The sequence below is a fragment of the Nostoc sp. genome (assembly GCF_036917375.1).
GTDB lineage: Bacteria > Cyanobacteriota > Cyanobacteriia > Cyanobacteriales > Nostocaceae > Nostoc.
Genome location: NZ_JBALDN010000055.1, coordinates 1 through 80,921 on the forward strand (window position 1 = coordinate 1; position 80,921 = coordinate 80,921).

The following is an 80,921-nucleotide window of genomic DNA, read 5'->3' on the forward strand; positions in this document are numbered from 1 at the left end:
TCACCTACATGGTCATTCAGTTGTCAAGGTTATGTACCTTGCGGCTAATCCTCCAAATCCTTATGGATTTTAGTTTCTAGCCAACGATTCGCACACCAAATACTAAATCTGAATTCTAATGAGTTACCAAAAAGCGGTACTTTGGAAAATTTTGTCGATTTTTACTCCTATTGACTCAATGCAGATTAACGTCCATCAGTCAAACTGAAGTAATAGGTGCAAGTATATGAATGAGGCAAAAACCATGAAGAAATATAAGGAAATATTACGTGTCATCCTTGCTATATCCATCATTGTGGTTGGAGTAACACACTTTCTTGTTCCAGAAGAATATGTCAAAATTGTGCCGCCGCCATTACCTTACCCTTTAGGATTAGTTTATCTCAGTGGCTTTTATGAAATTTTGGGTGGTATCGGGTTGTTAGTTCCGCCTGTAAGTCAAGCTGCTGCTTGGGGGCTTCTTGCTCTTTTTATTGCTGTTTACCCAGCGAATATTTACATGGCAGCTAATCTGATTAAGATTGAACATATACCAAATTCACCTTGGGTACACGTAGTTAGGCTTCCCCTTCAAGCCGTTTTAATTGCTTGGGCTTGGTGGTACACAAAATCTTCGTTTGGGGAAAAACAAGCTTCGATCGTTCCTCAGTCATTGATTCCCAAGGAACTAGAATGAGAATAAGTGCGTTTTTTATATCTGAATCATGCGCCTTACAACTTTGTTTGGAATAACGCTCTCGTTAGCAATTGGCATTGGAGAAGTAACGCTTCCGGTGACTCAAGCTGTGCAGCTTAGAGATGGCCTAGTCTATTTTGTCCAACCGCCAACACTTGTTGAGGCGACAACTACTTTCAAAGAAGTGGATGTTTTGAGCGCAACTTACTACTTCACTATCAATGTGCCAGAGAATGCTGGAGAATCACTCCAAAAGGTAACTATCGCCCAAAAAGAGGGGTCAGAATACATCCGCTACCGTCTTGATGATACCCGTGCATTTGTCGGAACACGCAATCATAAAGAAACGCAACTGCAACTAGGTTCAGTCATAAACGAGAGCAAGACACGCACTGTTTCTGTAATCTTTGATCCACCTGTAACTCCAGGACAGACAATTACCATCGCCCTTCGCCCTGTGAGTAATCCAAGCTTTTCTGGTGTTTACTTATTGGGTGTTACAGCATTCCCTGTGGGTGAAAAATCTCACGGTCAATTTCTTGGCTTTGCACGGTTTCAGTTTTACAGCAATAGGGGAAGTTGGTGGTTTCGATAGAGGGAATAGGGAATGGGAAATGGGGAATATTTTCTACAAGTACGGCATTGGGAATGGGTGTGGAAATATTTGTGAGATGTGTGGAGAAGTTTTTACATTAATTGAGTAGGTGTAAATTAGCTGTTTTCAATAACACTGGTTGCTTATTAAACCCGAAGAACCCCACCTCGCCAAAGCTACGCTTCGTCTCCCCTCCCCGCTTGCGGGGCTACAGTGTACACACATCTCTAAAAATCCTACCCACCCAATATTTCTGTTCAAGTGAAAGTCTTACACTGAGCAAATATCCCGCCCAGAAGTCAAGTTTCGGGCTGATAGCTAAAGTCCACTCAAGTGGACTGAACTAAATTTCTTCTTTAGTCCTCTAAAAGAAGACTTTCGCTATGAGACTCGGAATTTATTCCGAGGCGGGATAGATACACTGCACCAACATTTGTGTGTACACCGTAGGCTTGCGGGGAGGGGATTAAGGGGTGGGGTGCAATGACTGTGGAAATCATAACTAATTATGCGAACATGATATGACCAAGCGATCGCAAGTGATTTATAACGCTAGGCACACCTTCAAACAGTGCCAGGTAACGAAAAGCTAGAACCCGCAAGGCTTCGTGGTTGGCGTTGCTGAATAAGCTCACGCAGAGGCACAGAGAGGAAAGTTGAGGTCTTCTGGCTACTGCTGAACTAACTATTGGAGTCGCAAAAGCAACTAATGTGACTTGAAAACTAACTTTTGGAGTCGCAAAAGCTACTAATGCGACTTGAAAACCAACTTTTGGAGTCGCAAAAGCTACTAATGTGACTTGAAAACCAACTTTTGGAGTCACAAAAGCTACTAATGCGACTTGAAAACTAACTTTTGTCCAGATGCCCAAGTCATTAGTTGATTATCTTAGAGACTTGTATTAATTTTTGCATATAGCAATTTTCCTGTGGATGTAATACAGCTTCTCTCAACAATTGTTCTGTAGCTTGTACCCTGACATCTAGTAGTGAAGCTATTATGCTTCAAAAAATATAATATGACGCGATCGCAGAAGTTGTGTTATAAAAACGGGCAAAGTCTTACAAAATACGAAAATCTTTACTGTGAAGCTTTTTCGGTAAATGCGTAATTTCTACATCAATGGCATCAAATGCTACTGTAAGCAATCGAGCTTTAGCGTTTAATCATCAGTAATCTTTAAAAAATTGAAAAAATAATGTTAAGTATACCTATTAACTTAAATTTACCTCGTATACCCCATTTAATAACTTCCTTACCTGGGCCTCGCGCTCAAGCAATTGTACAACGCGATCGCGCCGTAACTTCTCCTTCTTATACCCGCGATTACCCGTTAGTTGTATCTCGCGGTCAGGGCTGTATGGTAGAAGATGTGGATGGCAATGTATTTCTGGATATGACCGCAGGTATTGCCGTTACCGCCACTGGACACGCTCACCCGGAAGTTGTCAAGGCAATTCAAGAACAGTCGGCGCGGCTGCTGCACATGTCAGGGACAGATTTTTATTATGAGCCGATGGTGGAACTAGCGGAACAATTAGCAATTCGCGCTCCCTTTCCCCACCCACAGAGTGATACTGGGTTTCCTGCAAAAGTATTTTTCACCAATTCCGGGGCAGAATCCAACGAAGGAGCAATTAAACTCGCTCGATATTACACTAAGCGATCGCTAATCGTAGCCTTCTTAGGTGCATTTCACGGACGCACTTATGGGGCAATGTCTCTGACTGGTTCCAAAGCAGTGCAGCGAGCTAATTTTGGGCCTTTAGTTCCTGGGGTAACTCATATTCCTTATGGCACTCACGCTAGCTTAGATTACTTGGAACAACAGCTATTTACGACAATTTTACCACCGCAAGAAGTAGCGGCGATCGTAGTCGAACCGATTCAAGGAGAGGGTGGGTATATCGTACCCGAAGATGGTTTCTTGCAGCGAATTCGGGAGATATGCGATCGCCACGGTATTCTGATGGTAGTGGATGAAGTGCAAGCAGGTATGGGGCGGACTGGTCGCTTATTTGCGATCGAGCATTGGGGTGTGATGCCTGATATCATTACTACTGCTAAGGGTATCGCCAGTGGTATGCCATTAGGAGCGATACTAGCTAGACCTGAGTTAATGACTTGGCCTCCTGGCTCTCACGCTACTACATTTGGCGGTAATCCTGTAGCTTGTGCTGCTGGTATTGCTACGCTGCGACTGCTAGAAAGTGGTTTAATGACCAACGCTACCCAGATGGGAGAATTCTTGCAAGCTAGTCTTACCCAGTTGCATCAAAAATTTCCGAGAGTATCATCGCCACGAGGTAAAGGTTTGATGGTAGCGGTAGATTTATTAGATGAGCAGGGTAATCTCGATCGTAAATTGCGCGATCGTATTATTCAAGAAGCTTTTTTACGCGGTTTATTATTGCTAGGTTGCGGTAAAGCAGCAATTCGTTTCTGTCCCCCTCTAGTTATCGACAGCGACCAAATTCAAATTGCCCTTCAGATTATCAGCGACATTTTAACTTCTTAAAAGATAACAAAGAGTGGAAGTAGGGAGACAAGGCAATACGGTTCGGTTAAGGGGGAAAGGGAAAAGGGAAAGGTTTTGAATACATCCTTTACCCTTTACCCCTTCCCCTTTTCCCAGACCGGAGGAAAGTGAAAAATGCTTATCCGAACCGTATTGGGAGACAAGGGGGAATTATTGAACAAATATCTCTTTTATCTCCCCCCTTTACCTTGTCTCTTCTCTATACCCAATGCCCAATGCCCCAATATATTATGAAACCCGAAATAGCCCTCAATTTATGGAAATTACTTTGGCAAAAATACAGCGCCAGGGTAAATCATGCTCGTACCTACCAGCAAATGATTACTGCTGCGGGTGGAACTGTTGCCAACGACCACATCGCCTTTCGGTCTTTGCGTTTATTAGTAGATACTCCACAAGGTAAACTTAACTTAGGAATTGACTACCTTGGACAACTTGCAGAAGCTTTGGGTTACGTAGCGGCTGGAGAGTATACTTTTGCTCAAACTCATTTGTACGCCCGTCATTATCGTCATCCACAGCAAGAGAAATTTAACTTACCCAAATTGTTTATCAGCGAGTTGATTGTCGATGAATTGCCTGCTAATATTGCCCAACTCATCTCTAAAACAGTATCTTCAATCCCAGATGAACTGACCTCAAACCTTACTCTTCTACAAAAAGACGCAGACTTGGAAACCATCGCCGAACAACTCCAACAAGTCTTCACCCGCCCTTGGCTACCTCCTGTGCGTTCTGTTGTCGAAGAGGTGAATGAGGTTACTCAGTATGGTGCTTGGGTATTGCTGCATGGATATGCTGTCAATCATTTCACAGGTTACATCAATGCACATAATACTCCCGAATATCCAGACATTGATACTACCGCCAGTGGTTTGGCTAACCTGGGTGTACCAATGAAAGCAGAGATAGAGGGAAATGTTGCTTGTGGTTTGCGGCAAACTGCAACTCAAGCAGTAACAGAAATGGTGACGGTGTTAGATGATAACAGTGGTGCAGAAATTCAGATTCCTTGGACTTATGCCTATTATGAAATTGCCCAGCGCTATCTAGTAGAAGTGGAATCTGGAAAGCAGGTACTTTTTGATGCTTTTTTAGGAAGTAATGCCCAGCAATTGTTTGAAATGACTCGTCTATCTAAGTAGCCTAGAACTCGATCCTGTCGGTGTTGATATCTCCCGCACTAGATATTGCACTCTTCTTACGATTGTCTTGAGAAATGAAATCCAACATTTGTGCGTTTGTTTAGTTAAAGCTTGGGTTCAGCACGACTTAAATTACAGCCTTTGTAATGAAAATAATAATTTTACTAACCAAAAAGGTAATTTTGTAACGAAAATTATGATGTTTGTAACGAAAATAACGACTTGAGTTACTCAAGTCGTTATTTTTATAACTAAAACTAGGACTCATGTTCAGAAAGTATCGCGCTTTGCCAAATATTGATACATCTGCCAACGGGCATCTACCTCAGTTTGGGCTTGTTCTAACAAGTGCTTGGCAACGTCGGGTTTGCTTTTGGTGAGCATTTTGAAGCGATTTTCTTGATACATTGAATGTTCTACAGATTGTGTAGGCGATCGCATATCTAATTGCAAAGGATTTTTACCCTGGTTAAGCAACTCTGGATTATGCCGATACAGCAACCAACGACCTGATTCTACCAAAGTTTTCTGATGATTCATCCCAGTGGTCATGTTGATGCCGTGGGCGATGCAATGGCTGTAAGCAATAATCAGTGATGGGCCATCATAAGCTTCTGCTTCCAAAAATGCTTTCAGGGTATGTTCATCTCTAGCACCAAGAGCTACACTCGCTACGTAAACATTTCCGTAGGTCATAGCAATCATTCCTAAGTCTTTTTTAGGTGCAGGCTTGCCACTGGCGGCATATTTTGCCACTGCGGCTTTTGGCGTGGCTTTGGAAGATTGACCGCCTGTATTAGAATACACTTCTGTATCCATCACCAAGATGTTGACATTGCGACCACTAGCAATTACATGATCGATACCGCCAAAATCGATATCATAAGCCCAACCATCACCGCCAACAATCCAAACGCTTTTTCTCACCAAGTAATCTGCAAGGGATTTGAGATTTTGAATTTTAGATTTTAACTTGGGATCGAGAGTTACGATTTCATCTAACTTCTGCTGCAACAATTCTATTCTTTCGCGCTGTTCCCAAATGTCAGCTTCGGATTTTTGTTCAGCTTTCAGGATGGAGTAGACAAGGTTCTCATCTATTTCACTTCCCAACTGTTGCAACAATTCCGCCGCAAACTCAGCTTGTTTGTCAAGAGAGAGGCGGAAGCCAAAACCAAATTCGGCATTATCTTCAAATAGATTATTAGACCACGCGGGGCCGCGTCCTTCGGCGTTAGTTGTCCAAGGAGTAGTAGGAAGATTACCACCATATATTGAAGAACAACCTGTAGCATTGGCGATGACAGCGCGATCGCCAAACAATTGTGTTAATAATTTTAGATAAGGTGTTTCACCACACCCTGCACAAGCACCGGAGAATTCAAATAAAGGTTCTTGCAGTTGTTGTTGGCGAATCTGATTTAATTTTAGCGATCGCCTGTCAGGATTAGGTAAACTCAAAAAGAAATCCCAGTTCTTGCGCTCTTGCTCCCGCAATGGCAACTGCTGTGCCATGTTAATCGCTTTCCGCAATGGCTCAGATTTATCTTTAGCAGGACAAATATTTACACAAATAGTGCATCCTGTGCAATCTTCTGGGGCAACTTGAATGGTAAATTTTTGATTGGCAAAGTCTTTATCTTTTGCACCAGTTGACTTAAAGGTTTCTGGTGCATTAACTAACTCATCAGGTTGATAAGCCTTTGCACGGATGGCACTGTGGGGACAAACCATGACGCACTTACCACACTGAACGCAGACATCTGGCTCCCACACAGGTATCTCTTCGGCAACGTTGCGTTTTTCCCACTTGGCAGTACCTACGGGAAATGTGCCATCAACGGGTAGCGTGCTAACAGGTAAGTCATCACCTTCCCAAATCATGATTTTGCCCAGAACCTCTCGCACAAATTCGGGAGCGGAGTTAAGAGGAGAGTAGGGAGTTAGGAGCGAGGAGTTAGGACTTGTACTGAGCGGAGCCGAAGTAGTGAGGATTGTTTGGGGGACATCTACTTTATGCAAGTTGTCTAAGGTGTTATCTACAGCTTGCAAGTTCATACGGACAACTTCTACGCCTTTTTTACCATAGGTTTTTTCAATTGCTTGTTTGATTTTAGCGATCGCTTCTTCTTGCGGCAAGACACCCGCTAAGGCAAAGAAGCATACTTGCATAATGGTGTTAATTCTGCCACCCATACCACTTTCACGGGCAACCTGGCTAGCATTGATTACATATAACTTCAAATGCTTGTCGATAATTTGCTGCTGCACCTTCAACGGCAGATATTCCCAAACGGTATCTGCATTGTATGGACTGTTAAGCAGCAAAGTCGCCCCAGGAATAGCAGCCTTTAAAATATCTATGCGTTCCAGAAATCCCCAGTGATGACAACCAATAAAGTTAGCTTGGTCAATCAAGTAGGTGGAACGAATTGGCTCTTTACCGAAGCGTAAATGAGAGACGGTCATTGAGCCAGATTTCTTGGAGTCAAAGACAAAGTAGCCTTGGGCGTAATTGTCGGTTTCTTCACCAATAATCTTGATGGAGTTTTTGTTAGCCCCAACAGTGCCATCCGCGCCCAACCCATAGAACATTGCCCGAACAACGTTATCCGATTCTGTAGAGAAATTAGGGTCAAAGCTCAAGGAAGTATGACTAACGTCATCATTAATCCCGATAGTAAAGTGATTTTTCGGTTTAGCTTGAGCAAGATTGTCAAAAACGCCCTTCACCATCGCCGGAGTAAATTCCTTAGACGAAAGACCGTAACGCCCACCGATGATTTTAGGGTATGAAAAAGTATTTTCTCCCCCTGCCTCCCCTGCTTCCTCTGCTCCCCCTGCTCTCTTATCTCCCCACGCTTCATGAATAGCAGCCACAACATCCAAATACAAAGGCTCACCGGCGCTACCTGCTTCTTTGGTGCGGTCGAGAACTGCGATCGCTTTTACACTAGTTGGTAATACTGCAACAAACCTTTGAACATCAAAGGGGCGATAAAGTCGCACTTTCACCACGCCAAGTTTTTCACCACGGGCGTTCAGGTAATCTACTGTTTCGTGGACGGTTTCACAGCCTGAACCCATAAGAACGATAACGCGATCGGCATCGTTGGCTCCGTAATATTCATAGATTTTATAATGCCTTCCGGTGCGTTCTCCAAATTCATCCATGATGTGCTGGACAATTTCTGGACAGGCGTTGTAATAAGGGTTAGCGCCTTCACGTCCTTGGAAGTAGACATCGGGGTTTTGAGCAGTACCGCGCAATACGGGACGATCTGGGGTGAGAGCGCGGCTGCGGTGGGCGAGTATTAGGTTATCGTGGATAAGCGATCGCAAATCATCATCTGACAGCAATTTGACTTTCTGCACTTCATGTGATGTGCGGAAGCCATCAAAGAAATGCATAAACGAGACTCGCGCCTCTAAAGTAGCAGCATGGGCGATAAGAGCAAAATCTTGACTTTCCTGCACCGAGGCGGAACACAGCAAAGCAAAGCCAGTAGCACGGGCTGCCATCACGTCGCTATGGTCGCCAAAAATTGATAAAGCGTGGGTAGCCAAGGAACGGGCAGCAACGTGAACTACGGCGCTAGTCAGTTCACCAGCAATTTTGTAGAAGTTGGGTATCATCAACAATAATCCCTGAGATGCCGTGAAGGTGGTACTCAGAGAACCTGTTTGCAAAGCCCCATGTACAGCACCAGCCGCTCCCCCTTCGCTCTGCATCTGCACGACGTTGGGAACAGTACCCCAGAGGTTGGGACGACTTTCTGCCGACCAAGCATCTGCCCATTCACCCATTGCTGAAGAGGGGGTGATAGGATAAATGGCAATAACTTCATTTAATTTGTAAGCAACACGGGCAACAGCCTCATTCCCGTCGATGGTTGCAAATGTTTTGTTCATAATATGATTTTTGTCCCCGCCTCTAAGCTGCATTATTCAGAACACGTGAATATAAGAATCAGAAATAGCCAAAATTAGAAAGAGAGTGTATTATCTTGCATTCAAGATATAGCGGTAGGATTTACTCCGTTTTTAAAGGATAATTTATTGATTGCTTTCGGTTCTTAAGTTAACTTTCGACCAATACTGCATCTATTAATATCTCATCCGCAATACTGCATCTATTAATATGTATTAATGATGTACTCAATAATCAAAGTCTCTGTTTTAAAAGACTTTCAGATAATTTATTCTTTTTTGTGGGGTATAGGGTCGGGAATCTCTGATATACGGCTCCTAATACTGCTCGGTTAAGTCTAAAAAATAAAAATGTGTCGCTTGGGTTGAGAAACGAAACCCAGTAAAATGTTGGGTTTGTTGGGTTTCGCTATCACTCAACCCAACCTACGCATATTCTTAACCAAGCAGTATTGATACGACTTCTATTTAATTTTTTAAATACGCGTAGACAGGTTTTAATGGGCAAAGCAAAACCTACATTCCTAAAAGCTGATAGTTGATATCTTGATAGAAATAAAAGTAGTTATTGACAGTTCAAACATAGTTACAGTTACAGGTAAATTGTCTGACGACTTAGCCAATGGTCAAACATCACTTCCAATCCCATAGCAACTGAAGTCAGATGGCAATAAAAATTACATCGTTAATCGTCGATTTCCATACCATTGACTCAAATCATCTTCAATTGCCTCAATAATCGCGATCGCCTCAGTTATTGATTTTGCATCGGCAGCTAAAAGTGCAAACGCTTGCTCAACCCGTTGTTGATAGTCCTGCGGGCAAATAGCAAACTTATTAGCGATTGCGATCGCCCCCTTTTCATTCAACAGGTAATTTTCATTAACCGCGAATAAAACTTGCACCTTCTACCACAAGCCAACCGCCGCCGTTAATCCACTTTCCCCATTCACCGATCGCAGTAATTAAATTTACGCGATGGTTATCATCAAGCTCACAGGCGAGGCGGTTTAGAGCAATTAAATCGGGTGGGTTTTCTGGATTGTAATAAATCCCCAAATCCACATCTGACTTTAGGGTATGGTTGCCCCGTGCCCGTGAACCACCCAGTGCGATCGCTGTAATTCCCTCAATTGACCGCAAACTGGAAACAATATGGTTGATGAACTGAGGCGATTCTTTATTCATAGATTTTTGCATTGTCACCATAAAGTTTAACCAAAGGCAAACCTCTCTGGGGAATACTACTAAAAAAAAGTTGTTTTATATTGTTAGATTTATCTGATAAAAAATAACTCAATACTGTAATTATCGTTGATATAACCACTAGAGTTACGTTTGCACCTATCGAGACACAAACCAGTGTTAATAGGGCAAATACAATAATGCAAATATTACTAAAAGTTTGTAACTTTTCTAGAAATACCACAGAATTACGACAACTTGGACAATGCTTTGTATGTCTATGCCATCGGTTATATAGTTGTTCATCATTCAATTGTTTAACACTGCCTTCTACGCATCCTTGCCATGAAGGACTACCTCCAGCAAATTCGTCTAGCCATTTTCTGAAAGTTATAATACCTACGTCAGAAGGAGAAGGCATAAAGTATGACTTTTGCCATTTTCTATCTAATGATGACTGATTCACTTCCTGCGAATGCATAGCTGATAAATCTTGGTCACTTAGCTTATATGTAGATAAGTGCTGTAACCCAGTTTGTAAATCCTTTGGGAGAATCTCAAACCAAAAATTTCTTTTAACTGCACTTCCATCAGAAATCGACTTGCCAATATACCTACAATAGCCCGGTTGTGTAGGAACAAAATACAACTGAAAAATATTGGTTTTGCCGTTTGGGTAACGATATATAGTAGTATTAGAAGAGGGTGGAGTAAACTTTCGTATCGCCTCCATATCTTTGTTGAAGAGATTGTAGCCTTGATGTTTGAGAGTAAAACCTTCTTGAGCAGATATTTCTCCAACAGATTCAAAATATTCCATAGGTACAGCTTTTTTAGGTGAAAAAAGACCTATTCCTTCATGAAGAAATTCTGCATGAGAAGGATCAAAAGTACTTTCAACAGACACAATGTAACCAACTGGAACTTCTGTCATCTGCCAAGAGGTGGAAATATCTAATTCTGATTCAGGGATGGTAGCTGGCTGCTTTGAGTTACAGTCCTCAAAAGCTGTTGAACTATCATCTGGCCATACCCAAAGCAATTCTTGGATAACTTGTGTAGGATATGTTGTAACTCGTGACCTGAAACTATCACAAGCAGTTACTTCTGCTTGGCTACCAGCCAACATGGGAATTTTAGTGCATTTCCCTTCACCGTTAAAACACCAACCGTGATGTCTACACATTAAGTTTCCATCTTCAGTAATGCTTCCCATAGATAGTCGCGCCAACTTATGAGGACAAACATCATCCATTACGATCCACTTTTGATTTTTGTCTCTCCAAATCACCAGTTTTTTCCCCAGAAGAGTGACTGGGGTGGGATTCAAAACATCTAAGTAGCTTAAAGGAATAATAGGATACCACTGTTTAGTCCAGGAGAACTGAGTTGTCATAATAAGAGTTAGAAACCTAATTTATAAAACTATAACAGTAAGTTAATTTGGCAATATAACGACTCAAAAGTTGGTACTGAATAGCTAGAGAAAAGTAGAGTCACTGGCGATCGCATTACCATCGACAGCAACATAAGTACGATCTAAAAACCTCATAATTTTGCTACTATCCAGTGCTGATTTAGACAAAAACTAACTATTTATTATCGAATGAATCTTTATTATTAAGGATAGTATGTTTCCCACTAGTATGTAAAAGTCCAGTTAATTGATGTAAGTTGATCGTGCGTTATACTTTAACATTTTTATATTGTGTAATGAATGTGTGAATTATGACTAAACCTTAAAAAGTATCAAAATTTATTTTGTAATATAATCTTATGTGTTTTTTATTAACTACAATTTATGCCTTATCGGAGAAATTTTTTAAGAAGAGCAGGATATACAACCCTTTCTGCCTTATTAACTATGGGGTTTTTACAAAAAGATAACCAAAAAGAAAATCAAGGCACGAATGCTATTGCAGGAAATTATACAAGTAAAAATTTAAATACTCCTCTTCGGCAATTAGCTGCTGCCAAAGGAAAGCGTTATGGCGCAGCAATTTCTAGTGAATTTTTGCAAACAGAGAAAGATTACGCTGACCTGATGGCTCGTGAATGTTCCATTGTGACACCGAACGGTGAATTAAAATGGAACGCTACTGAACCACAGCCAGGAAAATTTACCTTCGAATCAGCAGATGCGATCGCTGATTTCTGCCAAAAGCATAATATAGATATGCATGGGCATACTCTTTTCTGGCACATGGGAAGACCAGACTGGGCAACATACCCTCCTACACTTAAGATGATCGAACGCCATGTTAACGGAGTCATGGGACATTATCGCAATAGTCCCGTTTTAAAGTCTTGGGATGTTGCCAATGAAATTATCGCTGATAGTGAAAATGAAACTGATAATGCAACAATCGGTTTGCGTAAAGGGGTAAAACCAGAATTAATTCGAGACTTATTTTTAATTGCCGCTTCAGTTGATAACAGCAAGAAATTTTACCTAAATGATTTCGGCATCGAAGGCGCTACATGGAAATCAGATCGTTTCTTAAAAATGGTCGAATATCTAAAGAATAGTGGCGTTAAAATTGACGGTGCAGGTCTCCAATCACATCTATGGTTTTCTACTGCATATCCTTTTGACGAGAAAGGACTTAATTCAGTCTTAAAACGGCTTAACGATCTTGAAGTGAAACCAATAATTACAGAATTAGATATTATCATTGATACCCCGCTACCCGATAGTATCAAAAGCCTAGACCAAATGGTAGCCGATAGTTACAAGCGATATCTTGACCTGTGCTTTGCAGCTAAAGTCGATACTGTGATTACATGGGGACTCAGTGACCGTCATACCTGGATACGTCATCCTGAGTGGATGCCAAGAAAAACCTTTAGAAACAATCCAAGTCTCTGGAAATTTCTGCGTCCGCTTCCCTTCAATGAGAACCTGCAATCTAAACCAGCTCGCAATGCTATAGCCCAGGCTCTTCAGGAATCAACTTAATAATATTGCTTCTTGAACCAAATTCATGGTTTTTACCTTTCTCTACTTGATTAAAAACAAAAAGCCTGAAATGATTATCTGGTATTCATTTCAGGCTTTGTTATATTCAATTTTATAATTATTCAATCCGCTTCAATATTTGCGAAATGTGGGTTTGAAAATGTACCTCACTATGCCGGGAACTACTATAGTATTTTTAAGTATTATTCTAAGCAAAATAGATGGAAATATTTTTTACTATTCACGATTATGAAAGTTGAATAAGACTTACTGACTAATTGATCGTTAAACCTTAGTACAACATTTCATAAATTCGTGACGAATTGAGCAACCTACTGGTAAGAGTCTGAGAGACTCGATCAAGCTACGAACTTTTGAAATTTCGTACTTATAAATACTAGAAGGTTATTTTTTTTTCGTTTACTTGAGATACTCCAAATTTCTCGTAAAAATAATGTCCCAACAAACCAAGGCTCAAGTAAGTAACGTCTCCAAAGTCTTTTCGGTTCAGATAACAAGCGATACAACCATTCCAACCCCACTTTTCCCATCCAACGAGGAGGAGTAGGTATTGCTCCTGCTATATAGTCCATACAGGCTCCACTGGTTAAAATAGTGTTGGTATGAAGATGTTCGAGATTTTCGTAAATCCAATACTCTTGGCGTGGCATACCCATTCCCACCATTAATACATGGGGTTTGTAAGCATTAATTGCAGCCACAGTGGCGAGATTTTCCTGACTATCTTTATCTATATCAATATAGCCATGAGCGCAAGCAATCTGTAAACCAGGAAATTTCTGGCATAAAATATTTGCTGCTTTTTCAGCAACTCCTGGCTTTGAACCTAAATAGAATACACGCCAGCCTTTAGTAGCAGCTTCTGCCATCAGAGGCCATACCCAATCAGCATAGGTTACTCTTTGTTCGCGTTTAATTGGAAAACCCAACAGCTTTCCAATAAACACTAAAGGCATACTATCAATATGTGTATATTCAGCCTTAGAATAAAAAGCTTGCATTTTGAGATCGTTATGGAAGAGATAAAGACTATGTAAGTTGTGATTAGCAATAATCCATTTTTCATCCCGATCAATAGATTCTTCAATCAATGAATTTAAGTCAAGGATAGACAGTGCATCCACTTGAGCACCAATAATTTTATAAGAAAATCGCTTTTTCATATCTTTGTTTTTTGATAAATATGAGATGTTATCTCAAGGTAAAAGTGAGTATGGTAAAATTAACCAGCAAAATTTCAATACAAAATTACTTAAATATTGAAATACCTAAATTGTTTTTTAGTTAAAACTATTATCTAAATACAACTAAAAAGCACTTGTTCTCATAAGGACGTTTGCGACATTTTGTGCTTTTGCATTCCAGGAATACTTTTCGGCAATTAAAGTATATGCTGTATCTACAAGTGATTGATATTTATCACTATTTGAAACAGCATCCAGTATTGTGTTAGCGACTTCTTCGCTAGAGTATCCTGTTACCAAAAGATGTTCTAAGTTGCGAAATTCTTCTAAACCTCGCAAGCCTTCTGGTGTTGATATAACTAATTTTCTACTAGCGAAATAATCTAGTGCTTTATTGCGAGCGCCACCTGCTACTGCTTGTTTTGAAAATGGCAACAAAGCAATATCTGCATATTTCAGATGGGCAACAAAATCTTCCCTTTTAGGTAAAAATCCTAAAAAAGAAATGTTAGAGGGTATTGGTTCTGAAATATCATTACTATCCCTACCAATGACAACAAAATGTACTTTTTCTTGATGACTTTCAAGGCATTTAGCGACCTCAATAGCCATTGATACAGACATATCATTAGTTGGAAATTGAAATGTTTTTGGAGCAATAATAACCACTATTTTAGCTGGTCTGAATGCTTGATAGGGGTCTTTATCTGGAAAAACTTCAGTATTGAGTAAGTCTTCAGTCACTCCATTCCCGATAGAATAAATTTGCTGTGGAGTTTTTCCATACCATTGGGAAATTAGTTTAGGAATTGATTCACCTGCTGCAATAATTGGACTACCAGAGAATATTAAAATTCCCTGAGCAATATATGTCTTAATACATTGTGCAAACTCTTTGAAAGGATTGGCGACTGAAAACAAGCGCATCCAGTATTCATAAGGCGAAAATGTATGAAAATCTAAGACAAGAGAGGAACTACTGTGTTTTCTAAGCTTTAGTGAAATTAAAGCAGCCAATCCAGGTAGTGTTTCTTGAGCATACACAATGTCTGGACAAAACTCGTCGATGCACTTTTCTATGGATTGAATATATGACTTCAAGCTTCTTGATCTAATAGAAAGAGAAGGTGCATAATCCACAGATGAACAATCTAAACCTAGCTGAAAAACATCAAAATGTTTAGTAAGATATTGTCCTAGATAAAAAGGTCTAGTAAATGCACCAAATGGCTGACTAGAATCGAGAGTTGAGACAATTAGTAAGCGTTTACCCATAAAATGATTGCTGATTATTATTTTATAATTTGAAATTAACTTTGTCAAATTATTAAGTGTTATGACTTATCCAAATATCATCTACCAATGACTCTCGTGCAAGTATTAAACTTCTGAACCAGTTTAATTAATATCTTCAGAAAAGGTAGGAGAGGTAGCCAAATTTTTGTAACCCATAATTGCTCTGATATAAGGTAAGAACCAGTAAAATATCCAGAATGGTCCAGAGTGTCTGCTACAAAATATAGTCCATGATTTCAATGGAAATCCTTTAATTTGTAGTACTTTTTTCAAGCGCTCTAATAGATTTAAATTGGTATCTGCCCAACTATTGCGGATAGAATTTTTAGTACAAGTACCAATATACCCAGGAGCTATCCATATTTTACAACCCAATTTACGCGCTCTCAGGGCATAATCTAAATCTCCTAAACTATGAACAAAAGCTGTATCAATATTGCCAACTTTGGCGGCAACACTTTTAGGGATTAACACGCAGTTACCATACATAGCATCGCATTCTTGTATATCCGAGCTTGGTTCTAAAAATTCAAATTTATTAGAATACCACTTTTTGGATTTTACTGCTCCTCCATAGGTTGCTTTTCCTGTAATTGAGTCTTTAGTTGAACCAACTACAATTGAGTCTGGATAACCAAGTTCTGTCAAATTTTGATGAACATGTAATAGTTTACTCACAGCATTGGCTTCCAGAAATGTGTCATCATTCAACCACAAATAATAATCATATTGATATTTGATTGCCTCACCAAAAGCGAGATGCATTCCTCCAACCCAAAATAAATTGCCATTACCCTGAAGAATTTCTACTTCTGGATATTCTGCTTTAACAGCCTCTGTAGTCCCATCAGAACTCCCATCATCGGTTAAATAAACATCACAATAATTCTTTTGCTGATATAAAGCATTTAGACAGGCAAGAGTTGTATTCCGTCTGTTATAACATGTCATAATTACAGCTATATTCGCTTTATTCATCTCATTTACCTCCTAATAATATGTACAAAAAAGTTAATCCAAATAATAAATTTAGATACTTTGTTGATTGATTTTATTCATAATCCCCATTATCAAAATTTTACCTTTCATATATCGTGATGTCAGTTTAAAATTTAACTATGTTTTCTATCCATCCACTGAAATTAATATCTAAGTTAAAACTTTTTAGTTTTTGTTCCATTCTTCTGGCTCCCAACAAATATCTATGCCAAACTGATACACGAGGCATATTAAGTCTGACAACCCCTTCAGATAACCATTGATATTTCTCTGAATTTACATTCAAATTTTTCAATCTTTTTATTTGTTCATACCAATCGTTATAAAAAAATAAGTTGAAATAATGAATGGATACAATATCATCCCAATGCTTAATTTGGATTTCTTTTGATAAACGGTTATGTAAAGGTAATGGATAACTATAATTAGGGGGAAGATGTTCAACGTTTTCTTCCAAGGCACATAAAGTTACAGACAAAACAGACTGCTCAACAAAATAAATACCTTGAGGAGGAGTAATATCCAAGCGCATTACTTTTTCAAAGTTCTCTTTCCAAGTTGTAAATATACCTGCACTTCTTCTTACAGCAACCAAACCAGAATTCCAGTATGCTCTGATTCTTTTATTACCAATAGGTGTGTCAACAAATATCTCACGCTTTACTCCCAGTACTTCATATAGTTTTTGCCAATACCATTCTTGAGGATCTTGCAGACCTGTAGAACCAATTCCTTGACCATACTCAGGACGCATCCGTACATTACAATCTACGGGCAATAAAAATTCTTTTGGTTCAGAAAAAAAGCATTTGTCACTGTCTAAAAAAACCAATATTTCTGCATCGATATTTTGTTCTGCATAGGCACAAACTAGCGGCTTATTAGCTAAATAATATTCATGAAAGTCTCGATTTATGGGAATTTGTTGATGAATTACCTGCAATGCTTCAAAGGCTTGTTGGGTTTGTTTTAAAATCGGTTCACCTACTCTAGGATGAAAACTATATATAGGTGTATTTTTCAATTCGCCGCAGAACTTACGAATACTTTCTGCAAGCATCAAAGATTGACCTTCCAAACGACCAGGTTCTGTACAAATTATAAAAGCTATAGGTATTGACATATTATGAAGTATTGATTTACTAAGTTAATTACTCAATGAAGATTTCTTTGCTATCATCAATATTTCCTCAAACAAGGCTGAATAACGACGTGCTTGAAGTTCCAGGGTAAATTTTTGCTCGGCTTTCTCACGAGCATAAAATGACAGTTTTTGCAACCTTTGTTCATTTTCAAGAACCCAGGTAATTCCTTTGCCAAAATCCTCAACTTCATAAGGTTTAGCCAAATAGCCGTTCTGCTGATGATCGACAATATCTTTTAAGCCAGTAGAATTAAACGCCACAACTGGAGTACCACAAGCGAATGATTCTGAAGCTGTCTGTCCAAAAGATTCTTGAAGAGATGGTACAAGCATTACATCAGCAGCTGAGTAAACAGTTGCTAAAGATATAGCATCATGTAAGTGTCCCAAATAGTGGGTTTTAAAGCCTAAATCAGGTGGATTTTCAGGTTGAGATGCTCCAAAAATCACAACTTCCAAGTCATTCTTCCAGCCAGATTTACTCAATTCTTGTAAAGCTGGTTGCAATAAATGAAATCCTTTATTTCTATCGCTTGTTGCTTCTATCGCTCCAAATAGTATCAGCTTCTTATTTAGGGGAAGATTGAGTGTTTCGCGGGCAAAATGTTGATTAATCGGTCGATATTTTTGAGTATCTAATCCGTGGGGAATGACCTCAATTCGCAAATTCTCGAATAAAGAGCTAGAACAAGCGCACTCTGCTAGCCAACAGCTTGGTGAAACTAGAGTTAAATTTAAATTTTTCCAAGCTTTTACTTTGCGCTGCCATACCCAACGGGATAAATCCCATTCATTACCACTATTGAGCTGAGGACAAGCCCCGCAGGATATTTTGTAGCGATCGCATTCTCCAGTAACGTGACACCCTCCAGTAAAACCCCACATATCATGGAGAGTCCAAACTAGAGGACGCTTCAGTTTAGCAAATGTTTCTATTTGCATAAAACCTCCGCTAATCCAATGCAGATTGATTATATCTGGATTAATCTGAGCAACTTTCGGAATAACTCTATCTGGCAACCATTGAGTAAAAAATGGAGTATTTTTCTTTTGACGATAAAGCTTTAATGGTAAACTTTCAACTGTCAACTTTGCCTTGGCAATACCTTGAAACAGCCTAATTTTAGGTGCAATTACTGTTTTATCATTACTATATTTTTCCTGAACTAACATTTGTGACTGTAGTCCTATATCCTGTAAACCTGTATGTAAACGATATGCAGCCCTTGCTGCACCGCCATTAATATCATGGGTATTAATATGTAAAATTTTCATTTTTATTAACTTAATGAGCAATAAAACTATTTCTGACTGCTATAAAAACTAATTGACTAAAATATTTTTACGATTTCGTTGATATTCAACAGTTAAAGATAATGAAGTGGTGACATACATTAACCAATTCCAGCTAGGAGTTAATAATCTTGCTTCTGAGAAATTAACGATGACTATGATAATTAGCATTTGCATTGGCCAATAATCTTCCGGTTTCTTAGCTACAGAAATAATTCGAGTCAATGCCATTGCAAAAAAACGGACAAACCCTGCTGCGAAAGTCAAAAAGCCTAAGAATCCTAATTCTAACAATAATTCTAAAAACCCATTATGGGCATTACTTGCCCAATCATAAGTAGCTCTTAATTTAGATGCAGCATTACTAGTCCAAAATCCAGAAAATCCATAACCTAACCAAGGTCTTTCCAAAATCTTGGAAATTACTAGCTCCCAGAGGTCAGAGCGTCCATTGAACGTAAGGTCTTTACCAGAAGTACCAACTACAGTTTCGGCATTGTTGAGAAGTAATATTGAAAAAATTATCATTAACATCAAAGTTGAAGTAATCATAATAACTTGTAATTTATAATTAGTTCTTTTCAGCGATCTGTAGAAAGGTAAAAGTAATACCATTGTCAATAAGATCGTTAAAGATGTTGTTGAACGTGAGAGGATAATTAGACATACAGATATCCCACATAGTGCCCACATCAACCAGCGATATCGATGACCACTAAGGGCAAGGTGTAAAAAAACTCCTGCACTCCAAGCCATCATGTAACCTAATTCATTTTTATGACCATAAATTCCACTCCACATACCTAGTAATTCAGGTGATTCGTGAATATAACCTGGTACGAATGCAGAAAATAACATAGATAATGATGCAGCTATGCCAAGTGCCCAAGCTATCAGCTTAATTTGTTCCTTAAGGGAATAACGCATTGCTAAATAGATCGCAAGAAAATATATGCGTATTAAACCTCTTAGATAAGTAAGACTAGAACTTAGGTCTTCTGACCATAAAAGAGAAAATATAACTATTGCTAGTAGAAAAAACTGTAATGGACTGCTAGTAATTACATAAATAAAACCTTTCCAGTATAAAATTAGAAAATAAAATAGGACTAAATATGAAACTATATTGAACAAAGTATCTAGTTTATCACCTCCAAGGGTAGACATGGAAACTTCTTGTGCAGGGTGTATTGTTAATGCCCCTACAGCAACGAGTAATAGCAAGATAGTTAATATTTTTTCTGTTAGTTTTACTTTCATTTGAGATATTTAATTAATCTATTTTTTTATCGTTGAGTAATTCAATCTTTTCTTCAGTTCTTCTTTAAAAATATCTAATGCAGTTGCTTTATAAACTGTTTTTTGTATAAAATTATCTGCTTCTACATTCCTGACAATAAATGGTGGATGCTTTAAGGGGAATTCCATTGCCTGCATGGGCATATTGATGAAGGAAAATTCTTGATTTGAAGTGAAATGAGTTGCGTCTGCACCGACACCAACATTAGAGATTAAATTAACACTGGGAATAATACTTAAGCTTCCCTGCATCCAACAAGCAAATGTCCATTGGTAATCCCAGGTTATACCTGTAGGATTATCATAAACAGATTGAAATATTCGTTGCCAAGAATTTACGGCTTTTTGGTCTATAAGAATGTCATGTAAAAGGTTTTCTGCTTGCACCTCTTTCCAGAGTTTGATAGTCAAATCATAATGTTGCCAAGCACGTCTCCAACTTGCCCAACCCCAGCAGTGGTTGTAACGAGAAAAATAGTAGCTGTAATTTGTACGTTTTTGTCCAATTTGAAGATTTTGAGCAGAAATTGTGGCGATTCTGGTATCATTTCGATATTTTTCCAGCAGTTCTTCACTAAACCTGAAAAAAGTTGGGTGAGGAATACAATCATCTTCTAAAATAATTGTCTCTTCAACATTATTAAAGACCCAATCTAAACCACTTGATACCCGTTTTCCGCAACCTAAGTTGATATCAGAATAATTTTTTATTACTTCACAATTCCAATCAACTCTCTCAATAATTGCCCTAGTCGCTTCGCATTTTTCTGCCTCACCTTCGCGGTCAGTGCGGGGACCATCTGCAATTACAAAAAGTTTTGTTGGCTTGGCTTGGCGAATAGCTTCAAAGACTTTCTCTGTTGTTTGTGGACGTTTAAAAATAATAAAAGTTATGGGTGTTTGCATAATAATAAAATTTAAATAACAACGATTAGTGTTTATAAAAACGATTAGTGTTTATAAAAATGAATAAGCGATCGCACTTGAATTTTAAATAGCTTTTGTGTTCTTGAATCAAATGCGTTACATATAAAAGCAGCAGCAGCTTGGGATATTATTGTTGCGATCGCAGCCCCAAGCCCTGCATATTTAGGAATAAGTAATAAATTGAGAATAATGTTTAGTATCGCTCCAAATAAAGTTTTACCTAAAGAAACGTGGTTTAAACCTTCAGCAATAAACCAAGGTGATGTTGCAAGGCCCATAAATACAAACAAAGAAGTCCAAATATGAACTGCTAATATTGCTCCTGCATCTGCATATCCACTTCCAAACATCACCGTAATTATCTTGTCAGATAAAAAGGACATTGGAAGAGCAATTACTAAAGATATACATGTCATGAGACTGAGTAATTGTCCTATTCGCTGATAGTAAAGACTTTCTGATTTTTCTTTTGCTGCATAAATTGCCGGAGCAACAGAAGAAACAATAGCCCCCGGAATAAAATACCAAATTTCAGAAACACGTACAGCTGCTGAATAAACACCAACCTCACTATCTCCGATCATTTGGCCTAACATTACCTGATCTATTCTCATAAAAATCATGATGGCGAACCCCGAAAAAATTAGAGGTAAGCTCTCTTTCAGAAGAGTTTTGGCAGCTGTCATGCTCCAACGCCATAACCACAATGAAGACCCTTTGACTTGGTAAACAATTAGTAAGCCAATCGCACTCATTGCAAATTCTGCTAATGTTACCAAAGCAAAAGCTAGCAACGGTGCTTTTGTCAAAATTAGTGCGATTTTGATGAGAGTATTTAGCAGAAACGCCGTGTTTTTAGCGATCACAGTATATTTTGACTGCACCTGTGATTGGAACCACAGTTCAATAGTATCAGATGCCCTAAAAACTCCTGCTATCCCTAAAATTGCAACTAGCCATATCTTTAGTGTTTCATGCTCACCTAAGAAAAACATCGTGCCAACTGCCAATAAAACAGAAGCAATTCCACCTAAAAATTTTAGCCAAAAAGTAGTTCCTAAAATTTCCTCTTTGTTTGATGATTGACGCACAAGATGGCGAACTACTACGTCGTCTAGTCCGAGAGTAAAAATTGGGCTGAATAAGGCAACAAAAGCTAAAGCATAGTTAAATAGACCATACTGTTTTACTCCTAAATAACGTGCTACCCATACTCCTACAACCAAGCTTGCACCCATACGTAGAATGCGATCGGCAAATAACCAACCTGTATTAGCAATAACTGCACGCAGCCCAGAACGAGATTTAAATTTCGATAAGTTTTTAATTTTTAATTTGCTTAACATTATTTTTATGAATTAATCACATACCATTATTTATATTTATCAATCTCGCTCATGCAACTTTTTCATTTTTTCAAATACAAAATAAAGTGTATTTATTCAGTAACTTACATTATTGCTCGCTTACAAGGTTTTTAATTTCCCACTCATCAAAATTTTCAAAAAATAGCTAAATAAGAAAAAAATACCCTTGATTTTCCAATACAAACTATGCTCAAATAAAAATATTATTTTCAAATAAGTAACAAAATCCTGATATTTTGGGCATGGTATTGTTTGTAACTCCCTGATAGATGTAAAAGCTAAGAATAATGGGGAGCTAAAATTGTTTTTTTGTAGAATGTAATTAAACAGGGAATTGCGTTTCCAGAATCTTTTGTATTCATAGTTTTTGTCTCTATCTAAAAAGTTCTTATTATGATAATGGTTATTTTCATGTATTCTATACATCACTAAAGGTTTAGACATATAAAACTTTTTAGCCCCCACCAAAGAAGCTCCCCATACTAAACAGTCATCAGCCCTTACACGCCAATCTTCTAAATTTGGAATAGGTAAAAATTTTCTGACTATTTCTTTACGTATTGATAATGTTGAAGTTATGGAACCAATCCATTCGCCATTATATAAAGTTCTAATTACTGAATAACCCAAATCTAAATCAACTGCATCGTCTTGAAATGTCTCTTCTACTGCTCCAAACTTTTTATACGCACAAAATACAAAATCACATTCACTGCGTCTATTGTAAAAGTTTAGGGTATTTTCTAAATACTGAGGGTCATAAATATCATCAGCATCTAAAAAAAATATAATGTCACCAGTAGCAGCTAAAAAACCTTCATTAAAAGATGATAACTGTCCTTGGTTTTGTTTTTTTAAGATAGATTTAACATTAGATAATTGAGCAAATCTATTGATAATTTCCGCAGAATTATCTGTAGATGCGTCATCAACAATGATAATTTCATCAAATTTGATTGTCTGATTTAAAACGCTATCAATTGCTTCAGAGAGAAATGGAGCATAATTGTAATTATTAATTAAACAAGAAGTTCGGATTTTAGTTTTATCCATTATTCCTATAGTCACAAAATTGGGTTTAGATAGTTGTAGTGATGGTAGCTTTTACTTTTTCTAAGACAACTTAACTCTCTTTGCGAAATTTAGTTAAACTGCTAGAAGATACAAAATCTTGTTCAATTTGTCGTTTTTTATTGTCATAAAAATAATTATTAGGTTCATTTTTAGTATTCACACCATTGATGACTATCCCTAATACCTTCTGACCTGACTGAGTTAAAAACTCTTTAGCTGCATTTGCACTGTTTAAGTCAACCACTCCAGGACGAACGACTAATAAGATACCGTCAGTCAAAGTGCTTAAAACAGCAGCATCTGCTATTCCTGATAGTGGAGGAGTATCAAAAATTACAAGATCGTAATCTCTCCCAAAGCTATTAATTAATGTTGCCATACGTTGAGAATCTAGCATTGCCACTGGATTGGGAGGCAAAACTCCAGAAGTAAGAACTTCCAGATTAGGCATAACTTCATGAACAACTGTATTTAAAGAAGCTTGATTAATTATTACATTACTTAGTCCCATTGTATTTGTCAGCCCCCAGATATGATGCTGTATGGGATGACGCATATCTGCATCTACCAACAACACCCTACGCCCCGCCTGAGCCATAGTCACAGCTAAATTTGCAGATACGTCAGACTTTCCTTCTTTGGCAACGGAACTTGTAATTACAATGCTTTTGAGCGGTTTATCAGAACAGAGAAACTTCAAGTTCACTTGTAGTATTTGATATGCATTACCAACAGGGAAATAAGGAATATCTCTGCCAATAACTTTAGGAATAGCTCTATCCAGTCCTGGTATAAAAGAATGATCTCTACCATTTCTACTTTGTGTAGGAATCACTCCCAAAACACTGTATCTCAAGACTTCTTTGGCTTCTTTGACGGTCTTCACCGAGCGGTCTATCAAGTCTAAAGTAAAGGCGACAATGATACCTAAGAAAAAACCAACTCCTGCTCCACCAATAATAAACAGCATTTTCCGAGGCCCTTCTGCTTTATCAGGGATTAAAGCATAGGAAATAACACGAGCATTTGGAATCTTTTGATTTTGTGCAATATCAATCTCTTGGCGTTTCTTTAAGAGTGTTTCGTAAGTCGTTTGAGCTGCTTGCAGTTTCCGTTCTAGCTCTCGTTGACTTTGTTCTAGCCTTGGCAAATTATTTGCTCGTTTGATATAGGCATTTTGCTGTTGTTTGAGTGTGGCTATTTGTCTCTCCAGACCAACCCGTTCTGCCTGAGCACGAGTAATATCTGCAATTAGGCTTTGCCGCAGTTGTCCAACCTGTAAACTTCCCTGTGTTATCTGCGCTCCACCAGCTACTTGTCCTGTCCGCTCTTTTAACAAGTTCTTAAGAGCTAAGACTTTTTCTTCTAAGTTAGTAATTGTAGGGTGTTCAGGTGAAAAACGGGTACGCTCTAGTGCAAGTTGGCTTTCTGTTTCTTGAAGTTGGGCTAGCACTTTCTGAACTCCAGGTGCTTGACTCAATTCAGATTCAATTACCCCTTGCCGTGAATCTACCTGAGCTTCACTGCTTAACTGTTCTAGACGGCCCTTCACATCATCTAGTTGAGCTAAAGCTTGAGAAATTTGGTTTCCTAACTTAGAAATGGTCTCGACTGCTGCGGCTGCTTCTTGTTCCAGAACAACAACTTTATTCGTTTCTTTAAATAGCCGCAGTTTTGATTCGGCTCTTCTGACAACTTCCTCAGCTTTAGGTACTTCCGTTACAAGAACCTGTTTGGCTGTCCGCGCTTCATTCTGATTAGCCTTGATATTTAGATCGATATAACTGTCAATAACTTCATTAACGATTTTGGCAGCTAGTTCTGGATCGCCACCTTTATAAGAAAGTTGTACAACATCAGTGCCTTTAATTCCTTCTATTTTTAGTTGTTTTGCCAAATCGGGAATCGAGAGCAGTTTGCCTTGACTATCTTTAAGGTTGAGGGAATTAATCGTTTTCTCAATTACTGGATTCGATCCAATAACTCTCACCTGAGTTTCCAGGGGATTGTCGTTCACATTCAAAGCTTCTAGGCGTCCTATGTCATCCGGTAAGCCCGTAAGTGAGGAAGAGCGATTTGTTTTAATCATCAAACTTCCTTCTGCCTTGTATGAAGGTTTTAATGAAAAGGCATATAAGCATCCAAGGCTAACAGATATGGCGAAAATTCCAACTAAAGGTAGCCAACGCCGTTGAAGAACTTCTAAGTATTTCTGAATATTTACTTCTTCAAAATTTGGTAAAGATTCCATCGTCATAATATATGTAAACTTTTATAAAAAGACTATTTACTTACAGCAGATTGTTCTCATTATTTGGACTACAGTGCTAATGAAGTCTATTTTGCGATATTAATATTTGCGTTGATTCGTAGCTAATAACTTGCTGCTGAGGTTCTTTAATATCTGAAGTCAACTAATAGTTTTGCAAGCCACGATTTTAACTTATGTTGATATTTTAATGAGAGCAAAAACGGGATAAGTTACAATTTTATCCCTAATTTAGTCGCTTTCCATTTTTTGGGCTTAATTTTGGTTAATTTCATTTTATGTTACTACTAATGCAAGTATTGATTAGTAAGCTAACAATCACTATCATATTCTGTGAGAACACTGAATTATATAACTTTACAAAAAATTTATACAATATACTAATATATTCACTCTCGGTTTGCTGATTTTGAAAAGACAAGAGGAGTTAATTCCTTCAGGGTAAGGAATAGAACAATTGTGCCATTCTACAAGCAATGGAAGCACTTCAGAGATAGGCTTTGGACAGTGAAAACAGATACCTATAAAGACTGGACGAATCTTTACATAAGCTACTTCAAAACTTTAATTATCAATTAATTCTTGCTTTAAATAATAGTCAATTTTGGGAATAATACTAGACTGGCAATCATAAAATTGCATGATTTGAGTATTGAACCCATAAGGACTCGCAATCAGTTTAATTTGCCTTTATGTAGAAATACATTAAATTTTGTAATATATATGTAACACAGGTAGTATAAAAGTGAATATAGACGGCTAGTAAGTAAATTGGTTCTAGCTTAAATTAAACATAGCCCAGTAAAAAAGCATCAAATAACAGCATGGATAGCTCAAGAAATTAGTTTACATCAGACTAGTACAAAACAGCGGAAATCCAGCTACTATCTCAATTAAGCAGACAAATAGCTCAAGCAACTTGTTCAAGGTAGGCAAACTTCCGTCAGATTATACTAAATTTCCCTATATTTTTTATGAAATTTCCCTATATTTATTATTACCTGTGTTAATCTGAAGTACTCAAGCTAGCCTGCTATTTATTGGTTTTTGTATCTAGAGAATTGTAATTATTAAACTGACATTAAATGTTGAGAGATTGAATTATGAAATCCTCTTCTATTATTTTATCCGTTGTGATTAGCGCAATCACTCTCAGTCAGAGTGCCTATGCTAACCAAGAGAATGTTCCCATAACAATAGGCGATCGCGATCTGGCTGGAGTTTTATTGACAGAACCAGCTACGATTAACGCTACATGGAGCAATTTTATTGGACAGACTAATAATCCAAAACAAACTGCTGAATCAATTTCGCTAATGCAGGAGCGAGGATGCCAAAAAATTAACCCGCTTGAGTTCATCAATAACCCCAGCGCTTTTTTTAAGCAATGTCAGGAGCCAACCAAGACTCAAAGTACTGAACCAATTGAGTATCTTAAGGTTCCAAAACTGGATTCTGGTATTAGGGTGACAGTTACTAAGTTTTGATATGGGAACTTTTTTAACAAAAAATAGCTAATTCTTGGTAGTGTGATTTATCTAGAGAATTTACGCTCAAATATGGATGAAATATTTATGCTGGCTGCTTTAGCTCAAAGCAGAAAAGCTTTGCCGGAATGTTTGCCGAATCCACCAGTAGGCTGTGCGATCGCATATGGCCCAATACGGTTCAGTTAAGCAAATTTATCTGTTAAGGCAGGCAGGGGGAGCAGGGGAGGCAGGGGGAGAGAAAAAAGGCTTAACTGAACTGTATTGGCATATGGCCAAGAGATAGTAGCTCAACGATACACGCAAGCACCAGGAAAACACCATGCTGAAGCTGACGCACTTAAACAGATTTAAGGCAAAGCTTTCAACTTATTGAAAATGTATGTAACTCCTGAACTTAGGAGTTTTAGACTATTTCCGACTTCTCCAAAAAGTGGGAATGTTGTTTTTCAAGCTATGCTGCACAACAATCAACTAGATACCCTTACACAAAAATCTTTTCGTATCAAGAGGATATTAATTGGGGCGATCGCAGGTGTTACTGTCTTGCCAAGTATTATCCTTGATGTTAGTGTTACCACTGTTATTATTTTTAGTCCATAAAATCTCTCTCGGAGTAATCAAGTTGATAATACCGTATTCAGTACAGATGTCTGCGTACAATTATGACACAAGTGCAATTGTCACAGATATCTGCGTCTTCTTGGTCATCCTAAATCCCAGGACAGAGATATGAGTAAGAATGAATGTAAATATGTACCAGTGCTACGTCTGCGCAAGTGTTCTGAATACTGCATAATTAATTTCACTAGACTCCTAATTACCAAGTATTTGACCAGATTCTTAAAGAGAGCTGTTATTAAATAGGGAGAGCAGAAGAAGTTATTTTTTCATGTTTAACGAACGCCCCCTATGTACCTAGCTTGATATAATTAGATTATTTTACAGAAAAATGAGGTAAAAATGGATATTTTATGTTTAATGAGTTTTTTTATTTAATGCGATTAAATCTATTAATAAGCAGACTAGGAACATTTCAATAAATGAAAGTTTCGTAGATTTTAAACTTTGCTAATAATTTATTTGTTAGGAAATGAAATCGTTGGTCGATATTTTTTCCTTCTTTTCAGTAACACCATTGGATAACTAGACTAAATTTAATTGTTAATTGTATTTTATATGCAAAAATAAATGATAAAAGAATGTAATTACTTCAAAGGATATGCTAATAATACTTTAGGTAATTGATTTGTGACTGGTGATGATGTTATTATTAAGGAGTAGGTTGATTTTGGGTTTATTATCTCCAAGAATTAACTTGTAATGTATCATAGACCAGAATTCATCAGTGTTGCAAATTGTGATTAGACCTCTTGCATAAATTACAAATTAAGAACCCCACCCCGCCAAAGCGTAGCTTTGTCTCCCCTCCCCGAAAGTGGGAAGGAGATTAAGGGATGGGGGTTAAGTAGTTTTGCAAGATATCTATTGATTAGCAGTGTGAAATGGCTGTGGGTCTGAATATCTAGACTTGATACCAATAAATTGATGAGGTTACAGAGGAGCAAATAACCATGAGCAACTTAACATCTCCACATACCGAAGTTCAAAAAACGAAGAAAAAAAGTTTAGTCGCAGATAAAAAGCCTCGAGCTACAGATGATATTGTGCGTAGTTATCTGCAAGAGATCGGGCGTGTAGATTTGTTGACTCGCGAACAAGAGGTTATTTTTGCCCAACACGTGCAGCAAATGATGAATTTATTAGCTGCTAAGGAAGAATTGGCTGTGACATTAAACTACGAACCCACACTGCAAGAATGGGCAGATCGGGTGGAGTTAAGTGTGGAGGTGCTAGAGCAACAGCTAAATTTAGGACACCACGCCAAGCAGAAAATGATTCAGGCTAATCTCCGGTTAGTGGTAGCTGTGGCAAAGAAATACCAGCACCGGAACCTAGAATTTATGGATTTAATTCAAGAAGGTACTTTAGGTTTAGAACGAGGGGTGGATAAATTTGATCCCGCTCTTGGTTACAAGTTTTCTACTTATGCTTACTGGTGGATTCGTCAAGGAATTACACGGGCGATTGCTCAACAAGGACGTACAATTCGTTTACCTATCCACGTCTTTGAGAAACTGAACAAAATTAAACGGGTGCAGCGAGAATTATCTCAACAGTTGGGTCGCGTTCCTACTACTGGTGAAATTGCCACTGCCTTATCTTTAACACCTAGCCAAGTTCGAGAGTGTTTATACTTAGCCCGTCAACCTTTCTCTCTAGAGGCGAGAGTTGGCGAACAACAAGATACAGAATTGCAGGACATATTGGAGGATGATGGCCCTTCTCCTGAAGATTATGCCGTTGAAGAATCTCTCCACCAAGATTTACAAGACTTATTGGCAAAGCTGTCTCCACAGCAGCGAGAAATATTAACCCTGCGCTTTGGTCTAACGGATGGCTATGAACTTTCTTTAGCACAGATTGGCGATCGCATGGGTATCAGTCGAGAACGGGTGCGTCAGATAGAACAAAAAGCTCTCAGTCTCCTCCGACGCCAAAAGGAACAAGTACGTAGTTATCTAGCTAGCTGAGGTTATTTTTTTATAATTTAAGGCATTGAAATTTAGGAAGTCACCATAATGGCTGTATAAAATTCAGTCATTCTGGGGGAAAATAAACCTAAATAATCTCTCTTAAAGATTTGATATGAGTACACCAAAGACAGTGCAACAATTGCAGGTACAATGGGTGACTTCTGAAAACTTTCGGCCTTATGGACAGGTGATTTTTGCAAGTCTTGATGGCAAAGCTTACGGCGGAGAAGATGCCCAGTTAAACTTGCAAAACGGGATTCCACGATTTTATCTTATGCGGTTGGAGAAGATAGGGCGAAAGTTCCACAAAATTACTCGCCATGTGCAATGCACTCAATGTCTGGGTTCTTTGGAAGGGAAGGATTGGTTAATTGCAGTTTGTCCTCCTAATAATGATGTGAATGAACCAGCATTAGAAGATATTGCTGCTTTCCGCATTCCGGGGAATTGTTTTATCAAGCTACATGAGGGTACTTGGCACGCTGGCCCCCATTTTGACCATGAAGCTGTAGATTTTTATAATTTGGAACTAGCTGATACCAATATGGTGGATCATTTCACCCATGATTTTCTCAAGAGTCATCAATTAGAGTTTGAGATGGTTTAGGTAAGATTAGTTTAATTATAGATATAGACAAGCTCTTTTCCTGAATCAGTTCAAGTATTACGTCAGTTTGGTTATGATGTATGGATGTGTAATGTTAGCCTAGAAATTGCATCCCAGCAGAATGGTTGCGTAGAAGTTTCCACTGCTTTTGAAATTTTTCTTAAACATTCATTTTATGTCTTCTTCCAAGTCTCAATCTTCTAACAAAAGCTTTGTTTACCGCGAATTTGGCAATGACAACTCCGCCGCCACAGAAAGAACGATTCCAGAACTACCCCCACAACAACAAAATCTAAAAGTACAAGCTTCTCGCAAAGGACGCAAAGGCAAAACCGTCACAGTCGTTAGCGGTTTTCAAGCCAAACCCGAAACCTTAACAGATTTGGTGAAGCAGTTGAAAACCCAATGTGGGACAGGTGGGACACTTAAAGACAACGAAATTGAAATTCAGGGCGAACACAAACAGAAAGTTGTTGAGATTTTGACCAAGCTAGGTTACAAAGCCAAAATTAGCGGTGGCTAATGTGTTGAGTGCGGTTTACCGTATCTTCAGCGCTATCTAGATTAAGAGAGGGAATGTTATCTTTGAGAGGTACAAATATGCTTGAACAATGGTAAATTACTTTGCCAACAAGCTGTTTTTTCTGAGATTAACAGGAGGTTTAAATGGATTTAGTTCGGATTCTGTGTGCCATTTTCCTGCCACCTTTGGGAGTTTTTTTACAAGTAGGTTTTGGTATAGACTTTTGGATTAATATACTTTTGACGCTGTTTGGTTACATTCCTGGGATTATTCATGCAGTGTGGATAATTGCTAAGAAATAATTCTTTGTAGAAGTAGGTTAAGCGTACCAATATCTGTGTTAGTGATTGTTATAGAGGCAATTCATGAATTGCCTCTATAAAAAAGTTTTTAAAATTAACTACTTTGTATTTGTAACTTTAATTAAACAAAAATCTCTAAAAATACTATTTTATTTTTTAAATATACATAAACACTACCCAACAAAATCCGATATCTAAATAAAAGTTGTAAAAACAATATTTATCAAGTCTTTAATGTAAGCTTGTGTGTGACGGTAAATACCGAATTAACTCTAACTTTTTAACATGGCATAGAGTCTAAATTCTAGAAGCAAGGGGCAGATGTGCAATTGCCATTGCACAGTTGAAACGTTTAAATCTTTGATTAACCCAGTGCGTATATCTAATACCCAGCCGTGAACCATAGGTGCTTTTCGCTCATGGAGTACTTGACGCATGACGGAAGTTTGGTAAATATTTTTCACTTGCGCCACAACATTGATTTCCGCCAAGCGATTCAGACGTTCTTCTCTTGTTGGCAAGGCGTCAATTTCTTCTTGTTTCTCTAAATACAGTTCCCGAATCGGATTTACCCAGTTATCAAGAATTCCGATAGTTCTCCCTTCTAAAGCTGCCTTAATTCCTCCGCAATCGTAGTGACCACAAACGATAATGTGTTCCACTTTCAGGTGTAAAATTGCGTATTCTAAAACGGCTAAAAAGTTTATATCCGTTAGAGAAACTTGATTGGCAATATTACGATGTACAAATAATTCTCCTGGTTCTGTACGGGTAAACTTTGTTAATGCCAGACGACTATCAGAACACCCAATGTATAGAAAAGGTGGTGTTTGTCCATTAGATAATTCTTGAAAGTAAGTTGGATCTAAAGCTAACTTTTCGGCAACCCAAGCCTGATTATTTCTGAGGAGTTCATCAATGCTGTTGTATTTCATCTTTCGTCAACTTCGAGAGAGAATCTCATCAATATTTTATTTTAACTGATCTACAGTTTTGTCTAAATCAAGATGAACTTTCTCAAAACTAAAATCTTATAAAGATGACAATTTTTTTCAATCGGGAGCAACAACTTTGTTATCGTTATGATGGTTGATTGACCAACGGTGATCGATAGTTACAGAGGAAAACTCGCAAATTTCTTCTAGTCGCTTTTGCTGTACAGCAGCTTTACGGAGAGTAATAATTAGCTGATTCACCTGATGCCGTAAATCTGGGTTATCATTTACAGCTAACATAGTTTGTCTTTCTAAGAGTTGAAGTATAAGTTCGTAGTGAATAGGCGAAGGTAGAGGAATTTGCTCCATGAAGTTAACTTTTGATTTCATATTTGGGATTTTGTATTAGTCACAGTTTATTTCTTGTTAATAAATTGTTACATAATAAATAACTAGTTGCTTATGGCTTTGGTTTGATTAGCAATGAAGATTTGGCAAAGATATTAATGCTATTTGATAGCAAAGTGCTGCGTGTATACGCATAGTATGCCCAACTGCTTAACTATTATGTGCAGTTGCCCTGCGCCTTTTAGGGCAGGTGGGGTGTTTATTTTAAAAATTCCTCGGTAAAATACGAGCGATCGCAGCGCTGGGATCTGGTTGTTTTACCAAAGATTCTCCAATGAGTACAGCAGATGCACCTGCTGTCAGCACTAAACTCAAATCCTCTGGGTTGTGTAGTCCTGACTCGCTGACAACAAGGATATTTTTCTCTTGCAATTGTCTACCCCTTGCAGCCAAAAGTTGGCAAGTAGTTTGCAGATCGACAGAGAAATCTTCCAAATTGCGATTATTGATTCCTATCAAGGAGACTCCATCTAAGGCTAACACACGGTCAAGTTCTTCCAAGCTATGGACTTCAATCAAGGCTGCCATTTTCAGGTTGTTAGCAATTTTCAGGAAGTATTGCAAATCTCGATCGCTCAGGATCGCTGCAATCAACAAAATCGCATCTGCACCCTGAACCCGCGCTAAGTACATCTGGTAAGGATAAATAACAAACTCTTTGCATAGTAAAGGTAAATCTACGGCAGCCCGGACTTTGGCTAAATTGTCAAAACTACCTTGAAAGAACTTGACATCTGTGAGTATAGAAAGACAACTAGCACCTCCTTGCTGATAAGACAGGGCGATCGCTACTGGGTCAAAATCTGCTCGTAAAACGCCTTTACTCGGTGAAGCTTTTTTAACTTCGGCAATCAATGCTGGCTTTGTCTTACCTTGACGCAAAGCGGCAACAAAATCACGGGTTGGTGGCGCAGAAAGTGCTTGATGTTGCAATTCCCGTAAAGGCAGCCTTTCACGCATTTGGTCAACTTCTACTTCTTTATGCCAGACAATTTCTTCCAAAATGTTGTTTGGCGCTGCATCAGGTACGGCAGCCTGATAACGTAACATGGACACGGAAATAGCTGGGTTAGGTGAACGGCGACGGATTTGCATAATTAGTCATTAGTCATTGGTCATTAGTCATTGGTCATTAGTCATTGGTCATTTGTCCTTGTTTATTGACAAAGGACAAATGACGAAGGACAAATGACTTAAATGGCTCGTTTATAAGCTTCGTCTAGGACTTCCGAAAGTGTTGGGTGGGCGTGAACTAGATGTGCAAGATTGTGGATAGATTGACGGTTGGCGATCGCAGCTGACGCTTCATGAATTAAGTCTGAGGCGTGCAGTCCGAAAATGTGAACGCCCAAAACTTCTCCGGTGTCTTTGCGATATATCACCTTGGCAATACCGTCGGCTTCATTTTCTGCCAACGCTTTGGAATTTCCTTTGAAGTAACTCCTACTTGTGGCAATTTCAAATCCTTCAGCTTGTCCCAACTCCTTAGCTGCTGTTTCAGTTAAGCCTACATAGCTGACTTCTGGGTGGGTAAACGCTGCTGCGGGGATGCTGCGATAGTCTACTATTCTTTCCCTCCCAACTATATTTTCTACCGCGATGATGCCTTGAGCAGAAGCCGCATGTGCTAACATCATCTTCCCATTAGCATCGCCAATTGCCCACAAATGCGGCACAACTTCACCTGCTGATAGTACTGCCATGCGATCGTCTACTGGAATAAAATTCCGTCGATCGACTTCCACACCCACAGACTCTAAACCAAGATTTTTGGTCGCCGGGATGCGTCCCGTAGCCACCAAGCAAGCATCTACTTCGATGACATCTACATCTTCCTTTGTTTTGAAATCTGCTAACTCAATCACCACAGGTGAACCGGGAATGACTTTTTTGGCGTATATCCCGACTTTCGTTTCAATATCGCGGGGAGTAATTAGCACGCGTTCGGCAAGTTTGGCAATATCGCGGTCAAATCCTGGCATTAACTGATCTAGGGCTTCAATCAAGGTGATTTCACAACCCAAAGCTGAGTAAATATCAGAAAATTCTAAGCCGATATAACCACTGCCAATAATTGCTACCCAGTCTGGTAGAGACTCCAACTTAACGCCTTGATCGCTGGTAAAGACAGTTTTACCGTCTACTTCAATCCCTGGAGGTACAAAAGGAATTGAACCTGGCGAAAGGATAATGTCTTTGGCTGTGATGGTTTTTTCACCACCGTCTCCGATGATCGAGACTTTTTGCGCCCCAGCGATTTTTCCCCAGCCTCTGATTATATCGACTTTTAGACGTTTGAGGCTGTTGGTTAAGTCGCCTTGAATTTTCGAGACGAGATCGTTAGCATGATTAGCGATCGCTTGGCGATCGAATTCTACGCTACCAATTTGAATTCCTAGTGACTTGAGGTGGTGGGCATTGCGTAACTCCCGCACGCGTCCAGATGCTGCCAGCAGTGCTTTAGAAGGAATACAGCCCCGATTAACACAGGTTCCTCCCATATCAGCAGCTTCAATAATTGCTGTTTTCAAACCACAACTTACGGCGTGTAAGGCTGCGCCATGTCCGCCTACACCAGCGCCGATAATTACTAAATCGTAATCATATCCTTGACTCACGTTAGTTTCCCCGTGTGCTTCGCCTATTTATTCTCAACTTGACCGACAATCAGCGCAACCCTTTTAACAGTTATCAGTTATCAGTTTTATCGCTGAACTCTAAATCCCTTACCTTACATTACCCTGACTGTTTACTGTTGACTGTTCACTGATTTCAGGTTTGGGTATTGCTAACTCAAATTATGATTCACTCACTTCTGGCGAAAATATGGATATTTTCATTATATGGGTTGGTTTTCCCAGAAAAGCGACAAGAAATTAAGTGAGTATTTGCAGGGTAATGAAGCTGATTTCCAGTTCTAAGCTAGTTAATGAATAAAAATTGCAGTCTCATTCAGAATCTTCCACACCTTTTTCTTTACAGCGCGTTAGCGTAACACTAAGCTGGGTTTAGGATTGATCCAGAAGATTTACGCAGGCGATCGCTCGATGTCTATTCCCAAAATTAGTGAATTTACTATCCGCCGTCATGCCAACGCCAAATCTTTCCAGCGGGGCGAGGCATATTATAACGCTGGTGCTGTTAATGCCGTTATCCAACGTGGTCATCGGCTTCAGGCAGATGTTCTAGGCACCGAAGCTAGACCTTATCATGTCAGCCTGAATTTCGATAGCAGTGGGTTAACCTCAGTAAAATGCACCTGTGCCTACGACTATGAAGGGTGGTGCAAACACATAGTAGCGACGATGCTCGTTTGTGCGCGTAACTCAGAAAATATTGAGCAGCGCCCCACCCTTGAGGAACTACTAAATCGCCTGAATTATATCGAAACTCAAAGGTTGCTGCAAGAGTTGGTAGCAGAATACCCCCCTCTAATTGAGGCGATTGACCGCCATGTAAGTTGGATGACGAATCCTGCTGACAACCAAACAACCATAAAATCCGTGCGCCGCAGTACTATCGATCCGGCTGCTTTTCGGCGGCAAGTACGGCAGATTCTCAAGGATACCGTGCGCTACTTTGAGGAGGGGTACGAAGATGACCCGATTGGCGAAGATTTGCTGAGTGTAGTGCAAACTGCGGTAGATTTTAGCGAACGGGGAGAAGGTGAAAATGCGATCGCTATTTTGTCAGCGATTACCTCTACCTGTGCGGAAAATTGGGATGATGTTGCCGAATACGGCGCTGAAAATGATGAAGTTGTCGCAGAATTAAATAATGCTTGGTGTGAAGCAATTCTCGGCACCGAACTTACTCCAGAAGAAAAAGTTGATATTCAAATAAATTTAGAAGCTTGGCAAGATGAGTGGAATGCTGATTTTGGTCTAGTTATGGAGGCTTTACGCCAAGGTTGGGATTATCCGCCACTGGTACAAGTTCTCCAAGGTAACATTACTGAAAGGGGAGCATGGGAAGAAGACGTACCAGATTATGCTGATGATTTGGCATTAATTCGCCTAAAAATTCTCGAACGTCAAGAACGTTATCAAGAATACCTGTATTTAGCAGAAGCGGAAGGGCAAACCCAGCAATATCTGACAATGTTGGGGCGTTTAGGCAGGGTGGAAGAAGCAATTGATGCTGCTCAAACCCAGATGAACTCAATGGAAGAAGCTTTTGCTTTAGCGAAAACACTCAGCGTTCAGGGGGCATTACAGCAAGCACTAGATATAGCCCAGAGTGGATTAAATTTATCAGGTAATTGTCAGTACGAATTGGGAATTTGGACAAGTGATTTAGCTGTTGAGTTGGGTAATAATGAAGCTGCTTTATTAGCAATCAAAGCGGCTTTTGAAATAAAGCCCTCTTTTGTGGACTACCAAAAAATGGCAGAATTAGCTGGGGAAAACTGGGAAAGTGTCAAAATAGACCTGCTGAGAATTGTCCGTACTTATAGTGGTTGGGGAACAGAATCAGCCAAGGTGGATATATTCTTGCATGAGGGGCTAATTGATGATGCAATTGCGATCGCTAGTGAACTAAGTTCCGATCGTTCAGAGTTAATTCATCGAGTTATGGATGCTGCTATCCCTCATAATCCGAGTTGGGTGATTGCTAATGCTCGTCGCCGTGCTGAAAAGATTATGGATGCAGGTAAAGCCGAATACTACTATTACGCAGTTGAATGGTTAAAAAAGGCGCGTAATGCCTATTTGGAATCTGGGAAGAAAGCTGACTGGTTAAGCTATCGGGAAAACTTGATGCAAACTCACGCTCGTAAACGTAAATTGATGGGAATGTTTAAGCAAAGTGGTATGGAGTGAAGAAGGCAGCAAGTAGGAGGTTTCAATGAGCGGTGTATGCTTGTCTTTCAGAGACGCACAAGGAAAGACCTACACTGATTGCAGCACACTAAATCAGAAATTTGGTATCAGATTTAAACTGTAAAAAAAGCACGGAGATACTAGTAGTCTGCCAACCCAAAAATGCGCTTGTGAGGGTTGTGAGGGCTGGGGAAAGGGGAAAGGGAAAAGGGTAAGGGATTTAAACGCTTTCCCCCTTCCCCTTTACCCCGCTTGCGTTCGCTTGGCGAACTACTAGGCGTAGCTTGCTTCCACATAGTGGTAGGGAAGCCTTTGACTACATAAATTTTCCCTACCAAGAATTTCGGGCAACGCATAATTTATTTAATTTCACCAGATATCTTATTGATACTTTTAAGTCTGCAATCATCAGATGATGATTTAGCTTTTAAATTGAGATTTGCTCAAGATATCAACTTTAGCGACAAAAGATGAAGTAAGATTCACATCTGAAGCAGTCCCCGTATAATCTCATAGTTACTGACATAAATAGTCCAGTGCGATGATTGATAAATACCCTCAGAATCTTATACTGTCCTGCTTACCGCTGAGTATGTTTCTATTACTTAGCAGTACATCTTTAAGTCCACTGAAAGCTCAGGCTGTTGATACTACACAATTACCAACTAGTGATTTCACCCTATCACAACAAATTCCACCACCACAGGATATCCAACCACCCACACCTTCACCACTTCCCTCACCTGAAGTGCCACAGCCACTCCCCCCACCAGCAGAACTACTTCCACCCTCTGCCCCAACTCCCACACCTGATACACCACTCCCTGGCAACTTTCCTCAAACTATTGTTGTTGAACGCTTTGAAGTTGTTGGTAGCACAGTTTTCAGTGCCCAAGAATTAGCCCTCGCCACTGCTGAATTTACCAAACGACCGATCTCACTGACTGAAGTGTATCAAGCACGTTCTAAAATCACCGATTTATATGTCAAAAATGGTTACATTACTTCTGGTGCCTATATTCCACCTCAAACAATCCAATCTGGTGTTGTCAAAATTCAGGTGGTCGAAGGTAAATTAGAAGATATTCAGGTAACTGGGACTCGGCGGCTGAATCCGAATTATGTCCGTAGCCGACTAGCGATCGCGACATCACCACCTCTGAATCGCCAGCGTCTATTAGAAGCCCTGCAACTTTTGCAACTTAATCCTTTGATTCAAAACGTGACTGCTGAACTCTCAGCAGGATCGCGGACGGGTACGAGTCTTTTGGAAGTTAAAATCAGTGAGGCAAAAACCTTTAGTGGGCAAATAGTTCTTGATAATGGGCGATCGCCGAGTGTTGGCAGTTTCCGACGTGGATTACGATTGAATGAAGCCAACTTACTCGGATTGGGGGATGGTCTGAGTGTAGGCTATACCAATACTGATGGCAGCAACTCCTTTGACGCTAGTTACACATTGCCTCTCAATCCCCGCAATGGAACTCTTAGCTTTAACTATGGCACTACGTCGAGTAATGTCATTGAGCCTCCTTTCGACACTTTAGATATCGAATCGGCTTCTCGCTACTACGAACTGACATTCCGCCAGCCAATAGTTCAAACTCCTACACAAGAGTTCGCCCTTGGGTTGACAGCCTCCCGACGCGAAAGTGATATTTCGTGGAGACTACAAAAAGAGAGCGAAGGAGGGTTTCCCCCCTCTCTACTTTCACCTGGTGCTGACGATCGGGGACGCACTAGGGTATCGGCGTTGCGATTTTTTCAAGAATGGACGAGTCGTAACAGTCGTGAAGTCATCGCCCTACGCTCTCAATTCAATTTAGGCATAGATGTGTTGGATGCCACAGTTAATCAAGATGCTCCCGATAGCCGTTTTTTTGCTTGGCAAGGGCAAGCGCAGTGGGCGCGCCTTTTAGCTCCTGAAACCTTACTATTACTTCGTTTAAATACGCAACTAGCATCTACAACACTTCTGCCGATAGAGCAATTTGGCTTGGGTGGACAGGATAGCATTCGCGGCTACCGTCAAGATTACCTGTTAACGGATAATGCCACTTTTGTTTCTGCGGAAGTTCAAGTACCGATTCTGCGCTTACCGCAGATAAATAGCATCTTACAGGTTATCCCCTTTGTAGATTTTGGTGTTGGCTGGAATAGTTCTGGTAGAGAGAATCCCGACCCTAATACTTTAGCTGCTGTTGGTCTGGGGTTGCGTTGGGCACAGGGCGATCGCTTCACCGTTCGTCTTGACTGGGGTATTCCTTTGGTATCTGTTAACTCAAATGAGAGAACATTACAAGAAAACGGTTTGTATTTTAATTTACTCTATAATCCTTTTTAAGCGCTGCTCGTGTCCACCCTCAACTCTAAATAGGGTGGATATGGACAGTAGTCAATGATGAAAATATAAACATTATTTAAGCTTTTATAAAAAAGACCCTGGGTTATGATTCCAGGGTGAATACACGTTTTTCAGGCATTAATAGGTTGAATAATAACTTTGTAAAATAGTTATTTCTACTATCTATAGAATGATACAACAGTAAATTTAGTTATTTTAGTCTATGGATATATCTGCCATTGGGAGTATACAAATATTGGAAAAGGCAAGTGATGCAGCAATATTCTGATTGGATTAACCTTCAAAGACTGTAATTAATCCATATAATTTCAGCTAATTTTATTTTTGTTGAGGGCATCAAAATACATCCAAAATTAAATGTAATTTATTGGGAGATATGCGCAAAATAATCGGTGGTGAAGGAGAATAACTTAAGTATTTTTAGGTAGTTGCACAGTAAATAAACTACCTTTCCCTACTTCAGAAGCGACCTTGATAGTTCCTGCGTGCCCTTCTATAATGCGATGGGATAAATGTAGTCCTAAGCCACTACCTGAGCGTTTATTTCTGCCTTGGCGAAATCGCTCGAAAATTGTTGCCCGATCTTCTGGTGCAATTCCATATCCTGTATCTTCTACTTCAATTATTACCGAATCTGGATCTCCTGGATTAGATGATGTTTCATAAATGCGGATTGTTATGCCTCCCGTATCTGTAAATTTGATGGCATTTGCAATCAGGTTGTTTAACACTCGCCGTAATTCTAAACGATCGCCCATGATAATAGCAGCGTTTGGACTCAGTGGATCTAATTGACGGGTATCAATTTCCAGAGTCAAGCCTTTTTCATTGGTTAGAGGACTTAGTTCGCTGACTACTTCTTGAGATATTTCACATAAATCGCATTCTTCCCAATTCAAGGTTTTTTTACCCGCCTCAAAGCGATAGACCTCTAAGAGGGTGTTGACCATTTCCATCAAGTTTTGGTTACTGCGAATCATGACTGCGATCGCTTGTTTCATTTCCGGCGAAATTTTGCAGAATGTTTCCATTTCAAACAAATTCAACATGCGATCGGCGGCTACTAGGGGAGTTCGCAAATCATGAGTCAGACGGGAAACAAAGTCTTCCCGTTGGCGGGCCATTTTTTGTTGTTCGTCGAGACTGTGCTTGAGACGTAATAGCGATCGCACTCTTGCCAGTAGTTCATCAGTATCAAATGGTTTACGAATAAAATCGTCAGCACCAGCATCCAAACCTTCGACAACGCTGGATTGGTGAAAGGCAGTAATTAATAGAATTGGAATATAAGAGATTGCAGGGTTATTCCGAATTCGACGCGTGACTTCATAGCCATCTATCCCTGGCATCATTACATCTAACAGAATCAGATCGGGTGGAGATTGCTCAATTTTCCGTAAAGCCTTGATTCCATCTGAAGCCAAATCAATTTCATACCCCTCACTTTCTAAAATTGCTTGAACCAAAATAAGATTATCTTGAGTGTCGTCAACTGCTAAGATCCGATAAATTTTATTATTTTCAACTACAGACATGATTTATAAATTTTTATCAGTTTTTTTGGAAGTAATTTTTTAATTTAGGATATTCTATTGGTGCTTTCCTGGCTTGAGAAGATGACTGATGAGGATTTTTAGCAGGGCAAAAAAAATCGTCGTTCTCGTTATCTAACTGTGAAGCTGGAGCATTGGCTGCTACAGCTGGTAATGTAATTTGACGTGGCAATTCAATTTTAAACCTTGAACCAACGCCCAATTTACTCTCAAGAAATATTTTACCGCCCATCATTCGCACTAGCGAATCTATAATTGCCAAACCCAGACCTGTACCTGGATATTTGCGAGTGATAGTTTGATCGACTTGCCGAAATGCCTCAAAAATATGCTTAAAATCTTTGGGGGCTATGCCTATACCTGTATCTTGAACGATAATTACTACTCGATTTGCAGGGAGTTCCTTAACCTCAACCCAAATTTCACCAGCCTCTGTGAATTTAATGGCGTTGGAAAGCAAGTTAATCAAAATCTGTTTGACGCGAACCGGATCGTTAAATATCAAAGGATTTTGCAAATCGGTTTGTACTAACAATGAAAGATTTTTAGCATCAGCGAGGGAACGCATTTCACTGACAACGATATTGATTACCTTTGATATATCAAATCTTTCCGCCTTTAAATCTAATCCTCCTCCCTCCAGCTTGGAAAAGTCGAGAACTTCATTGAGCAGCATCAGTAAATGCTTCCCATTATTCAAAATGCGCTCAACCATATCTGCTTGCTGATGCGTTAGTTGGCCGAATTTAGGACGCAAGAGTATTTGCGAAAAACCAATAATCGCATTCATCGGCGTTCTCAGTTCGTGAGATATAGTTGCTAAAAAAAGTGATTTTAGACGTGATGCCTCCAATAACTTGAAGTTTTGCATTTGAATCTGTTGCTGTTGTCTCTCCAATTCTTGGTTCTTAAAAATCAGTTGTTCGTGAGTTTCTCTAAGCTGCTGATTTGCCAAATCTGCCTGTATTTCCGCCTGATAAATCCGAATTGCATTCCGCAAAACCTGCGACAATGTTTCTGGGGATATTCTAGACTTAGAGAGATAGTCTGTAGCACCAGCTTTCAATAATTGGAGAGTAATTTTTTCATCTCCTTGACCGGTTAGGACTACTAAAGGAACTTTAATTTCTGAAGAACGTAGCTGTTGAATCAAGGTTAGTGCATTTCGATCTGGTAAACGATAGTCGAGGAAAACACAATCGTAAGTAGTAATGCTTAAGACAGAGAATGCTTCATTACCATTGTTTACTTCAGACAGTTCTATCTGAACACCTGCTTTAGTTAGGGCAGAACAGATTGCTATCCGGTCTACTTCGTCATCGTCTACAACCAAAATTTTCAGCGTCTCTTCCATCGGTTTTTATTTTCGCCGCCAAACATAGGTTGATGTATAATATTTATCTTTTCAGATTATCCAACTAAAGAATATAAGATTTTCGGACATCTAAAACCTGTAATTTGTTGATTAAGATATTTTGCATAAGATCCACTTTAATATCTGCTTGACATTCATCGCATTAACTTCCTTATCCTCCATTAGTAGTATGTCGTTCGCTCTTTCGGGCCTTTCCTTGGGTTGAATTGAGTCTGTTGTATCTTCAATCTGGTTAATTTACCAGATGGTAACTAAACTCCTAACAAATGACCAATGTCCTGCAAAAAATCAGTATTTAACAAGCAGACACCGCTAATATAAAGTAAAATAAAATACTTTACCAAGCTTAAAACTAATTGTAGATGAGCGAGCAAGCCACCGTCGTCAGTCATTGGTGAGAGTTGCATATTATTATTGTGTACCATAAGCTTGAACTGTTTTACCTATCAGGTTAGTTAGACCGGGTAAATAAAAAAGTAATATCTATAGCTGTTTGTGAATCTGAAGTAATCCTACCTCCTGAAATTTCAACAATTTTCTTAGCGATCGCCACATCTGTGTTAGTATTTATCCAGGTATATCGAACTTATAGATGTTCGCAAAATTACCAAAACTTAATTGCTAACAAAGGTTCCCGACAAAAGTTAGGCAAAAATTCAAAACCTAAAAGGGGAGAGGTTCGCACAAAGCGGCTTGTATTATATCCTGGGGAAAGTCAGACGGACAAGTTCGTTACAAAGGACTACGAACTACTTTGCTGTTTCTGATTTCAGCAAATTTTAACACTGCCTGATTCCCTTGCATGGAGGAGCTCTATTGGCTCTATCAATCGGATGAATCCAAAGATTTGATTAAAATCGCTCGCAACCATCTTTTACTTTCTCGTAAAGCAACTTCACACGGGGTAATTTTTTCATTTTCATAAGCTTTTTTTAAAGTTGTAAGTCAAAATAATACTAATTAACGCATGGAACATAGCAACTAAAAGCTGAATTGTCAGCAATGAGGAGCAATTTGGCATTCGTTTCAATATTTCATACTTTTTGTGTAAGTATCTATATATCTCCAGCTAGATTTGTCCTCTATCTAAATATAAAAATTTTGGCTATTTGTTATTTCTATCGGTGGATGCAGACAGGTTGAAATATCATCTATCTTGAGTTTGGGAAAATAATAAGAGATAGTAGTTACAAAAGGCAATACTTTGAAAGATGCAAACAGCGCAAGAGTGAGTGTAGCGATGAATGAAATTAGTATTATTTTAATTGAAGATCATGACTTAACGCGAATGGGGCTACGAGCAGCATTACAGTCTCATAGTGCATTGAAAGTAATTGGAGAAGCGGCAAATGCTACTCAAGGATTAAAACTTTTAGAAACGGCAAAGCCAGATGTCGCAGTAGTAGATATCGGCTTGCCTGACATGGATGGCATCGAACTCACTCGTAAATTCAAGCGCTCCCAGGCTGAAAATGGGCAATCTACTACGAAGATTCTCATCTTGACAATGGATCATACAGAGGATGCTGTACTTGCAGCCTTCGCAGCTGGCGCTGATTCTTATTATATGAAAGAAACCAGCATCAGTAAATTAACCGAGGCAATTCAAGCAACTCACGGCGGTAACTCTTGGATCGATCCGGCAATTGCCAACGTGGTATTGCGGAAGATGCGCCAAGGTATTCCTGGAGAAAGTCAAGGTTCTGACAAGCCGAAGACTGTAAAAATTGAAGCGCTGGCGACAGAATACGAGCAAGTTTTGGAAACATACCCTCTGACTCAACGGGAACTAGAAATCCTAGAGTTGATTGTAGCTGGGTGTAGCAATGGGCAAATTGCCGAGAAACTTTACATTACAGTTGGCACTGTAAAAACCCATGTTCGTAATATTCTAAATAAACTATGTGCTGATGACCGTACCCAAGCTGCTGTGAGGGCCTTACGTTCGGGGTTGGTGGCCTAAGGTATTAGGGACAAGGGAGATGAGGGGACAAGGGGATAAGGAAAATAACCAGCCACAATGCCCCATACCCACTGCCCCATTATCCCAATTTTTCCCGCAAGCAATTAGCAATACGTAGTGCTGCTCCCGGTTTACCCATGCGTCGCCCACCATTTTCAGCAATAATTTGCAAATTATCAGGATTTTTAAATAGAGATTGTACAACCTTCGCTACATCTGCTGGTCGATCGATTAAAATCAAAGACGATCCGAGAAGACGACTTTGAGATTCAGCAAAGCCAGGGTTATATTGTGGCCCATTACCGGGAATTGCGATCGCAGGTTTGCCTAAACCGATAAACTGTTCTGTGGCTGTACCTGCCATTGCGATCGCTAAATCTCCCAAATGCAAGCAATCATTATAGGCTTGTTGTGTCAATAGCAGATAAGCATTTCTCTGTTTAAATGTCAAGACGTTTGGATCGCGAAGTTGGATAGGAGATGCTGATTCAGCGCGCCAGCCTTGGGATTGTACACTTTGGGATAAAATATTAGAGTCTAAACCAGGAGCGATCGCACCTAAAAACACTACTTTGTTAGAACTATAAAAGATTGAATCTCGCTGTTGAAAACTTGTCATCAATGCAGATACGGCAATCATAATTGTTTCCCAGTTAGTGTATGCTTCTGGGGGACGAGAACCAGGAAGAAGAGTCACTACAAAAGGTCGAACTATCTCTTGCTGTTGGATATTCTGACTATAAAATTGTTGGCGTGAAAACCTCGATTCTAGCCCATCCATCATCGGATTACCCAAATAGAAAGCTGGAATTGGCCATTGTTTTAATGTTTCCGTTGTCAGCGCATCTCTAGGGAACACAGCCTGACAACGGCGACGACTCATTAACCAACGTTCCCAAGGATGGTAAACTGAACCAGAAAAGTTTTCCCAACCTGCGTCTTTAGATTTCCGTGGTAATAATCCAGCTTCATCTCGTACATAATATTCAGATTTTGCCGTACCGACAAAAGCATAATTAGCGCCACTGAATGTTGCAAACAACAGCGGCACAATATCCCCCACTGCTAAAATCGCTCTTCTATTACCTAATTTTTTTTGAGAACTTACCCAACGGCGGATAGCTTTAATTTGGCTGAAGGTAAGTTGCAATAAACCACCGCGTACATCCCGTGCTAATTGGCGGCCATCCATATAAATAAAGCCGCCAGAAGGCATATTCAGGACTGAACCGATAAAGGGGATATCCAACTGTTCATAAGCACGTCCTTCACCCACCAGAGGCAAAGCAAATACCTCTGGTGGGTTTGGTTGTCGTTGAAGTTCTTGCAAAATCCGAACTGCAATCATGTCTTCCCCATGACCATTACTTAATACAAGTAACCGCAAAGGAGAAGTTGCAGATTGAGAGTTAGAAGCTAGAGATGACCGAGATAGATTACTCATAGAAACAAAATATCAAAATTAACTGTCTGTTTGGGTAAGAGGTATAAATAGGGAAATCGACAAGGAACCTGGAAGTTAGTATTATCCCTATTCCTTTACTTCCCTACAACTAATACCAATTTTGGATAGGAATGTAATTGTTTGAAATTTCTAGAACAGCCTTTTGATCAATACTTTTAATCAAAAATCTAAAATCTAAAATCCAAAATTAGTATAACTCCCAGTTAATTAGGTTAAATATTTATGCGAGTTTCTACTACTGCTATTTTTACTTTAGCTACTTTAGCTGCTGGCAATGTTACTGGGCAAGCAACGGCTGCACCTGCTAAAACCGTTACTCCAACTGCAAAAGCTGGTAACTTGGTAGTGCCGATAATTGAAGACACTCCCGCACGGGTAGAGACAATTGCTTCCCCAGAAACTATAGTTGCACAACAATTTTCCCAAAATCCCGTCGTCGTGCAAACAGGTGCAAACAAAAATTCCCCAGTAGTCTTAAAATCAACAGACAAGGGAAATTCATCAGTAACACTCCCTCTCACTCCCTCTTTTTCCCCTTCATCCCCCAAAACTCCTGCGACTGAAAGCAATTTAGTTGTCACAGCTACAGATGTACAGGTGGTGGGAGCCAATCAAGAATTACAGCAAATCATTCGCCAGGTAATTAAAACCCAGGTGGGTGGAGAAACCAGTCAAAGCCAGCTACAAAGAGATGTAACAGCAATTTTAAATACAGGTTTATTTAGCAATGTCAGTGTGAATAGCTTTAGCACACAGGCTGGATTGAATGTAGTATACCAAGTCCAACCAGTGATTGTGCGTTGGCAAAGCCCGCCGCAGGCATCGCTGCAACTATCTGGTGCTAAAGTACTTACCTATCAAGTCGCCCAACAACGTTTGCAATCTCAAATTGGAACCACTATTAGTCCCAGTGGACTGCAACAAGCAGTAGCACAAATTAACAAGTGGTACGCCGACAATGGTTATAACTTAGCACGGGTGTTATCAATTAAACCTAGTTCTCAAGGCATTCTCACTGTGAATGTCGCTGAAGGTTTGGTGAGTGATATCAAATTTCGCTTTGTCAACGATGAGGGTAAAACCCTTGATAGCAAGGGTAATCCTGTTGGAGGACGCACCAAACCAGATTTCTTACAACAACAACTCAAGTTGAAACCCGGTCAAATTTTCCAAGAAAATGTCGTTAAACAAGACATTCAACAGCTATATCATACTGGTTTATTTGAGAGTGTGAATGTTGCCTTAGAAGGAGATGCAACAAAACTTGATTTAGTCTACCAACTCAAAGAAACTGGGGCGCGTGGTGTTAACTTGGGTGGTAGTTACAATGCCGATCAAGGATTGGTAGGTACAATCAGCTATCAAGATCAAAATGTCGGTGGTGTTAATGATACTTTAGGTGTGAATGTTGGTGTAAGTAGCCGAGACTTGCAGTTTAATACCAAATTTACCAGTCCTTATCGGATAACTAACCCCGATCGCTTGGGCTACACTGTAAATGGTTTTCGCAGTCAGGAACTTTCGGAAACCTTTGATGACAAGATTAAGTTAGCCAACGGCGACAAAGTGCGAGAAGGGCAAATTGGCGGTGGTGTCAGCTTGCAGCGACCAATTGATGATTGGAATACCTCATTAGGATTAAATTATACCCGAACTAGTATTCGCGATCGTCAAGGTAATATTACCCCAACCGACGCTCAGGGCAATCCCCTCTCTGCGAGTGGAACTGGTATTGACGACCTAACGACCGTATCCTTCACCGCCACCAAAGACCAACGAGATAATCCCCTCAATCCAACTCAAGGTTCCGTTCTAAGTCTGAGTACAGAACAATCTATACCCATCGGCGAAGGTAATATTTCCCTTAATCGCCTCAAAGCCAACTACAGCCAATATTTACCAGTACAGCTATTTAACAGCAAACAGCCACAAGTATTTGCAGTGAATCTGCAAGCTGGTACCGTCCTTGGGAATTTACCGCCCTACGAAAGTTTTAACTTGGGTGGTTCCAACTCAGTGCGCGGTTACGATTCTGGCGAAGTTGGCAGTGGACGCAGTTATGTATTAGCTTCCGCAGAATATCGTTTTCCCGTTTTACCAATCGTCGGCGGTGTATTATTTGCTGACTTTGCCTCAGATTTAGGTTCTGGTGATACTGTATTAGGAGATCCGGCAGGTGTACGAAATAAACCAGGTTATGGTTTTGGTTATGGGGCGGGAGTGCGATTAAATTCACCACTAGGCTTAATTCGGGCTGACTATGGCATTAACGACCAGGGAGAAAGCAAAGTGCATCTGGGAATTGGACAGCGATTTTAATTTGAGTTAAGGCGTTGCGGAGAAAGTCATATCCCAATACGGTTAGGGGAAAGGGGAAAGGGTAAAGGGGAAAGGGTAAAGGGGAAAGGGGAATAAAAAACCTTTAACCGCAAACCCATTCCCCTTTTCCCCAAACCCTATTCTGAGTTCAAAATACTTATCCGAACCGTATTTCAGTCATATCCAGAATTAAATATGCGTTATCCAGAACCCTTGTAGAGACGTAGCACTGCTATGTTTCTACATTCTTTTTGGCTCATACAGCAGATTTCAACTTGGTGAGGTACACAAAAGCTTAAGTCTGTTACCCAGGTATAAAGCGTGTTTTACTCCTGAATTCTGAATTCTGAATTCTGTTGTATCTCTATTAGCGATCGCCTTTGAAAATGACTTTTATAAATTGGCCAATTTATTACACAATATTTAATAATATATACATTTCAATAATCAAAGGAAAAAAGCTATTGTCACGTTTTCACGAGACATTAATTTTTTAATAGTGCTAGTCATGCAGAATATAAAAAAATATTATAAGTAATAGCATGGAAAAAAGTGTTATTAATGCCAGCCTTTCTACTCAGAACCTAACCTTTCGTCCAGGTGATACTCCTGTATCATTTGAGGTAACTGTCAATAATGACAGCGATCGCTTCGTCAATTTTCAAATAGAAATTACCGCCGCCGGAGAAATCCGCAACACAGGATATCGCTGGTATAGGCTCGAACCAGAGGTAGCGGCAGCCAAGCCACCGGGCAGTAGTACTATCTTCCAAGTTTTCGTCTTCAATACACCCATGCCGGGATTTGTTGGTACTGTCAACCTGATGGTAAATATTTTTTCACCGCAATTAGCACAACAGTCCAGACTTGTGCTACGCCTGAAAATCGAGCGAGACAACAGACCAACACATTTAAGTGTAGAATTACCTGTACGAGAGTTCCAAGTTTATCCCCGTAATTCTGTCGATATACCAGTACGGGTGCGAAACTTGGGGCAACAACCAACTGAGGTAATGCTACGTTTTACAGGTGTCGATCCGTCTTGGCTGGCTGGCAGCGCAGAACGCCGATTACCCTTAGATCCAGGTGGTTTAGCAGAAGCTACATTCCAATGCCAACCTCCTTCTGTAGTGCAAGCGCCCAGTCAAAATTATCCTTTTACTATTGAAGCTGTTAGCAATAATGGTTATCCAACTAATGCTGAAGGCAACATTGAAGTTTTACCAGTGGGGTTTATAGACTTTACTACCACCGAAAAACACTTAAAAATTCCCAGGAAATCGGCATGGTTGCCTGACTGGAAATCTGATACAGCTTCCTTTGAATTACTATTTAAAAACGCTAGCAACCTCAACCAGGAAATTAATGTGCAGGTGCAGGGTAAAGACTGGCGAAAATGTAGTTTTAAAAAGCTTCCCGAAACCGCCAATCTTCATCTAGGAGAAACAAGTAAAGTCATTCTCGATGTTAAAACAAAACGTCCTTGGGTCGGAATCGGCAAAACTCTATTGCTGGAGGCTAAATCGGAATTATCCGATCAACGTTTAGGGAGTACAGACCCAGCCACGCAGACATTAGAAGTAGAGACTCTGCCAATTATACCTTTATGGCTACAATTAGCTGCGATCGCACTATTAGCCGCACTCTTAGCATTAATCTTGCAACCAAGAGGTGTAATGCATACACGTTCTGTCAACTCAGTGCGTTTTAGTGGCATTGGTTTATCTGTGGTCAGTGGCTCAGATGATTGCACCTTAAGGCTTTGGAGAATTGGCGCTGATAGCTTAAACCCTGATGATACGGTGACATACACTGGGCAGCCCCTTGCTTGCGACCAAGCACAACAGCCCAAAGGCTTGATGGCGATTACCGATGACGCTGTAGAAGTCTTGCGCTTCATGCCGTTACAAAATAATCGTGTTGCTGTTGGTTTAGATAATGGTGTAATTGAACTTAGAGATGTCCCTTTAGGTGCTAAGATTAGCCAACTTCAAGACCTTAAAGATCCGAAAGCAAAAGGCGATCGCGTTTTTGACCTAGCTTTCACCTCAAACTCACTTAACTTATTCAGTGGCTATGGCAGCGGTAAAGTGAGACTATGGTCAAGACCAGCGCCTAACAGCGATTTTCTGCCAGAACCAAAAGTTATCGACGTACAAAGTAGATTGAAACTCTCAGGTTTCCAAGTCCGGGCATTAAATCTCAGCCCAGATGCAAAAACTCTAGTAATTGCTGGAAACTTTAAGCGTTTTGTATTGTGGCAATGGAATCAAACTCAATCTGATAAACAATCCCCAAGTTTATCGGTGCAAAATCTCGAAAAACTAGACCCATTAGTTGGGCCTGAAGACTTTATTTGGGGATTAGCTTTTGTTCCTGATTCAACAGGAAAAATCCTCGCAACTTCTGATTCTGCGGGATTTATTACCATTTGGGATTTAAATCGGTGTCAAACTATCAAAAATCCGAATCCGCTAGAAAAAGTAAATGAGCTTAATTGTTCGCAACTAGACCGTTGGTCAGCATCAAAAACATCTGTGCGGACTCTAGCATTTAGTGACGATGGTAGTCTCTTAGTAAGTGGTGGCGATGATGGACGAGTCGTAGTTTGGTACTTAACTCCCGAACATAAGCTAGACAAAGCAAGAGCAGCAGAAGGTAAAACAATTTACCAAAGCTCTAAAAAAATCAATAGTATCGACTTGAAAACTAATCAAGAAACCATGATTGTGAGTGGTGGTGAAGATTTTCAGGTCAAATTACACCGCATCAAATAAGGGAATCAATGACATGCAAGCTAAATTCAATCCACTGCAAGTTATTATCAACCCACCTGGAATTCAATTTGGGATGCCAGGAGATACGATTGAACTCTATATTGTTGTAATCAATCAGGGAAATCAAAGTGCGGTTATTGACTTATATTTTGTTTTTGATGAAGTATTTCAAAATTTAACCGGCTGGTCTAGTTCTCCCAGAGAAAGTTTAGCATTAGCTCCAGGGCAAAATAGTGACGAAGTAAAATTTGAGTTTCAAATTGCCGCAAATGCTCTCCCAGGAACCTATGACTATACACTAGTCGTAGATTCTCCTCTACATTATCCACAAGATACTCCCATAACTTTCGCAAACCAAATTAAGGTTCTGCTAAAAGAACAGACTGCAATTCGGGTGAACGACCCGACATTTTCCATTAGACCTAACACCAACCCCAACAAACCGTTAATTTTCAATCCTAGTGAGCCTCTGCAAGTAGAGGTAATAGTTGACAATCGCTCTTATCTTGTAGACAGATTCCGCTTGAGTTGTCCAGATTTAGACGATGACTGGTTCACAATTAATTATCCTGCAACTGGATTTGAGGGGCCAGGGTTAATGTCTGACGTGACTGCATTAGAACTCAATCCTGGTACTCAAGGTCAAATATTGTTGAAATTTCACCCACCTGGGGATACCCTTGCAGGAAGCTATTCGCCGACAATCCGCTTGTATTCAGAAAACTCTCCAGATTTAGTACTACTGGATTTGGTGTATATTCAAATTCCGACAAATTATCGCTTAGATATACAACTTAATACCATCTTGGGACAAGTTAGCCGTAGTCTTGGCAAGTACGAGTTATTACTAGCTAACCAGGGCAATATTGTCCGCGAACTGATATTAAACTTAAAAAGTCGAGACGAAGAAGAACTATATACTTACAAATTCGATCCTACTGAAGTCAGATTATTACCTAATAGAAGTGCTGTAGCCGATTTGACGGTCAAACCCAAACCTTGGTGGCGACGACCGTGGTTTGGTGCAGGGCTAGCGATCGACTTTCAACTCGACATCAAAGACCAACAAAGTTTACCCCTACCGAATACACTGCCTCAAGGAACTTTGGTATGGAAACCCCGTCCTTGGTGGCAATTTCTTCTGTTAATTTTGGCAATTTTGGGGTTATTAGGAGGGATAGGATTTATCATTTGGCGAATTTTAAACCCCGATCCTTTGAGATTAGAAAACTTTAGTGCAAATGACTCTCAAATTACTGAAGGTGATGAGGTAGCTTTAAACTGGGAAATTCATCAATATAAACAGTTAAAAAAGTTAGTTTTGACGGCTAAAGGTTCCCAACCTATTCAGCCTATTGCTTATGACTTTAACAATGGCATTCCTGAAACACTGGGTAAAGAAAGTGCTAATGAAATCCCTCCTTGTCAAGTACAAGATAAACAAGAGTTAATTTGTAGCAACGTAAAAACTGGAGTGAAAACAAAAGGTAATTACACTTTTGAATTACAAGCCTTTTATCGCAATGGCATCCAAATATTTTCCCGAACTAACCAAGTAGTAGCGCAAACTACCCAAGTAGAAATTGCAGAAAAACCAATTGCATCAGTAGTTAATTTTCAGCTAAATAAGCCCCAGTACACAAAAGGTGAAAATATTCTTTTTAGTTGGACAGTTGCACGTCCATTATTGCTGTCACAACTACAGGTTGTTGGCAATGCAGATGATGGTACATCTTATGGCGAACCAGTTACTTACAAATTTAATCAAGGCAATATTACAGATCCTAAACTTAAAAAACTATGTATACAACAAAATCAACAACTGCAATGTAAAAATATTCCTTTATTAGCAAATAAAGTGGGAAGTTTTGCATTTGAAATCAAAGCTGTTTCTAACAATGGAAGTGAAAAAATCAGTTCTAAAAAAGCGGAATCAAAAATTCCAATATTACCCAAACCATTTAAGATTGTCTATTTCAAAATTAACGGTAGCGAACAACCAAATTTGGTTCTCAATGAAGGAACATCTGCTATTCTGAGTTGGAGAGTAGAGGGAGAAAATATTCAGGTTAAACTTCTACCATACGGCAATGACGTTCCAGCAGTTGGTTCAATGAAGTTTCCAGTAAATCAAGCCTTTCCCGCTCAAATCGGACTGCTAGTCAATGATTTATCTGGTAAGCAACAACCCCAGCAAAGAGGATTTGCAATCACAGTCCTCAAAAAAGTAGAGCCTACTCCTATACCTGGCATTAACCCAATTCCACCTACTCTACCACCTAGCAATAGCCCATTTAAGACTCCCTTACCTCAGAGGTAACTTTTTGGGCAATATGAAAAGCAGAGATATATGAAAGTTGCAGACTGCCTCCAAAATCATCTTCTATGCAACGCCTCAATCCTAAAAATAAAGATTCTTTGGTTTCTGAATCTAATTTTATGTATGGCGAGTAAGTGTTCAAAAGTGTTAAATATTCATCGACAGTGTAGGTTAATTCTGATATAACTTGTCCTGTTCTCAAGTTTTGGAATTGCCCCGAATCAATGGCCATATTTCCTAATTGTCTCAAGATATATTCTTGAGTTTTTTGGTCTTCATATCGGTCAAGAGATGGAGTATGTAGTTGATAGACTTGCGATAAACTTTGGTATATTTCGTAGCTGGGTTGAAGTTCCTTATTCCACAATAAAATTAGGTAGCCATTTTTTTTTAGAGCATTTGCGGCTTTTGGATATCCAACCTCTGGTGATATCCAATGAAAAGAACTCGCTGCTAAAACGGCATCGAATTCAAGTGCCTTGAGTTCCCACTCTTCAAAAGATGTGTTCTGTATCTCTACATTGGAATAGGGTTGACAATTTTGTTGAGCTAACCGGAAAAAATCTGGATTGGGTTCTAAGCAGATTATAGAGCAACCCAATTGAGCGATGCCTGCGGCGGGCTTTGCCAACGCTACTGTTGCAGTTCCAGGACCACATCCCACTTCCAGAATTTTTGAGTTAGTGGAGAGTTGAGCAAGTTCCACAACTTGGTGAATCAAATCTTGAGGATAACGTGGTCTTGCCTGATTATAAGCTTCTGCTGCCGGAGAATACCAATGTTTGCGCTGTTCTAGGTCTGTGCTGGAGTAGCTGATTATTGTTTGTTTTAAGTCTTCCATAATCTATTCAATTCCTGCAAAGAGCGTAATTTGTCTATTGTGGCTTTTGCTAGCTCAACTCCTGGTTTTATGAAAAGCTCGGCGTCTGCGCCCATTTTCAAGCTGAGGTTTTCGTAACGGTACTACCTCAGCTTCACTACTCTCACGTGCTACCCGAATCAACAATCCAGCAGCTATTAAGCTGGCAATCATAGAATTACCACCATAACTAAACATGGGTAAAGGTAAGCCAGTAGTCGGTAGAGAACCTGTAGCAACACCGATGTGGAGCAATGATTGTCCCACCATCAAAGTCGTCACACCGATCGCGACTAATCTATGTACTATATTTTTAGCCTTCAGCGCCACAACTAATCCGAGAGTAGCAAATGTAGCTAAAAGTACCAACAATACCATACTGCCAACAAAGCCAAACTCTTCAGCGAACACCGCAAAAATAAAATCGGTATCTTGAATTGGTAAATAAAACAGCTTTTGTTGAGAAAGCCCATATCCAGCTCCCCAAGTTTTACCGGAACCTACAGCTAGTAGACTTTGCACCAACTGGTAGCCATCTCCTGTAGCATCCGCCCAAGGATTGAGGAATGACATCACTCGCTTACGCTGATACTCTTTAATACTAATACTGAGTATTGCCAACATTACTCCACCAATTGCTGTCCCTCCCAGATACTTGTAAGGTAAGCCAGCGGCTAAAGCAATTAACCAGATAGTCATGCCGCAAAGTGCCGTTGTACTCAAGTTCGGCTGGGCAAGAATTCCTAAAAGTACCAAACCAAAAACGCCCAACCACGCAAAGCGAACCCGCCAACTAATTCGTTCCCATTGACCAAAAAGCCGCGCACTTTGCAACACCAAAAAGGGTTTAATTAGTTCTGAAGGTTGAATCGGAATTGGCCCGATCGCAATCCAACGCGCTGCATCAAAAGCTTTTCTTCCCAATCCTGGGATCAGTGTGACAAAAATTAACCCCAAAAACAGCAACAAAAACCAATGGGATAGTCCCAAAATTTTCTGCAACGGCGAATTAACAATAATATTGAATCCGATTAAAGAAACTAAGACCCAAAGCAGTTGACGTTTAAAGTAGTACAAACCATCATTCTGACGGGCATCAGCGACAGGATATGATGCTGAAAATAGCATGATCAAGCCGACGAACAGCCAAATCAACGTTAACCAGCGCAATAACCGCGCTTCTAATGCCCAGTTGGAGACTGAACTATCAAAAATTGGAATCAGGCGGCGTAGATTCACGATCGGTACAGGTAAAAAGTTAGAAATTAGGAGTTAGAAATAAAACTCATAAATCATAACTTATAACTCATAAGTAGGCTTTACAACCATAAATCTTAGAGTTGTTAACTTCAATACACCACTAGTAGTCTGCCAACCCAAAAATGCGCTTGTGAGGACTGGGGAAAGGGAAAAGGGGAAAGGTTAAGGGATTTAAACCCTTTCCCCTCGCCCCTTATCCCCAGAGGGGGCCCCACCTTCCCCCTTCCCCTTTATCCCGCCAAGTTCACTTGCTTGGCGAACTACTAGTTCAATATTTCTGACAAATTGCCATCTTTACTCTGTAACAAAAAAGTATTTTTTTATACTATAAAACTATGATTGCTATAGTTAAAAGCGATCGCTCGAAAATTGACTAAAAGTATTCCTATAAGCTGGATTCCGAGGATATTTATTTAATTAAACTTAATGATTTAACGCAATTAACTGCTTGTCTGTCTATAGACAGGGGAATTTCAATCCAGAACTCAGTTCCCTGCCCCGGTTCTGATATACATCTTAGTGTTCCCCCATGTTTTTCAACTACAATCTGATAGCTAATTGATAAACCTAATCCCGTACCCTTACCTACAGGCTTAGTGGTGAAAAATGGATCGAACAGTCGTTCTTTAACTGCTTCGGTCATTCCTGAACCATTGTCAGCGATTCGGATGGCACACTTTGTTTCGATGATTTCTGTAGTAATTGTAATTGTATTAGAATTAGCATGAATTTCTGCGATCGCGCGTTTACTATTATAGTTATCAAACGCATCAATTGCATTACTAATAATATTCATGAATACTTGATTGAGTTGACCAGGGTAGCAATCTACTAAAGGCAAATTTCCATAATTTTTTACTACTTTGATCCCAGGATGATCGACACCCTTTTTGAAGCGACTCTGTAAAATCAACAAAGTACTATCCAGTCCCTGGTGAATATCAACACTTTTCGTCTCCGCTTCATCAAGACGAGAGAAATTCCGCAAAGACAAGACAATTTCAGAAATTCTTTCGGCTCCTACTTCCATCGAATTTAGAATTTTTGGCAAATCATCTAGTAAAAAATCTAACTCAATTTCCTTAATGTATTCTTGAATTTCTGACACAGGATTGGCATAAAATTGTTGGTAAAGATGCACAAGCTTCAGCAAACACTGCGTATAATCTTTTGTATATTTCAAATTACCGTAAATAAAGTTAACGGGGTTGTTAATTTCGTGAGCAATTCCTGCAACTAATTGCCCCAGACTGGACATTTTCTCAGCATGGACTAATTGGGCTTGAGTTTTTTGTAGGTCACAAAGGGATTTTTCCAATTTTTTGGATTGAGCCTCAGCTTCTGCTAAATTTTCCTTGATTTGTAGCGCACTCCGTAGTTCTGCCCTTTGCTGTTCCAGTTCGCTTGTTAACTTTTTGGCATCAACCAAAGCAGTATTCTGAGCTTGCAATAGAAACAGAAAATCAACAATTGGGTCGTGAATTGCAAAGTCTTTCAGTTTGATACCCAGAGGAGCCAGGCTAGTTGTATCTGTAATCCAGGGAGAACCTAAAAAAAATATCACCTCCTGCTCTGGTTGATACATCATCTGACCCTTAAGCTGCATTCCATTGTGGATCAACTCTAATATGAACAGAGCGCGAGATTGTTTAGTAATAGCGTCAAAATCGACCAAAATTTTTGGTCGATTAATCTGAAAATGCTGCTCAATCAATTTACCAACTAGCGGTTCAGGACAAATGCGCTCTAAGACATCACCAGCTTGTACAATTTCCCGATTACGGCTAAAGGCAAAGTGGAAGGGAAAAGCTTTCGCCAGCAAATCTGGCGAAAGTGTAAGGTGAGGAGAAGCCATGCTAATGTATTCAATTTGGTTTATAAATCACTAAAAATTGATCGTGTTCAGCACCTTCATCTCGACTCTGAGTTTGGGTAATATTAACTTCTGTATCAAACCTGGTTCCCAATCCCTTAACTAGTCCAAGAATCATTGGTGTTAAACCTTCTCTATCAGAGCGATAATGTAAGCTCAGAGAATTTTCCTCCATATCAGTACACTCAAATGATGGGGGTTGGAGTTTAGAAAAGCTAACTCCCACGCGAGCATGAAGATTATCAAGGTTTTCTAAAAACTCAGGTAGTGTATCTCCACTCATATGCATCATTTCGCCATAGCCTTCTTGGGCTGTGTACTGAACCCAAAATTCTCCAAAAGCTTGCATAATCTGCGAGGGAGGTAAGCCCAGAATGACACTAGCAGCTTTTACCAGCTTGTGGGTGATGTCATCGGGGTAGCCTTCCATACTGAGGAAAACATCTACATCCACCTCTGCTTTGTGCTTAATTTTTTTCCAAGTCTCTTCGCCAAAGCGACTGCACACCATATCTTGAATCGCCTTGTTGACTAATCCGTACATGGAACACTCTTCTTGCTGCGCCTAATTTTGTTTGTGAATTTGCCCAAGACTCGATAACTAATTTCTTAAAAGGGTTATTTAAATAACAAAATTTTCTGTATCCAAAACTTGAAATGTTTTATTACAGCTTTAAAAACCGAAAAAATAAGGAAAACTATTCATATTTTAATGCTACAAGCCTTCGGTCTTACAACCGTATTTTTACTTATTACTTTTACCCAGCTATTTTTGAGGGTTTGATGGATGGGGAATTAAAATTTTTAAGTATTTATATTTAAGTTATGTTTGTTTTAATCAATTTAGGGATAACTTGGAAAAAATGGTGCTAGAAGAACTTTTAGGATAATCACTAATGCGCGATCGCTTAGAATATGTTGTATCCAAACGAGAACTGCTATATTGTTCAATTACCAGGTTTTTTGTAGTATCAATTCTCAACAAAAAAGAGGTCTTTCTCGACCTCTTACCAATTCCCTAAAATAATATTCTATTTACAGAATTACGACAAGCCAGTATTAGCGCCTTGCTTACCAGTTGCCAGTTCCACTTTGATAATTGTGCCACCTGCTTTTTGAATACGTTGCTGTTCGCGGAACCAGTTCTCATAAGGAACTAACTTAGTAAAGTAAGTATTTTGCAGTTCGCGTTGGGTACGAATTCGGGTTTGGCTGGGAACTAGAGCAGTAATTTTAAACAAACGGGACATATTTTGAAAATCTCCTGTATACCTTGTGAAAACTTTTTTATCTCAAAATCTTGAGTGCAAATCTTTTAATCATTCAAAGGCTGGAAATCAAACATCAATACTAGACCACCAACACTCATCACTGATAATTTACCAAGATAAGCAATATAACGTTCTAGTACTCACGGCTGATTTCCAGACCTTAATAAAGCCGCACCTAAATTTTTAAGTGCAAACTAGTTCTTAGCTTAAGCCAGAGGAGATATAGTCTAAGTAAACGCCCATTTCCTTACCAGCATCAGAACCTACCAAACTGGCGGTTACTTCTTTGATTGCTTGGATAGCTTGTACGGTAGCACCGACGGGAACGCCCAAGGAGTTGTAGGTTTCCTTCAAGCCATTGAGCACACGCTCATCTAGGATGGAAGGATCGCCAGCTAACATGGCGTAGGTGGCATAGCGGAGGTAGTAGTCCAAATCGCGGATGCAAGCAGCATAGCGGCGAGTGGTGTACATATTGCCGCCGGGACGGGTGATGTCAGAGTACAGCAAAGATTTTGCTACAGCTTCTTTAACGATCGCAGCAGCATTAGCGCTGATGGTGCTAGCAGCACGTACCCGTAGTTCGCCAGTAGCGAAGTAGCCTTTTAGCTTTTCTAAAGCAGAAGAGTCAAGGTATTTGCCTTGAACGTCTGCGGAGTTAATGACAGCGGTAATTGCGTCTTGAGCCATGTTGTTAATTCCTTATTTCCAACCGTATTGCAATACTTCTGTTTAAGTAGGTAAACAGCTTTACCCTATCCTAGAAGGGCACCAACTAGGTAGTCGAAGTAGCCAGCAGCTTCACTAGCGTCATCACCAGAGAGCAAGGATGTAGAGCCATTCTTCAGCCCGCGGATACCTTCAGCAACACCATCGATAGGAGTTCCCAAGGACTTGTACAGTTCACGAGCACCAATAACACCAATTTCTTCGATGGGGGTGACATCACCAGCAACGATACCGTAGGTAACGAGGCGGAGGTAATAATCTAGGTCACGCAGACAAGTAGCAGTCAATTCTTGACCGTAAGCGTTACCACCAGGAGATACAACATCAGGACGCTTTTGGAACAGTTGATCGCCAGCTTGCTTAACGAGCCGTTCGCGATTTTCTGACAAAACTTGAGCAATCCGCACACGGCGCTCGCCACTTGCAACAAAGGACTTGATCCGATCTAACTCACCAGGGCTGAGGTAGCGGGCTTCTGCATCAGCATTCACGATAGCTTTCGTGACAATACTCATTAATGGATTCCTCCAATACGAATGAAACCAGGATTTGATTAAACTGGTGCGACTTTGAGTTTGGTTTACTGAGTTTGTTTTTTCGTCCTTTTAAACACAACAGTTTCACAACTGCTACGGCTAAAAAATTACGAGTTTGCTTGAGTCAACATTAGTACACAAGCTTTCAAACTCAGTTACCTTCCGCAAAACATTTTCCGGCATTCTGTTGAGCATTTATGACTGCTCTTAATACTTTGTAATATTGCTTTTCAGAATTTACTGTTTTAACTGCAATCTGAGAGCGGTATTACGAAAGGTTAAGAAGGGGACAGGGGAAAGGTTACAGGGGATAGGGAACAGTAAATAATCTGTACCCTATTCCCTAATTCCCTAATCTCTACTGCTTAATCAACTGCTACACTGCCGAGGTAGTTACCTACTGGCAAAGATGGGAAGCGGTTGTAAGGTACAACATCTTCACCGAAGTAGCGGTTATATTCTGGACTGTCGACTATTGCTTGTACAGCAGCTGACAAACCACTATCGACTAGCAGCTTGTGATATTGGCCAATTTCTTCCTGAGTTGCGGGTGTACGCCCCAACAGGTGACGGAAAAGGAACTCAATGACCTTGGCATGAGGATAAGGTGATAAGAAGCGCTGGCGATAGATTTGGGAACTAGCTAGTTCGCGCACAAACTCCCGCACGGAAATTTCACCATTTTGGAGTTTGCTATCTAGGTCAGTGCGACGGAAACGATCGGGCACTTCACCGCTAAATACATCCAAGACTTGACGATAAATGGCGTTGATTGCCTGTTGTTTTTCGTCTTGGTTGGTGTTTTCTGTTAGACGGTAAATGCGCGCATGTTTACGCACACCCATTTCCACGGTTTGTCCGCTAGCATCGTTGTAGGAACGACCCAGTTCAGCAAAGGATGGCTGACCATTTGTTTGGGCTGCAATATCTGCGATCGCCTGTGTCAAAAGCGGTGTATCGTTACTAACTCCGACACGGGCTTGTACTGGCTTAAAGCTTGGTACAACCACGTCATCGTTTTGCTTGGTCAGCTGGTTGTAAAGCTTCTCTGTATTCGGGAAGTTTGCCGCTGGGAGGGTTGGGAAGCGACGGTAAGGCACTGTATCTTCGCCAAACACCTGGTTATATTCCACACTATCTACCAAAGCACCAATAAAGGCACGAATACCTTGAGTAGCCAAAATCTGGTTATACTTGCGGATTTCTGCTTGGTCTAGTGGCGCACGTCCCAAGAAGTGTTTGGTTCCCAACTCAATTACTTTGGTGTTGGGGTAAGGTGTGTAGAACTCTTTCAGGTAGAGGTTAGAGTAACCCAAACCTTCAATAAATTCCTTCACGCTAATTTCGCCATTCCCCAGCTTGCTTTCCCATTTAGTAAATTCGTTTTTGGCAATATAGGGTGCAATATCCCGCTCAAAAATCTGACGATATGCAGCACTAATCAAAGTTTTGACTGCAACTTTGTCGCTGGTATTGGCCACCAGCTTGAAGATTTTGGTCTGTTCCCGTTGCTTGCTGACACCTTGGTTAATGCGGAACTGAATATCTGGTTCCGATCGCTTTTCTGTCACTGTACCCAGTGTCACAAAGCTTGGTGTTACTTCCTTCTGGACTTTTGCGGCAATATCATCACGAATGCTACCAACGCGTAATTGTCGCCCGGATACACCGCCAGGAGTCAAATACCGTTCGTAAGGAATTGTATCTTCACCAAATGCTTCACTGTATTCTACGCTGTTAATAATGGCATCAACGACAGCGTAAAAGCCCTGTTTAGAAGCAATGTCAAAGTACTTGTTGATTTCTTGACGACCATAAGTCGGACGACCCAACAAGCGGCGGTGAATATACTCGATCGCTTTACAAACATACAGCGATGACCAGTACAGATTGCGGAATACATCCGATTTAGCTAAACCACGGATAAACTCACGCACAGAGATGTCGCCGTTTTCCAACTTGATTTCCAATACTTTCGGGCGCTGACCTTCGTAAAGATCGCGACCGAAAACTTGCAGGTAAGCAGCTCTAATCACTGCTTGCGTGGAGCTTTCGGAGTATCTGACGCTAGAATTTTTGGCAGCTTTTTTACCTCTAGTACCAGGCAGTTGGTCTAATTTGAACACCTTGGGCCCAAGGGTACCAGGAGCTTCACCCCGCGCTCTGGGATTACTATTTTGGTTATTAATCCCTGCTCCTTGGTGAATCAGGATACGTTTGGTATCCTTACTAAAAGGAGCTGGACTGGTACTGGGGTTGCGAGTTTCTTTCGGGAAAATCGCCCCAAACTGAATTTCCAAGGGGTCGTTACCAGAACCGTAAGGATGTTGATCTGGTAGCGGTTGCTCGTAAGCCGCAAATGTGGTAATAAATTGAGGTATCTTGCGGAAAGGCGCACTGTAGTTAAACAGGTCTTGCTGCGGTCCCCAGTTGCGACATTCTTGTGCTTCTTGACCCAGACCCCGCAGATAGGGTACTGTTTCTTCACCAAAATAGTCGCTGTATTCAGCAGAATCTACTAAGGCATCTACTAAGGCTGGTAGACCACCGTTAGAAATAATCGAGAAGTATTTTTGTACTTCTTCGCGGCTACTTGGCCCTCGTCCTAAAATGTGACGGAAAGCTAGTTCGATGACTCGGCTGTTAATAAAAGGCTGGTAAAACTGTTTTTGGTAAAGGGGAGATTTAGCTAAACGACGGACAAACTCTTTCACAGAGATGTCGCCATTCTTCACCTTGGATTCCAGGTCAGATATGGATAAGCTATAAGCACGAGTAATGTCGCGCTCAAAGATTTGCCTATATGCGGCCTTGATTACCTCATTTTTTTCGCTACTTGATAACCCAGTCTTCATCACAAACTTGGGACGACGTTCTGAGGCATTGAAGTAGATTTGCGGCAGTTCCAACCCTTGCTGGTCGCTAGAAGGGCGTTGGCGTACTTTATTTGAAGGTGTGGCTGCTTTGAATTCTGTTAACAAAACATCCATGTACTGAGACACAATTTCTGTCGCCTCAGCATCGTTGCGGAAAAATGAAAGTGCCCCGGCTTTGATTTCTTGTAAAGCTACTAGCGTGGCTTCTCCAGAGCAGGCATTTTCAATGATTTCCCGCAAACCCCTTGTATTCACCGCTATGATGTTGGGGTCGCCAGCAACGATCGCATAAGTAGCGTAGCGCAAGAACCAGGATAAATCCCGCAAGCTCTTGGCCATGTTGCTTGGACCATATCTAGCAATGTTAATTGGTCTGAAACCTGGAGGTGTCGGGCCGCTGGGGGATGAGTTAAATATTGAGCGTAAATTTTCTAGGAACCCACCACGACTTTCAACGTAGGTTACGGTTCCTAGTTGCATCCCTTGTTGAACGTTAGCACCAGCAGTAACAGGTACTATTTCTATTTCTCTAGGCTTTTCTAAAAAAGCCATTGGCGAACCACCGACAAAAATCCGGTTGGCAGCCCGAGACACAATAATCTCGGCATTGTCCGTCAGCGTCTGAGAAATTTCTAGACGCTTTGCACCAGATGCAAAATAGCTTGCTAGTTCGTTTAGTTCACCATTTCCCAAGAAGCGGTCTTGCTGCTCCGCTTGGGTAATTGTGGATACAGTTAGAGTTTGATATAGTTGCGGACGCGCAACCGAGCTTCCACCACTCGCCTTAACACTCATCGGATTTGTAAAACTCCCATCATAAGCGTTTATATGTTAAGTCTGGATTGTTTTGAGGCTTGACACATTGTTGTGTCTATGCTTTATGAGCTTGAGAGTATTGCCTGCAAAACTGCCAGTAAATTAACCCAGTTAGCTTTTAGATTAGAACGTTTTGCGTTCTCAAGGCGGATTTATTAAGAAGTATGTAGAACCTGTATCTTAAATGTCTCCAGTCTTAAAAGTGCATACTCCAGTTTGTCTGAGATTAAGTCTAAGTTTTGTAACTAAGTAGTAGGGTCGGCACAGTCTACCGATGCGAAAATATCGATTTTGATGTTTGTGGCAGTGTCCACCTTAGAGGTTGTTTGAAGTGTTTTAGAAACAGTCAATTATAGTGATATTTACGCAGATAAGGGTTTTATCTCTGCTGATTGGCAACTCGCGATGCCTACGGCGGGCTGCGCCTACGCTCGCCGCACAGGTAATCGGATCTGGACACTCACCCGTGATAACCAACATCTTCAACATTCTCATGCACTCAAGCGTTTTATTAGTCGTGTTCGCCAGCGTGTGGAAGGCGTTTTTCACGAAATTCAAAACACCGGACGTAATCCCGAACGCTTACTCAACAAAACTGTTGATGGCTTTTGTGTACATATTGCTGCCAAAATTGCATCGCACACACTACGTTTATTACTTCGCCGCCGTTTTGGTATCAATGTTCTCACCTTCCAGTCTCAACCTCTTTAATTCACATTAGGCGTAACTTATCACCGAACTGACTGTGGATGAGGAAGAAGCGTTGCGTGTTCTCAGAGCAGCAGTTTACCCACCAGAGGTCATTGCTCATCGCCCAGGACGGCACATTAAATGGTCTTTACCACAATGGAGATTACTTGTAGAAGATGGAAGTGGATCGCTTGTTTCGCACATCGGGATTGTTATCCGCAAGGTAACGCTAGATGATGTATCAATCCGCATTGGCGGTATTGGTGGAGTAATGACAAGCTCAGAAGCACAGGGTCAAGGCTTTGCAACTGCTGCCTTTCGGTATGCAAAGACCTTCTTAGATAAGTGTGGTTTAAGTTTCGCATTACTCGTATGCCGTCAGGATTTAGTACCCTTTTATACTCGGCTGGGATGGCAATCTTTCAATGGCATTCTTTTGGTTGAGCAACCAGGTGGCACAGTCCCCTTTACGGTCAACGAGCCGATGGTATTGCCTGTGAGTGACAAAGCTCCCCAAAAAGGAACGATTAACCTCTGCGGTTTACCGTGGTAACACATTGATTTTTTATATTTTAAAGGATTTTAAATGTTACTAATTTATTGATAATTAATAATATTGATAGTTGAGAGGTTAATTTCGTAATAAATATAGGGTAGTTATCTATTATTCATTATTTTTTATGAGATATCCTTTTTAAAATTTAGTCGCTAATAATATTAGAATCGTAAGGTTTAAGCTCTATTATATTTATGTATCAAAGTAAGATTTTTAAATAAATTGATATTGATTTTAGCTATATTTTTGTTTGTTTTAGATATAATTTCGATGTTAAAGTCGGACGAAAATTTTTAAGAATCAACAACTACCTCAAGGGGGCGATCGCCCCTGCATTCTAAACATGATACGGAGGGACAATGAGCAGATCGAAGCAATTAAAACTGGGTGCTTTCATGCGTCCGGTAAGCATACATACAGGCGCTTGGCGCTATCCTGGGGCTTTGCCTGATGCTAATTTCAACTTCCCGGCGCTGAAACAATTTATTCAAAAACTAGAGCAGGGCAAGTTTGACGCATTCTTCATGGCAGATCACTTAGCAGTGCTAAATATGCCAATCAACGCGCTCAAGCGCAGCCATACTATCACATCCTTTGAACCTTTCACCTTGCTTTCTGCCCTTGCCAGCGTTACCGAACACATCGGCCTGGTAGCCACCGCTTCCACGACTTATGACCAGCCTTACCACATCGCTCGTCGCTTCGCGTCTCTCGACCATATCAGCGGCGGTCGCGCTGGCTGGAACATCGTCACCACAGCCAATCCAGACGCAGCAATGAACTTTGGATTAGAAGAAGAGATAGAGCATGATGAACGCTATCGGCGGGCTAGAGAATTTTATGATGTCGTCACGGGTCTTTGGGATTCCTTTGCTGACGATGCGTTTATTCGGGATGTGGAAGCAGGGATTTATTTCGACCCTGCAAAGCTTCACGTTCTGAACCATAAGGGAAAATATCTCTCGGTGCGGGGACCATTGAACATCGCCAGACCTGTCCAAGGCTGGCCGTTAATCGTTCAAGCGGGCGCATCCGAAGCTGGACGGCAATTAGCTGCCGAAACCGCCGAGGCTGTGTTTGCACCTGCTAGTAATCTGGAGGCTGGCAAAGCTTTATTTGCAGACATTAAGGGACGAGCGCGGGCAATTGGACGTGACCCAGACAGTATAAAAATACTTCCGGGTGCTTTAGTCGTTGTAGGGGAAACCGTCGCCGAAGCACAGGCCAAGCGTGTTTATTTGGATAGCCTAGTACATTATGACAGTGGAATTTCCAGCTTAAATAGTGCGCTTGGCTACGATGTTTCAGGTTTTGATCCAGACGGCCCCTTGCCAGAAATCCCACCGACTAACGCTGGTCACTCTTCACGAGAAAGGGTAATAGCCTTAGCGCAACGTGAGAATTTGACTATTCGACAACTGGCGCAACGCGTTGGCAGTTATGGCGGGTTGGCTTTCGTTGGTACACCCGAAAGCATCGCCGATGAGATGGAGCAATGGCTGTTTGAGGAAGGCTCTGACGGTTTCAACATCATGTTCCCTTTTCTTCCTGAAGGGTTGAACGATTTCGTTGACAAGGTTGTACCAAAACTCCAACGGCGTGGGATTTTCCGCCAAGAGTATGAGGGTAAGACTCTGCGTGAAAATCTCGGACTAGCGCGCCCTGCTAACCGCTTCTTCCAGACCACCACCGCATCTGTCAGTTAGGCATCACACAACAATGTGATGAAAATCTCTTTTCCCAGTCAGAATCATGCCAACCTGTATGGAATGGCACTAAGAAAAGGGAAAATCGTTGAGGCAGCAGGGGTGCAGAGGAGCAAAGGAGCAGGGGAGAAAGAAGAAATTTTAGGCATACGAACAGAAGAAATAAAAATTCTCCTCTGCACCACTGCCACTCTGTAATCCTTGCACCGCCTATCTTTCAGCTTAACTTAGTGCCATTCCAACCTGTATGGTTTTCCCTAGCCCAACCGAGTCAGCTAGTAATAAACTGGGTCGAAGTTGTCCTAGCGATCGCTTGACAGCGATGATCTGAAAAGGCATTGGATCAAATACACCTAACCCCTCCAAATCAGCTTCTTCCCCCACCGCATCTGCCTCAATTGCGCTTCTTTGCTGCGTTAGCTCGGAGTTTGAGGAATACGAGGCATAACAAATTCCTTTCGTTATGCCTCACGTTAAATTTATAAATTTACACCAAGTATGCATAGATGATCTTCTATAATTTCCTGGCCTAAATGCATTGGGTATGGCAAAATGATATTTCCCATAGACCAAGCAGGTGAACATCTTAAATAGTGAGGTACTCGACATAGTGCCTTTAAAGCTTCTTCTGTCTGAAAATCTGAGCGTACAAAGAACGGCACTATCTCCACCATCTGTTGATGTTTGAATGGAATGTTAGCACCGTATTTATCCTCTTGGAACCCAAGTTTATAAAGTTCGGGTATTGGCGTTTCATCTTGCGCCTTCTGTGTTTTTGGTAGCCTTCCCACAGAGAAGTAATGTAGTAGTTCTGGTGCTGACTTATCGTAAAAACCGCTCAGATGTTGGAAATCTCGTGCTGGACAATCTTCGTTCCAAGCTTCTCGATTGGTAATGTACTGCGGTGTTTCCTTACCAGTGCGAATACGAATTACTGCTAATAAGTTCTGTAGTTGTTTGTTGTCACGCTTATACTCGCAACTGTTACCAGGAACATGGCAGAAGTCGAGAACGTTGCGTTTTGCCAGAAGGTTCTCATTTTGCAACTGGGGCCAGATTTTGCCATCATTGCCTTCGCCTCGTCCATTACGCCACCCTTCAGTTTCAATTAGAACAATAGTTGGTCGGTTTAAATGTTTAGTTAGTACGCGTGCAACAAACTGTACTAATTCCGTGCCGTTCAACTTGATTTTACTTTGAAGGCGCTTTTTATTTTCTTGGCGATCGCGACGTGCTTGAGCAAAAATTTCTCCAACAGCAATTCCCACCTGTGTGTAAGGAATCCAATCATTAGCATCGGGAAGTAGTACATCTACAGCACCCGTTGCACGCAGACGAACCGCAAGAGCATAGTGAATATCACCTTGATATTGGCTAGTTTTGTGACGATAAAAGGCAATTACATCTAAGTCTTGAGCAATTTCTTTTGGTATCTTTGCTTCTTCGCACACCTTAGAAGGTAGTCCGTATAGCGCCCCAATTTGACGTAATGTTCCATCTAGTACAGCACTTATCACACGTCCTTTTGTTGGTTTGCTGTAGGATGGTAATTTATCCTGACCATCTTCTGTGTCACTTGCTTTTGGTGTAACCGTCTGTATCATCTGGGAACTAATTCCCTCTCTGATACAAGCTTCACGAATAGCTCCTTTGATATTTTGTTGGGGGAGAACTCCCTTTATTTTGATTCGGCCAATTTCGATAATCGCTAAACAGTGGGGAGCAGTCTCAAAATTTATCAGAGGAATAGAACGTTGCTGGAGAAAGGTACGCCATAAGTCTCGCTTCGCTTGATGTTCATCACGCATCCGTCTGTCAAATTGGCTACCATCTTTAGGCTTAAGTCCATTTGTATTAAATTTTTCTAAAAGCTTGGCATTATCAATCAAAATTTTTGAAACTGTAATGTGTGCTGGAAAATCCTGATTTTCATTGAGAAGGAATACATCACGTAATTGCTGGTAAACAGTCTCACAAGTGTCTTGTTCTCGATAAATGAGAAAGATATGCATTGGCTTACCTTGCAATGCTCGGCAAATAGTATCAGCAACAATTTGTTGATAAAATTCGCGTCCTTTACGAGGTCTAGAAATAAATTCGTAATCGCGCATTGCTAGTGGTACTTTCTGACCAGATGGCGTAGGAATATCAGATTGCATTGGATTATCTGGTATCAAAACGCCGTTGAGCGGTTCCAGTAACCGTGCAATGATATCGCCTCGTTCTAGAAAACTAAATCCTGTTTTAATACTGTGTCCTCGTTTACGTTTAGTAAGCGATGAAAGTTCAAAACGTAGTAACGACCAATATTGGTATAGGCAAACAAAGATAAAGCATTTTCGCTGCTATTCTCAGATTGGTTGTGATTGTCATCCTTGCGAGAATAGTAAGTACCAAACTGCCGCCCTGTTGGAGGTAATGGTAAAATATTTAACATTGCTGTTGGCATACGGCGATGTGGTGGCTCATCATCCAAGATGGGTGGTCGATGATGCCATTCGTAAAAAACAATGCGTGTGTGCCGATCTAAAAGGGTGATAGTAAGCGCAAACTGTAAACGATAAGCTAGGGTTTCGAGGGTGTCCACTGGATCTGTTTGTTCCTCGTTTTTTGAGGAGTTTCGCAGCTTTTTCTTAGCTGTCTGCGGTGGATTTTGACGTTTTTTTAGTTCTGCTCGCAGTCGCGCTAACCGTTTTCCTGTATTGGGGAAAAAATCAACTATCCAGGCTTTGCAAGCACGATAAATGCTGTCGTCAGTAGCACTTTCACCGATACTGTTTATCTGTTGGATCAGAAGTGCTAAACTATTAACTTTAAAATTGGATCTAGGTTGCCTAAGTAATGGATCGTCGTCGAGTAACGCGTCAAAATATTGCATTATCTGCTGTACGCGTCGGTTGTTAGCCTTAATTTCTTGCTCAGTGACATCAGGATGATCTAACTCTTCAAGCCCAGCAAGGCGACGAGCAAATTTGTAGAGGAGAGAATTAGGTGTGAAGTAGCCACGTTCTATCCATTTACGTAAAAACTCGTGTCCTAAATGCTTATCTAATAGAGTTAATGTTGCTGTGACTACACTTTGTACATGACGTTCTGCGGTTGTCCATCGCTGCATCAATGGTGGGCTGACACGGTTAAATCTCATGTAATCCTCAGTTTTCACCCCAATGTCATCAAAAACGCCACCATTTGTGAGTAAAACTTCCTCAGCATACACGTCATCAAACCACTTGATCACTGTATCTACTTCATCGAATACAACAATATCGGAATGCTGATAAACGAGTTCTCCTATCTTGATCGGACGTAATTCTAGATGACGTGGCAAACCTGCCATTGCCATTGCACCAGGAGTTGTAATCCAAACACGGGCAGCTGGCATATCACGGTATACTTGCTGTGATGGGCAAGTGGAAAAAAACGGACACAAGTGTGATATACCAGGGTTATTGTTTTGTTTTTTGCGATGGGCTACGCCCCGGTGGAGGCGATCGCTTTCACTTTTTGGTGCTTCTTTCAAAGAGTGACATGGCTCGGTTCCAGGCTTGAGTGGCTTGCCATGCAAACGGTCGAAGATGTCGCTAGCTTGTAGTAGTCCTTGCAAAGCACAAGCTGTTCCCAAAAAGCGATCGCCCCAGTGTGGTTGTCCGCGTTGCCAGTGTTCCTGAAAGTCTTTCGAGGCATAAAAGCTTTGTAGGTGCGCGTCTCGTTTACTGCGTCCTAATAACGGTACAGCAACTGGCTCATCGTTTTCTGGATCGTCACAGAACCACCAATTAATTTGATTCGCTAGCTGAATTGCCGACTGTACATCACTGACAACCAATGTAATGCGGCGATCGGGCTGATTTCGCAAAACATCGACGGACTGCAACGTTGACAGGGTAGACTTTCCCGAGGCGACTTGTCCCGCAAGATGTACAAAACCATCCAACTCTAATGGTTCTGTATTCCGCTCACTCAGCGTACCGTCTTCCTGAATTTTATGAAAGTTGATTTTGCGAAAACGGCTTACCCAGTGTCCCTTTTGTGTCTCATTCCAACCATATCGACGTGCTAGTAATTGTTCGCGGCGATCGAGAAACTCTGCATCTGACTCTAAATCTGGAATTCGCAATGAAAAAGGCTCACGAGAGCGTGGTGTTGTAGTAAACCAAGGCTGTTGTCGTGCAGTACTTAAATGTTCTGGTGTGAACTGTACTTGCATTGTGACCGTTTCTTTTTCTGTCTTAGCCTGAAATTGATAGGCAACTCCAGCCTGTACTGGTTCAACCCTGCGTTGGCGAAACTCCAAATTGGCACTCAAACAGCTTTCATATAAATTTTGGTGGACTTGATGGCGCAGACATTTCGCCGCATGAATAATCTGAGAATCTAAATCCTGGATATTAAAATCATAGTTACGTCTGTTTTGCGGAATATTGCGGATATATGAACGTAATGCGTTCAACCAGGCAAAACGTGCAGAAAATGGGATAATTTGCCGAGCATTAGCAACTGCACGCCGTTGCATCTCATCTAAATTTTGTAAGCGCGGGTGTCGCAAAGGCATACCACTAAGTATTGCCCAAACTGCTGTCACTGGTTCATCATCAATTCCTAAACACTCCATCAAGGCAAAGCCAAGTTCTACCTGAAGTAATAATTGCGCTTGCTCTCGATTTAGCTCAGAGTTATCTTTCAACTCTTTGACACGCTCTGTAAAAATATCAGGTAGCTTAAATAATGTCATTTGACTCATAATGCTATTTCTCTTTACTCAGGTGCATTATCTTGGCGACGACTCGCTCTGCAAAAGCTGTATCGCTGAAAAGATGGGTGCTTTTTGGTAATCCTGTTGCTTCTTCACGTAAGATGTCGATGTAATCTTGGCGTTGATGCAGACGATGGTTAGGAATCACATAAAAACTTTCGTCATAGTGCAAATCCCCTTCCCCAAATATCGGCTTCAGTTGCAAAGCCAAATCATACGGATTTCGATAGTCTTTGATATCTACAGCCCACACTGAGCCGTCACCAAAACGTAGTTGCAAGTCGTAACGATCAATACCAGGCCACAGTTGAACTTCGCAAAGATATTCTGGCTGTTGTTTATGCAACTTTTTTAAAGCATCAAACAGACGTATCTCTGGGATTCCAGGTAAACAGACACGCCAATGAATGCCAAACTTGAGACGACGCAGACCTTGCTTCCAAGAAATGCGCCGGACATGGGACAGGTTTTTACGATGGTCATTGCAGACGCTGGGCTTAATGCCACGTAAATGTCCATGTTTTTTAATTAAAGGGCCGCAGCGATCGCAGCACCAATAAGATTCATTTGCCTTACAGTCTTCATACAGTTCACCAACATCATCAATAGAGACATAACGCGTTTGAGAAAACGTGTTACGAAGCTGCTCTAAAGTAGTGTAAGAATGCGTAATTAAAAATTGACGCAGCAAAACATATTCCTTTTGAGAGCGTTCAGCATCTTTTTCATTGGCTTGTTGCAGCTTGTCCAGCAACCTCAGAAACTGAAAGTTCTCCAATGCAATTTGTTGTACTTTCACAGAAGCAAACTCAGGAAGTTGCCCTCGCTGTAATAATTGCTCGTAGAAATACTGACTGGCTTCCTCACTTATTGCTCTATCGTATACTAGTCCATATTTTGAATCAAACTCCTTCGGTATAGACAATGGATACCATGTTTGCAAAGGTTTTTCTAGAAGATTAAAAAGACCTTCTAGAGTACGTGGATAAGGAATGTCTGTAATCTTTAATGCCAAAGTATTACAAACACGCCGTAATAAATCAGGATATGGATATTTAGGAAGTTGGTATTGAGTATCTGGACGGAAAAACTCTGCTAAACCAACGACCAGGAAATCAAATATGATTATTTCACTGTTATCCAAGGAGTATCTCCTTTGTATAAAGTAAGCTTGTCAATTTAAAAACACATAACGACTATAGCTTATAAATAACAACAGAGATACACTGTTTCATAAGTGAAACAAAAAATATATATGGGATACAACTTAGACACAAATTTATTAGCCGCAATGGTGAAAACAAAGCGAGGGAGGAAAGGGCTGCGAGACACAGCTAAAGAAATAGGTAATATTAGTTCTTCTACACTGTCACGGGTAGAAAATGGCAAAATACCCGATATGGAGACCTTTTTATTACTTTGCGATTGGCTGCAAGCCTCACCTGCTGAACTCTTTAAGAAAACAGAGGAATCCGAAGACCCCTCCGACTCAAATACACCAGAAACAATAGAAATTCAATTGCGAGCATCCAAAAAACTCGATCCGGCGATCGCCAATGCACTAGCAGAATTAGTCAAAGCAGCGTACCGGGATAGTTCTCAACAAAGCGACAACTAACAGCCGGATTACAGCGCTTCCGGCTATTATGCAATATAGTTTTCTCCTTGCCCCTCTCCTATCAATGGCTTTCAGCTTTTAGGATGTACCTCATAGCTGCCGGAAGTGCTGTAAAAACAATCATGACACTAACAGAGAAATTACCAACTGAGTTTAGGCAAAGGTGTGAAGGGATTGCTACCGAGCAACGTAGTTTATTAAAATTACGGGCATTTGACCCATTACCAGCAGATTTGCTGGCGGCTCAACTGAATGCAAAGATTTTGACACCTGAACAGATTCCCAGCTTAGACCCTTGTGTAGTAGCGGTATTGCTCGATAGCGACCAATGGTCAGCAGGAATTATTAATCAAAACCCACTCTGGATTGTCAACAATCCACGCCATACTCCCGCGCGACGCGAGTCGAACCTGATGCACGAGTTTGGACATCTGCTATTAAGGCATAAAATTGTTCGCTTTGATCCAAATACTGGGCTCCCTCTGCGCCGACAGAGCGATGAAGATGAAGCGACTTATTTAGGTGGGTGTTTCCAGATTCCTCATCGGGGTCTACTGTGGGCTGTTCAGCGTCAAATGACACAGACGGAAATAGCGGCGCATTTCAATGCAAGTGAGGAGATGGTGCGATTCCGTAGCAACGTCACCGGAGTAAATATTTAGCTAAATATTGTATAAAAAATCTACATTTTATCAAGGTAACTTCAATTTAAATTTCTCAACAATTTCTTTGCATTTCGCCACATTTATAAAGATATTTGCGGGATAGGAAGTTGGAAATAAGTTGCTACTTTCACTCATAATACTTCTCAATAACTTTGAGGTCATAGAGCAATACGGTTCAGTTGAGAAATTTATCCGTTGAGGCAGGCAGGGGGAGCAGGGGATGCAGGGGAAGCAAGGGGGAGAAAAAAGCTTATCCCAAGCGTATTGGGTCATAGAGCAATACGGTTTGGTTAAAGGCGAAAGTGGAAAAGGAAAAGGTTTTAAATATATCCTTTACCCCTTACCCCTTAACCTTTTCCCAGAATAACGAGGCAAGTAAAGAGTGCTTATCTAAAGCATATTGGGTCATAGATTGAATATCATTAACGTCCCAACATCTTATCCCACAGATGTTTAATGCGATCGCCTCCTAGATTTTTCGCAATAATTCCCGAATAGCGATGTCTACGACGGGCTACGCCTACGTACAATCACCAAAAGCTAAAGGCGAAATTGTCACATCCTCTGCGAGTATGCGATCGCTTTTACTTCTTAGATATAAATATTTATACTTTGTTGTTATCACAATGCCTAGCTTCACTGGTGACAGATAATATATAAATGAACCCAGCGTGTCTGTCCGGTGTAAGTGTTTCTTAGGCATTCAAAGGACTGGGATTGTTGGGTTTCGTTTCATACCTCAATCTAGTCTACTAAGTGACTTAATTGCACTAAAAGGAGAGTAGTAATGAAAAAAGTAGCGGTGTTTGGCAATACTGGAGGCGGTAAATCAACTCTAAGCAAAAGATTATCGGAAATCACTGGTTTACCACTTCACGCCTTAGACAAGATTCAATATCAATCAGGCGGTATTGAGGTTCCACAAGAAGAATATAAGCACACCCATGAGAAAATTTTGGTTACTGACCGATGGATTATTGACGGGTTTGGTTCCATAGAAACCGTCTGGCTAAGACTGAACAAGGCGGATACTCTAATTTTTATCGATCTACCACTATATATGCATTTCTGGTGGGTGACTAAACGACTAATTACAGGCCGTTTTAAACCGCCAGAAGGCTGGCCAGAAAATAGTCCAATATTTAAGAGTTCGCTTAGTAGCTACCGCGTGCTTTGGTTATGTCACAAATATTTGACCCCAAAATATCGTGAGTATATCGAGCAAGCTCAAAGCACTAAAAGTGTTTATCACATTCGCTCGACTGAACAGATTTCGCAATTTTTTGAATTAATTGAAAATAAGACTAAGTTTCAAGATGATGCATCAGTCTAATGCCGGAGTCGAACCACACCTCCGGCTAAACGTAATTCATATTATTAGAGTATTGGTCAGCAGAAGATTTACGTTAATGTCCTAGCATTTTATCTCGCAGATGTTTAATGCGATCGCGCAATTTTGCCGCCTCTTCAAATTCTAGTTTCTTCGCCGCTTCTTTCATCTGTGCTTCTAACAGAGTAATCAATTGGGGAATCTGTTCTAATGGCAGTTCATCTAGATGTTCATCTACAACTTTTAAATCAGTTGCATTTAACCGCCGAGATACATCTAAAAAAGCCAAAATCGCATTACTTGATTTTTTCACAATCGGTTGTGGTGTAATCCCATGCAGTCGATTATGTGCTGTTTGAATACCACGCCGTCTGTCTGTTTCATCAATAGCTTTAATCATGCTACCTGTCAGATTATCGGCATACAAAATTGCTTGTCCCTGAATGTGACGCGCGGCTCTACCAATAGTTTGAATTAAGGAACGCTCGGTTCGCAAAAAACCTTCTTTATCTGCATCCATAATTGCTACTAAGGAAACTTCGGGTAAATCCAAGCCTTCCCGCAGCAAATTTACGCCAACCAAAACATCAAATTTCCCCTCGCGCAAGTTCTGCAAAATTTCAATGCGCTCAATAGAAGTAATCTCTGAATGTAAATACCTTACCCTGATACCGTGGTCTTGCAAATATTCGGTTAAATCTTCCGCCATCCGCTTAGTTAATGTGGTGATTAACACTCGTTCATGGCGATCGGCCCTATCTTTAATTTCTCCCAATAAATCATCAATTTGTCCTTCTGTGGGACGCACAGAAATTTCTGGATCGACCACCCCAGTTGGTCGAATCACTTGCTCAACTACATTATCTTCTGAAACTTCTATTTCCCAACTTCCGGGAGTTGCTGAAACAAAAATACACTGATTCACTTTTTGCCAGAATTCTTCTGCTTTCAAAGGACGGTTATCAGCAGCGCTAGGAAGGCGAAATCCATGTTCAATTAAAACTTTTTTTCTCGCTTGATCGCCGTTATACATACCGCGAATTTGGGGTACAGTAACGTGAGATTCATCGATAATTAATAGCCAATCTTTGGGAAAATAATCAATTAAACATTCTGGTGCTTCTCCAGCTCGTCTTCCTGCTAAGTGACGGGAATAATTCTCAACGCCGTTGCAGTAACCGACTTCGCGCAGCATTTCTAGGTCATAGCGTGTACGCTGGTCTATGCGTTGCGCTTCTAATAATTTCCCAGCTTGTTCTAAGTCTAGTTTTTGCTGTTTTAATTCTGCTGCAATGTCATTACAAGCTACTTCTAACCGTTCTTCTGGGGTGACGAAGTGGCGTGCTGGGTAAACATTCACCGCTTCCAAACTCTTGAGAATTTCACCTGTCACCGGATCGATATAGCGAATCGCGTCAATTTCATCACCAAAGAATTCGACGCGAATAATTCGGTCTTCATAAGCTGGGCCAATTTCTAAGACATCACCCCGGACGCGAAATTTTCCTCGGCCCATTTCGATGTCGTTGCGGCTGTATTGAACATTTGCCAAATCTCGTAAAATTTGACGCTGATTTACTTCCATACCTATCTGAAGAGGGATGGCAGCTTTCAGATATTCTGCCGGCATTCCTAAACCGTAGATGCAACTGATGGAAGCAACGACAATGACATCACGACGTTCAAAAAGCGATCGCGTCGCTGAATGCCGCAACATATCTATTTCATCATTAATTGCCGCAGTTTTTTCAATATAAGTATCGGTGACGGGAATATACGCTTCTGGCTGATAATAATCGTAGTAGCTGACAAAATACTCGACTGCGTTGTTGGGGAAGAAATCCCGCAACTCGTTACAAAGCTGTGCTGCCAGGGTTTTGTTATGCGCCAGAACTAAAGTAGGCTTGCCAATTTTCTCAATAACTGCTGCTACCGAAAATGTCTTACCAGTTCCAGTGGCTCCTAGTAAAGTTTGATAACGATTACCCGCTTGGATACTAGCAGAAAGTTTAGCGATCGCTTGTGGTTGATCGCCTGTGGGACTAAAGGGAGCTTGAAGACAAAATTCTGTCATACAGTTTTGCTGTAAATACCCTATCTCATGGTGACGATTCCGCCCTGTATCCATTGTAGCTGGCTTATTAGACCAAATAAATAGTAATGATTATTTACAAAAATTATTAATTTACATTTACTTATGTATTGGTTTTAAAGATTCTTATATCTATATGGGGTTTTTTAAGGTTAAACTCTAAGGTATATGGGAAAAAATTTCAGCTTTCCTTAATTATTGTAAAATTCAATTAACAAACTAGAGGTGTTCGTTTATGACTGTTAGCAACACTGGCAAAGCAACCAGTTCTCGGCAGAAGTATGCCAAGTCTACAGAGGAAGTTGAAAATCAACAAGACCAGAGCTTGAATGCAGATAAAGTCGAGGAAGTTAATGAACTGCCAGTAGGAGCTTCTGGAACACTCGCAATTTCTGGAATTCGTCCCATAGGCGCTAGCGACTTAGAAGTTGCTGAACACCTTTCAATTTCTGGGGTGCGTCCTGTTAGTACCAGTACCTTGGAAGTAGTTGAAACCTATAACGCAATGGGTATTCGTCCAATAGGTGCTAATACATTCCAAGTTGTTGAAAGTATTAACCTCTCTGGGATTCGTCCAATTTCCTCAAGTTCATTGGCAATTTCTGACAGTTATTCTACCTTCGGGAATCGTCCCATAGCACCAAATGAGATTGACAATTCTGAAAGCCTAATGGGTTTTCTAGATTAAACAAAAAACATCCCCATAACTTTAATTAACCCATTTTCTACAAGAAACTGGGTTTTTTATTTAAAAAGTAGACTTTACATTTTTTCTATGTCTTTTAGCATAGGTAACTAAACTCGCCTGACTTGAATTTACATTTCAGTCAATAGCCAGGATGCTTACTACAATTACTTTTCTTCATTTTTAATTTTTAATTTTTAATTTTTAATTGTTTAATATGCCTTGTGGTGGAAGGCTTTAGCAAAAACTTTAAGTTAGTGTGTAAAGGTAATAACAAAGCGTTTCAAAGTTATTTATAGCTTTGAAATGATTTTTAATTAAATCAGGAGTATCAAAATGAGCATAGAAGATCGCGCAAAGGCTGCTGCTAAAAATGTTGAAGGTAAAGCCCAAGAAGCATTAGGAAACGTTACTGGCGATCCAGAAGATAAAGCTAAAGGTAAAGCAAAGCAAGCCGAAAGCGAAGTACGTCACGGAATTGAAGACGTGAAAGATAATGTAAAGAAAAACATTGACTAGTAATTCGCGATTTTTTTGCATAAAATCTAGGGATATAATGGGTTGGATTCCATTTTTGCAATAAAAAATTACGAAATGCTAAACATTCAATGCTATGCACCTTTATTCTATTCTTAGCAAGTGTTGAAAGATAAAGGACTAGCTTGATTGACAGAAATTTTATAGAGACGTAATTAATTACGTCTCTATATTTATGTTTAATTTATTCTTATAATTATTAGAAAGCAATAATGGCAATGTCTACGACGAGCGTAGCTGGGGCAACTTTGCAAATCTAAAAATTATCGAACAGAATTCAGGAGTCAGGAGTCAGAATTCAGTAGGGTATTCTGTATGACTGGCGAATAGCGCAGCGTAAAGCTTTCTCTAGGAGAGGCTGCGCCAACGCTTAGAGCGAGTCTGCGTTTGCTTTTAGCGTCTTGTAGAGAGCGTCTATCGGCGTTTTTGCACCCCCAACAAATTGAAAATTTGGTGGTGCAACAATTCAGTCTTGGGTCTGAATCCCCGACTGATAGCGCAACGTTAGCGTAGTATTCGAGCCTCGCGTCTTGATTCTGACCGGAGACGCTCTGCCTCCGGCTCCGCTCCTGAATTCTGGCTTCTAAATTCTTCTTCAATTCAAATCTCAAAAATTGTAGTAATATACCACAGGCATTAACTATCTTCAGCTACATCTGATTGTTAGCGCTCTTAAATTCACAATCGATGAGAATATACCGTGAACCTAACTCTTTATTTCCTCCGTCACGGACAAACAGAATGCAGCCGCAATAATTCCTTTTGCGGTTCTATAAACTCAGAACTCACTCCAGAAGGGTTGGATATGGCAAAGGCTTTTGCTGACGCATATAGTTCTAAGGATTGGACAGCAATATTTTGTAGTCCTATGCGGCGAACTGTATTGACAGCAAAACCTTTGTGTGAAGTAATAGGGATAGAACCACAATTTAGGGATGGTTTGAAGGAAATTAACTATGGCTTGTGGGAAGGAAAAACGCCAGAAGTAATTAGCCGTGAATATCACGATGATTATATTCGCTGGTCAGCAGATCCGGCTTGGAATGCTCCAAATGGCGGAGAAATGGCGGTTACAATTGCTTCTCGCGCCTTGCAGGTAATTGAAGAAATTAAGCAAAATTACACTAGTGGGAATGTTTTAGTGGTTTCACACAAGGCAACTATCAGAATTCTTCTGTGTAGTTTTCTGGGGGTTGACGTGGGACGCTTCCGTTTTCGTTTGGGATGTCCTGTGGCTTCGGTCAGTGTTGTAGAATTTAGCTCACATGGGCCGCTGTTAAAGGTTTTGGCAGACCGTAGTCATTTGGATGAACGTTTGCAAAATTTACCGGGAACGTGAGGGAGTTAAGAGTTATTATTTTTCCCTTGTTCTTCCTAATTTTCTGGCTCAGTGTATTTGCAGAGAACGTTTATTCCAATTTTGATAATATATAACACGACAATTGTTGCGATCGCACCATCAATCGGTATTCCATGTACTGCTGCAACGGCAACCAGGGAGCCAATGATACTATTGAGCAGAGAAGAACTACCAGGATTCTTGGTGTATTCTTTGATTGTGCCCCTTAAACCATCATCACCACAGATTTCCGCGCGGATTTCGTCGAGGGTCAGTTGTAAAAGAGATTTTTTGCCCCTACTATAATCTGTTTTGCCGACTTTCTCTTGCCAGAGTGTATCAAAACTTGCTTCTAGGTTGCCGTTATGCTGTTGCAGAGTAGTAAGTGCATGTTGTGCTGGGGTGTCATTTGGCAGAAGTTGCTGAAGTTCTTGAATTTCGACAGAGGTTAATTGGGCATTCATATATATTTGTGGATTTTGTCGTCTTGATGCGTAATCCGCAACCAATTCTGCGCCATAGCTATTGCCAACACTAGTTAATGTGATACCACTTTAGTCTAGAATTCACGCAGAAGTTAGCTGATTATACAAATGAAATCAGCTAATTCCATTAGGCTAGGCTTTTAATTCACTACAGATACAGCGATAATTTACTCAAATCATCACCGAGTTGTTTCATGCTGCCAGTTATTGAAAGCATTGTATTACGTCAAATGGCTTCGGGCGATCGCCTCTACTTACAATTATACAAATTCATCGGCGCTCAACCTGGTAAAAAGGTTTATATTCAATCTAACCTGCACGGTGCAGAAATTGCTGGTAATGCCGTTATTCACCAGCTAATTGAGTTTTTATTATCAATAAATGATACAGATTTAACTGGAGAGATTTGGCTAGTTCCCGTTTGTAATCCAATACGGTTCAGTTAAGGCTGAAAGACTGATTAGTGATATGAAATTTAGGAGCTTCAACTCGTTGTCCAGTACCTCTATGTTTTGGCTTTTTA

The 80,921-nt window shown here is 40.4% G+C and carries 62 protein-coding genes and 2 pseudogenes; 28 read left to right on the forward strand and 36 right to left on the reverse strand.

All coding sequences use genetic code 11. From position 1 onward, the window contains the following. The first annotated feature begins 244 nt into the window (after nucleotides 1-244). Both V7K45_RS14015 and V7K45_RS14020 read left to right on the forward strand, forming a co-directional pair. Nucleotides 245-676: a DoxX family protein gene (locus V7K45_RS14015; protein WP_335004316.1), complete on the forward strand. Its 432-nt coding sequence runs from the start codon at nucleotides 245-247 to the stop codon at nucleotides 674-676. A gap of 28 nt (nucleotides 677-704) precedes the next feature. Next, the gene (locus V7K45_RS14020; protein WP_335004318.1) at nucleotides 705-1,271 is read left to right on the forward strand and encodes a DUF2808 domain-containing protein; all 567 of its coding nucleotides are present in this window, start codon (nucleotides 705-707) and stop codon (nucleotides 1,269-1,271) included. Nucleotides 1,272-1,777: 506 nt separating this feature from the next. Here V7K45_RS14020 and V7K45_RS14025 read toward each other — a convergent pair. Further along, nucleotides 1,778-2,095: a hypothetical protein gene (locus tag V7K45_RS14025; protein WP_335004320.1), complete on the reverse strand. Its 318-nt coding sequence runs from the start codon at nucleotides 2,093-2,095 to the stop codon at nucleotides 1,778-1,780. Nucleotides 2,096-2,470: 375 nt separating this feature from the next. Between V7K45_RS14025 and V7K45_RS14030 the strand changes: the two genes are divergently transcribed. Then, a complete protein-coding gene (locus V7K45_RS14030) occupies nucleotides 2,471-3,790 on the forward strand; it encodes an acetyl ornithine aminotransferase family protein (RefSeq protein WP_335004322.1) in 1,320 nt (439 codons plus the stop codon). Nucleotides 3,791-4,041: 251 nt separating this feature from the next. Next, complete coding sequence (locus tag V7K45_RS14035) at nucleotides 4,042-4,956, forward strand: DUF1338 domain-containing protein (protein ID WP_335004324.1); 915 nt, start codon at nucleotides 4,042-4,044, stop codon at nucleotides 4,954-4,956. A gap of 270 nt (nucleotides 4,957-5,226) precedes the next feature. Here the strand turns inward: V7K45_RS14035 and nifJ are convergent, their stop codons facing one another. The 4 genes from nifJ to V7K45_RS14055 all read right to left on the reverse strand — a co-directional run bounded on the left by nifJ (nucleotide 5,227) and on the right by V7K45_RS14055 (nucleotide 11,467). Beyond that, complete coding sequence (gene nifJ / locus V7K45_RS14040; protein WP_335004326.1) at nucleotides 5,227-8,868, reverse strand: pyruvate:ferredoxin (flavodoxin) oxidoreductase; 3,642 nt, start codon at nucleotides 8,866-8,868, stop codon at nucleotides 5,227-5,229. A 695-nt stretch (nucleotides 8,869-9,563) separates the two neighbouring features. After that, nucleotides 9,564-9,791: a hypothetical protein gene (locus tag V7K45_RS14045; protein WP_335004430.1), complete on the reverse strand. Its 228-nt coding sequence runs from the start codon at nucleotides 9,789-9,791 to the stop codon at nucleotides 9,564-9,566. Next, the gene (locus V7K45_RS14050) at nucleotides 9,769-10,074 is read right to left on the reverse strand and encodes a nucleotidyltransferase domain-containing protein (protein WP_442941997.1); all 306 of its coding nucleotides are present in this window, start codon (nucleotides 10,072-10,074) and stop codon (nucleotides 9,769-9,771) included. Before V7K45_RS14050 ends, V7K45_RS14045 begins: the two co-directional genes overlap by 23 nt. Beyond that, nucleotides 10,067-11,467 (reverse strand): aromatic ring-hydroxylating dioxygenase subunit alpha, encoded by a 1,401-nt coding sequence (locus V7K45_RS14055; RefSeq protein ID WP_335004328.1) that lies wholly within the window; start codon nucleotides 11,465-11,467, stop codon nucleotides 10,067-10,069. The genes V7K45_RS14050 and V7K45_RS14055 overlap by 8 nt, the downstream gene beginning before the upstream one ends. Nucleotides 11,468-11,872: 405 nt before the next feature. Here V7K45_RS14055 and V7K45_RS14060 point away from each other — a divergent pair, with 405 nt between their 5' ends. Continuing rightward, the gene (locus V7K45_RS14060; protein WP_335004331.1) at nucleotides 11,873-13,030 is read left to right on the forward strand and encodes an endo-1,4-beta-xylanase; all 1,158 of its coding nucleotides are present in this window, start codon (nucleotides 11,873-11,875) and stop codon (nucleotides 13,028-13,030) included. Nucleotides 13,031-13,389: 359 nt separating this feature from the next. Here V7K45_RS14060 and V7K45_RS14065 read toward each other — a convergent pair whose 3' ends face one another. From V7K45_RS14065 to V7K45_RS14110, 10 genes are all read right to left on the reverse strand, one after another. Then, entirely contained in the window at nucleotides 13,390-14,214 is an 825-nt protein-coding gene (locus tag V7K45_RS14065; RefSeq protein WP_335004333.1) for a WecB/TagA/CpsF family glycosyltransferase, read from the reverse strand. Nucleotides 14,215-14,358: 144 nt separating this feature from the next. Further along, nucleotides 14,359-15,510 carry a glycosyltransferase family 4 protein gene (locus V7K45_RS14070; protein ID WP_335004335.1) on the reverse strand — a complete coding sequence of 384 codons (1,152 nt, stop codon included), beginning with the start codon at nucleotides 15,508-15,510 and terminating at the stop codon, nucleotides 14,359-14,361. Between the two features lie 123 nt (nucleotides 15,511-15,633). Next, the gene (locus tag V7K45_RS14075) at nucleotides 15,634-16,509 is read right to left on the reverse strand and encodes a glycosyltransferase family 2 protein (RefSeq protein ID WP_335004337.1); all 876 of its coding nucleotides are present in this window, start codon (nucleotides 16,507-16,509) and stop codon (nucleotides 15,634-15,636) included. Nucleotides 16,510-16,636: 127 nt separating this feature from the next. Further along, nucleotides 16,637-17,653: a hypothetical protein gene (locus tag V7K45_RS14080; protein WP_335004339.1), complete on the reverse strand. Its 1,017-nt coding sequence runs from the start codon at nucleotides 17,651-17,653 to the stop codon at nucleotides 16,637-16,639. Between the two features lie 24 nt (nucleotides 17,654-17,677). After that, on the reverse strand, nucleotides 17,678-18,949 hold the full coding sequence (locus V7K45_RS14085) for a glycosyltransferase family 4 protein (protein ID WP_335004341.1): 1,272 nt from the start codon (nucleotides 18,947-18,949) through the stop codon (nucleotides 17,678-17,680). A 48-nt stretch (nucleotides 18,950-18,997) separates the two neighbouring features. Then, nucleotides 18,998-20,227, reverse strand: coding sequence for an O-antigen ligase family protein (locus tag V7K45_RS14090; RefSeq protein ID WP_335004343.1), 1,230 nt, complete (start codon nucleotides 20,225-20,227; stop codon nucleotides 18,998-19,000). An 18-nt stretch (nucleotides 20,228-20,245) separates the two neighbouring features. After that, complete coding sequence (locus tag V7K45_RS14095; protein ID WP_335004345.1) at nucleotides 20,246-21,172, reverse strand: glycosyltransferase family 2 protein; 927 nt, start codon at nucleotides 21,170-21,172, stop codon at nucleotides 20,246-20,248. Between the two features lie 44 nt (nucleotides 21,173-21,216). Further along, nucleotides 21,217-22,539: a flippase gene (locus V7K45_RS14100; RefSeq protein WP_335004347.1), complete on the reverse strand. Its 1,323-nt coding sequence runs from the start codon at nucleotides 22,537-22,539 to the stop codon at nucleotides 21,217-21,219. Between the two features lie 120 nt (nucleotides 22,540-22,659). Beyond that, nucleotides 22,660-23,613, reverse strand: coding sequence for a glycosyltransferase family 2 protein (locus V7K45_RS14105; RefSeq protein WP_335004349.1), 954 nt, complete (start codon nucleotides 23,611-23,613; stop codon nucleotides 22,660-22,662). A 70-nt stretch (nucleotides 23,614-23,683) separates the two neighbouring features. Continuing rightward, nucleotides 23,684-25,891: a GumC family protein gene (locus tag V7K45_RS14110; protein ID WP_335004351.1), complete on the reverse strand. Its 2,208-nt coding sequence runs from the start codon at nucleotides 25,889-25,891 to the stop codon at nucleotides 23,684-23,686. Nucleotides 25,892-27,006: 1,115 nt separating this feature from the next. On the opposite strand from V7K45_RS14110, the gene V7K45_RS14115 reads away from it, so the two are divergent. The 5 genes from V7K45_RS14115 (at nucleotide 27,007) to V7K45_RS14135 (ending at nucleotide 31,419) form a co-directional block, all read left to right on the forward strand. After that, complete coding sequence (locus tag V7K45_RS14115) at nucleotides 27,007-27,390, forward strand: hypothetical protein (protein WP_335004353.1); 384 nt, start codon at nucleotides 27,007-27,009, stop codon at nucleotides 27,388-27,390. 1,574 nt (nucleotides 27,391-28,964) lie between these two features. Beyond that, nucleotides 28,965-29,984: an RpoD/SigA family RNA polymerase sigma factor gene (locus V7K45_RS14120; protein WP_335004355.1), complete on the forward strand. Its 1,020-nt coding sequence runs from the start codon at nucleotides 28,965-28,967 to the stop codon at nucleotides 29,982-29,984. A gap of 115 nt (nucleotides 29,985-30,099) precedes the next feature. Beyond that, nucleotides 30,100-30,594, forward strand: coding sequence for an ureidoglycolate lyase (locus V7K45_RS14125; RefSeq protein ID WP_335004357.1), 495 nt, complete (start codon nucleotides 30,100-30,102; stop codon nucleotides 30,592-30,594). 175 nt (nucleotides 30,595-30,769) lie between these two features. Further along, complete coding sequence (locus tag V7K45_RS14130; RefSeq protein WP_335004360.1) at nucleotides 30,770-31,117, forward strand: translation initiation factor; 348 nt, start codon at nucleotides 30,770-30,772, stop codon at nucleotides 31,115-31,117. 143 nt (nucleotides 31,118-31,260) lie between these two features. Further along, the gene (locus V7K45_RS14135) at nucleotides 31,261-31,419 is read left to right on the forward strand and encodes a YqaE/Pmp3 family membrane protein (protein ID WP_179065728.1); all 159 of its coding nucleotides are present in this window, start codon (nucleotides 31,261-31,263) and stop codon (nucleotides 31,417-31,419) included. A 272-nt stretch (nucleotides 31,420-31,691) separates the two neighbouring features. On the opposite strand, the gene V7K45_RS14140 is transcribed toward V7K45_RS14135, so the two are convergent. From V7K45_RS14140 to lpdA, 4 genes are all read right to left on the reverse strand, one after another. Then, entirely contained in the window at nucleotides 31,692-32,354 is a 663-nt protein-coding gene (locus tag V7K45_RS14140) for a carbonic anhydrase (protein WP_335004362.1), read from the reverse strand. 117 nt (nucleotides 32,355-32,471) lie between these two features. Beyond that, a complete protein-coding gene (locus V7K45_RS14145) occupies nucleotides 32,472-32,723 on the reverse strand; it encodes a DUF5340 domain-containing protein (protein WP_094349807.1) in 252 nt (83 codons plus the stop codon). Nucleotides 32,724-32,966: 243 nt separating this feature from the next. Next, nucleotides 32,967-33,857, reverse strand: coding sequence for an indole-3-glycerol phosphate synthase TrpC (gene trpC, locus V7K45_RS14150; protein WP_335004364.1), 891 nt, complete (start codon nucleotides 33,855-33,857; stop codon nucleotides 32,967-32,969). Between the two features lie 98 nt (nucleotides 33,858-33,955). Continuing rightward, nucleotides 33,956-35,380 (reverse strand): dihydrolipoyl dehydrogenase, encoded by a 1,425-nt coding sequence (gene lpdA, locus V7K45_RS14155; protein WP_335004366.1) that lies wholly within the window; start codon nucleotides 35,378-35,380, stop codon nucleotides 33,956-33,958. A gap of 429 nt (nucleotides 35,381-35,809) precedes the next feature. On the opposite strand from lpdA, the gene V7K45_RS14160 reads away from it, so the two are divergent. Next, entirely contained in the window at nucleotides 35,810-37,585 is a 1,776-nt protein-coding gene (locus tag V7K45_RS14160; RefSeq protein WP_335004428.1) for an SWIM zinc finger family protein, read from the forward strand. A 541-nt stretch (nucleotides 37,586-38,126) separates the two neighbouring features. Then, a complete protein-coding gene (locus V7K45_RS14165; protein ID WP_335004368.1) occupies nucleotides 38,127-39,929 on the forward strand; it encodes a ShlB/FhaC/HecB family hemolysin secretion/activation protein in 1,803 nt (600 codons plus the stop codon). A 431-nt stretch (nucleotides 39,930-40,360) separates the two neighbouring features. Here the strand turns inward: V7K45_RS14165 and V7K45_RS14170 are convergent, their stop codons facing one another. From V7K45_RS14170 to V7K45_RS14180, 3 genes are all read right to left on the reverse strand, one after another. Next, the gene (locus V7K45_RS14170; protein WP_335004370.1) at nucleotides 40,361-41,485 is read right to left on the reverse strand and encodes a hybrid sensor histidine kinase/response regulator; all 1,125 of its coding nucleotides are present in this window, start codon (nucleotides 41,483-41,485) and stop codon (nucleotides 40,361-40,363) included. Nucleotides 41,486-41,501: 16 nt separating this feature from the next. Further along, on the reverse strand, nucleotides 41,502-42,857 hold the full coding sequence (locus V7K45_RS14175; protein WP_335004372.1) for an ATP-binding response regulator: 1,356 nt from the start codon (nucleotides 42,855-42,857) through the stop codon (nucleotides 41,502-41,504). A 272-nt stretch (nucleotides 42,858-43,129) separates the two neighbouring features. Beyond that, nucleotides 43,130-43,303 (reverse strand): hypothetical protein, encoded by a 174-nt coding sequence (locus V7K45_RS14180; protein WP_335004374.1) that lies wholly within the window; start codon nucleotides 43,301-43,303, stop codon nucleotides 43,130-43,132. A gap of 815 nt (nucleotides 43,304-44,118) precedes the next feature. On the opposite strand from V7K45_RS14180, the gene V7K45_RS14185 reads away from it, so the two are divergent. Next, nucleotides 44,119-44,841 (forward strand): response regulator transcription factor, encoded by a 723-nt coding sequence (locus tag V7K45_RS14185; RefSeq protein ID WP_104908003.1) that lies wholly within the window; start codon nucleotides 44,119-44,121, stop codon nucleotides 44,839-44,841. 79 nt (nucleotides 44,842-44,920) lie between these two features. Here V7K45_RS14185 and V7K45_RS14190 read toward each other — a convergent pair whose 3' ends face one another. Continuing rightward, nucleotides 44,921-46,285, reverse strand: a complete 1,365-nt coding sequence (locus V7K45_RS14190; protein ID WP_335004377.1) for a lipid-A-disaccharide synthase-related protein — start codon at nucleotides 46,283-46,285, stop codon at nucleotides 44,921-44,923. A gap of 243 nt (nucleotides 46,286-46,528) precedes the next feature. Between V7K45_RS14190 and V7K45_RS14195 the strand changes: the two genes are divergently transcribed. From V7K45_RS14195 to V7K45_RS14205, 3 genes are all read left to right on the forward strand, one after another. After that, the gene (locus V7K45_RS14195) at nucleotides 46,529-48,625 is read left to right on the forward strand and encodes an outer membrane protein assembly factor (protein WP_335004379.1); all 2,097 of its coding nucleotides are present in this window, start codon (nucleotides 46,529-46,531) and stop codon (nucleotides 48,623-48,625) included. Nucleotides 48,626-49,167: 542 nt separating this feature from the next. Then, nucleotides 49,168-51,402 (forward strand): hypothetical protein, encoded by a 2,235-nt coding sequence (locus V7K45_RS14200; protein ID WP_335004381.1) that lies wholly within the window; start codon nucleotides 49,168-49,170, stop codon nucleotides 51,400-51,402. 13 nt (nucleotides 51,403-51,415) lie between these two features. After that, on the forward strand, nucleotides 51,416-53,722 hold the full coding sequence (locus V7K45_RS14205) for a COG1470 family protein (RefSeq protein WP_335004383.1): 2,307 nt from the start codon (nucleotides 51,416-51,418) through the stop codon (nucleotides 53,720-53,722). Here the strand turns inward: V7K45_RS14205 and V7K45_RS14210 are convergent. From V7K45_RS14210 to V7K45_RS14245, 8 genes and pseudogenes are all read right to left on the reverse strand, one after another. Continuing rightward, entirely contained in the window at nucleotides 53,697-54,563 is an 867-nt protein-coding gene (locus tag V7K45_RS14210) for a class I SAM-dependent methyltransferase (protein ID WP_335004385.1), read from the reverse strand. The two genes, V7K45_RS14205 and V7K45_RS14210, sit on opposite strands and share 26 nt — an antisense overlap. Before the next feature lie 54 nt (nucleotides 54,564-54,617). After that, nucleotides 54,618-55,820 (reverse strand): FtsW/RodA/SpoVE family cell cycle protein, encoded by a 1,203-nt coding sequence (locus tag V7K45_RS14215; RefSeq protein ID WP_335004387.1) that lies wholly within the window; start codon nucleotides 55,818-55,820, stop codon nucleotides 54,618-54,620. A 430-nt stretch (nucleotides 55,821-56,250) separates the two neighbouring features. Next, complete coding sequence (locus tag V7K45_RS14220) at nucleotides 56,251-57,696, reverse strand: ATP-binding protein (protein ID WP_335004389.1); 1,446 nt, start codon at nucleotides 57,694-57,696, stop codon at nucleotides 56,251-56,253. Between the two features lie 10 nt (nucleotides 57,697-57,706). Continuing rightward, the gene (locus tag V7K45_RS14225; RefSeq protein ID WP_335004391.1) at nucleotides 57,707-58,258 is read right to left on the reverse strand and encodes a heme NO-binding domain-containing protein; all 552 of its coding nucleotides are present in this window, start codon (nucleotides 58,256-58,258) and stop codon (nucleotides 57,707-57,709) included. Between the two features lie 499 nt (nucleotides 58,259-58,757). Then, nucleotides 58,758-58,964, reverse strand: coding sequence for a phycobilisome linker polypeptide (locus V7K45_RS14230; RefSeq protein ID WP_094349821.1), 207 nt, complete (start codon nucleotides 58,962-58,964; stop codon nucleotides 58,758-58,760). A gap of 222 nt (nucleotides 58,965-59,186) precedes the next feature. Beyond that, on the reverse strand, nucleotides 59,187-59,675 hold the full coding sequence (apcB, locus tag V7K45_RS14235; RefSeq protein WP_069068902.1) for an allophycocyanin subunit beta: 489 nt from the start codon (nucleotides 59,673-59,675) through the stop codon (nucleotides 59,187-59,189). 65 nt (nucleotides 59,676-59,740) lie between these two features. Next, complete coding sequence (gene apcA / locus V7K45_RS14240; RefSeq protein WP_099100538.1) at nucleotides 59,741-60,229, reverse strand: allophycocyanin subunit alpha; 489 nt, start codon at nucleotides 60,227-60,229, stop codon at nucleotides 59,741-59,743. Nucleotides 60,230-60,627: 398 nt separating this feature from the next. Next, nucleotides 60,628-63,921 (reverse strand): annotated as a pseudogene (locus tag V7K45_RS14245) (phycobilisome rod-core linker polypeptide); the annotation flags it as partial. A gap of 426 nt (nucleotides 63,922-64,347) precedes the next feature. Here V7K45_RS14245 and V7K45_RS14250 point away from each other — a divergent pair. The 4 genes from V7K45_RS14250 to V7K45_RS14265 all read left to right on the forward strand — a co-directional run bounded on the left by V7K45_RS14250 (nucleotide 64,348) and on the right by V7K45_RS14265 (nucleotide 67,092). After that, nucleotides 64,348-64,653: a hypothetical protein gene (locus V7K45_RS14250; protein ID WP_335004395.1), complete on the forward strand. Its 306-nt coding sequence runs from the start codon at nucleotides 64,348-64,350 to the stop codon at nucleotides 64,651-64,653. Nucleotides 64,654-64,687: 34 nt separating this feature from the next. Next, nucleotides 64,688-65,185: a GNAT family N-acetyltransferase gene (locus tag V7K45_RS14255; protein ID WP_335004397.1), complete on the forward strand. Its 498-nt coding sequence runs from the start codon at nucleotides 64,688-64,690 to the stop codon at nucleotides 65,183-65,185. Nucleotides 65,186-65,547: 362 nt separating this feature from the next. Then, complete coding sequence (locus V7K45_RS14260; protein ID WP_335004399.1) at nucleotides 65,548-66,894, forward strand: LLM class flavin-dependent oxidoreductase; 1,347 nt, start codon at nucleotides 65,548-65,550, stop codon at nucleotides 66,892-66,894. 18 nt (nucleotides 66,895-66,912) lie between these two features. Continuing rightward, on the forward strand, nucleotides 66,913-67,092 hold the full coding sequence (locus V7K45_RS14265; protein WP_335004402.1) for a hypothetical protein: 180 nt from the start codon (nucleotides 66,913-66,915) through the stop codon (nucleotides 67,090-67,092). 281 nt (nucleotides 67,093-67,373) lie between these two features. Here the strand turns inward: V7K45_RS14265 and V7K45_RS14270 are convergent, their stop codons facing one another. The 3 genes from V7K45_RS14270 to V7K45_RS14280 all read right to left on the reverse strand — a co-directional run bounded on the left by V7K45_RS14270 (nucleotide 67,374) and on the right by V7K45_RS14280 (nucleotide 72,791). Further along, entirely contained in the window at nucleotides 67,374-69,053 is a 1,680-nt protein-coding gene (locus V7K45_RS14270) for an RNaseH domain-containing protein (RefSeq protein WP_335004404.1), read from the reverse strand. Nucleotides 69,054-69,118: 65 nt separating this feature from the next. Beyond that, entirely contained in the window at nucleotides 69,119-71,635 is a 2,517-nt protein-coding gene (locus tag V7K45_RS14275; RefSeq protein WP_335004406.1) for a hypothetical protein, read from the reverse strand. Between the two features lie 4 nt (nucleotides 71,636-71,639). Then, on the reverse strand, nucleotides 71,640-72,791 hold the full coding sequence (locus V7K45_RS14280) for a restriction endonuclease-related protein (RefSeq protein WP_335004408.1): 1,152 nt from the start codon (nucleotides 72,789-72,791) through the stop codon (nucleotides 71,640-71,642). A 111-nt stretch (nucleotides 72,792-72,902) separates the two neighbouring features. Between V7K45_RS14280 and V7K45_RS14285 the strand changes: the two genes are divergently transcribed. The 4 genes from V7K45_RS14285 to V7K45_RS14300 all read left to right on the forward strand — a co-directional run bounded on the left by V7K45_RS14285 (nucleotide 72,903) and on the right by V7K45_RS14300 (nucleotide 75,263). Then, complete coding sequence (locus V7K45_RS14285) at nucleotides 72,903-73,265, forward strand: helix-turn-helix domain-containing protein (protein ID WP_335004410.1); 363 nt, start codon at nucleotides 72,903-72,905, stop codon at nucleotides 73,263-73,265. A 122-nt stretch (nucleotides 73,266-73,387) separates the two neighbouring features. Beyond that, on the forward strand, nucleotides 73,388-73,927 hold the full coding sequence (locus V7K45_RS14290) for an ImmA/IrrE family metallo-endopeptidase (protein ID WP_335004412.1): 540 nt from the start codon (nucleotides 73,388-73,390) through the stop codon (nucleotides 73,925-73,927). A gap of 503 nt (nucleotides 73,928-74,430) precedes the next feature. After that, nucleotides 74,431-74,583: a hypothetical protein gene (locus V7K45_RS14295; RefSeq protein WP_335004414.1), complete on the forward strand. Its 153-nt coding sequence runs from the start codon at nucleotides 74,431-74,433 to the stop codon at nucleotides 74,581-74,583. Between the two features lie 134 nt (nucleotides 74,584-74,717). Beyond that, the gene (locus V7K45_RS14300) at nucleotides 74,718-75,263 is read left to right on the forward strand and encodes an adenylate kinase (RefSeq protein ID WP_335004416.1); all 546 of its coding nucleotides are present in this window, start codon (nucleotides 74,718-74,720) and stop codon (nucleotides 75,261-75,263) included. Between the two features lie 73 nt (nucleotides 75,264-75,336). On the opposite strand, the gene uvrB is transcribed toward V7K45_RS14300, so the two are convergent. Next, nucleotides 75,337-77,334, reverse strand: coding sequence for an excinuclease ABC subunit UvrB (gene uvrB / locus V7K45_RS14305; protein WP_335004418.1), 1,998 nt, complete (start codon nucleotides 77,332-77,334; stop codon nucleotides 75,337-75,339). A gap of 253 nt (nucleotides 77,335-77,587) precedes the next feature. Here uvrB and V7K45_RS14310 point away from each other — a divergent pair, with 253 nt between their 5' ends. The 3 genes from V7K45_RS14310 to V7K45_RS14320 all read left to right on the forward strand — a co-directional run bounded on the left by V7K45_RS14310 (nucleotide 77,588) and on the right by V7K45_RS14320 (nucleotide 79,913). Then, a complete protein-coding gene (locus tag V7K45_RS14310) occupies nucleotides 77,588-78,040 on the forward strand; it encodes a hypothetical protein (RefSeq protein ID WP_335004421.1) in 453 nt (150 codons plus the stop codon). A 333-nt stretch (nucleotides 78,041-78,373) separates the two neighbouring features. Beyond that, complete coding sequence (locus V7K45_RS14315) at nucleotides 78,374-78,556, forward strand: CsbD family protein (RefSeq protein ID WP_099103871.1); 183 nt, start codon at nucleotides 78,374-78,376, stop codon at nucleotides 78,554-78,556. Between the two features lie 718 nt (nucleotides 78,557-79,274). Further along, a complete protein-coding gene (locus V7K45_RS14320; RefSeq protein WP_335004423.1) occupies nucleotides 79,275-79,913 on the forward strand; it encodes a histidine phosphatase family protein in 639 nt (212 codons plus the stop codon). 35 nt (nucleotides 79,914-79,948) lie between these two features. Here the strand turns inward: V7K45_RS14320 and V7K45_RS14325 are convergent, their stop codons facing one another. Beyond that, the gene (locus tag V7K45_RS14325) at nucleotides 79,949-80,377 is read right to left on the reverse strand and encodes a hypothetical protein (RefSeq protein WP_335004425.1); all 429 of its coding nucleotides are present in this window, start codon (nucleotides 80,375-80,377) and stop codon (nucleotides 79,949-79,951) included. 215 nt (nucleotides 80,378-80,592) lie between these two features. Here V7K45_RS14325 and V7K45_RS14330 point away from each other — a divergent pair. Further along, nucleotides 80,593-80,832: pseudogene (locus tag V7K45_RS14330) on the forward strand (succinylglutamate desuccinylase); the annotation flags it as partial. Nucleotides 80,833-80,921: the final 89 nt, after the last annotated feature.

What these genes read in the sequence shown, in the direction of transcription:
- V7K45_RS14015 (WP_335004316.1), top strand. Translation starts at nt 245, where the DNA reads ATGAAGAAATATAAGGAAATATTACGTGTCATCCTTGCTATATCCATC.
- V7K45_RS14020 (WP_335004318.1), top strand. Translation starts at nt 705, where the DNA reads ATGCGCCTTACAACTTTGTTTGGAATAACGCTCTCGTTAGCAATTGGC.
- V7K45_RS14030 (WP_335004322.1), top strand. Translation starts at nt 2,471, where the DNA reads ATGTTAAGTATACCTATTAACTTAAATTTACCTCGTATACCCCATTTA.
- V7K45_RS14035 (WP_335004324.1), top strand. Translation starts at nt 4,042, where the DNA reads ATGAAACCCGAAATAGCCCTCAATTTATGGAAATTACTTTGGCAAAAA.
- nifJ (WP_335004326.1), bottom strand. Translation starts at nt 8,868, where the DNA reads ATGAACAAAACATTTGCAACCATCGACGGGAATGAGGCTGTTGCCCGT.
- V7K45_RS14050 (WP_442941997.1), bottom strand. Translation starts at nt 10,074, where the DNA reads ATGAATAAAGAATCGCCTCAGTTCATCAACCATATTGTTTCCAGTTTG.
- V7K45_RS14055 (WP_335004328.1), bottom strand. Translation starts at nt 11,467, where the DNA reads ATGACAACTCAGTTCTCCTGGACTAAACAGTGGTATCCTATTATTCCT.
- V7K45_RS14060 (WP_335004331.1), top strand. Translation starts at nt 11,873, where the DNA reads ATGCCTTATCGGAGAAATTTTTTAAGAAGAGCAGGATATACAACCCTT.
- V7K45_RS14065 (WP_335004333.1), bottom strand. Translation starts at nt 14,214, where the DNA reads ATGAAAAAGCGATTTTCTTATAAAATTATTGGTGCTCAAGTGGATGCA.
- V7K45_RS14070 (WP_335004335.1), bottom strand. Translation starts at nt 15,510, where the DNA reads ATGGGTAAACGCTTACTAATTGTCTCAACTCTCGATTCTAGTCAGCCA.
- V7K45_RS14075 (WP_335004337.1), bottom strand. Translation starts at nt 16,509, where the DNA reads ATGAATAAAGCGAATATAGCTGTAATTATGACATGTTATAACAGACGG.
- V7K45_RS14080 (WP_335004339.1), bottom strand. Translation starts at nt 17,653, where the DNA reads ATGTCAATACCTATAGCTTTTATAATTTGTACAGAACCTGGTCGTTTG.
- V7K45_RS14085 (WP_335004341.1), bottom strand. Translation starts at nt 18,949, where the DNA reads ATGAAAATTTTACATATTAATACCCATGATATTAATGGCGGTGCAGCA.
- V7K45_RS14090 (WP_335004343.1), bottom strand. Translation starts at nt 20,227, where the DNA reads ATGAAAGTAAAACTAACAGAAAAAATATTAACTATCTTGCTATTACTC.
- V7K45_RS14095 (WP_335004345.1), bottom strand. Translation starts at nt 21,172, where the DNA reads ATGCAAACACCCATAACTTTTATTATTTTTAAACGTCCACAAACAACA.
- V7K45_RS14100 (WP_335004347.1), bottom strand. Translation starts at nt 22,539, where the DNA reads ATGTTAAGCAAATTAAAAATTAAAAACTTATCGAAATTTAAATCTCGT.
- V7K45_RS14105 (WP_335004349.1), bottom strand. Translation starts at nt 23,613, where the DNA reads ATGGATAAAACTAAAATCCGAACTTCTTGTTTAATTAATAATTACAAT.
- V7K45_RS14110 (WP_335004351.1), bottom strand. Translation starts at nt 25,891, where the DNA reads ATGACGATGGAATCTTTACCAAATTTTGAAGAAGTAAATATTCAGAAA.
- V7K45_RS14115 (WP_335004353.1), top strand. Translation starts at nt 27,007, where the DNA reads ATGAAATCCTCTTCTATTATTTTATCCGTTGTGATTAGCGCAATCACT.
- V7K45_RS14120 (WP_335004355.1), top strand. Translation starts at nt 28,965, where the DNA reads ATGAGCAACTTAACATCTCCACATACCGAAGTTCAAAAAACGAAGAAA.
- V7K45_RS14125 (WP_335004357.1), top strand. Translation starts at nt 30,100, where the DNA reads ATGAGTACACCAAAGACAGTGCAACAATTGCAGGTACAATGGGTGACT.
- V7K45_RS14130 (WP_335004360.1), top strand. Translation starts at nt 30,770, where the DNA reads ATGTCTTCTTCCAAGTCTCAATCTTCTAACAAAAGCTTTGTTTACCGC.
- V7K45_RS14135 (WP_179065728.1), top strand. Translation starts at nt 31,261, where the DNA reads ATGGATTTAGTTCGGATTCTGTGTGCCATTTTCCTGCCACCTTTGGGA.
- V7K45_RS14140 (WP_335004362.1), bottom strand. Translation starts at nt 32,354, where the DNA reads ATGAAATACAACAGCATTGATGAACTCCTCAGAAATAATCAGGCTTGG.
- V7K45_RS14145 (WP_094349807.1), bottom strand. Translation starts at nt 32,723, where the DNA reads ATGGAGCAAATTCCTCTACCTTCGCCTATTCACTACGAACTTATACTT.
- trpC (WP_335004364.1), bottom strand. Translation starts at nt 33,857, where the DNA reads ATGCAAATCCGTCGCCGTTCACCTAACCCAGCTATTTCCGTGTCCATG.
- V7K45_RS14160 (WP_335004428.1), top strand. Translation starts at nt 35,810, where the DNA reads ATGTCTATTCCCAAAATTAGTGAATTTACTATCCGCCGTCATGCCAAC.
- V7K45_RS14165 (WP_335004368.1), top strand. Translation starts at nt 38,127, where the DNA reads ATGATTGATAAATACCCTCAGAATCTTATACTGTCCTGCTTACCGCTG.
- V7K45_RS14170 (WP_335004370.1), bottom strand. Translation starts at nt 41,485, where the DNA reads ATGTCTGTAGTTGAAAATAATAAAATTTATCGGATCTTAGCAGTTGAC.
- V7K45_RS14175 (WP_335004372.1), bottom strand. Translation starts at nt 42,857, where the DNA reads ATGGAAGAGACGCTGAAAATTTTGGTTGTAGACGATGACGAAGTAGAC.
- V7K45_RS14180 (WP_335004374.1), bottom strand. Translation starts at nt 43,303, where the DNA reads ATGGTACACAATAATAATATGCAACTCTCACCAATGACTGACGACGGT.
- V7K45_RS14185 (WP_104908003.1), top strand. Translation starts at nt 44,119, where the DNA reads ATGAATGAAATTAGTATTATTTTAATTGAAGATCATGACTTAACGCGA.
- V7K45_RS14190 (WP_335004377.1), bottom strand. Translation starts at nt 46,285, where the DNA reads ATGAGTAATCTATCTCGGTCATCTCTAGCTTCTAACTCTCAATCTGCA.
- V7K45_RS14195 (WP_335004379.1), top strand. Translation starts at nt 46,529, where the DNA reads ATGCGAGTTTCTACTACTGCTATTTTTACTTTAGCTACTTTAGCTGCT.
- V7K45_RS14200 (WP_335004381.1), top strand. Translation starts at nt 49,168, where the DNA reads ATGGAAAAAAGTGTTATTAATGCCAGCCTTTCTACTCAGAACCTAACC.
- V7K45_RS14205 (WP_335004383.1), top strand. Translation starts at nt 51,416, where the DNA reads ATGCAAGCTAAATTCAATCCACTGCAAGTTATTATCAACCCACCTGGA.
- V7K45_RS14210 (WP_335004385.1), bottom strand. Translation starts at nt 54,563, where the DNA reads ATGGAAGACTTAAAACAAACAATAATCAGCTACTCCAGCACAGACCTA.
- V7K45_RS14220 (WP_335004389.1), bottom strand. Translation starts at nt 57,696, where the DNA reads ATGGCTTCTCCTCACCTTACACTTTCGCCAGATTTGCTGGCGAAAGCT.
- V7K45_RS14225 (WP_335004391.1), bottom strand. Translation starts at nt 58,258, where the DNA reads ATGTACGGATTAGTCAACAAGGCGATTCAAGATATGGTGTGCAGTCGC.
- V7K45_RS14230 (WP_094349821.1), bottom strand. Translation starts at nt 58,964, where the DNA reads ATGTCCCGTTTGTTTAAAATTACTGCTCTAGTTCCCAGCCAAACCCGA.
- apcB (WP_069068902.1), bottom strand. Translation starts at nt 59,675, where the DNA reads ATGGCTCAAGACGCAATTACCGCTGTCATTAACTCCGCAGACGTTCAA.
- apcA (WP_099100538.1), bottom strand. Translation starts at nt 60,229, where the DNA reads ATGAGTATTGTCACGAAAGCTATCGTGAATGCTGATGCAGAAGCCCGC.
- V7K45_RS14250 (WP_335004395.1), top strand. Translation starts at nt 64,348, where the DNA reads ATGCCTACGGCGGGCTGCGCCTACGCTCGCCGCACAGGTAATCGGATC.
- V7K45_RS14260 (WP_335004399.1), top strand. Translation starts at nt 65,548, where the DNA reads ATGAGCAGATCGAAGCAATTAAAACTGGGTGCTTTCATGCGTCCGGTA.
- V7K45_RS14265 (WP_335004402.1), top strand. Translation starts at nt 66,913, where the DNA reads ATGAAAATCTCTTTTCCCAGTCAGAATCATGCCAACCTGTATGGAATG.
- V7K45_RS14270 (WP_335004404.1), bottom strand. Translation starts at nt 69,053, where the DNA reads ATGCAATCTGATATTCCTACGCCATCTGGTCAGAAAGTACCACTAGCA.
- V7K45_RS14275 (WP_335004406.1), bottom strand. Translation starts at nt 71,635, where the DNA reads ATGAGTCAAATGACATTATTTAAGCTACCTGATATTTTTACAGAGCGT.
- V7K45_RS14285 (WP_335004410.1), top strand. Translation starts at nt 72,903, where the DNA reads ATGGGATACAACTTAGACACAAATTTATTAGCCGCAATGGTGAAAACA.
- V7K45_RS14290 (WP_335004412.1), top strand. Translation starts at nt 73,388, where the DNA reads ATGACACTAACAGAGAAATTACCAACTGAGTTTAGGCAAAGGTGTGAA.
- V7K45_RS14295 (WP_335004414.1), top strand. Translation starts at nt 74,431, where the DNA reads ATGTCTACGACGGGCTACGCCTACGTACAATCACCAAAAGCTAAAGGC.
- V7K45_RS14300 (WP_335004416.1), top strand. Translation starts at nt 74,718, where the DNA reads ATGAAAAAAGTAGCGGTGTTTGGCAATACTGGAGGCGGTAAATCAACT.
- uvrB (WP_335004418.1), bottom strand. Translation starts at nt 77,334, where the DNA reads ATGACAGAATTTTGTCTTCAAGCTCCCTTTAGTCCCACAGGCGATCAA.
- V7K45_RS14310 (WP_335004421.1), top strand. Translation starts at nt 77,588, where the DNA reads ATGACTGTTAGCAACACTGGCAAAGCAACCAGTTCTCGGCAGAAGTAT.
- V7K45_RS14315 (WP_099103871.1), top strand. Translation starts at nt 78,374, where the DNA reads ATGAGCATAGAAGATCGCGCAAAGGCTGCTGCTAAAAATGTTGAAGGT.
- V7K45_RS14325 (WP_335004425.1), bottom strand. Translation starts at nt 80,377, where the DNA reads ATGAATGCCCAATTAACCTCTGTCGAAATTCAAGAACTTCAGCAACTT.